This is a genomic window from Psychrobacter sp. DD43 (assembly GCF_904846555.1).
In the GTDB taxonomy this organism is placed as follows: domain Bacteria; phylum Pseudomonadota; class Gammaproteobacteria; order Pseudomonadales; family Moraxellaceae; genus Psychrobacter; species Psychrobacter cryohalolentis.
In genome coordinates this window covers 57,672-173,014 of the sequence record NZ_CAJHBE010000006.1, presented here as the reverse complement: position 1 = coordinate 173,014, position 115,343 = coordinate 57,672, and the positions used below count along the sequence as shown (strand labels likewise).

The following is a 115,343-nucleotide window of genomic DNA, read 5'->3' as shown; positions in this document are numbered from 1 at the left end:
AATATATACTCTAATATAACGCTTATTTTACACCGGCTTGTAGTAAATCATGTACCGTAATAATGGCTTCTAGACGTAGCTTATCATCGATAATAAGCAACTGACTGATAGCATTTTCATTCATCACACTGAGTGCATCTGAAGCTCGCATAGATTTACTGATACGACGAGGGCTACTTACCATCAGCTCACGCATCGGTGTCTGTAAATCAATGCCTTTTTCCAACCCTCTCCTCAAATCACCATCGGTAAATATACCCACCACCTTTTTTTCATCATCCGTAACTACCGTCATGCCTAATCGCCCAGCTGACATGATAAATAGCGCTTCTTGTAAGGGTGCTTGCTGATTGATGAGTGGTAAATCTTCTAATTTGGTGTGCATCAAATCTTCTACTCGCGTCAATAACTGCCGACCCAGTGCGCCAGCAGGATGCGATAACGCAAAATCTTCTGAGGTAAAATTGCGAGCATGTACCAAGGCAACTGCCAATGCATCACCGAGCGCTAGTGTCGCTGTAGTACTTGAGGTGGGAGCAAGATTTAGCGGGCAAGCTTCTTGCGACTTACCAAGTGTCAATATAATATCCGCAGCATGGGGCAGCATACCGCGTTTATCTCGACTGATACTAATCAGCGGAATATTTAAGTGCTTGACCACAGGCAAAAGCATTTTTATCTCATCTGACTCGCCAGAGTTAGAGATGGCAAGCAACACATCCCCTTTGACCAACATCCCAAGGTCACCATGGCCTGCTTCACCAGGATGCATAAAGAACGATGGCGTACCAGTAGACGCAAATGTCGCCGCTATCTTACGACCAATCAATCCAGACTTACCCATCCCTGTCACAACCACACGGCCTTGACACGCCAAAATGATGTCACAAGCCTGAGCGAATCTATCATCTATTTGCTCGGTCAGTAATGCTAGTGCCGCCTTTTCAGTATTGATGGCATCAATAGCGGTACTAATAAATTGCTCATGGGTTAGATTGCGTTCAGGACTATTCATACAGTGGCTCTATATTTTATTAATTTTTTGTTTGCAATGACTCTATATTTTTGGCTATATATTATTATAATTTGATGAATCATTTTACTATACATTTTATAATACTATGAATCATATTAATAATTATGGTCAATATTAATATGATTCTGTAGGAATACAGCCCTAAGGCTATCGTGGGTGCATTAAAACGTTATTACTTATAAGAATATCAATACAAAAAAACCCACTATAATAGTAGGTCTCAATAGGATATCTCATGTCTTAGTAGGAGGGTCTAAGAGTTACTATCACCAGATTCGTCATTAGGTTTGTTGTCATAACCCACATTCTCTGACGGCGCTTCAAAACCACGATCTTGACCAAAACCACCACGCTCAAAACCGCGCTCTTGACCTTGACCAAAGCTACCGCGCTCAAAGCCGCGCTCTTGGCCTTGACTAAAGCCTCCACGATTAAAGCCACTACGATTGGCAAAACCACGTTCTTCAAAGCCGCCACCAGTAGCTGGATTTGCGCTACCGCCACGCTCAAAACCACCGCTCACACCGCCACTTTGACTCGGATAGCCCATTGGTGCTGCGCCTTGGCTTTGAGTAGTCGCGCTTGGCGTTGTGCTGCTACGAGGATTACGTGCTGGGACGACTGTTGAGATAGCATGCTTATATACCATCTGACTGACGGTATTTTTCAGCAAAACCACATACTGATCGAATGATTCTATTTGACCTTGCAGCTTAATACCGTTCACTAAAAAAATAGAAACAGGAATGCGATCTTTGCGTAGTGAGTTCAAGAACGGATCTTGTAAAGTTTGTCCTTTTGACATGAAATCTCTCCTAAATATTATATAATTATTGTTAGCGCCAATTATTTTAAGGGTTACTGCAATTATAATGGCTAAGGGTAGATACAATAATAAGTTTTATTTATAAAACGTATCTAAATAAGTGCTAAAGCTTGTTAAGTCATTCTACTTTATCGTGAATATGTCGTTATTTTCATAAATTAAGTAACCAAGTGTTGCATGGGTCACCTCTATCACCAAATGTTGATGAATAATCACTAAAAAGCAATCAACGCTTGCAACAGTTAACACTTTCATATAATCAAATTATAACAGTTATATACATTATACTTTGAAACTAATTGTCATTACTTTCGTATCTTTGTATGATGTTATACGGTCATGCTGTGTTTTTATTACTACAGCTCGACCATTAATATTACAGAACACTAATGGTCTGACAAATCTAGATATAGGCAAACGACTGATATCACTCATTAAACCAAATACGCTCTCGCCTGCTCCATAGTGCTAAATGAGTGCAATATTAACTTATTTTTTTGAAAATCTGTCACATCATCAGAGCCAACAATGGATGTCGACGACGCTGTTATTGATCCTATTGCAGGCACTGCTGCCGTATTAGACAGTTGCATCACTTTTCGCAGCCACGTGTATTGGCGCTTTGCTAACTGCCTTGTAGCATATAATGCCTTATTTTGCATTTGCTGACAAGCAAGCGCTTCGGTTTGGGCAGTTGCCATTGGTAGATGCGTCTGAGTTATGCTACTTTGAATCGTGGTATCTTGCTCTTTACTTTCGTTACTTGATGGTTCCGATTGAGCAAAAGCATCATAAAACTGCGCTTTATCCAAATGAGGCTGTTCAAATACAGGGTGATTAGTCTGTACCAAATACTCTAATACTTGTCGATAACCAACACAGCGCATCGAAGGTAAGCTTGGGGTCAGAGGATAATGCTCAAGCAAACTGATAACCTCTGCTACCAATCCTTCACGCCACATGATATCTAATCGCTGCTCAATACGCGTATGTAACCATGGACGGTCTGGCATAACCGCCAAAGCATGCCACTGTTGATTGGGATTATGTGCCAATGCTTGCTTGGGCTGACGCTGCCAGTCACTGATAGGAATGTCAGTTTGCAAATATACTTCAACAGCACGGGTAATACGCTGGGTATCAGTTGCATTAAGGCGCTCATGGCTGATAGCATCAACTTTACCAAGATAATCATATAGCGCACTGATTCCCTCATCTTGGCGCCACTGCTCAACGCGCGCGCGAACACTGTCATCACTATCAGGCACTGGTGAGAGTCCATCAAGCAATGCCATGTAATACATCATCGTACCGCCGACCAACAAGGGTATTTTGCCATTCTGATGACAGCTATCAATTAATCTTGCCACATCATTGACAAACTCAGCGACACTATAGCTTTGCATAGGATCAATGATATCGACCAAATAATGGGGGTATCGTGCCAGCTCAGCAGCATTTGGCTTTGCGGTACCGACCGTCATGTCACGATACACCAATGCTGAATCTACCGAAATCAGCTCATAACGACCGCTATCATAAAGCTCATAAGCCAAAGCGGTCTTACCACTCGCGGTTGGTGCCATCAAGCACACCACGCTATTGTCCGCCAAATTGGGAATCAAGTAAGAAGATAGGCTATCAGACGAAAGTCGCATATACTTGCCTTTGATGGTCATGGTTTTAAGAACAATAAGGTAAATTATTGATAGCTCAGCGATATGTCTTAACTATAGAAAATACCCTATTTTCACAATACCGCTATTTAAGCGCAGATGATAACATCAATGTGACTAATTGTTGACTATCTATAGAGTGGATAGCATATTTGCTCAGTATAGCTTCCATATCTGCTACAAAAGCTCGTGCATCTTGTTCAGACATTTGCATGGTTATCTTCGCCAATTGTTGATTGGTAGTAGTACTATTTAATACTTTGGCGTTGTTATACATAGTGCTGCTAAAGATAGTTGACTCAAACAATACTTTTAATCTTGACTGCCATCTCTCAGCACTAATTAGCGCACACTGCCCTTGATAATAAAATAGCAACCAAGGCAGCGCTTTATCGTCATTGCTATATATAACTGAAGAAGCTACCAGATCAGTGACACTATCTATAACTTCTAAGCAAACTGGTAAAGGTGGTGTGTTTACAGGGTAACTGTTTACAGCATGACGACTGTCTTCTACAGGCTCATCAATATGAAAGTCTTTAATACTTTCGGATAACGACTCATTTTCTGACAGCTGATATGGTTGCTTAAGAGCTTGCACTTGCTGACTTGCCGTTGCATTGTTGGTAGATGATGTTATTGCGTCTAACGCATTAAACGACTTTCTTATGGAAATATTATCATTTGGTGCTCGCTCTTTAGAGCGAACAATTTTCGTGGTATTAAGCCCTCTTAACTTCGCACGAACCGCATGACTTAAATGCGCCATGATATTGTTCAGCGGGCTAATCTTGATACGCTGCTTGGAAGGATGAACATTAACATTGATCCACTGAGTTGGTAACTCAAAATAAAGCGCATAACCCATACCTGCTAGCTGTACACTTTGAACCATTTGACGAAGCTGATTGCTAATTAATGCCTCTTTTACCAATCTGCCATTTACATAAATAAGCTTTGGTAAACTATGGTTGGCATCATAACTTGCCCACAACCAACCGCCAATACTCGCCGGTTGCATAGTGCGTACATTATCAGCATATTCACCATTAGCATGAGTAGCAGAAGAACTTCCAAATTGCTGCGTTAGGCTAGATAAATCAACCGCGACTTCAATTGCCTGCTCTGCAAGTGCCAATCCAGTCGCTTGTTCCAAACGTGATAGCGGCAGATAATTTTCAGTATCTTTATTTATAGTGTTTACCGACAGTGATAGCCGTTTTTTATTATCATGAAAAAGCGTCAGCGCCACATCAGCGCGTGCTAAAGCCACTTCACGGACAATCGTTTCGATATGACTGAACTCAGTCGCGATAGATTTCAAATTACCGCGGCGTGCTGGTACGTTGAAATATAAATCTTTGACTGTAATAGTAGTACCGCGATGATGCACAACGGGTATTAATTTTGGCGTATCGCCTAATATACCGGCAACTTGCAACTGACGACCAATACCGCTGTCATTATGACTACTGGTTAAGGTCAAACGGGAAACAGCAGCCGTCGCTGCCAGTGCTTCCCCGCGAAAACCCAGCGTTGTAATTCCGTGCAAGTGTGCCACATCAGCGACTTTGCTAGTGGCATGACGCGTGACTGCCATGACCATATCATCAGGATGAATCCCAACGCCATTATCAATTACCTCAATCATACCCATGCCACCTTGGGTAATGCGGACCTCGATATCTGTGGCATGAGCATCAATTGCATTTTCCAGTAGCTCTTTGACCACAGCTGCTGGACGCGTCACGACTTCACCCGCTGCTAATTGATTAATAAGCAGCGGCGATAGTTTTTTAATGCGTGTATTGGTGTGGCTATGTAGCATTGATGGGTATCATATATTAAAAATAATAGAGGCAGATTTTAAGGCTTTAAACATCTGTAGCACGATTTGGACTAAAGATTTAGACTGGATAAGTCAAAACCTTGTACTTGTCCTGCCTTTGACAATCGTATTGCAACTTGGCGAGATTCTTTATCATCATTGCTATTACTTTGAATCATATCAATAAACATAGTAGGCGGCGGCAAATAGCTGTGCGCTCGGCTCGCCCACTCAATGATAACCAACGCATTTGGCTCATCCAAATACTCATCAAAGCCAATAAAAGACAGCTCTTCTGGATCTTGTAAACGATATAAGTCAGCATGATAAACAGGTTTAATTGAGCCGTCATTTTGGGTAATACTATAAGGCTCAACCAAGGTATAAGTCGGACTTTTCACCGCTCCTTTATGCCCTAGCGCTTGCAACCAATAGCGAGTTAATGTGGTTTTACCCGCACCCAAATCTCCTGCCAGCCACACACTACCTGTCAGCGGCAAAGCTGCCAATTGCTCAGCCAAACGCTGAGTATCTTTTTCTGAATGCAGCGTCAAAGTCTTCAAATTCTTACCACCACTTATAGCTGCGTCTTCAATCGTTTGATTATTATTCATTAAACTCAATCTACCTGTACTTGCATTGTGACTGCTGGATTAACGAAACTCTCACCACGTATCAGTTTGGCATATAGCTCAGGGTCATGCCACTCTGCACATACTTGCTCGCTAAATTCGAAATCCTTTAGCACCAACTTACCCATTTGCTCATTGCTCACATCATCAGCAAAACACTGCGCGTAACCAGTCGCAGTTTCGTGCGCAATCACTGAATATACGCTGACATCCGCTTCGCCATTTTGCATTTGTGTCTGTTGCAGAATCTCTTGCGCCCAAAAGAATATCACCCGCGAGAACTGCTCTGCTGATGGCGATACCGGCAAGCTGATCCAGCGTGCACTGAATTTCTTACAGGCAGCGATGTACTCAGGATCGTCTTTACTCCAAAAACAAATCGCATGATCAAAGCTGTCGATAATGTCTTTAATAGAGGATTTTAATAAGCCAAAATCATAGACCATCTGCCCATGATCTAAACGCTTGGCCTCAAGTATCAGCTCAACCTGATAGCTATGACCATGAATCGAGTGTTTGCAGCGCTCAGAGCTACAGTTACGCACAATATGGGCGTTTTCAAATTTAAACAGTTTACGGATACGCATAATAATCAACCAAAACAGTAAGCATCATTGTGCTAAATAATAATAGGATAAAGGTTTGCCGCGATTTATCGGCTTGCTGCTCATTATAGCAAATCGTGATGTATTCGTAAGTAAGCACTTATTAACGCCAGCGTCCATTTGCTTGAAGCTAGCTATTAATCACCCTTAGGGCTATACTGATTTTAATAAGTATTAATCAGTCACATAAAAGGACAACATCATGAGTAAAGGTCAAGATAGTAAGAAGAATGTCAAAAAGAAGCCGCTATTAACGGCAAAAGAGAAAAAAGCGGCTAAACAATCAAAGAAAGATGATAATGGTAGCATCTTAGGAAAGCATTAATAGTAAGTGTCTCAACATGCCAATCAAGCTTAATGGTTTGATTGGCATTTTTTTATTTATATGATCAGTGAAAAGCAATATCGATACCTTATAGTACTGCTGGTATGAATTTACTAAATCTTGAATTAACAAGCTTTAATTTGCGCACTTTGACTCATAATCTAAGTACTGCGCGGCGCAAACATAATAATTGCCATGCCCAATAAAGCGATAGCAGAACCTACAATATCCCACGTCGTTGGGCGTATACCATTCACCGTCCACAACCATAAAATCGCCATCGAAATATAAACACCGCCATAAGCGGCATAGACCCTACCGGCAGCAGCTGGATGTAATGACAGCAGCCATACAAAAGCTATCAAACTCAGGGCACCAGGTATGAGTAACCAAACTGACTTACCCTCTCGTAGCCACAGATAAGGCAGATAACAACCTGCGATTTCAGCCAATGCAGTAAGAGCAAAAAGCCCTACTGTTTTTAATTCAGACAAAAGTTACTCCTCGACCGTGATAAATCCCGTCAAATAATGCACAGCATGACCAGAGATAAGCACTCTATCTCCTGTAACCACACAATCTAGCACCCCGCCACGTTTTGACGCTTGATAAGCAACCAATGTATTTTTACCCAGTCGCTGTGCCCATAATGGCGCTAATCCAGTATGAGCCGAACCCGTAACTGGGTCTTCATCACCACCATTGGCAGGCCAGAAATAACGTGAAATGAAATCGTAGTCTTTGTAGTGGGCAGATTTAGCCTGACAAGTGACAACCACATCGAGAGGCGCAAGTTGTTTTAGCGCGTCATTATCACGCTCTACATTTAACACGTCAAATTCCGAGTCATAAATCACAAAATATGCCTGTGCGTTTTTATAGACTTCAATAGGGGCAATAGACAATCCTGCCAGCAAACTATCAGGGATTTCACTGACTTTCTCAGGCTTAGTATTGGGAAAATCCATCTGTATTTTATCATGATCGGTTTGCTTGACCGCTAAAACCCCAACTGCTTCAGCTGAAAACTTAATAGACGTCAAAGTAGGGTTTTTCTTAAACAGTACAAAGGCAGAAGCCAAGGTCGCATGACCACAAAAATCAATCTCCGTAAGCGGTGAAAACCATCGAATATGATAAGTACCTTTATTATCCAAGACTATAAAAGCCGTCTCTGATAAATTATTTTCAAAAGCAATAGATTGCATGAGTTTCTCAGACAACCAACTTTCTGTGATAATCACTGCCGCTGAATTGCCTTTAAACACAGTATTAGTAAAGGCATCGATAACATTGATTTCTAATTGCATATTACGCTCTTATTTTTATGATAGGGATATCGCTGATTTACGGTAAAAAACACACTACTGTTAATAGAAGTAGAATGAAATTTCACAGCCTTTATCAGGCTCTATCTAAAGGATTGTCGCATCGGTTTGAATAGCTTATTTGTAGACTATAACTCAGTATCTATCATCTCCTGTATTTTCCTACAGACTCTCGAGCTTACCTTTTGCAAATCAGTATACATCTTTGAAAGATTTGCATTTATTATTTGGTCATTATAGGTAGAGTGCAATCATAACTAAGGCAATAGCTGGGGCGCGATATAATCTGTCAAATTAATGGTGGCTATCTTCTCAGCCCAATCTGGCTCAGTTGGATGCGGTAAACTATCTAAAACCGTCAAAGGCTTCTGATAAATTGTTTTAAAAGCATCCATAAACCCAATTGCAGTATCGCCGCAAGGTACGATGATAATATCAGCTGGCGCTTGCTCAAGCACTTCAGTTAATCGACTAACAAAGTCTTTAAAAACACCGTTTTTCTTCAAATATACAGGTAATTTATTCGGATTACTTTGATTTAAATTTTGTTTAATAGCTGCCAATTCATTCACTTTTGCTAAGTCTTCACTATTTAAAGCGCAAGGGTAAAACGCTTTATTCAGTGGCAACGTAGAGCAGTTCAAAATACCCAGTGGCTGATAATTTAGTGCTTTGATATTACAGCCTAATGGCAATTGGGCATCAAAATCCTTTAAATACCCTTGAGTCATCAAAAATTGAGTGAGCTCAAGCGCCGACTCGCCTGCCGCTGGATGTTGATGGATATATTCATTGATATAGGGAGATTCTAGAATAAATAACACTTTTAACTTTTTCACATCCTCAATCAAGTTAAATACTTTATATTTTTCTAAAGACATCGCAATTCTCCTTATGCCATCTATAGCTATCAGTTTTATGATACTCGTTCTTATTATAGAAGCAGATACGTAAAAAAGCACCCTATCGAGTCTGCCTCAATAGGGTGCTTTTTATTTAACGAACAATAAAAACCAACACGACAATTTAGATATCAAACTCAAGCGCTCTATCGCCCTCGCTATCTTTGATGCGCGTAGGCAGACCAATTTTATTCAATAGATTGATAAATGGCTTGGCATCAAGCTCTTCAACGTTTACCATTTTTCCTGCATCCCACTCGCCTGTAGCAACTAGCATCGCTGCGGCGACTGGTGGCACGCCTGCGGTATAAGAGATACCTTGACTACCAACTTCATTATAGGCATCTTTATGGTCTGCAATATTATAGATAAATACCTCACTATCGACACCATTAATCTTGCCTTTGACCTTGTCACCGATACAGGTTTTACCTGTGTAATTTGGCGCAAGTGAACTTGGATCTGGTAGGACCGCTTTCACTACTTTTAATGGGATAACTTCTTGTCCTTCAGCAGTCATGACTGGCTGCTCAGACAATAAGCCCAAGTTTTGTAGAACGGTAAAGACATTGATATAGTGCTCACCAAAGCCCATCCAAAAACGAATATTTGGCACATCTAAGTTGGCTGATAAAGAATGCACTTCGTCATGACCACTTAAGTAACTGTTTTGCACACCTACAACAGGCAAGTCATCTGTACGCTTTACTTCAAACATCTTGTTAGACTGCCACTTACTGTCCTGCCAAGAATAAACCGTACCAGTAAATTCACGGAAGTTAATCTCAGGATCAAAGTTGGTGGCGAAGTATTTACCATGACTACCAGCATTAATATCAATAATATCAATATCAGTCACTGAACCTGCATCCATCATGTCATAACCAAGACGTGCATAGGCATTGACCATACCAGGATCAAAACCTGCACCTAAGATCGCAGTGACATTATTATCGGCACAGCGCTGTTTGCGCTTCCATTCATAGTTGTCATACCATGGTGGCGTCTCGCAAATCTTGCGAGGATCTTCATGAATAGCGGTATCAATATATGCTACGCCAGTCTCAATACAAGCTTCCAATACAGTCATATTCACAAATGCCGAACCGACATTGATAAGGATTTGAATACCCGTATCTTCAATCAGCTGTATCAGCGCTTGGGTATCCATGGCATCGACTTCATGCGTGTGCAATACCGCTGGTTGCTTAAAGCTGTTCTTTTCTATAACGCTCTGAGCGATGGCATCGCATTTATCTTGGGTACGTGAAGCGATATGAATCTCGCCAAGTACGTCATTATGCATCGCACATTTATGTGCGACTACTTGAGCGACGCCGCCAGCACCGATAATAAGTACATCTTTTTTACTAGGCTTAACTTGTTGGTTTGTGTTCAAAGAACAATCCTCCTTTGTGTCCCTGTCGATACCATTGATATTGGCTATGCAAAACAGAAACGAGTGAATGATATGCGTGAATTAAAAAGGAAGACCGAGGAAAACCCACGCACCCGTTAGACAAATCCTACTGTGTTTGCCAGTAGCAATTATAACAATTTTTACTGACTTTTCGGCAAAAATTACAACATAACTTAAAAACGTCAAAGCGAATAAAAATTTATAGATAGTTGTTTAGCATTACCATTTGGTCATGCCAAATATGCGTCTAATAGCTTTATGACAAGCTCGCCTTATAATCTTGATAATCAAACTCGCGTTGGATATCGATACTGCCATCTAAGCGGCGAATGACAATCGCTGGCATATTCACGCCATTAAACCAGTTTTTCTTCACCATGGTATAGCCTGCTGCGTTACCAAAGGTAACGGTGTCACCTACTTTTAGCTTGTTTGGCAAGGCATATTCACCAAAGATATCGCCTGCCAAACAAGAACGACCATAGATAATCGTATTATCAGCTGATTTAGCGTTCTCGCTTATGGGTGCAATATTGGTAGGGTCAATATCAAGAGAGGCGATATTCATTAAATCACTATTAACAGCCGCTATCGGCGCTGACTCACGGTAAATCAGCAAATCAAGCATATGTGCTTCAATGGATGAATCTACTACAGCTAGATTTTTTTCATTATGCATCGTATCTAAAACGCTTGTGACTAGCGTGCCAGCACCATGAATACTTGCCTCACCCGGCTCAAGGTAGACTTGTACGCCATATTTTTCACTAAAGCCTTTTAACCTGTCAGCCAGTTTCTCTAGTGGATAATCAGGAGCAATAAAATGAATGCCACCGCCCAAACTGACCCATTCAAGCTGCTGCAAAACATCACCAAATCTGGTTTCGATATCAGCTAAGCTGTCACTAAATGCCTCAAAACTGTCATTTTCACAGTTGTTATGAATCATGACACCGCTAATATCACTCAACACGGCTGCAATTTTATCTTTATCATGCTCCCCAAGACGACTAAACGGACGCGCAGGATCGGCAATAATAAATGACGAATTACTGGTCTTTGGATTTAAGCGTAGTCCGACTGGGATGTTTTTTGCTGCTGCTTCACCTTTAAACGCATTTAACTGGGAGATTGAGTTGAAGATAATCTTGTCGGCATAGCTGAGTACTTCAGGCATCTCATCCGCGCTGTAAGCCACGCTATAGGCGTGAGTTTCTTTTTTATCTTTGTTACTAGCGTCGCTATTATTACCAAAAGTCTCATAACCCAATCTGACTTCATTTAGCGAAGATGACGTCGTACCATGCAGATAAGGCTGCATGATATCAAAAACGCCCCAAGTCGCAAAACATTTGAGCGCAAGCAGTGCTTTTGCGCCAGACAACTCGCACAGGCGCGCGATAATCTGCATATTGGCGACGATTGCGGCTTCATCAAGCAAGTAATATGGCGTTGGTGGTAATGATGACTGAGTGTTTTGTAGCGAATTTTTTGTATTCATAAGGTTTACCTAATAGCTGCTGCTCGTATCATGACAGACATAAATATTTGCGCTATAGTAGACTAAATCTATCATAATTAGAATAGCTTATGTCTCTCTCAACCGATTATTCCACCTCAAAAAGCCATGCCAATTTATCGTCACTTGATCCAAAAAACATAAGTTTAGAGTATCTCGATTCAGAGGCGCATGCCGTATTGGATTTTTGGTTTGATAAGGACAATGAACAGTATTGGTTCGAGCAAAGCCATGAATTTGATCAGCAAATAAAAGAGCGGTTTGGTAAAATTTGGCAAGCAGCAAAGCAAGGGGAATGCGTCACTTGGCGCATTTCAGAAGCAGCAACCGACTGCAACAGCTCCATTACCGCTTTAGCTGGGCGTCTGGCAGAGATCATCGTTTTAGATCAATTTTCACGCAATTTATGCCGCAATAAAGCGGAGGCGTTTGCGCAAGATGGTATGGCGCTGGTGTTGGCTCAAGAAATCGTATTGCAGCCACATTTTTCTACCTTACCAATGACATGGCGCAAATTTGCCATTATGCCGTTTATGCATTCAGAATCTTTAAGGATTCATAGTCGCTATCTGCCATTATTTGAGCAGCTCGATGATGCCATTACTTTAGATTTTGAGCAGCAGCACAAAGAGATTATCGAGCAGTTTGGGCGTTACCCACATCGCAATAACACGTTAGATCGCGAGTCAACGGATGAAGAAGAAGCCTTTTTACAGCAGTGGAACTCGTCGTTTTGACGTGATAACGCTTTCATAGTGGATTGACCATTATATAAAACAAGGGCTGAATCAGATAACTGGTTCAGCCCTTGTTTTATAGTCAGTCCTAAATAAAAGAAATACAAATATTATCAATCACTACTGGGGTTAATTTTTCTTGCTTGCTGTGCCTACGCAGACAGAGGCTGCAAATAATTAACCCCAGTATTTCTCTACTCTTTTAAAAGTGGATCAACTATATGATAAGTCTTCTAGATCACGCAATTAATTGTTCACAGCACCAGTTTTAAAGGTAAAGCTCTCACGCTCTATGGCTTTGCTATCGACTAAGATATCAAAGCTGACACGGTAATCACTATTGCCATGTAAACCACAATTTTCGTCTTTTTTACTGGTGCTTGTACAGCTTTTCAAATTGTCCGTAATGGGCAAGATGAACGCTTCGTTCGCTGGTAGCTCATATATGGTATTTTTATGGGGATCTTGGCGATAATCCAATAGCTCAATGGGCACATCCATATTACGCTGTATATCATGGAATTTAACATTGCTGATATCAATCGTTTGAGCAGACGGCATACTGACATAAATAGGCTGTCCGATAGGATCAGTTTGTAAGTCACGACCCGTTCCTTTGACCGGACTTGGCGTTTCGTTATACAACGCAGTGACGGTACCGCTGACCCCTTGGCATGGATAAGTGAATATTCCTGCTACCGTATTATCTTTGGTTGCCTGCGTCGCTGAGGCATGGTTGACTAATACATAACCTTGATTATTAGCCGTATCCTTACCAAAAGGCTTATAAGTGACCATGCCCGTCCCTGTCAAACTTGAACCTGGTAGCATCAAAGAGCGCAGATGATAAGGCGCTGCCAATAACGACTTAGCCATTGAGCCTGCCACTGTATCAGAGCCTATAATATCGCCTGCCGAGCTATAGTAAACCGATTGGGCAATATTCTCAGTCACCCCATATCGGGCGTTGCCATATTTTGCCTGTAATAACCGGTCTGTGAAGCTAACGCCCCTAAAGAACGGGTTATTATCACCTGTAACGTTTGCGATATCCGCAATCTTATTTTCATAATGTGGACTAAAAGTAGTCGGTGTACTGTTAGCAAATACGTGCTTGATGTATTTGGCATGTTGAATCGCAATATTATCCAGTGCGGTGTCAGCGGACAAGCCACCAAGACCACAGCTGGTACGCGCTAGACTAAAGGTATTACTTGCGATTAATGCTGCTTGTGCCTCATTGTCGCTTGCTACATTATCAGTTTGGTCATCGGGCTTATCAGTCGAGGTATCATCAGAGCTAGCAGCAGGTGCTGTTGGCTCTGATGATACCTCTTTAGCGCTATTGTCTGAGTCTTCGCCACCGCCACAGGCCGTTAAAAAAGCCGTTAATAATATAATTACAGCGAGGTTTTTTTCTGGCAATTTAAGGGTCATCTCTTATCCTATAAGATAGTGGCGTGGTTATTATGAACAATAATTTGGGTATAACGGATATTATCGAATACTTATTCGGATGTCATTTAACAAAAAGTATAAAGCTTTAAGGCATATTTATTAAAAAATTAACAATTATTTCGCTTAGGCTATTTATTTAAATAAATCAGCCAATCTCTACCCACTCTTAACGCTCTAACGCCTTTCTAACGGGTGCAAAGCTGCGTCTGTGCGCGGCTAATACGCCATAAGTTTCGATTGCCTCCATATGTGCGCGCGTTGGATAGCCTTTATGCTTGGCAATGCCATATTCAGGATGCTTAGCGTCAAGCGCGTACATGGTTTTGTCACGGCTAACTTTTGCCAAAATACTGGCAGCGGCAATATTGGTATGACGAGCATCACCCTTAACCCATGCTTGACAGTCAACTACTTCTTCTTCGACACCAAGTTCTACGAGCCTTGCATAATCTAGATCTGGACAGCGATTCCCATCGAATAAAACTTCAGCATGCAGCTGATGTATGTCTTGTGCCATGTCATTCAAATGATAAGCAATGACCTCTAACATTATCTCAGTACATAAACGCATCCCAAGCATGGTGGCTTGCAAGATATTCACTTGGTCAATGACTGCCGCTGGTATTTCAGCAATGATAAAACCCAGCGCATACTGCTGAACCAATGGATACAGCATATCGCGCTTTTTTTCGCTCAACTGCTTGGAGTCCGTCAGTATCGATAAAGGCGTATCTTTGAGAGGCTGCCCTTCAATCAGTCCTGACCAAACACGTGGTAATATTACCGACGCAACATTCACGCTGCCCAATAATGGTCCACGGCCTGCTTCATCGACCCCAATCTGGAGCGCTGAGCCCGCATCACTCTGTGCAATATTATTCGAATATTGCGCAAGTAATTCGTTGATATTAAGTTGACCAGATAAATAAATAGGAGAAGCCAAATTAATATATTGTCCTTTTATATCAATCTGTTCGATACTGCGTTCAATTTTTAAAAGATTACTCTCTATATGTAGCATGCTATTCATTAATTTTATTGTCTTATTTTATGAAATGAAAAGGTATGTAATGAATTTTCTTACTAGATCTGCGGCGTTTTCGACGGATAATTTTGCAGATACCATTGTTCAATCACGCTATTGGCAGGTTGATGATTGCTTTGCTGTTGCAAAAGATGCTTGGTCTGAATCAGCGCATTCAATTGCTCCGCATAAGCACGTGGCTGCAAAAGGCGCATGACGGTACGGCAGATATTGTCACCACTTGCTTGCTCTTGAATAAGCTCCGGTACGATCGCGGTAGCTGCCAAAATATTTGGCAAACCCACATAGGGCACTTTGACTAGACGTTTAGCAATCTGATAGGTTAGCTGATTCAGCTGATAGACGACGACCATCGGACGCTCAAGTAGCATCGCCTCAAGCGTTGCGGTACCTGAGGCTAACATCACAATATCTGATGCCGCCATCGCCTGCTGACTAAAGGTTGGCTGGCTATCATCATAGACCACCACGATGGCGGCACGCAGCTGCTCTGAGCGCTGATCAATCACATCTTGGACGATATATTGATGGTTTTGATCGACAGTTGGGATGATAAAGCAAAGCTTTGGGTCCAATAAAAGCAGCTTTTGGATACCGTCTAGCATCAAGGGTAAAATAGCCGTTATTTCACCGCGGCGTGAGCCCGGCATCACACAAATAAGCTGACTGACCTCATCAAAGCGTTCGATAAAAAACTGCTGTAAGCCATCGTTGTGCCAGACCAGCTCACTACGGCGCTGATTGATCGGGATCTCGAGTAGTGACTGGTCAATGGTATGCATCAGTGGATGCCCAACGCATATCGCCGGATGCTTATAACGCTCGTAAACAGGCAGCTCAAACGGAAACAGGCACAATACCAAGTGGGTTGCCGCTTTAATATTATGAATACGTGACTCGCGCCAAGCCCAGATAGAAGGACTAACATACTGCACGCAAAACACGCCTTTAGGCTTTAATTTTTTAGACACTCGTAGATTAAAATCAGGGGCATCTATGCCAATAAACCAATCAATATCCGCCTTTTTAAAAGCAGCCAGCAACTCACGACGCGCCTTAAGCAAATCAGGCAATTGCCCCATGACTTCTACCAGACCCATCACTGCCAAACGGGACAATGGAAAAATGCTATTAAGCCCTTGTGCCTGCATTTTGATACCGCCCACTCCAACCCAAACGATGTCATCACGTAGATTGTTCATCTGCTGCATAAAATCTGCACCCAGACTGTCTCCTGATACTTCACCAGCGACGATACCGATAACGAGCGGCTCACGCGTTATAGTAGCCAACTCGTGAGTATCAAATGGCGCAGTTAAATCAGGCTGAAGCGTATGGTTATCGGTCATGAAAAGCTCTTAATAATAAAGTGTTACAGTGAAAGTCGTACAAGGGAGAAAACATGGATATTATAAAATATAACATGGGGTATCTATTATAGGATACGCACCATCATAATCAGCGGCGTTTTTGGTACTCAAATTCAGCTATTTATACTGCCATCATACGTGACGATGATAAAAATAGCGAAGCTGCCCGAAGAAATACAGTGGCATAAACGTCTCTTTATCCTACCTATAATCATCAAGTATAACCAAGTTTTCGCATCAGCATTCCAGTTATCAGTCAATTAACTGCTTGACTGCCCTTGTCAACTGGTACTTTTGTCCGCATAATGAAAGTCCCTATAAATCAGCTAGACGATATATAATCATGATAACAACCGCTACCCATAATGCAGAAATTGACGACGTGAATATTGAAAAATTTATTCCATTAATCACACCCAATGAGCTAAAAACCGAACTTCCTTTATCAAACGAAGCCTATAAAACCGTTTTAAATGGTCGTCACACTATCCAAAACATCTTGGATGGCAAAGACAAGCGTTTGTTTGTGGTTATTGGTCCATGCTCTATTCATGACATCAAAGCCGCTCATGAATATGCTGATCGCTTAGCCATATTGGCGAAAGAGATTGAAGACAGCGTATTCGTTGTGATGCGTGTCTATTTTGAGAAGCCGCGCACGACCGTTGGCTGGAAAGGCATGATTAATGACCCTGATATGAATGACAGCTTTGATATTGAAAAAGGTTTGCGTACAGCCCGTAAGCTACTGCTTGATCTCAATGAAAAAGGACTACCTTGTGCTACTGAAGCGCTTGACCCGAATACACCGCAGTACATGCAGGACTTGATCAGCTGGTCAGCGATTGGCGCACGTACAACCGAGAGCCAAACGCACCGTGAGATGAGCTCAGGCTTATCATGCCCAGTCGGCTTTAAGAATGGTACTGATGGTGGCATGACTGTTGCGGTCAACGCCATGCAAGCGGTAAAAGCGGGTCATAGCTTTTTAGGTCTTTCTTCAGATGGTAAAGTGTCTATCATCAAATCTAAAGGCAATCCTTATGCTCACGTGGTATTACGCGGTGGCAATGGTAAGCCTAACTACGATGAAACAGCAGTCGCTCAAGTAGAAGACGCGCTTGCCAAAGGTAAAACCAGTAGCAAGATTATGATTGACTCAAGTCATGCCAACTCTGGTAAAGACCCTTACTTGCAACCGATGGTGATCCAAAACGTCGCGGAGCAAATCAGAAACGGTAACAAGTCAATCATTGGTATGATGATTGAGAGTCACTTAAAAGGCGGTCGCCAAGAGCTGACTGCTGATTTGGACGCGCTCGAATACGGCATGTCAATTACTGATGGTTGCTTAGATTGGGACAGCACGGTCACAGCACTACGTAACTTACGTGATATGGTCAAAGACATCCTACCTAACCGTTAATAACTGCTTATCCAACAATAGCTACTTATTAAAAAAGCCCGTTTGACACTAAATTGTCAGACGGGCTTTTTTCATGTTTAAGATTATGACTTTAGTTTTCTAAGACAGCTCTATGCAGTCGCTGTACCTAGCACACTGCTTAGACTCTCATGCACATGCTTAGAGAATACCTGCTGCTGTACATCGAGCAGCTGCAAATGAGCCATTTGACGGCGTGGCTCAGCTAACGTATTCCAACGTGCCAATACTTGTAGTAGGCGCGAGGCTATCATCGGGTTAGAATCATCTAGTTTCTTAATCACGTCTGTATAGATATCTAAACCTTGTTGCGTCCATAATGCAGTTGGCTGCGAGGTAAAAGCGCTGATGACTGAACGTACGCGATTGGGCGTATTCCAATCGAAATCTTCATGTGCTAATAGTGATTTAATAACATCAGCATTGACGTTGTCAGCAGATGCTTGGACACTAAACCACAAATCAATCACCAAATCATCGGCTTGAAAACGCTGATAAAAATCTGCTAAATACGCATCAGCATTTGCCACTTGATGATTAACCATGGCCTTTAGTGCCCCAAAACGTTCCGTCATACAGCTGGCATTATCATACTGCTGCTGTGCCCACTCTCCAGCGCCTTCCACGTTCGCCGTCAATGCCATATCAAGCACCACATTACGTAGTGCCCGTTCACCACGAGCTTCTGCACTGTCTTCATAAGAGTGCAATGGCAGTTGCTTGTAAAGCATTTCCCATTGATCTTTTAACGCCTCTGCTAGCTGCTGATACAAACCTTCACGCTGCGCTTTGACCACTTCTGGATCATAATCTTCAGGAATAGCAGCCGCCAACTCTTGAGCTGATGGAATATCAAGTAAACGCGCTGCTAGCATTGCATCTTCACCTGCGAGCACTGGCAATGTCTGCGCCAATGCCGCTAGATAAACATCAGGATTGCTCTTTGTGCCTTGGGTGGGCAATAAAATACGGTTGACCAGCATTTGTGTCACTTGCCAACGATTGAAGCCATTGGTTTCATGTTTGAGTAAAAATGCCAAATCTTCATCTTGATAATCATAATTCAGCTGTACAGGCGCACTAAAATCACGTAGCAAAGACACCACAGGCTCAGCACTTACGCCTTCAAAAGTAAAGGTTTGTTTGGCTTGGTCTAATAGCAACATACGCTCAGCAATAATTTTGCCGCTTTCTTTATCAAATAATGCCGTTGCAACTGGAATAGGCAACGGTTTTGGCGCATCAAAGCCGCTCACATGGCGGGTTTGCTGACTCAACGTAATGGTCAATGTTTGCGCAGCACTGTCATAGTTTTGATGACCGGACACCACTGGCGTACCTGGCTGGCGATACCAATCGATAAATTCTTCTACTTTACCGTTAGTAATACTAAGCGCAGATAAAAAGTCTTCAACCGTGACCGCTTGACCATCATAACGACGGAAATACTCGTCCGTCCCTTTTCGGAAATCATCGGCCCCCAAGGTATTGGCTATCATACGGACAATTTCAGCGCCTTTTTCATAGACGGTGGTGGTATAAAAGTTATTAATCTCAACAAAACTCTCAGGACGTACAGGATGGGCAAGTGGTCCTGCATCCTCTGCAAACTGATGGGCACGCAAAGTCGCGACGTCATCGATACGTTGTACCGCGCTTGATTGCTGATCCGCTGAAAACGACTGATCGCGGTAGACGGTAAAGCCTTCTTTTAAACATAACTGAAACCAATCACGACAAGTAATCCGATTGCCTGTCCAATTATGGAAATACTCATGGGCGATAATAGCTTTTACGCTAAAGCTACGAGTATCAGTCGTGGTTTCAGGGCTTGATAATACACAGGCAGTATTAAAGATATTTAGCCCTTTATTTTCCATCGCACCCATATTAAATTGACTGACTGCAACGATCATATAACGATCTAAGTCATAAGCACGACCGTAATTAACTTCATCCCATTGCATCGAATCTTTGAGTGCTTGCATACCGACATCACACTTATCGATATCGGAAGACTTTGCATACACTTCAAGCAAGACTTCTCGACCTTCACTGGTCGTATAGCTATCCGCTAATACATCCAAGTCAGCGACCACACAAGCAAACAGATAGCTTGGCTTATTGGTCGGATCATGCCAAATCGCATAATGGCGGTCTGGGTTATCGATCATATCCCCTGCTTCAACCAAATTACCATTGGCCAATAGCGTCGGATAGCACTTGTCTGCTTCAAGACGGGTGGTAAATATCGCAAGCACATCAGGGCGGTCTGGATAAAAGGTAATCTTACGAAAGCCTTCCGGCTCACACTGGGTAACAAACATCGTATCGTCACCACTACCCGCCATATAAAACCCTTCAAGCGCAGTATTGGTCTGCGGGCAGATGCGTACTTGAATGGCTAATGTCACCTCATCAGGAGCCTCACTAATCGTAAGCTTCCCTGCTGACAGCTCATAACGCTCAGACGTCAATACTTCACCATTCATCGTCAGCGCCAACAGCTTTAACTCTTCACCAAATAAAACGAGATCACCTGCGCTTTGACGTACCATTTTTAACACACTGTCTACCTGTGCATGGTCTTCAAACAGCTTGATGTCCAAATCAACCGTTTCAACATCATAGCTTGGCTTTTGGTAATCCTTTAAATGGATTTTATTAGGGGTATGAAGCGGCACATCAGGCATATCTGGATTGACAATTTGCGCAGCGGTTTCAGCGGTAGACATATAAATTCCTATTGATTTTTATGAGGGTTATAATGATAACAGCCTTTACAGAGATACCTAGCTACATTGACCTGATGCGCCAAATTTCAAGGGTGCTGGTAAATTAAAATAAGAAAGCACTACCAATAAAAACCCCTATTATCATGGTGCAAATCTCGACATAATACGCATTATATCTATTTGTAAAGACTAGAATTATTTACAGTAATAGTACTTACATAAAGTAACATTTAGTATATGATAGATAGTAATTGCCCAAGTTTTATCGTAAGCAGTTTACAACAACAAATCTAATTCATTAAAATTTTTGGAGCTTATTATGTCAACCAGTTTTTCAAAAATCGCTGCCCTTGCTGTATTGTCAAGCGCTGTCGCTCTAGCATCAGGTTGTGCTACCAAGCGCGCTACTTCTGAAGTCGTGGTTGCTCCACTAGGTATCCCAGGTGGACAAGTTGGCTACAATGGTGCTGTCATCGTCGACAACTCAAATGCAGTCATCACTGGTGCTGAGAACATCCAAGCCGTTGTATACTTTGCTTTTGACAGCAGTGAAATCACCTCACAATCTGCTGGCGTTTTAAATCAACATGCTGGTCTGTTAAAATCTAATCCAAATGCAAGCGTAGTTATCGCAGGTCACACCGATGAGCGTGGTAGCCGTGAATATAACATGGCATTGGGTGAGCGCCGTGCCCAAGCAGCACGTGATTATCTTGCCGCTCAAGGCGTTGCAGCAAATAACATCCGCGTCATCAGCTATGGTGAAGAGCGCCCTGCTGCTGCTGGCACCACAGAAGATGCGTATGCGCAAAACCGCCGCGCTGAACTATCTTACTAAGATATAGAGCACAAGGCACTATACGTCTTAAAAAGCCCAACAAACCTATTGTTGGGCTTTTTGTTAGGCTAAGATAAATCGCGATATAAACCATAAGTTTCTAAAGTATACAGACTATGCAAAACTTAATGCTACACGATATTCTCTATACTCAGCTCGACCCCATGACAATGACATGGTGTGCGACTGCTAAAGTGAGTGCTTCACATTGTGATATTAAAAAAACCAATACTTGCTTAGCTGCCCCTCAAATTGCTTATAACCAACGCCAGCAGCAACGTGCTGGTGTACGGCTATTATTGCAGGCATTGCTCAAAAGACTGGATATCGTCGATCGTTTAGATGAATCAAATTTTCCTTATCGACTCACTCATAGCCAATATTATGTGTGTTTCAGCCATACCAATGGTAATAATAAAAATACTACTCGAATGCAAAATGATATAGAAAAATCAGACATACCATACGTCAAGGTCGCTGTCGTTATCAGTCGCCATCGTGCCTCGGGTATTGATATCGAAGTCAATGCCGTGAAATGGCAGGTAGCAAAGCGATTCTATCATCCAAAAGAGCTGGCTATCTTGCAAGCATTGCCAATGATACAGCGTAGCTCTGCCATAAAATGTCTTTGGCAAATAAAAGAAAGCTTTATCAAGATACATCAATATACGCTTGCCCAAGGTTTAGGCATGGATTATTCCGCCATCATTTACGATTTACTCAATCAGCCTATAGAAATCCTACCTTTGCTTACTCTGACTGACGATAAGACTAACTATCGAATTTCTGTTATTTCCTCACAGCAAACTGTTATTGTTTATTGATAAATCTCAAATACCTGATAATAAGTGATATTTATTACTTTATTTTAAACATAAAAAAACGACCCTCAAGAGGATCGCTTTTTATGCTTATTCTTCTTTTAACAACAGTACTCAGACTGTCATTAAATTAGAAGCGGTAAGTTGCACCAACTTTAACGATTGGCATCCACTCTAACCAGTTTTTATCTTCTAAATCTTTTTCAGCTTGATCTGCGACGATATCAGCAGCAGGGTTAGGATTTCCAGCTACACGATTAATAGTAGCATTAGTTTTACCCATATATGCAGCACCTAGCTCGCCAAATAGACCAAAGTTATTGGTGATATTAGGACGGAAACCAATAGTAGCATATGGCGCCAGCTTATTACGATGTTCGATAGTACCTTCTAAAGCACCAACGTTCTGACCACCGAAGTCTTCGTCGTTAACTCTATCTGGAGCTGCGCCAGCATAAAATTTATCGCCATTGATGCTGTAATAACCTTCACCTTCAGCGTTAGCGCGTACATTGATATCGTTATCAGGAACGATGATACCAGCACCAACAGTGAACCAGTTAGACATAGGACGTAATTGTACGCCTAGGTACGGGTTGCTAAAGTCAGAATCTACATCGTAGTTGATATCGTTAGCATCAAAGTCACCGCCGAATAGATCAGCAACATCGCCACCTGCCCAACCAGCTTGAATTTCAGTTTTGTCGTTTAAGCCCCAAGCGATGTTAGCACCATAACCTAAAGTACCAACTTCAGCGCTGATCGCTGCTGGATGAGTAACGGTTTGGAAGAAAGTCTTAGTACCACCAACAACCGCACCAGTAGTATTACGTAATACACCTGCGTCAGCATCATATGCATAACCAGCATCTGCTTGGTAAGCAACTGCTACTGGCTCAGCTTCGTATACAACAGCGTCATTGCCATCAACTACGATAACTGGTTCAGCTGCAAGAGCAGCAGTTGAGGCTAAAACGGCAGCAGTAATTGCTGTTAATTGAATAAGTTTCATGATTACTCTCCTAAAGTATGAAATAACGCGCCCATAAAAAAATGAAAATCTAGCTTTTTTAAACAATCATTTTGATGCGAGGATTAAAACAATTTTGGTTCAAAAAGTCACCCCTAAGAACGAACTTTTTATTTACCGTTATGTAAAGATTGCATAGATATTGTAATAATTACGCTACCAACCCGCAATACTTCGCCTTTTTGTTACACAATGCTCTTAAAGCCACCGCGCAGCCCAAACATGATTATTGGAATGCTTAACGCTCATGTAAAGGTATTACAAAATATGTCTGCATGATGCAGCATCTCACCGAATAACGCAATAACAGTTATGGGGTTAATTACTACAGATTGTTGTTGTTTGTGACTGAACGTATCTAATATTGCTAAAAACCTGAAAAATCTCAGATAATTTGGTCATAAATTCACGCAAGATAAACACGCTGCTATATAATGAAAGTCAGGCTTGTCTAAGCGCTATATTGTGCTAAATTAGAATCAATAAGCCAATCACTGTCGGCCTTTATGCTTATTCGTTGTTGGCCTTATCGCTTTATTTACTATGCCTATTTTAGGCTAGCGCATACATCTGTTATGGTCTAATTGCCTGTTTAGTTTTTTATTCTTATTGAGTCACTCATATGCCTAAAGTATCATCGATTACCCGTGTGCTAGAGATTATCGAGGCGGTATCTTATGCCTCAAAGCCGCTTTCGCCACTTGAACTGTCTCAAGAGCTTGACATCCCAAAGCCAACCATTCATCGATTGATTCAAAATCTGGTTGATGAAGGGTTTGTGACAATTGATATTGGCGGCGGTATTATACCGGGTAAACGCGTACGCAATTTGGGTGTTGAGCTTTGGCAGCAGCGACTGTTCTTTAATGAACGTCAAATGATTTTGCAAAAACTGGTCGATGAGTTAAAAGAAACCTGCGGTATCGGTGTTCCTTATCACATGAATATGATCTATACCAACCGCGCACAAACGACCTTGCCGATACAGATTTATTTACCAGTGGGCGCAAAGTCGCCAATGTGGTGTACAGCGACTGGGAAGCTGTATTTAAGTCAGTTGCCGAGTGCAAGCCGCGAAAAAATACTACAAAATTTATCACTAGATAAGTTCACCAAAAACACCATCACTGATATCGACAAATTAAACGCTGAGCTTGATCGTATCGCTGAAACAGGGATAGGTATCGATAACGAAGAGTTTATCTCTGAGATGGTGGCAATCGCCGTACCGATACGGGATAGGAAATCACGCTACCTTGCTTCGTTATATCTGCATGCACCGACTATACGGGTGTCTTTAGATGACCTCTTAACCTATGTGCCACGACTGCAAAAAGCGGCGCAAGATATTCAGTCTCTGGTCTATGAGCTGCCAAGTTAAATGCCTTGATATAAATTAGAAATAAGTCAAAAAAAAGGTCTGCACTATTACCATAATGCAGACCTTTTTTATTTGTGTGCTTGATAATTTAAGACAATACAGAGCTGTCGTGACGCGCCATAATGCTAGAAAAATCTCTATCACCATTCTCGATGGTATGCGCGGCATAAAGCTCAGTTGCTTTAGCACCCATTGGTGTCTCTACTTGCGTATCTTGAGCGGTTTGCATGGCAAGGTTAAGGTCTTTTTGCATGAGCTTACTCATAAAGCCGCCTTGATAGCCATTGCTCGATGGAACATTTTCCATCACTTGCGGATAAGGGTTGTAGACCTCCAGCGTCCAGTTGCGACCGGAGCTTTGTAGCATGATATCTGATAGCACTTTTGGATCGAGACCATTTTTGACCCCTAGGTTAATTGCCTCTGCCGTTCCTGCCATCAGAATTCCAAGCAGCATGTTATTACAGATTTTTGCTACTTGTCCTGCACCATGCTCGCCTGCGTGGAAGATATTTTTTCCCATTACAGCCAGTATCGGTTCAGCTTTGGCGAAGGCTGCATCGTCTCCACCAACGATAAAGGTCAATGTGCCAGCGATAGCGCCACCTGTACCGCCAGAGACTGGCGCATCTAAAAAATCAATACCAAGCTTACTTGCAACTTCTGCTACTTTCCTAGCATCAGCTGCTGCTATAGTACTGCTATCGATAACCAAAGTACCTTTTGGTAAGTCTATAAGTAGACCGTCAGAGCTACCTTCTCCTAGATAGACAGAATGCACGTGCTTGCCAGCAGGTAACATACTGATAATCACTTGGGCATTTTGAGCAGCATCTTTCGGACTCTCTGCTATATTGGCACCCGCTTGTTGCAAGCGCGCGGTCGCCTCTACAGATAAATCATAAACCGAAAGCGTATAACCTGCCTTTAGCAAGTTTTCTGCCATTGGACCGCCCATGTTACCTAGTCCAATAAAGGCGATATTTGGCTTTGCTGTATTACCATCATTATCAGTCGTAGTTGTACTACTTGAACCTGTATCCTTTGTAGCCATCTCATCGCTCCTTGATGATTGATTATGCAATTAGTTTTAATTTTTCAAATTTCACTTAATCTAGTCACTTAATCCAGTTAAGTTGGCTTAAATCAGATGCTAAATATCTGGTTAGCGAACCGCTTCATTACCCAATGCAGCAGCGCTAAGCCAATCGTCTAAAGGATGCTCGCCTTTAGCATATGGATTGGTAAAATGCTGCTGGATATAATCTTGTCCCTCTGCGCTCAAGCAGTCCGCTAACGTACGAGACCAGTTTGGCGTCCGATCTTTATCAATCAATAGCGCCCGCACACCTTCTTTGAAATCAGGGTTAGCCGCACAATGTACAGCGACATTGGTCTCTAGGTACAAGACTTGCTCTAGCGATAAATCCGTCACCTTATGATATAGCGCATAGGTCAATGCCGCAGTCACTGGACAGCCATGTCGATAGGTTGCTACGGCTCGCTGTGTCCAACTGTCGGCAGCAAAATCTGCATCGAGCTCTGTGAGCGCCTCATCACTTTGTAATAGCGCATCGATATCACCCAAACCGCCCCTGTTTATTAGCTGCTGAATAGCACACCAATGCTGCGCAAGCTTACTAGCAGGCAATTCAGCAACAGGCTGCGCCGCCAGTGCGCGGCTAACGATACTGTAGGCACTATTGTTGTCACATTTATCCGTACTATTAGCTGCAACCTGCCAGTCGCTCTGTGTTAAGCGCTGCATGATGGCATCATAATCCTGACTTCCAACCCCATATTCTGCTAAGTTGGTCAATAATGCATCGCTACCATTACACATTGCACCTGTCAGCCCTAAGAATAAACCAGTTTTGGCCGGCATGCGCTGCAAAAACCAACTGCCAGAGGCATCAGGGAATAAGCCTATGGTAATCTCAGGCATGGCAAAACGTGTACGCTCAGTGACCAGACGATGACTACAGCCTGCCATCAAACCCATACCGCCGCCCATAATGATGCCGTCACCCCAAAGAATGAGCGGCTTAGGGTAAAAGTGCATTTGTCGATAAAGGCTATACTCATGACCAAAAAAATCCGTCGCATAAGGATTTGGCATAGGCGCTGTTGCTGACATACTGTCATACAACCTACGGATATCACCGCCTGCACAAAATGCTTTGTCGCCTGCGCCTTTTAATAGCAATGCTACTATTTGCTCATCACCTTCCCACTGCTCTAGTTGTTGCGATAACAACTGACACATCTCAACGCTCAAGGCATTAAGAGATTTGGGCATATTTAACGTCATTATCCCAATAAGGTGACCACAATCTGTCGGCTCGGTGCTGAATAATACCGGCGCGTCTGATGTGCCTTCTATAGCTGCTGTCATAAATGTGACCTACAAATATTAAAAGAAAAATAGTATCATTAAGTTTGATTTTATGGCGTTTATTTATTTTGCCAAACAGGCTTACGCTTCTCTAAAAAGGCTTGTACACCTTCGCGCTGATCTTCAGTATCGAACAATTTAACAAAGGCTTCACGTTCATGGATAAGGTTTTGCGCAGGTGGTGTGTGTCTTGCTGCTTGAATAAGTGTTTTGGAATAACTGACCGCAACTGGTGATTGTTTAGCGACTTTCTGCGCCAATGCCTGAGCTGTTTGTAATCCTTCACCTTTTGCAGCAACTTCCTCTACTAAGCCAATGCGTAGTGCATTCTCGGCATCGACACGCTCGCCGCACAATATCATGCGCTTTGCCCACCCTTCGCCTACCAAAGCCGTTAGATTTTGGGTACCACCAGCACACGGCAACAAGCCAACGCCTGTCTCAGGTAGCGCCATTTGAGCATGATCTTCTGCGATACGGATATCACAAGCGAGCGCACACTCAAGACCGCCGCCCATCGCATAACCATTGATCACTGCAATGCTCACGCCGCGATAGGCTGACAATGCTTCGAACGCTTCACCAAAGGCTATCGCCATACTGATCGCGCGACCTTTATCACCATCTGCAAAATTATTTAGATCGGCGCCCGCTGAAAAGAATTTCTCGCCATCACCATGGACGATTAACGCATATACCTCATCGTTAGCATTTAGGTCAGCAACCAATTTCTTAAGCGCCTTAAGACTGTCCATCGTCCACGTATGAGCAGGTGGATTGTTCAATGTTAGCGTTGCAGTATGACCATCAATCGATAGTTTTAAGTTGGTATAATCTGTCATGATCAAACATCCTTATCATAAAATCATTTTATTCATATAAATATATTAGCGCAGCTGGCTCAATGCCTCGTCTTGCATAAGCTGACGCGAGACAATCACGCGCATAATCTCATTGGTACCTTCCAAAATCTGATGCACACGCAAATCTCGCACATGACGCTCAAGCGGATACTCATTGAGATAGCCATAGCCACCATGTAATTGTAGAGCTTCATTGGCTACATCAAAACAAAGATCGGTCGATAAACGCTTTGCCATCGCACAATAAGTAGAGGCTTGCGCATCCTTATTGTCGACTTTGCTCGCCGCTAAATACAGCATTTGCCGTGCTGTGATGGTTTGAGTCAGCATATCAGCAAGCTTGAACTGTACTGACTGTAAGCTAGCAATCGGACTGCCAAATTGGCTGCGTTCTTGCACGTAATTGGTTGCTGTTTCTAGTGCAGACTGCGCTGTCCCTACTGCACAGATACCAATATTAATCCGGCCGCCATCAAGCCCCTTCATAGCGATACGAAAGCCTTGACCTTCCTCACCGATGAGATTCTCTACTGGCACCTTGACATCTTTAAAGCTAATCGTCCGTGTCGGCTGTGCTTTCCAGCCCATTTTATGCTCGTTTTTGCCGTATTCAATACCAGCACTATCGGCATCGACAACGAATGCTGAGATGCCTTTGGGTCCTGCAGCGCCCGTACGAGCCATAACCACTAACACATCGGTTGAGCCTGCGCCTGAAATAAAGGTTTTTTCGCCGGTCAGTATATAATACTCACCTTGCTTATCGGCTTTGGTACGCAGTGATGCGGCATCAGAACCCGCATTAGGTTCTGTTAAGCAGTAGCTGCCTAGCCATTCACCGCTGACCATATTGGGTAAATATTTTTTGCACAATGCATCACTGCCAAACTCACCAATCATCCAGCCTGCCATATTATGAATACTCATATAAGCAGCTACCGCGGTATCACCCCATGCTAGCTCTTCAAAAACCATGGCAGAATCTAAACGCGGCAAGCCCAAGCCATCATACTCAGGGTTGGTATATAACCCTAAAAAGCCAAGCTCGCCTGATTTTTTGATGACATCAATCGGGAAATGCGAGGTGCGATCCCATTCAGCAGCATTGGGCTTTAGCTCTTTTTGGGCAAACTGTCTGGCGGTTTGGCGAAAGGCAATTTGGTCATCGGTTAATGAAAAATCCATGGGGTCATCCTTGTGCTGAATAGGGTATGTTAAGTCGTCAGTGCAAATATAGGTGATTCAGCGTTAAATTGAAATAGTCGTATTGACGCCGCGACTTGCTTCATCATCAAACCAACGCGCCGTAACGGTCTTGGTTTGGGTATAAAACTGCACCGCTTGCTTACCATAAGGACCCAAATCACCAAGCTTACTAGCACGTGAACCTGAGAATGAGAACATCGGTAGTGGCACAGGAATCGGCAAGTTAATACCGATTTGACCGACTTGGATATCTTGTTGAAATTTATGCGCGGCAGCCCCTGACTGAGTGAAAATAGCAGTACCATTACCATGCGGATTGGCATTCAGCATCTCTATCGCTTCATCTAAGCTATTGGCACGCATAATACACAGGACAGGTCCAAAGATTTCTTCTTTGTAGATTTGCATATCTGCAGTGACGTTATCAAAAATAGTCGGTCCTACGAAGTTACCCTTTTCATAACCCTCGACCGTAATACCACGACCATCCAGTATCAAGCTCGCCCCTTCCTCTACGCCTGTGCCAATCAAATGCTCAACACGCGCTTTTGCTGCAGGAGAAATCAGTGGACCCAAATCTTTATCGTGCTTACCGGCTGAGACGATTAAACCTTCTGCTTTGGCCTTGATGTCATCAATCCACTCACCAGCAGCACCGACAAGGACAACGACAGACAATGCCATACAACGTTGACCAGCAGCACCAAATGCGGCACCTGCTAGCTGATTAAGAGTCTGCTCTTTATTGGCATCTGGCAGGATAACGCCATGGTTTTTTGCGCCCATCATACACTGAGCACGTTTACCTGATTGACTGGCACGCTCATAAACGTGTTTACCAACGTTGGTCGAACCTACAAAAGAAACTGCTTTGATATCGGGATGATCACAAATGGCATCGACAGTGGCTTTGCCGCCATGTACGACGTTTAGCACGCCTTCAGGTACGCCCGCTTCAATAGCAAGCTCTACCAAGCGCATAGTAACCATCGGATCTTGTTCAGAAGGTTTTAAGATAAAAGTATTACCCGTGGCAATCGCCATTGGAAACATCCACAGTGGAATCATCGCTGGGAAGTTGAACGGCGTAATGCCTGCACAAACACCAAGTGGCTGCCAAATACTGTAAGTATCAACACCTGATGCAACGTTTTCAACAAAGTCACCAATCTGCAGGTTTGCAATACCTGCTGCATGCTCAACCACTTCTAAACCACGGAACACATCACCGCGCGCATCAGCAATAGTCTTGCCCTGCTCTGCAGTCAAGATCTCTGCTAATTCATCCATATGGTCGCGAATCAGTGCTTGATACTTTAAAAAGATACGGGCACGAGTGGTAATTGGTGTTTTGCGCCACGTTTGAAAAGCCGTTTGAGCGGCAGCGACTGCTTGATTGATTTCATCGTCTGTCGTTTGCGGTACCTTGGCAATGACTTCTTGAGTGGCAGGATCGGTAATATCAATCCATTCGCTAGTATTAGAATCAACAAATTGACCATTGATGAGCTGCTTGACGTGGTGCATAAGATATCCTTATCTTGTTTGTAAGACCGCCATTAGGTGACGGCTTAGAATTTTGAAGGCTTTGAGTTTTAAAACTTTAAATTTAAAAACTTAGAATTTATCATTCTGTCATATAATTTTAAAATGATTTACTTCGTATCATTATTGACTATAACAATAAAACAATTTTAGGGTCAAGCCCTTTATGCTGCTTTTAGTAAAGTTAACGTTAATGTCCGATTTATCTACCATAACCCATAAGCTATTAACGACAATAAAAAAGCCCATGAGCATTCATGAGCTTTTTTAGATAAAGGTAATTTTAAAACGTGCCTGAAAATGCGCCTAGTAATCTTTCATAGATTGCTTGACCGCATCAATAGCCGTTGGATTATCAAGGGTAGACATATCACCAGTGGGTTTATCCTCTGCTAACGCCCGAATGGCACGGCGCAATATCTTACCAGAGCGCGTCTTTGGCAATGCTTGCGGGAAATAGATCGCAGCAGGTCGTGCGATACCACCCAAAGATTTTACTACCGCGCCAATTACTTGCTGCTCAAGGCGGAAGCGGTTTTCAGTGGTTGCCACCAGTTCATGATCTTTTAACACACAAAAAGCAATCGGCAGCTCGCCTTTTAGCTCATCTTGAATACCCACGACCGCACACTCTGCGACCTCTGCATGCATACTGATCGCCTCTTCAATCTCTTGGGTGCCCAGTCTATGACCGGCGACGTTAATGACATCATCGGTACGCCCAAGAATATGAAAATAACCGTCCTCGTCAACGACTGCATAGTCTGACGTCGAATATTGATTGCTATCCGCTAAGCTAAAGTAGCTATCAATAAAGCGCTTATCATTACCCCAAACTGTGGTCAAACAACCCGGTGGTAAGGGCGCACGAATCGCCAGTAAACCTTTTTCGCCTGCTTTACACGGCTCGCCAGTTTCTTCATTGATGACCTGAGCATCGTAGCCATACATAGGATAGCCAGGTGAGCCTTGTTTGTGCGGTTTATCAGCGAACCTAGGAGTATTACTCAAAATAGGCCAACCCGATTCTGTCTGCCAATAATGGTCTAAAATCGGTACGCCCAAATGCTTGGTCAGCCAGCTGGCAGTAGACTCATCTAGTGGCTCACCTGCCAAAAAGAAGGATTTGACGCTTGAGACATCGTAGCGCGTCATCCATGTCTCATCTTGCTTTTTGAGCATACGCACACCAGTCGGTGCAGTAAACAAAATATTGACCTTGTTGGCTTCCACAATTCGCCACCAGATACCAGGGTTTGGCAGATGCGGTAAGCCTTCATACATAACACTGGTCATGCCAGCGAGCAATGGCGCATAGATGGTATAAGAATGCCCAACGGCCCAACCGATATCAGATATCGCCCAAAACGTCTCGCCTGCCTTACCGTCGTAGATATAGTCTATTGATGTGGTCAGTGCTACTGCATGACCGCCCGTATCACGCTGCACGCCTTTTGGTGTGCCCGTCGTACCAGAGGTATAAAGCAGATACGATGGCGTATTAGACTCAAGCCATACAGGCTCGACGATAGCATTGGCTTCACAGCTGATACGGCGCTCAGTGGCATAATCCACATCTAGCTCTTTTACGTCAAACGGCAAAATACCACGATTAACCACTACTACATGCTCAGGCTTGGTGGTTGCTTGCTCAATACCTTGATTGACAAGGTTTTTATAATTGACGACTTTACCACCACGCAAACCTGCATCCACTGTGATGACCATTTTTGCTTCAGCATCATCCATACGAATGGCTAAATTATGGGCAGCAAAGCCACCAAACACCACTGAATGCACTGCACCGATACGCGCGCATGCCAGCATTGCATAAGCGGCTTCTAAAATCATCGGCATATAAATGATGACACGATCGCCCTTCTCAATACCGTGACGCTTTAATACATCGGCAAAATAATTCACTTCTTTATAAAGGTCGTTATAAGTCAGGCGGCGCTTAGTATAGTCGGTATAGAACTCAACGTTATTACCCAAGTCTTTAAAAGCATCGACTACAGCAGGATAGGTTTCTACGAGTTCTTGATTAATCTCTGATGACAGCCAAATAAAAGCATCCTGTTCTGCACGTTCTGCAAGATGACGATCGACACAGTTATAGCAAAGATTGGTTTCGCCGCCAACAAACCACTGCGCAAATGGCAAATTACTATCATCAAGGATTTGTTCAGGCTCTTTATGCCAATAAATACGCTTGGCTTGCTCAGCCCAAAACTCTTCTTTATTTTCAATAGAAGACTGATAAATCTCAGCAAAGGTTTGAGTCGTATTTAGTGCTTGAAATGTTGGGGCTGACGTTTGATTGGTCACTGCGGTGGCGGTTTGCGCGCTCATAATAGCTGTCCTTAGCATAAATGATGGGTAATGCGATGTGATTTGTCCGATAATATCATAATATAAGACTGGCTATCCCGGCCAGCTATCCTTACTAAATCAAAAAAACCGATACACTACGTATCGATTTAGTGTGTATCGGTTTAAAATGTAGCAGAGCCAATCATAAAGGTCAACTATTAAGCCTGTTATCTGCTTAATAGTTGAATTAGTTTAAAAAAACTATACCTCGCTCTGATTGGCATACATCTCACGCATCACTTTTTTATCGTGTTTACCAACAGAGGTCTTTGGTAGTTCATCGACAAACTTAAACTGACTAGGTATACCGTATTTTGGAATGATACCACGGGCTACTGCCTGCTCTGCCAGCGCTTTGATGTCATCAACTTTGGTATCTTGGCAATTTGGTTTGAGTACTACTAATGCTAATGGACGTTCGCCCCATTGCTTATCACGTACCCCAATCACAGACACATCCGCCACCGAAGGATGTAGCGATAGAATCGTCTCAATCTCTAGTGAAGATATCCACTCGCCACCTGACTTAATCACATCTTTTAAGCGATCGGTGATTTTGATATAGCCATCAGGGCGTATGTAGGCGATGTCTTGGGTATGCATGTAGCCGTTTTCCCATAGCTCTTTGCCAGCGTCATCATTTTTTAAATAGCTTTGGGTCAACCACGGTGCGCGTAATACCAGCTCGCCAGTATTGTCCTGACCTGTACCAACTGGCTGATTGTTCTCTCCCCATACTTGAGCATCAACCATAAGTACAGGCTTACCCGTCATACAGCGGCGAGCAATATCCTCTTCTTCACTCAGCTGGGGCTCATTGAGGCTAAAGTCAGTCAGACTGATTAGAGGTGCGGTCTCCGACATGCCATAACCGGTATAAACTTCAATACCCTGATCCATCGCCGCTTTTGCCAAGCCTTCTGTCAATCGTGAACCACCAATAATCATTTTTAGACCATTAAAGCTGGTACCGCGGTCTTGCGCTTCTTTGAGTACCATTTGCAAAATTGTCGGTACACAGTGGGTGATGCTGACCTTTTCATTGATAATCAAATCCATCAACAAATCGGGTGCATAACGACCAGGATATACTTGCTTTAGACCTGTCATAGTAGCTGTAAACGGAAAGCCCCACGCATGGACATGGAACATCGGGGTCATTGGCATATAGACATCACCATAGCTGACGCCTTGTTTATTTGGCAACATACCAATCGACGCTGCTTCCGTCAGAGTATGCAGTACTAACTGACGATGGCTAAAGAACACGCCTTTCGGATCACCTGTCGTACCTGAGGTATAAAAAGTTGTAGCAATGGTATTTTCATCAAAATCTGGGAAATCAAAATGGTCATCAGCAGCATCAAGTAGCGCCTCATATTCACCTTTGACACGGTTCTGGTTACCCCCGAATACGCCTTCAGAGGTCACACCATTATCATCTAACCAAATAATATGCTCAATGCTGGAGTTTTCAAACTGATAATCTTTGACCAACGGCGCAAATTCAGAGTTGAGTAGCAGCACCTTTGGTTTCGCATGATTAATGGTATAAAGGATTTTGTCAGGTGATAGACGAATATTGACCGTTTGCAAAATATACTCTGACATCGGCACCGCAAAGTAGGATTCAAGATAGCGATGACTGTCCCAATCCATCACAGCGACCACATCACCAGCATCCAGATTTAAGCCGTCTAAAACATTCGCCAAACGATTGATACGGTTAAATAAGTCTTTATAAGTAAAACGTTTTTTATCTGCATAAACGATTTCTTGATCTTGTGATACGGTTTTGGCGCGGTTTAATAACTGCTTAACCAATAGCGGAAAATCATAGGCGGATGGCGCACTGTGATAGATATTTGACATAAGTTTGACGTCCTTGTTTATAGTATTTTTGAGTGCAGATAAAAACCAATTGATTGGATATCAGTCGTGATTACATAGTGATGTTTTTATCAATAACCTCTTGATAGTAAGAAAAAACCAGCGTCATGTAAAGGCATGACACATAAGTGGCACAATACTCATTGTTCGAAAATAATCGTTTCTCGATTGCTTAGCTTGTGATAGCTTATTTTATCTCTTATGTTGGTTTGTCTGGTGTTAGCTTGTCTGGCATTAAGCAGGACGCGGTTTTGTTTTTATCATGCCAAAACTTGCGACCAAAAGTGCCAATACTTGTACAAATAGTAATAGCCAAACGGTTAATGACCATTGTCCACGTGCATAAACGATACCGCACAGCCATGCGCCCATCGTGCCGCCCGCATAATAAGCCATGTAATATAAACCTGAGGCTAATGAACGTCCGTTTTTGACATTGACGGCGATATAGCTAATGGTTGCTGCTTGGGTAACAAAAACGCCTGACGACATAATGGCAAGCCCAATAATAATGCCCCATAATGGCGTGACCAGCGTTAATAACGCACCAAGCATCGAAAAAATTACTGCCACTCGAACAGTGCGTGCTGCCCCAAATCGACGTAATAATGTCGTCGACAATGGCGTGATAATCACTCCGATTAAATACACCGCAAAAATATTGGCAAGCGCGCCAGTGCTAAGCTCATAAGGCGTGCCAGCAAGATGTAGATTGATAAAGGTAAAGCAACCAACGAGCGAAAAAAGCACACAAGCACCGAGCAAACATGCGGTTACCACATAACGATTGGTCAAATGCTCACCAAGCGTCTGCATCGCTGAGCGAAAATTTGGATTGGCTACAAAATGCCGCGACGATGGCAACATCTTGCCAACCCATAGTGCACCGATAAGCGTCATCGCTGCCATCACATAATAGCCTGCACGCCAGCCAATAAACTCGTGCAGATGCCCCAGTAAGAACCGCCCCATAAAGCCGCCAAGTACCGAGCCTGAGACATAGAATGACATCAGCTCTGTGACAGCTCGCCCCTCGAACTCCTCACCGATATAGGCAATGGTCACAACCGTAATGCCTGGGACAGACAATCCTTGCATAAAGCGCCACATACCAAGCCAGCCAATACTAGGACTTTGGGCGATTAAAGCAGTAGGTATCGCTAAAAACAACAATGCCCCAACGATAAAAGATTTGCGCCCGACCGCATCAGATAGCATCCCTAAAAACGGTGACATAATGGCAATCGCCATCACTGTTGCGCCAACAACCATCCCTGCCTGCACTTCAGTCGCTGAAAAATCTACCATCAATACTGGTAATACCGCTTGAATAGAATACACCTGCAAAAAGGCGAACATCCCAATCAGACCGATAGTTAACTTCAGCACCCATGAAGGCGAATCAAAGGGTATCTTTGTAGTGTTGTTATTTATATGATTATTCAAAAGAGTACTGACTATAAAAAGGCTCATTTAGCTTAGGCTAATTGGGCGTGGGTGATAGAAATATGGCAATCGTACACAAAATATCTAATAACTGTAAAAATCATGACTTAACATCAAAAAAATTAATGAAGGCAATTTTAATCACAGTATTTTCCATTAAAGTCTTATTCACTAAAACAGCTGAGTTCCAAAGCCAATAATTATCAAAGAAGTTAAGTTGCATTTTATCACAGCACATAACAAACACAGGTTGCGCTATGTTACAAAACAGCATTCAACACCATAATGGCAGTAGCCTGCAAATATAAGCCTATAACTATAAAAAGGGCTTATAAAGCGCTCAATAATAAACCGTGGATAAACTCAATCGTCTCTTGAGTCAGCGTAGGTAGGGTGCTATTTTACAGTCCCTTCCAATGTATGGCGTTCAGCAGTAACACAAATGATGTTAAAATAACGATTTTTCCGTATTTTACCTACAGTGTTACCCGTAATTTCAGCCATATGTTGCCTAAAACGCTATGCTTAATTTTAAAAAGGATGTAAGTCATGATTAACACCAAAATATACAAGTCCGTTTATACCTTGGCTGAAAAGCTACTAGAAGCCGATAGAAAAGGACATCAAGAAGCCTTTAATTGGCTATATAGCGAGTTAAAAGCGATTTGTGTCGATAATGAAAATACCGACAAAGACCATCCAGAGCAATGGGAAACGCTAGCCGACTTCACTGCAGAGTTAGATGAAGCGTTGGTCATTTATGATAAGGCGCTTGAAAAAGCCAAAGCCATCAACTCAAAAGACCATCTGTCATCCATTGCATTTTCTATGGCAGTTATCCAAGTTGAATTGGGGCAAAAAGAAGCTGCAATTACCAGCCTGCAGAACGCAAAAATTACCGCCAATAAAATCGAAGATAAAGAGTTTAAAGTGGAAATAGATGAATTACTTACCAAATTGTTAGCAGAATAAACAACTCAAACTTTCGATCCGGTGCCAACACAACATCAAATCAATACATTTCTACATTCGTATATTGATACACATCCTGCTATCTTTTTTATGGCAAACTTTGTATACCTATACATAGGCATAGGCATAGGCATAGGCATAAGCGTTTATATATCAGCAGCCGTATAACCACTAAAATAGTTAAAAAAATAAACCATAAGGACGAGTATTAATGAGCGATAAAATCATAGATTTGGGTGCAGGATTTTGGAACATTCGTGGTACGTTTCGTTTAGGCGGTGTGCTGAATATCGGTACACAATGCTCATTGGTTAAGCTTGCCTCTGGACGATTTGTTTTTTTAGACAGCTACACCTTGACTGATGACGTGCGAGCGCAAGTGATGGCACTGACTAATAATGGGCAAGATGTCGAAGCGGTACTTAATTTGCACCCCTTTCATACTGTCCATTGCGCGCAAATGGCAAAAGACTTTCCGCAAGCGACTTTTTATGGCAGTAGTCGGCATCATAAAAAAGTACCTGAAGTGCAATGGGCAGACGATTTGGTCGAAAGTGATGTGGTCGCTGAGCGTTATCCTGAGCTTAAATTCTCATTGTCACAAGGGGTTCACTATATCGCACCTAATGAGATGATTCATGCAGGCTCGCTGCTGGCATTCCATCCTGCTAGCAAAAGCTTACACGTCGATGATACTTTTATGAGTCCGCCGACAAAGCTATTAGAAGCGGTGTTACCTGAATTATTGCTACATCCTACTACCAAAAAAGCACTAAAGAATGAGCCGAATGCTGGCAAAGAGTATTGTGATTGGGCAAGTAACTTGGCAGATGACTGGCGCGATGTACGCAACTTTTGCGCAGCACATTCTTATTTAGTAAAGTTTAAAAACGGTGAGTTTGAGAAAGCATTATTAAAAGCGATTGCAAAAGCACGACCTAAGCTTGAAAACGCGTAATGGTTGATTGGATAAACGATAAAAAAGGCTACTAAAATAGGTAGCCTTTTTTATTGCGAAACCCTGTTTGCAACGTCGGGTAACTTATATGGTACTGTCTTGAGTGGCGTTGCTAACCATATCTAAACTTGAGCAACCTGTTAATAACATAACTGCCATAACAGCTGATGCGCTCATTTTGCAAACGCATTTTATAATATGACTCTTTAATAATCTTGAAGTTAATTTAAATAGTTTTCACTAGAACAGCATAATATTAATCGTAAATTAACAATGATGCTAAGTAGATCACAACATCCTGTCTTATTTAAATTGTCTTTCAAAATAGAGAAAATATGTTATGAAAATTATGATAATAACGCTGCAAGCTCATCCTTATTCTCGATAATGTCTGCCAATGTATAACGTTCAAGCACGGCAATAAATGCTGTCAACGCTTCAGCAAGCACCTGTTTTAGCTGACAGACCGGACTGATAATACAGCCTGAAGCTATGTGACTTACAGTTTCATCAATCAGTTTTAATGACATATCGTTGACGCTAGCGTTCTTTTCATCATTTATTACAGCACTATTAATATCAGCGATCGAGCTGTCCGATGAGTTTGTAGAAAAGCACTCAACCAAAGCAAAATCCGGCTCTATCTTTTTAATCAATTCACCCAAATTAATGTCTTTTGGCGCGTGCGCTAAGCGAATACCGCCATTCTTACCGCGCACACTATCGATATAACCAAGCTGTCCGAGCTGCTGGATAATCTTGGTCAAATGACTTTTAGATATATGATAACTATTGGCAATATCACTGATATTTGCCAATAGCGTCGGCTCGGGCTTAGTTGCCAAATATATTAATGAGCGCAGTGCATAATCACTGTAATTGGTCAATCGCACCTTAAAGTGCTCCTATTTTTAATGGTTTATTCATTTATTCTAAGGTCTATGCTAGATAAGTAAAGTGATTTAAAACCGCTTTATAAAAAGAAATGGATTGAATGTGGAATAACGCCCCAAGCTTATCGAATCAGTTATTATCCGCTCTCACAAAAACAGTAGAAATCTATTGCTTTCAGCGACTTAGACTATTCACGTATAAAAACCATCAGGAGTCTAAATGTCTAAAGAGAGAAATAGAAGTTAATGAATGCTATTCTGGCAACAAAAGCACCCTATCGTTGTCTATTTTGAAGTGCTTCAACTACAGTAGCTTAGCATAATAATGAGCACCAAAAAGGCAGCTAATACTGCTCGATGAAATTCCAATTAACCAGTATAACAACCTCACCCATATTCGGTTAAATTTGCTACAATACGCCCAATTTTGATTTACTATTTTACTAAGTCTTATATCAACTGATATTATCAATATATTGAGAGCATGTTATGGGTTTTAATTGCGGCATCGTCGGTCTACCAAACGTGGGTAAATCCACCCTGTTTAACGCCTTGACCAAAGCGGGTATCGCCGCTGAAAACTTTCCATTTTGTACCAAAGATCCCAATACGGGTATCGTTCCAGTGCCTGACCCACGCCTAAAGAAACTGGCTGATATCGTTAACCCTGAGCGCGTACTACCAACGACGATGGAATTTGTTGATATCGCAGGTTTGGTCGCTGGTGCGTCAAAAGGCGAAGGCATGGGCAACCAATTCTTAGCCAATATCCGTGAGACCGATGCGATTGCTCACGTGGTACGCTGTTTTGATGATGACAACGTCGTACACGTTGATGGTCGCGTTAGCCCTATCGACGACATCGAGACCATCAATACTGAATTGGCATTAGCCGATTTAGAAGCGGTTGAGCGCGCGATCTTTAACTTGACCAAAAAAGCCAAAGGCGGTGATAAAGACGCTGGCGCTATGCTTGATATCTTCAAAAAAATTGAACCGTTATTAGCAGAAGGTCAAGCCGCACGCGCCGCCAATCTTGATGCTGATGAGAAAAAATTAATCAGAAGTTATGGTTTAATTACTCTGAAGCCTACCATGTATATCGCTAACGTGAGCGAAGATGGCTTTGAGAATAATCCATATCTTGATGCCGTACGCAACTATGCCACTGGCGAAGATTCTATCGTTATCGCATTGTGTAACCAAATCGAATCTGAAATTGCCCAGCTTGATGAAGATGATAAAAAAGACTTCTTGGCTGAGATGGACATGCTCGAGGCCGGTCTTGACCAAGTGATTCGCGGTGGTTATGATTTGCTTGATATGCAGACTTACTTTACCGCGGGTGTAAAAGAAGTGCGTGCATGGACAGTCGCTGTTGGTGCAACCGCTCCTCAAGCAGCTGGCGTGATTCATACTGACTTTGAGCGTGGCTTTATTCGTGCTGAAGTGATTGCTTATGACGACTTTATCGAACACAACGGTGAAAAAGGTGCTGCTGCTGCCGGTAAATCACGCTTAGAAGGCAAGACTTATATCGTACAAGATGGCGATGTGATGCATTTCCGTTTTAATGTTTAATGCTTAATCTTTAATACTAGACAGCATGTTTACACAGTCTTAGCATAGAACAACCAAAAGCCAGCCTTGATGTTGGCTTTTTTTATTATACTGGGAGCGACAGCCGTTAAATAATAAGAATAAAGGATTATGCACTATGATCGCTCCTATCAATAAACCACTTAATAGCCGTAGACATTGGGCAAAACTATTTAGTGCCCAGCGTTTAGGTAGTCATAAAAAAGCCCCTGCTCAAGATACTGCGCGCTCTTCTTTTCATAAAGACTATGACAGATTGGTGTTTTCGCATTCCTTTCGTCAACTCAATCAAAAGACCCAAGTCCATCCATTGACCAATCAATTGGGCATTCATACCCGACTTACACATTCACTAGAGGTTTCTTGCATTGGGCGCTCTTTAGGCATCATGGCAGCCGAGAAGCTACATGACAAACTAGAAGGTGGTTTACCTGATGGTGTCACGCCAGCTGATGTGGGTGTGATTATACAAGCGGCGTGCCTCGCTCATGATATTGGTAATCCGCCTTTTGGTCATGCAGGAGAATACGCCATTCGCGATTGGTTTATGCATCCTGACCGTCAGGCTATTTTGCAAAATCTGAATAATAATGAGCAATTAGACTTGCTGGCTTATGAAGGTAATGCTCAAGGATTTCGTATACTTATTTGTAATGAGCATCACCCTGATGCAGGTGGTATGCGCTTGACTTGTGCCACGCTAGGCGCGTTTATGAAATATCCTTGGCTTGCGACGCATAGTAATAATGACACTCAAAGCAGTCATCAAAGTACTCCGCACAGCAGGATATCAGCTAAGGCACAGAAATTTGGCTGCTTTTATAGTGAATCCGCACAGTTAGACGAGTTAGCAGCATGCTTGAATCTACCTCGCTCAGAGCAGCATGACGGTTATGCTCGCCATCCCCTCGCCTATTTGTTAGAAGCTGCTGACGATATTTGTTATGCGCTGATAGACTTAGAAGATGGTATCAATCTAAATATGCTTACCTACAATGAGGTGGCTGCTATCTTCTATGAGCTGATTGGCGAGCGTCCTAGCACTATCAGCCTGCCTACACATATGTCCGTCAGGCAGCATCTGGCATCACTACGTGCACGGGCAATGATGCGATTGGTCAATACCGTCACCGATGCATTTGTTGATAATAGTGATGCGATGCTAGCGGGTACACTGCAAGGCAGTCTATTTACCCATTGTGATGCGACCGTTCAGCATGGTATTACCCAAGCCAAAGAGTTAGCACGTGAAAAAATCTTCAACCACCCAAGTAAAGTGCGCATGGAGCTAATGGCCAATCAATGTCTGCATCGCCTGTTGGATGCTTTTATGCCGTTAGCTTGGACAAATCAGACAAGCACACCGATGTCCTTTGAACAACAGCGTTTGCTCCTGTTGCTAAAGCCCCATCTTGATGAGCATCACCGTGTTTTAACAGATAATATTTATCAAAATATGCTCAATGTCTTAGATTTTATAACCGGTATGAATGACCATGAAGCTTATCGATTGGCTCAAGAGCTACAGGGACATTGGGGGACTGTTGTTTAAAAGCTACATTTAAGCGTATTTCATTCGTATTTTTGCAATGAAATGAGTATGATAGACATCTATCAGTTAATTTTGAAATATTATGAGCAGTCGCGAACAAAAAAAACTTCAAACTCGGCACGCCTTTTTTAATGCAGTGCTCGATTTATGTATGACAGGACAATCTTTTAGCTCTATTAGCCTTAGACAAGTCACGCGCGAGGTTGGTGTCGTGCCGACCGCATTTTATCGCCATTTTGATGATATGGAATCGCTCGGTCGCGCTTTGGTGATTGAAGAGTTAGGTGGTACATTAGCCACTTTGAGTGAGAGTTTGCATATTGGACGTAAACGCAGCTTTGAGCGTCAAATCGCCAAAAGTATTCAGCTATTCTTGCATATGGTCAGTGAGCAACCCTACTATTGGCAGTTTTTGGTCAGTGAGCGCTATGGTGGCTCGGACGCCGTCCGTAAAGCCATCAATGAGCTTATCAAACAGCATGGGGGAAGCTTAGCAGACGATTTGGCCTTACAACCTGCTTTTACCCACATTAATACTTATGATCGTAGACTGCTGGCTGAGGCTGGGGTCAATATGTTTTTTTCTTGGATTATTGATTGGCTAGAGCTGACTTATACTGAAGATCATGATGATGAAGTCGACTTGGCTGAAATTGAACAACGAAAGCAGCTGATGCTACATAATTGTACGCGCCAAGCACAGATGTTGTTTTATGGCGCTTATAATTGGAAATCTACTGAAGAAACTCATTTAAGTGATTAATAAGACATATATTTGGTTGTTTTTGATGATTATCGTTTAGTGATAATCATCAAAAATTCGGTCGAAATGCCCAAAGTCGTTGCGTCACCACGCGAACCTCTTTGGGCTTTTTGTTATCAGCGTTTTTATTATTGCTATTAGCATTATCGCTGTTATTGCTATTTGCCATAACATCAGTAGCAGTCTTGCTAATCATGATGGTTGCATAGCGTTGTCTTACCTGACTAACGGTTGCATTATCCGTAGCAGTGATAAGTGCCGTAAAAGCTTGGCTATCAACTGCCAGGAGTGGCGCTAGTGCTTTTCGTTGCTTATTATCCAAACTGCTTAATATTGGCAACTGCCATATCTCATCAATAGACTCGACTACTTGCTTTTCCCGCAGGTCAACGATGGTTTGCATTTGCTGGCTAGTCGCGCCGTCGATTAGAGCAGCAAGTATCACCGGACTGGCTGTATTCATATTAATAGGTAAATAATGTGGCACTACTGTGATGTAAGGTCGTAGCACTGCCAATACTTCCGCATTGATGCCTTTCACATTTTGCAGCTGATCAATATTGACCAATCGTTGATTGGGTAAATCGTTATCCACTAAGCTATTAGACTGCTGGTTATAAACCGTACTTTCATCGCCGCCATCTTGATAAACCTCACTGTCTGCATCTTGATAATCAAGAACAGCAATAGCAATATCTGGCGCCAAATTCAATTGGGTTAATAGCCGTTGAAACACTGCCAAAGCATTACTATCAACTGCGCCGTTTTGATATAAATTATTGATATTAAAGCGACTGGCTTCATCACGTATTTCAATGCCAATACTATGTGTGCCCAAGGTATAAGGGGGTACAGGCTTTGCCCAGATATCTTGCGTACTATCAGTGTCATTTAGATTAGCATCGGCACGAATCATCGTAACCGCTAGTTGCTGACCGGCATCGATATCTTGTAAGAGCTGGTTTTGATCAAACAACAAACCGCTGCGTCTAATCGCAATTTTTTGGCTGGCAAGCATCGCCCCTGCAACCACCGTAATACTAACCACTAGTAATAAAATGGTGAGTAGCGCGACACCACGCTGAGAGTCGACTTTCATGGGCATAACTGGCATGCTTGGCATATATTAAATTCCATTCCCTGAATTATTATCTACATTGCCATTGGCTGCATCATTGTTACTATTGCCGTTGCCGTTGCCGTTGCCGTTGCCGTTGCCGTTGCCGTTAGAATTATCAGGAGTATTCTTTTTATTGGCACTATTATTTGGTATTGGCTGCGGAGCAAGCGCCCACTGCCAGGTAATCGGCATATCTTGATAAGTGAAAGTGATAGCAACTCCTTTCGGTAGCAGCACACTCTCAGGCTGAGCAGTGGTTGACGCCGCCCCTTGTCCAAATTGGCTATTCAAGCTGGCATTGTTACTATTACTGTCTTCATTGGGAAACTTTGTACTCATTTCTGGCAAATACGCTTGCCATTGCCCTGCTGTCACCCCTTCAAGTAATACACTGTCCAAGCTGATGCTATCACTGCCACCTACACTCGCATATTGACGGCGAATCAAACGCTCATCAGCAAAAATATATTCGACGCGCTGCATACTAGGACTGCTTTGGTATCGAGGATCAGGATCAGCAAAACGGACAAAGCTGACACGTGCCCTATCCAGATTCATAAAAGGTTCAGGCGCAGGCTGTAGTGCATTTTCTTGATTGCTATTATTTGCATTATCAACATTTGAAGCACTGGCACTTTGAGTATTTACTGCTTGATAAGGAATGATTTGCCCCATATCTTGCTGTAGCTGCAGATAAGCATATTGCAAAACGGCTAAATTATCTGCATGGAACTGGGCACGTTCTCGAGCACGATTGACGCTATCAAACACCTGCCAGCCTGCCACTGCTAGCATTGCAAATATTGCCATAGCAACCATAAGCTCAAGTAAGGTAAATCCATGCTGCGATTTCACAGACTACCTCCATTTGGGTTTGAGCCAGTCAAGTCCAAACTACCTATATCTTGCTTTGAGTTGCTCAATATCACATTGATATCATTGACTGCGGTACGCGTCTGACCATCTATGATAGGCGCAACGGCGATATTCACTTTTTTTAATGCTGGCGTTATATCCTGACTCACAGTCATCGTAATTTGCCAGTCGCGTCCTTGGGTATTGATTGTTTGGGTACTATTAGCAGTTAGCCAGGTGTCTTGAATACGTAAGTCAGCAGCAGCATTTTGGGCAACAAAATGTGCAAGCGTACGTGTCCGTAATACATCGACCGAGCTTAAATAAGCACTACTGGCACGGCTCGCAGCCACTGCCACAACCGCTAAAATCGCTAGAGCAACCATCACCTCAATCAAGGTAAATCCGCTCTCAAGCTTTGATAGGATTGGCTTTCGGTTTATGTCGTTAGGTTTGGCTCTGTCATTATTTATCATCGGTTATTGCCCTTGACCTATCGACACACTGCCATCGGGCATAATCGTAATGACCTCACCTACCAGACGCGAATTATGGCGTACTTCAATGGTCACCGGTGCTGCTTGCCCTGTACCAAACCATAATACTTGCGGCACTGTTTGATCTGTAAACCAAGGTTGCAGTGCTTGGATTTGTCCTCTATTTGACATATTACCAGCATCTAGGCTTTGTATGGCTAAGCTCACCCCAGCAGGCAGCTCAGGCAAAGTGACTTCGGACTCAAGCTCCCAGCTTGGTGTTGGTAATTTATCTTTAATCCCACTAGACATACTGGATAAATCGGCAGATAGCTCCATTGAATTCTTAGGCGTACTGTCTCCACTAGACGACGCCGAGGTATCAGTTTGATAAGCCACATAAGGATTAGATAGAGTGACAATCACAGGGGTAATTTGACCTTGCTTATTGGCTTGCAGACTCAAACCCATCGGCTGCATACGTTCAGCCGATAACAGCCTAACATAGCTTAATGAATCCGTCAGATGCTCATAAAAAGCACGATTTTTACGCGATTCACTACTACCTACTGACAAACTCATCATGCCAGCGAATATAGACAAAATAACGACGACGACAACAATTTCAACCAGTGTAAAGCCAGCTTGGGTGTGATGATGTGTCATTGATGATGAGAGTTTTGACATACAGAGGTCATCTAGGATGGCGTCATTCTTTTAAAAATGACGTTATATTGGGTGAGATATAAAACGGGAGAGAGGATTGATCATATCAAGTAAAGGTTAATGTGCTGCTATATAGCATATAACAACACAGATTTTTATAAAATAACGACTCATGGTTTTCACGTTACAGTAAAAACCTAATAATTGGTGTTGCGATGTTCCTCTGACTCAGTATCAATCTGTTCGACCAATTCCTGCATGTCCTCATCCATCACTTCATCCTCAGCCGCCGGGTAATGGCTTGGCAGCTCTAGCATTTGTTGGACAAAGGCATAACGCAGAGTGTCGCGGCGTCCCAAATAACGCTGATAAAAACTTGAGTTCAACAGCCCTGCACCGCCCTGACCCATTGCCCAGATAGACGATAGATAATCACGCGTGCTTAAGCTACTGTGCTCATCCTTTAGATAAGCACTGATGATATCAATCAAGCGCTTCATGCGCTGACGGCGAATATCATACAGCTCACCAAATAAGCGGTTAAGACCTGTCACTGATGCCGCCAAACGCTCTTCGATTTGATTGAGTAGCATGGCTTTTTGTGGATTAAATAATTGCTGGAAAATCATACGAGCGACGCCTGCTGATGGGCAATCGTCAATACGATTAATCTCAAACAGCTGCTCTTCATAACGAATGATAATACGCAGATAGAGCTCATCTTTACTAGAGAAATGCTTATACAATGTGCCTTTAGCCAAATCAAGCTGGTCTGCCAAGCTGTCTAAAGTGATGTCGCCATCGCCTGACTCAAGTAGCAATTGCTCTGCCATTGCTAAGATATTCTCTTCTCGTACCTTGAATTGATGCTGACGACTCATAACTTCTCCTAAAACTTGACAATATCATGCATATGACCACAGTTCGTATTGGCATATCGGCATTCGGAGTATCAAATACTTCAAAGACTGCGCGACGAACACAATAAAGAAATATGCGTATGTTTGCTAAATAATCATTTATAATCATGTACTTATATTTAACGCTGCAAGGCGGCATGCATAAAACAGCTGCCACTTGCAAGAAATGACTGAGTGGTCATAGCATAACCATTTTAATGATACTGTGCTAGTAAATTCTCAAAGTTTTTTGCAGTCAGTGCACCGACCTCTTCGCTACTGCAATCATACATCTCTGCAATACAACTGGCGACATAAGGCACGTAAGCTGGTTCATTCGGGCGACCACGTTTGGGGACAGGCGCTAGATAAGGGCTATCCGTTTCGATCAATATCCTGTCTCTTGGCATATTTTTTGCCGCATCTTTGATATTTTGCGCGCTTTTAAAGCTGACAATGCCTGAAAATGAGATGTAAAACCCTAAGTCTAAGGCATGTTTTGCGGTTTCCCAATCTTCGGTGAAACAATGAATAATGCCATGCTCAGCACCTTCTGCTTTTAAAATATCAATCGTATCTTCTTTAGCATCACGCATATGGATGACAAGCGGTTTTTTTAGGCTTTGGCTGGCATGAATATGACGGGCAAGGCTGGCTTGTTGCGCTTTTTTATTTTCTGTCGACCAGTAATAATCAAGTCCCGTCTCCCCTATTGCCCACACATGGTCAGCGCTAGCCGTTTCTATCAAACGTTCAACGGTTGCAGATTGTAAAACGCTGATATCTTCACAAGGATGAATACCAACGCTCATGCCAAGATTGAGCGTTTCATCGCCGTAGGTGCTGACGATATTGGCAATCTCATCATATTCAGCAAAATCACACATAATTGCCATCGCGCGCGTGACATTGGCTTCTTTCATCGCGGCAATTGCGCCAGACAATTGACCATCGTATTTGGTCAAATCTAAACGGTTAAGATGGCAGTGGCTATCGGTAAACATAAACAATCTCGTTATAGTCATTTTTAAAAATTATTGGGATAAAAATTTCAATTTGTATGGTATTTATTGTTTTGAAGCGGGCACTTTTCAAGCACTGCTTAACAAACTTACTTTTAATGCAATGGCATCTTTTAATATAGCGGCTCTCTACTAATGCAAAGGTACCACGCGCATCACCTCTTCCATGGTCGTTACCCCTTCACTAATACGCTTCGCACCCGATAGGCGTAATGGCTGTACGCCTTCACGGTATGCTTGCTGCTTTAATACATCCAGATTGGCATCAGCAGCGACCAGTTTTTTCAACTCATTCGATAATGGCATAATCTCATAAAGACCAATACGACCTTGATAACCGGTATGGCGACAGTGTTCACAACCCTGCGCTTTATAAACTTGTGCTGGCACTGGGGCGCGCCATGGCTGAACCAACTCCTGCCATTGAATAGCAATCTCGCTATCTGCCGTAACATCCACGGCTTGCTTACAATGTGGACATAATGTCCGTAACAGACGCTGTGCCATGATGCCCAAGATAGTCGCTGAGGTCAAAAAAGGCTGAATACCCAAATCGTGCAGTCGAGTAATTGAACTTGGCGCATCATTGGTATGTAAGGTTGAGAGCACCAAATGCCCTGTCAAAGACGCTTGGACTGCCATATTGGCGGTCTCAGCATCACGAATCTCACCAACCATAATAATATCAGGGTCTTGACGCATTAAAGAGCGAATACCATCAGCAAAATGTAAATCAACCCCTGGATTGACCTGCATTTGGTTAAAAGCCGGCTCAATCATCTCAATCGGATCCTCAATAGTACAGACATTGACTTGCTCAGTGGCGAGCTGCTTGAGCGTACTATATAAAGTGGTCGTTTTACCTGAACCCGTCGGACCGGTAACCAATATAATGCCATTTGGATGCGCGGTCAGCTCGTGCCAAGTCTCCAGCTGCTTACCTGACAAACCAAGCTGAGCAAATGAGCGTACTAGTACCTCAGGGTCAAATACCCGCATAACCAACTTTTCACCAAAGGCAGTCGGCATCGTGGATAAACGCAGCTCCGTCTCTAAGCCTTTTGGTGTACGTGTTTTTAGTCGCCCGTCTTGTGGTTTGCGTTTTTCTGCAACATTGAGCCGTCCCAAGATTTTAATACGTGCCGTTACCGCCACTATAATAGCGAGTGGCATCTCATAAACACTATGCAGCACCCCATCAATGCGAAAACGCACCTTGCCCGTCTCACGACGTGGCTCTAAATGGATATCACTGGCGCGCTGCTCAAAGGCATATTGCAACAACCAATCGACGACTTTGACAATATGTTGGTCATTGGCATCGGGGTTGGTATTGTCCCCTAGCTGTAATAGTGCTTCAACATTAGTGATATCAGATGCGGCACGTTTATGTAGTGAGTTCGCCCCTGCAATCGCTTGCGTGACTTGGTAAAATTCTTGCCGATAGCGATTGATTTGTTCAGGATTAATAAAGACTGTACGATAGCTTTTTGACTTAATGAGCTTTTCAATATTGCCATGCCAATCGGTATAAAATGGCTGATCGGTACCTATAACCACCTCATCAAGCGTTACTTCAATCGGCAAAATATGCTGCGATCGTGCATACTCAAACGACATCAGCTGCGTCACTGCCGGTACATCGACTTTTAACGGGTCAATACGGACAAGCGGCATATCTGCTTTGGCAGCCAACCATTGATTGAGCCATGCCAAAGTTAATTTATTTTCAGTATTATTATCAAGTGCATGACTATTAGGCAGACCAAACTCACTTATAGTCAATAGCGGATGCTGACCCTTAGTGCGGCGGCTGGTAATGACGAGATTATAACCCCGTTGGTCTATCACTCGATCTGCCAGCAACTCATCAAGGCACCAACGCAAATCAATTACTATCGAATACTGTTGAGCAGGCATATTTTTTCTTCTTTTATGGTTTAAAGCATTTGTGCAATGTCGATATTCATCTTACCTCTTAGACTATATTGTGTCGATATCCGTTATCTGTAATTCACCTGGATCTATCAACCGAAAACTTACATCAACAGATTTATAGCGCATGATAAATGGTGTATGTGTCTCTTTACGACGATAGGCAGGGCGTGGGTCTTGGGCTATCAATGCTTTGATATTATCGAGATCAGATATAAGTAACTGTTTCTGTATTTTATCAATGACCGCTTTTATCGTTGCTTTTTCATTGTGAGCGGTTTTTTCTGCTTCATTATGAGTATGTTGCTTGTCTATAATTTGCACAAACTGCTCATAGGCAACTTTAGTGACAGTCACATCCAACAAATGCGGCGCAGAGGGCGCAAAGCCGCTTTGTGCATCAGGTAACGCATCACTATAAGCCACATAAGGCTTGATATCGATGATTGGCGTACCATCTATCATATCAGCACCGCTAATGATAAGTAGCACCCGTCCTTCTACAATCTCAATAGCTTCAAGCTTAACCACAGACAATCCAAGCGCTGAGGGTCGATACATACTGCGACTGGCAAACACGCCTATCTTTTGATTGCCGCCCAAACGCGGCGGTCGCACTTGCGCACGAAAGCTGCTATCCGCTTTATTAGCCTGTTTATCTTTATACAAATAGTTGTGATGAAACTGCCAGCTGACCCAAATATGGCTAAAATCTTCCAAACCAACAAACGCAGCTGGCGTATCATAAGGCGCAATCATCTCAATCACGCTGGTCAATGCAACCAGATTTGGCTGTCTTGGCGCGCCAAACTTCTGTGAAAGCGGCGCACGATGGTAGCCGATAATTGGTGCTATATGATTACTCAATGAAGAAGCAGTCTGACAAGACATAAATCAAATCCAAAAAACAAGGTTTTATAGTTCCACATAAGCGCTATACAAGCCATCTGTGACTAATTATAGATAATAACTCACTAACGATATTCCATTTTATCATGCTATACCAAAGCCGCTTGACGGATTTTTATTTTAAAGTTTGTTATGATGAGCGAGAAATTTATTGAGAATGGCTTGCATTCATCATTAATGGCTTAAAAATCGCGGTCATGCGCGCCGCATCACCTTATAACGCCGAATAATAATGTTAAAATAACAGAGTGATGGCTTAATTAGCATTGATAGCATTCATCTTCTATTAAAATTTTGCACCATTTTGACTTTATCATGAAAAATGGGTATTCAGCATTTATTTAGATTGATACAGATTACCACTTACTAACGAGGAATTTATGTCAAAACTTCGCACCGAAACGGTTACAGAGGTTCATCATTGGAATGATGCACTATTTAGCATCAAAACCACACGCGACGACGGCTTGCGCTTTCGCAATGGCGAGTTTGCGATGATTGGTTTGGTCGTTGATGGCAAGCCGTTGCTGCGCGCTTACTCGATTGCCAGTCCTAACTATGAAGAGCATTTGGAGTTTTTCTCCATTAAAGTGCAAGACGGTCCTTTAACGTCTCGTCTGCAACATATCAAAGTTGGTGATGAGCTATTGGTCAGTAAAAAACCAACGGGCACTTTGGTATTAGATGATCTATTACCGGGTAAAAACCTTTATATGCTCTCAACTGGTACAGGTGTTGCACCATTTTTAGCATTAGCACGTGACCCTGAAGTCTACGAGCGTTTCGAAAAGGTCATATTAGTGCATGGTGTGCGCGGTATTAGTGACTTGGCTTATCGTGACATGTTCGAAAACGAGCTGCCGAATGATGAAATTTTTGGTGAAGATTTCCGTAAGAAATTCATCTACTACCCAACGGTCACTCGCGAAGAATTTAGAAACACTGGTCGTATTACCGACTTAATGAAATCTGGCAAATTTTTTGAAGATATCGGACTGCCTCCGATGAACAAGGAAGATGATCGCGTCCTAATCTGCGGTAGTATGCCATTTAATGCTGAAGTCTCAGCTATTTTGAATGATTTTGGTCTAACAGTATCACCGCGTATGGGTGTTCAGGCAGATTATGCGGTTGAACGCGCCTTCGTTGGTTAAAATCTAAACTTTTATTCAAAATACAATAAATAATTCTTGACGCTCAAAAATAGGCTGCTATAATACGCAGCCTATACAGAGATAACCCTGTAGCCCAATTCGATAATGTTTGCAGTATATAAACTTTATCACCTAACACGCCGGTGTGATGGAATTGGTAGACATGACGGATTCAAAATCCGTTGCCTTTAAAAGCGTGTCGGTTCGAGTCCGACCACCGGTACCAATTAGCAGTACAAGTAAGTTCGAGAATGACCAATTAGCCCATACGTTTAAAGCGTTTGGGCTTTTTTGTGTCTGTAGTTATCTGTATAAAACTGAGATTAATAACAATAAACTTAACAGTAATGACCCTTTTTACTGTTTTCATTAGTTAAAATGACTGTCTAACGATAAAAGTTAAGATTGGAGACGCTGTTAGAAAGTCAGGTTCTAATATGGTCTAGGCGATAAACCATTACACTTTCTCTGTTTCAGGCTTAGATATCGCTCGCCATAAAATCACAAATAGCGCGTCAAATTCTGTGTTTATCGGCGTATTGGTCTGCCGCATAATATGCATAAAACCTAGACGGCTGATAAAACCCATAAACACATCAAACAAAATATATAGCGGCACACTGTCATTCAATACACCCCGTTTTTGCCCATCTTCTAATACATCCAAAAATGCACCAATCAGCTCTTTATTCTCATAAATAGCAATACTGCGAATGCGGGATACCGATATCGAGGACAGCACCATCACTGCATCTGGATGGCTGTCGACAAAATCAAAACATACCCAGAGTGTCTTGCGCAATCGATCTTTTACGCTATCAATCCCTTGTAAGTGATCCATGATTCGCTCAGCCAGCCTACCAAGCACGATATCCATAATTGTATTAAACAGGGTTTGCTTATCACCAAAGTATTTATAGAGCGTTTGCAATGAAACGTTGGCAGACTTTGCAATTTGAGCCATCGTTACTTCACTAGGGTCGAAGCCTGCGAACACTTTACGAACCGCTTGCTCAATCTTATCCAAGGTGGCAGGTCGCATATCTGATAAGGGCGCTAAATGTTGAGGGGTCTCAATACCATCCTTTTGCTTGACCGCCTTCATTGTCATTACTATTTACTCCCTTATAATCTACTTAGACTAGAGTCAATCACTTTACTCAATAAGCCAATTTTATATAAGGTAAGATGTATTACCATTTATTTTAAACGTGTTGAATAAAGCCTTTTGCTCATCTAGTATATCTTCTACAAGTTTTTATTTACAGGGATTTGTAATAGTAAACTAAAGGGTAATATAAATTACCCTAAATATTAATTTAAACACCATAACTATCAAGGATGAACCACATGAGTATTGAAGCCTTTGCCTCAAACTGGATGACCGAAGAACATAGCATGGTCTATGACAGTGCTTTGAAGATGTTTAAAAGCTGGGAAGATAAAGACGAGCAGTGGCGTGAAAACGGAATGATTGATCGCGCAGCTTGGCACGAGGCAGGCGATATGGGCTTTTTATGTGCGTCTATGCCTGAAGAGTACGGCGGTGGCGGTGGTGATTTTGGTCACGAAGCCGCTATTTTGTTAGCGCAGGCACAGGCAAACCAAGCTGGTTTTGGCGGTATGGTTCACTCAGGTATTGTTGCGCCATATATCTTAAAGCATGGGACTGAAGAGCAGAAAAAAGCATGGCTCCCTAAACTGGCTACGGGCGAATCTGTTGGCGCTATCGCAATGACTGAGCCAACGACTGGTTCTGACTTACAGGCAATCAAAACCTATGCGGTTAAAGATGGTGACGACTATATCATCAACGGTTCAAAAACATTCATCACAAATGGTCAGCACGCAAACCTTATCGTATTGGCTTGTAAAACGGATCGTGATCATGGCGCTCAAGGCGTGTCTCTGATTGTCGTCGAAACGGATGGTTTAGAAGGCTTCGAGCGCGGTCGCAATCTTAAAAAGACTGGGATGTCCGCTCAAGATACCTCAGAGCTGTTCTTCAGCAATGTCCGTGTGCCACAGAAAAACCTCTTGGGCGGTATAGAGGGTCTTGGCTTTATTCAAATGATGCAAGAGTTGCCACAAGAGCGTTTAATCATTGCGCTAAGCGGTTGCGGCGCTATCAAGCTGGCGCTAGAGTTGACACTTGAATACGTAAAAGAGCGGGAAGCCTTTGGGAAGTCAATTTGGAAGTTCCAAAATACTCGCTTTAAGCTCGCTGAAGTTCAAGCCGATTACCTAGCCGTAAGAGCGTTATGTGACTCTGCTGTTGAAGCGATGATTAATGGCACTCTAACTGCACCGCAAGCGTCATTAATCAAGTATTGGGTGACCGAAAAACAGTGCAATGTCATGGATGAATGCTTACAGTTATTCGGTGGTTACGGCTATATGACAGAATACCCAATTGCTCGTATGTATGCTGATGCGCGCGTCCAAAAAATATACGGCGGTACTAATGAGATTATGAAGGAATTGGCCTCACGCTTTATGTAATAGCGTTGTGTGAAACCAAGCCGCTTTATAAAAACCGCTACATGCAAATAAATACATGCCAGCCAATATACAAATGTTATTAAGCCAAATGTTCTTAACTATTGAATTGAGGAGAATACGTTCTCCTCAAAACTTCATTATTTAACAAATATCCAATGAAATATTAAAGGGATTTATTATGACTGAGACCGCTTATATCTATGATGCCATCCGCACCCCACGTGGCAAAGGTAAAAAAGATGGCTCCCTCCATCAGGCGTCACCTATCTGGCTGGTTCGCACGCTACTCAAAGAGATGCAACAACGCCATAATTTAGATACCAGTTTGGTAGATGACGTCATTTTAGGCTGTGTGACACCAGTCGGTGAGCAGGGTTCTGATATCGCACGTATCGCCGTTATCGACGCCGATTGGCATGAGAGCGTGGCAGGATTAACGCTGTCACGCTTTTGTGCGTCTGGTTTAGAATCCATTAACCTTGCGGCAACCAAAGTCATGTCTGGCATGGAGGACTTAGTCGTTGCCGGTGGTGTTGAGTCAATGAGCCGTGTACCAATGGGTATGGATGGCGGCGCTTGGTATATGGATCCACGAGTAAACGATGCCGTTCAGTTCGTACCTCAAGGGGTTGGCGCTGATACTATTGCTACCTTAAAAGGTTTTAGTCGTAAAGACGTTGACGAGTTTGCCTCAGAGTCACACAGAAGAGCAGCGGCTGCTTGGGAAAAAGGCTACTACGATAAGTCAGTCGTTCCCGTAAAAGATCTAAACGGTTTATTGCTATTAGACAAAGACGAAACCATTCGCCCAAATACGTCAGTAGAAACTTTGGCTGGCTTAAAACCTTCATTTATGATGTCCGGTAAAATGGGCTTCGATGGCGTTATTCTTGATAAATACACCACTATTGAAAACGTCAACCATGTTCATCACGCTGGTAACTCATCGGGTATCGTTGATGGTTCAGCATTGTGTCTTGTGGGTAGTAAAGCTGCTGGCAAAAAAGCAGGTCTTAAGCCACGCGCTAAAATAACGATGGCGTCTGTGATTGGCTCAGAGCCAACCATCATGTTGACTGGTCCTACCCCTGCTTGTAAAAAAGCACTGGTTAAAGCCGGTATGACTGCTGCTGATATCGACCTTTGGGAGATTAACGAAGCATTTGCTGCTGTACCGCTTAATACCGCTGATGACTTTGGTCTCTCGCTTGATAAAGTGAACGTCAATGGTGGCGCTATCGCTATGGGTCACCCACTTGGTGCGACAGGCGCAATGCTGCTGACCACGGTGCTTGATGAGCTTGAGCGCCGCGATCTAAAAACAGCAATGATTACCCTATGTGTCGGTGGTGGTATGGGTATTGCGACTATCATTGAACGTGTATAAAAACGTTGATAAAACATTTATAAATAGCGGTTTTCGATGACTAATCGTACAGCATAATAAATTAAGAAGGACTGAATATGAGCACAAACAGCGTAAATGCCATTAATGAATTAAACAGTTTTTCAGCAGAATCAGACAACGGTATTATCACGGTTACTATCGATCAAGCAGATCGTAAAATGAATGTCATCGGTGATGGCTTTAATGACGCCTTCGCCAAATTGACGGATGCTTTTGTCAACGACCAAGAAGCAAAAGGTTTGATTTTAACGTCTGGTAAATCAACCTTTGTAGTTGGCGCAGATATCGACCAACTGGCCACTATTGAAACAGCTGAGCAAGCGTTTAACTTGGTTGAGGACTTAAAAGCTAGCCTGCGTACACTTGAAACGTCAGGTAAGCCAGTGGTTGCTGCCATTACTGGTACGGCATTAGGTGGTGGTTTAGAGCTGGCGTTAGCCTGTCATTATCGCATCGCTATTGACTCTCCAAAGACCAAGCTGGGTTTACCTGAAGTCAAGCTTGGTTTATTACCTGGTGGCGGTGGTACTCAGCGTCTGCCACGTTTGGTTGGTATTCAAAAAGCTCTTGAACTAATGACGCAAGGTAAAGCGCTTAGCGCACAGCAAGCGGTTGACATTGGTCTTATCGATGATGTGGCTCATGACAATGATGAGCTTATCAGTAAGGCTAAAGCATGGATTAATAACAATCCAAAAGCTCAGCAACCTTGGGACAAAAAAGGCTTTAAAATCCCGGGTGGCGACAGCAAACATCCTAAAGTAGTGCAAGTATTTTCGATTGCGCCTGCGATGGCAAATCAAAAGTCGCACAGCAATTATCCGGCAATCACCCATATCTTATCTAGTGTCTTTGAAGGCTGCCTAACTGATATCGATAACGGTCTTAAAATCGAATCACGCTTTTTTGTCGCTTGTGTATTATCAGACGTGTCCAAAAATATGATCAATACGTTTTGGACACAGCTAAATAGCATTAAAAAAGGTCAGTCACGCCCAGAAGGGTTTGAGCGTTCTAAAGTGAGCAAAGTCGGTATCCTTGGTGCTGGCATGATGGGTGCTGGTATCGCTTACGTCTCAGCTAAATCGGGTATGGAAGTGGTGCTGTTAGATAAGGCTATCGAAGGTGCTGAAAAAGGCAAAAACTATTCTGCTAAGTTGCTCGACAAGGCTATCAGCCGTGGTCGTTCAACGGAAGAGAAAAAACAAGCACTGTTAGACCTTATTAAAACCACAACGTCTTACGACGATTTAGAAGGCTGTGATTTAATTATCGAAGCGGTATTCGAAGATGTAGACATCAAAGCTGAATGCACGCGTAATGCTGAAGCAGTAATTCCAGAAAATGCCGTTTATGCGTCAAACACGTCTACATTGCCTATCACTGAACTTGCCAAAGCCAGCAAGCGTCCAAACCAGTTTATCGGTCTACATTTCTTCTCGCCAGTAGATAAGATGCCATTGGTTGAGATTATCGTGGGCGAAGAAACGGACAATGCAACGTTAGCCAAAGGCTTTGATTATGTTGGTCAAATCGGTAAGACACCTATCGTTGTCAATGACAGCCGAGGCTTCTACACTTCTCGCGTCTTTGGTACTTATGTCTCAGAAGGTATTGCCATGTTAAGTGAAGGTATTCACCCACGCAGCATTGAAGTGGCTGGTATGAAATCTGGTATGCCGATGCCACCACTCGCACTGCAAGATGAAGTGTCACTAAGCCTATCATTACATGTCATGCAGCAAACCAAGCGTGCTTTAGAAGCGCAAGGCAAAACCTTTACACCGCATCCAGCCATGCCAGTGGTAGAAAAAATGGTCAAAGAACTTGGCCGTGAAGGTAAAAAGGTTGCTAAAGGCTTCTATGAGTATCCTGAAAATGGTGAAAAGCGCTTATGGCCTGAGCTCACTGAACTGTACCCAATAACAGATGAGCAGCCGTCTCAGCAAGACTTGGTAGACCGCCTACTTTACGTGCAAGCCAATGAGACCGCGAAGTGTTTCGAGGAAAATGTTGTACGTACTGTGGCTGATGCAAACGTAGGTTCAATCTTCGGTTGGGGCTTTGCACCGAACCAAGGTGGTACATTACAGTTCATCAACTCAGTAGGCGTTGATAAATTTGTTGAACGTAGCCGCGAGCTTGCTAGCAAATATGGTAAGCGGTTTGAACCGGCTCAAATATTAGTGGATATGGCTTCAAGTGGTGAGGAGTTTGTTGATGGCTAATCAAGCTGATACTATGAAAAACTGCCTAGAGGGGCTGCGCGTTGTTGATTTGACGCGCAACCTACCAGGGCCTTTTGCCACGCGACTGCTTGCAGACTTAGGTGCAGAAATCATCAAAATCGAGCCAAAGAATGGTGATCCTGCCCGCGCCTTTGGCGAGCTTTTCACCGCGTTAAACCATGGTAAAGAGACTCAAAAAGTTGATTTTCGTGATCCAGTAGGTATTGAAACAATCAAAACGCATCTTAAAGATGCCGATGTGATGCTTGATAGTTTTCGCCCAGAAGTGCTTGAAGGTATGGGGCTGGACGCTAAGACCCTGCATGCTATTAATCCAAAGCTGGTCATGGTATCGATTACGGGTTATGGCGTTGTTGATGGCGAGAGCATTACCCATGATTGGGCTAATAAAGCTGGTCATGACATCAACTTTATGGCGATGAGCGGCGTGCTTGATCAGCTCAAAACCGCAGATGGTGATCAAGCAATGCCTAACATCCAGTTTGCAGATTTGGCAGGCGGCAGTGATACGGCAGTCATTACCCTTTTGGCTGCCGTGTTGTCAGCACAGCGCACGGGTAAAGGTCGTCACGTTGCGGTCAGTATGACCCATAGCTTGTATCAGCATCTGGTCATGCCAAAAGCAACTGGTAAGTTGGTTGCAAGCTTCTCTGGTAAAAACCCAAAGCCGGAGCATGATTTTTTAGGTGGTCTACTACCCTGCTATCGTTTGTACAAAACAGCAGATGACCGTCATATGGCAGTCGGCTCTTTAGAGCTAAAGTTTTGGCAAGGTTTATGTGACGTATTAGAATTACCTGAGCTCAAAACTAAACATTGGCAAATGGGTGTCATGCCTAATACCAGAGACAGCCAAGAAACGGCGCAATTGGTCGCTGATACCTTTGCCAGCTATGGTCTTGCTCACTGGCAGCAGGTTTTTGAATCGGCAGATGTGTGCGTTACGCCAGTCCTTACACTAGAGGAAGCGCGCGCGCACCCTTTATTTGCGCACCAAGATGAGCATGGTGCAACATTAGGCTGGCAGTAAAATGACATAGTCAGGACGCTATGTTAAAGTTAATCGTCAAAAACCAAAGAAGGTTTATGCTGGAAAAAATCGTTCATGATACCAACATTAAAAATATCAGCAGCAGCGGTATCGACACCATGCACACAAAAGGCTATAAAAAATCTTTGTCGTTAAAGCAGGTCTAAGTTTAACTAATCAGGAAGGCTTGCAATTTTGCGAAAAAGATTTAACGGGATGTAATAGTTATCGCGGTGATAGCAATAAGACACGGCACATTAACCTAAAAAATTATTTGCATTGTTGTTTTTAATTATCTTTATTCAGGCATTTTGAGACATCAAAATAACCACTAATAATTACTCATTTAGTTAAAAGCAGTCGTTGTCAGTACCATGGGCAAGTATTTAATACCTATTAAGTTGCTCTAAGCGAATCTATACAGGCATTACAAACTTAAGCAAAACAAACACCAACGCATAAACAAAGTTAAAAACGATCCCAATAAGGATCATCGCCAAAACGCTCAGCGATAAAATCGATTAGATAACGGCAGCGCTGCGATAAGAAACGGTTTTTGGGATAAACAGCATAAGCATTTAAAGTCGGCAATTGATACTGCTGCATGATGGGCACAAGTGCACCACTGGCTAAGGTTTTGTAAGTAATAAAATTGGGCAAAAAAGCGATTCCATGACCTTTTACCGCCATTTCTCGTAAAAAGTCGCCATTATTGACCTTTATTTTTGAGTTGATAGCGACTTGGTGCTTTTTACTTTGCTCATCTATGAGCTCTATCGTGCTAGATTTGTTTAGACCGTATTGTAAAAACTCATGCTTGGCAAAATCTTCTAGAGTAGTTGGTGTGCCCATTTTACTCAAATATTCAGGGCTGGCACATAAGGTATAGCGAATCAGCGCCAGACGTTTGGCTTGATAGCTTGAGTCCTGCAGTTCTCTAATACGAATCCCCAACTCAAACCCTTCTTCAACCAAATCTGTATGCCGATCAGAGAAATCGAGCTCAAAGTTCAAATTGGGATGCTGATTGGCATATTCATCAATGACATCATTTAGATGCATCAAGCCAAATGACAATGGCGCGGTTACTTTTAAGGTGCCCTCGATACGCGTGGGCGCACCACTGGTTTCTTCGTTTAGGGCGTCAACTTCGCTCAGTATATTGTTCACCTTTTGGTAATACTGCTCACCGGCTTGGGTTAAGTTGGATTGGCGCGTGGTGCGGCTAATAAGTTGACTGCCCAAGCGCGTCTCTAAATCCTTGAGGCGACGGCTAACCGCTGATTTGGCAATATTTAGTTGTTCGGCAGCCTTGGTAATGCTACCGGCTTCAACAATGCGTACAAACATTGCCATGTCTTCTAATTGTCCCATATAAGATGCTCCTTGACTGTTCTCTAAATAAGAACTGTTATTTGCGATTATTACGGTTTATCTATATGTGGTCAACAATTAAAATATAATCATTACTTAGCGACATATAAACGATTTAGATCCACATTGTGACATTTTTGGAGAATTACTATGGATAAATTACAAGAGCTTAGCGCCCCAATTGGTCGGCTATTTTTATCAATGATTTTTATCTTTTCAGGCTTTACCAAAATCACAGGCTACGCTGCTACTCAAGGTTATATGGAGTCGATGGGCGTACCTGATACGCTATTACCGTTGGTGATTGCCCTTGAGTTATTTGGTGGCATTGCTGTTTTGCTTGGTTTTAAAGCACGCCTGATTGCGTTATTGTTCGTGGGTTTTAACATCATATCAGCACTGCTTTTCCATCAGTTCTGGATTGATGAATCACAAATGAACCCCTTTATGAAAAACATCGCGATAGCAGGTGGGTTCTTGATGATTTTTGCTCATGGTGCAGGTGCTTATTCAATTGATCACAGCAACACGCGTAGATAATTGCCTATAACTAAAAATAAGAAAACGATGGTTAAACGTGTATTTATGCTCACTTATACTTATGACAGCTCCTTATCATGACAACTAACGCTCACAGCCCATCTAATGATAACTTACCAAGTTTTTGGCAGCGTCATCAAACGCCTGTGTTATTGACAGTGGTTGGCGGTGCCATTGATACCATTGGTTTTATCACCTTGTTTGGTTTCTTCACCGCACATGTCACGGGTAACTTGGTAATGGCGGGCAGTGGCTTGGTGAAAGGTGAAGCCGGTCTATGGATTAAACTTGCCGCCTTACCGTTATTTATTTTGACGGTCATGGTGACCAAGATATTTATTGACCATAGTAAAAATAAACAGCTAACACTGAGCCATTTATTCTTAGCGGAAGCATTTTTTCTGACCACTTTTATGATTGCCGGTTTGTACTATCAGCCTTTTGTCGATGCTGGTGATATAACCGTGGCGATAACGGGTGGATTAGGCTTAATTGCGCTGGCGATTCGTAATACCGCTAGTAAAACGGTGATTAAGCATATGAGTCCGACAGTATTGATGACGGGTAATACTACGCAACTGGGTATCAATCTGACCGATTACTTGGTCAATCGCACAGCGGACAATCGCAAAAAACTGGCACACAGCTCAGTATTGGTATCTAGCTTTTTAGTAGGCGCATTAGTGGGTGCGTTGTTATATATGCAGCTAAGTTTTTGGGCAGTAGGCTTATTTGTTTTGCCCGTGCTGTATCTATCAGTTAGGGCGCGTGATAGAGACTTTTTACAACATATTGCGTAATCGATTTTTGGGTTTATGGCAACCGTTTATGCAACTGACCCTGTTATAGAGTCCATGGTTCTACTATGAATATGTGGCGCTATCTCTGCCATCCAATTGTTCTAAAAAAAAGAATAGTTAATTGCAGTTAACGTTGTTTATCTATTATAGGACAACAATTATAATAGACCCATTGTTTAAACAAGTTAATTAATAATAAATTTATAGACATTTAACCTATTAATATCTAAGGATAAATTATGAAAACGATCTATCATGCAGCAGACTCTCGTGGCGATGCCAACCATGGCTGGCTAAAAAGCAAGCACACTTTTAGCTTTGCTAATTATCATAATCCAGATCGTATGGGTTTTGGTGCGCTACGCGTCATCAATGATGACTTCGTCATTGGTGGTCAAGGCTTTGGTAAGCACTCACACCGCGATATGGAAATTATCAGTATTCCTTTATCAGGTAAGCTCGGTCACGGCGATAACATCGGTAATAATGGCATCATCGAAACCGGTGAAATCCAAGTCATGTCAGCGGGTACTGGTATCACGCACAGCGAAATGAATGGCGATGACAAAGAAGAGGTGAAGTTCCTACAGATTTGGGTTATTCCAAATAAAATGAACGTTGAGCCTCGTTATCAGCAAGTTCGTATGGACGATATCCTAAAGCCAAATGAGTTCAATCAAGTATTGTCACCCAATGCTGACGATGCAGGCGTATGGATTCATCAAGATGCTTGGTTTAGCATGGGTGATTTCGATAAAGGTGTTACCCATACCTATCAGCTAAAAGATCCTAACAATGGTGTTTATGTCTTTGTCATTAGCGGTAAAGTTGTCGTAAACGGTAACACTTTGGATACACGCGATGGCCTTGGTGTTTGGGATACTAAGAACTTTACGATGGACGTCATCGATGATGCTAAAGTATTGCTAATGGAAGTACCAATGAGCTAATGGACGCTTCAACGCATTTTAATTTATCTATACTAAAAGATAATTATTGGAAGTGTAGATACTGGATATAACCATTAATAGTACCGATCATTTATTAGTTCGAATCAATTTATATTAACCATGTGGAGAAATACTATGTCAGACCTAAATACCTTACAACAACTTGCTGAAAAACGCCGTTCTATCTATGCGTTGAGCAATCAATTACCCGTATCGAATGACGAAGTCGTTAAGTTGGTTGAGCATGCAATCTTGCATACGCCGTCGTCGTTCAACTCACAATCGACGCGTGTTGTCGTATTGTTTGGTGAAGAGCATCAGAAACTGTGGAATATCACTGAAGAGACGTTACATGCAATCGTTGGTGATGAAGAGAAGTTTAAATCAACAAAAGACAAAATCGCGGGCTTTAAGGCGGGTGCAGGTACAATCATGTTCTTTGAAAATCAAAGTGTCGTGAAAAGCATGCAAGAAAACGCGCCGTTATATGCAGATAAGTTCCCCATTTGGGCACATCAAACCAACGCGATGCATCAGTATGTTATTTGGACGGCTTTGGCCAGTATCGACGTTGGCGCAAATCTGCAACACTATAATCCTATTATCGATGACAAAGTTGCTGAAGCATGGAATATTGACAAAGACTGGACGCTAAACGCTCAAATGGTATTTGGTGCTATCGAGCAGCCTGCAGGCGACAAAACGTTTAAGCCTGTTGAAGAGCGCATGAAAGTATTCGGTTAATATCGCATAGTTTTCAATACTAAGCTGCTCACAATATAGACAATAAAACCGCTATCGAAATATCTTAGCGGTTTTATTGTTTTGACATTCTTTATTGGCTTAAAAAAGCCTCCTTATTGGAGGCTTTTCTGTGTACAGATTTTGAGCATTATTGCGGTAACAAGACATGCTTGCTCTTTTGATAAGCTGATAGACCACCTGCGCCCAACTCTCGACCAATACCACTTTGCTTAAACCCGCCCCAGCCTGCTTCTGCCAATACTATTTGTTGCTCATTTATCTAAATACGACCTGCTTGGATTAATGTCACCTCAGAAGGTTTTAACAGTACGGTACAGCCTGCAGCCAATGCAAAGGCTAATTTCCAAGAGTGGCTACCATTGGAAAATTCCACGGGACAATAAGCATACAGATATCAACGGGTGTAAGGTCGATAGGCTTGAGTAGCGACATCTACTGCTATATCTACGCGGGTTTTTGTGCTCAGTCTGGTCGTAGTAATCACCTCTCCTGAATTTGGGTAATATAATGCATAAGTATCTTTCTCATCATCTCGGTCTACCGCTTCAATAGCTACCTTTAATCAGGCACAACCGACTGCTGGCATAGCATTACGCACAAGCACATTTTTTAATACAACAGATGCGCCACAGTGGTAATGACCACCAAACTGATCAGCGTGCGCAGAATAAAAATCATAAATAGCTCTAGCACATTCAGCTTAATGTTTGATTTTAGAATCAGCGCCCCTACTTCAGACATATAGATAATCTGGGTAATAGAAGCTGCACCAACGATAAATCTTGTCATCTCACTCTCAATACTCTTACCAACTAACGCCGGCAAATACATATCAGCAAAGCCCATAATCATCGCTGGTGCCGCTTCAGCAGCTTCTGGAATTTGTAGCAATTCAAGCACTGGTACGAGCGGTGCCGACAACCAATTAAATACCGGCGTGTACTCGGCTAAGCCAAGACCAATAGTACCGATAGCAAAAACCACTGGAATCAAGCCAAAATAGATATCAAATAGGTTTTTTAGGCTGTGTTTAAAGATATTACCCAAACTTGGCATAGAGTGCGCGCGCGTGATGGCACGGTTGAGCGCCCATTGATAGGTGGTGTACTGAGCCGGAATCTCCTCATCAAGCATGCTCTTACCTAAGTGATAAGTATCAGGCTTCAAAGACAATGGTGGTAGGCGCGGCATGATAATGGCAGCAATAAAGCCCGTTAAGGCAATGGTCAGATAAAAATACACAAAGTTATTGTCAACGCCGATGGTTTTGGCAACCACATAGGTAAAAGCGATGGAGGTGACCGAAAAAGTCGTTGCGATAATGGCTGCTTCGCGCTGACTGTAGTAGCTTTTATCATACTCTTGCATGGTCACAAGTAAACCGATAGATGCGGCGCCAAACCAAGAAGACATGGCATCGACGGCTGAGCGACCCGGCAACCGGAACAGTTTGACAAACACCTTACTCGACAAGGTACCCAAAAATTCCATCAAACCAAAATCGGTCAAAAACGGCAATGATAAAATGGCAAAGAAGAACAAAGGAATCAAAATAGGAATCAGGTCTTCAAAAATCACGCCGCCGGTATTGCGGTTGATAATAAACTCAGGTCCGATTTGTAAGTAAATCATCCAAACAAATAGCGCCCCTAAAAAGCGCGCGGATAGCCAAAACCAATCGACATCAAACAACTTTGCGCGCATAGAGTCTGTTGGCAGGTTAGGCTTCAAAACCTTGACTGCTAGCGCCCCTACAAAGGAGACTGTAACAATCGCTAATGCGGCGTAAACAACATAACCTCCCAGCACTGCTTGCAGGGTATCGGTTAATACGCCCAGTAAAATGGTGATTTTGCCATCCCACTGAAAAGGTATGATAAATAATGCCATACCCAGCGCTGAAAATAGCAAAAACTTCCACATGGATGCTTGCCACTGCGCCCCTTGCGGCGTTTCTAGATCGACAGGGTCATTTCCCAAAATCGGCTGCTGCGACTTATCGATATAATTCGTCATTTAATCCTCCTTGATAGGCGACGATCGCCAAATTTCTTCCTTCGCTGTCTGACCTATCCCTAGTTTTAGCGAATTGAGCAAATAGTTGAATGCCGTTTTATTAGTTATTTTTCATGTAAATGATGCTTGATTACATCAGCTAAAACAGGTAAAACTCTTGCCCATTTCAAGAAGAAATTCATCAGCTTCATCAACTTCATAAATCATCGGTTGTGTGCCTTTGATGTCTTCTTTTAATACCTCGATCAGTTGCTGTTTGGCTGTGATTCTGCGATAGCCTGCGCCAAATCCTGCGGCTAATGGCTCAAAGTTCGGGGTTTTAATATTGACCCCAATCAGTGGCAGGCCACCCTCTTCCATATAGCGGCGAATCTCACCATAACCTTGGTTGTTCCATAACAGCACAATCAATGGCAGCTCAAGCTCGGCGGCGCAGATTAATTCTGCGATAGTAAACTGAATGCCGCCATCGCCAATCAGACTCACAACCGGCGATTTTGAGCCAATCATGGCACCAATAGCGGCAGGCAAACCATAACCCAAGGTGCCAAAGCCAGTCGATGAATTAAACCATCGGCGCGTCGCTAAGGCCTCAAAACCAAGGTTGCCACTATAAACAGGCTGGGTCGAGTCACCAACAAATATGACGTCTTTTACTTCATCTCGAATCAGCTGTAGCAGCGCATTTTGACCAGCAAAGTCTGGTGTCATTTCCTCTATCAACGCCTGCTTTACCTTTGCTACTCTCACGAGGGCTTGATGATTCAGCGGTTGATTTTCTAAGCGCGTACATAAACCGCTAATGGCCATTTGCGCATCAGACAATAGCGTAATATCCGCTCTAAACGGACGCTGTAATTGCTGGGCATCGCAGTCAATGCGAATCAACATGCCATTGATTTGGAAGCCACCGTTAAAGAAAACATCGTAATCAGTCTCGCCAAGCTCAGTACCAATCGCCAATACTAAGTCGGCCTCGCTAATGACGGCGCGACCGGCGTCTAATGACTGATTGCTACCCAAACTCAACGGATGAGCAGGTGGCAGTAAACCTTTGGCATTGATGGTCAAAAAGGTGGGCGCATCGATAAGTTCTGCCAGTTTTTGCGCGTCATGATTAACATCAACGCAGCCACCACCATAGAGCAATACTGGATTTTTTGCCGCTTTTAGAGATTCAACAATCAAATATAATTGCGCAGGATGAGGTAGTGGTCTCATGACTTGCGGTAGTGTTAAACCATCATCAGCTTGGCTTTTTGCAGTGTTATTTAAATTTTTAGTTTTATTAAAATTAGAGGTTAAATCAGGCGGCTTGGCGACATGACTGGCATCGGCGGTAATCACATCAATAGGCAACTGGATATGAACTGGTCCCAGACGCGCGCCATTAAATAACGCAAAAGCTTCAGCGATGACTTTGGGTAACGACTCAGGTTGCCAGATGGTTTTACTCATGAGCGCAACCTTACTGACCATACCTTGCTGGTCATGCAATTCATGCAAGTGCCCTTCACCGCTGCCGGTATGCTGCACTTTATTGACACTAGATATCACTAGCATCGGTATAGAATCTGCCAATGCTTGCGCCATTGCCGTCATGATATTGGTCATGCCGGGACCGGTGATGATAAAGCATACCCCGACTTTGCCAGACGCGCGGTAATAACCATCAACCATAAAGCCTGCGCCTTGCTCATGACGCGGTGTCACGTGGCGGATATCGGTATTGGGCAGGCCACGATATAGCTCGACCGTATGTACGCCCGGAATACCAAATACCGTCTCAACCCCGTAATATTCTAGCCACTGTACGAGTAGCTCACCGCAAGTTAGAGATGAGGTAACTAGCGCAGATTTTGGCAATGAAGAAGGCGTTTGGAGAGAATGCGTCATGAGTTAATCATCCTAAAAATTCAATAGCAAGTAAATAAGTAGTTCAGTATCAAATCCAAGCTAAACCCAAACTGCCCTTTAATTCCTTATAAAGGACAGTTTGGAATTATAAATCATGCTCAATAAATGGCTTTGACTTTGTCGTCATAGCGCACGCCCGGTAGAATACATAGCATCTCAAATAGCAGGTTCGCGGCTAGTACTGAGGTGTTACCAAACGGGTCATACGGCGGTGACACCTCTACCAAATCGCCACCAACCACATCAAGTCCGCGCATACCACGAATGATCTCAATAGCTTGTGTTGACGTTAAGCCACCGATTTCCGCGGTGCCCGTACCCGGTGCAAACGCAGGATCAATCCCATCAATATCAAAACTTAGATAGACGGGACCATCACCTAGCTTCTCGCGCACTTCTGCCATCAAAGGTGTCAGTGATTTATACCAACATTCTTCAGCAGGCACTACTCGAAAACCTTGCTCGGTTGACCAATCAAACTCTTCAGCACTATAACCCGTACCACGTAAGCCAATTTGTACCACACGGTTGCCATCAATGAGGTTCTCTTCAACTGCGCGGCGAAATGGTGTGCCATGAGCAATTTTTTCGCCAAACATTTCATCATTGATATCAGCATGCGCATCGATATGCACCATCCCAACAGGCCCATGTTTTTTGGCAAGCGCACGCAAGATAGGCAGTGCAATCGTATGATCACCGCCTAACGTTAAAGGAATAGCGCCATGACTGACAATTTTATCGGTATAGAATTTCTCAATAATATCGACGCTTTTTAGCAGGTTAAAGGTATTGATAGGAACGTCGCCAATGTCAGCGACTTGCAAAGACTCAAAGGGAGCGGCGCGAGTGGCGACGTTATAAGGGCGAATCATGCGTGATTCATCGCGAATCTGTCTCGGACCCAATCTTGCACCGCTACGGTTTGAGGCGCCAATATCTAAAGGCACCCCAACGAATGCTACATCCAGTCCTTCAGCATCGGCTTGGGTTGGCAGGCGCATCATAGAAGCGAAGCCGCCAAATCTTGGCATATCGTTGCCGCTTAATGGTTGATTAAATTTCATCACTTACATCCTTGTATCGATTGGTCAAAACAGACAATTTGTCTATATTACTTTTTATCTATGCCACTTTTTCTATAGCTCTGACAATACCTAAATATCAGAGGCGAGACCATGGTAAAATTTAGAAGTAAGCTTCTGGTTTTTCGTAGTAACTTTGATTTATCCGTTATTTATAGAAGTTTTATAAAAAAATCGGTTAAGACAATAGATACGGGGACATGACTTTCGATGCTAGATGAATTGATAAAAATTGACATCAAAACCCTGCGGAGCTTTATGGCCATCGTAGAGTGTCAAGGTGTGACCGCCGCGCAGTCACGCTTAAATGTCACGCCGTCTGTCATCAGCGGTCATTTGACCCATTTAGAAGGCCGCTTGGGTATGACGCTCTGTCATCGTGGACACGCGGGTTTTAAGCTGACAGAAGATGGGGCAGCGGTTTACGAGGCTTGCTTAAGTTTTACCGAAGCGGTGGCAAGCTTTCAGCATCAACTGCACTATATTCGGCAACTGGATTCGGTACGCGGCGGTCATATTCGGTTATGTCTTATCGATCAAATGCCAACGGTTTTTTATGATGCGTTACGTCAGTGCTTAGCAGCAAGCTATCGTAATAATCCATTAATACATTTTTCTATCGATGTGCAAAGCCCTGAGAGTATGCTTGATAAGCTTTTAAGTAATGAAAGTGATATTGGCGTGGGATATTTTGGTAGCTTCCCACCCCTATTAACTTTCCAGCCAGCATTTATCGAAAAGCAAGTGGTTTGCTGTGGACGTGAGCATCAGCTATTTTATGAGGCGGAAGGGTTAACCTTTGAGGGTTTGGAACAAAACTATCCATGGATAAAACGAGGCTATATTACTGATTTGAGTATCAATCATGTCCGCCCAAAAACCTTGAGTGCCACCACTTATCATATGGAGGCAACCGCGCAATTAATTTTAGCGGGTCATCATGTCGGCTACTTGCCCAATGATTTGGCAAAGCGTTATGAAGAGATGGGGGTGATGAAAATACTACTGCCCAATGAGGCAAGTTACGAGGTCAAGCATCATTGGGCCTATCGAGAAAACCTTCATAAGCACGTCGCTGATTTTTTAGAGCAGATGATTAGCCTATTACGAAAAAACCCCTTTAAAGAATGAATATTCTTTAAAGGGGTTTATATAGCCGTTATTTAATTAACTGCTTGCGCTTTTTGATGCTTACGGACGCTAGACCCATCTTTACGCGTAATCGTTATCCCTGTAAAGCCAAACAATATTGTCAGTAGCAATGATAAATAGCAGAAGAACGCATAAGGTAGATAATCAAGCACTGGCACACCTAACGCTTGGCTGATAAACACACCGCACACACTCCATGGTACAAGTGGATTGATCACTGTACCGGCATCTTCAATGGTGCGTGATAGATTTTTTGGATGCAAGTTCAAGCGCTCAAACGTCGGACGAAATGCCGTACCAGATAAAAGAATACTCAAATACTGCTCACCGATAAGGACATTGATACTCAGCGCTGACATGGCAGCGGCAAAAATGGCGCGTCCTGCTGTCGTTAAATTGTCTTTGATACCAGATAACAGTGCTGGCAAGATACCCAACGCCGTCAGCAATCCGCCTAAACTCAGCGCCAATATCACGATGGCTTGAGTAAAGAACATACTTTGTACACCGCCACGCGACAGCATACCGCCCACTTCACCAAGCTCTAATGACTCTGCGGGTGTATAACCTGCAAAGAAATAACCACCCAACTGCCCAACGTTTGGCGTGCTATGCATATAAGTAATGATAATTGCCACAGCAATGGTACAAATAATGGTGTAAATGGCATTAACTCGAAATAGAGCCAGCGCAATCAAGACCACAAATGGCAATACCGCATAACCATGTACCAAACCACTGTCAATCAATTGTCCTTTTAGCACCGTTACTTGACTTAAATCTGAGCCAGCCGTCTGTCCAGAGAAAAACCAAAATAATATAACCGTTAATATCCATGCCGGAACTGTGGTATACGTCATATTGCGTATATGCTCGAACAAATCGATGCCTACAACTGCTGAAGCAATGGTACAAGTATCCGATAATGGCGACATTTTATCACCAAAAAACGCCCCTGATACCACAGCGCCTGCCGCTATCGCAACGTTAGCATCAAAGGCATCACTCATACCAATGAAAGCCACGCCAAGCGTCGCAGCAGTCGTCAAACTACTGCCCAAAGCGATACCAATAATAGAGGTCAACACAAAGGCGGAGATATAATAATATTGCGGAGATATTAGCTCAAAACCAAAATACATCAAGGTTGGAATAGCACCAGACATCATTAAGGCGGCGACCATCAAACCGATAAAGAAGAATAAATAGATCGCACCAATACCGCGCATAACGCCGGATGCCATTTGCGCTTGCATGTCATCAAAACTTAATCCTTTAAATATACCAATGCCTAGCAGGACACAGATAGCGAGGATTAATGATAAATGCGGTACCCAGCCAAAGCCAATCATGGTAACGCCCATGATAGCAATGACAATGGCTGAAATCATAAATGCCAGTTGCGGTGAGATTTGGGTTAGAATTTTTGGAGGCATCACACATCCTTAGTGTGCCAGTGGTTTCTGGCATTGGGGTTTGATTTTGGGGTGACAAGTTTAATCAGTTGCTAGCAGTATTGCTACTCTGATTATTTGGTGAGTAAGCTGTCGGTCTTGGCTGCCATGACAAAGTCATTGCGATGCAAACCTTTAATGCTATGCGACCACCAAGTGACCGTAACCTTGCCCCACTCTACCAATATGCCCGGATGATGCCCTTCTGCCTCAGAAATCTCAGCAAGCTCATTGGCAAATGCCATTGCTAAGACAAAGTTCTTAAATTTATATTGGCGCTGTAATTGCTTGATGCCATCGACCTCAATCAACGTCCACTCTGGAATTTGTTGTAATAGCTCTGTTGCTTCGCTGTCGCTGACTGTCGGTGCGCCAATACGGCAGGCTTCACAGCTGGCTTGTGATAATGTCGTCATTGTAATGTCCTTTTATTTTAACGATTAATTTTTTAATAAATGTACGTCCGTGTTGACGTTGGTTCTTTTATTACTTATGAAAAATGTACTGTCTATTAAGCAGTTTTGATAGCATACGTTGGCTCAAACAGTCCTAAACTCATCGCCTTTTGTACAGCGCCCATAATGTCACTATTCACGATATCGAATAGCGTATCCAAATCGTCAATTGCATAATAGATAGGCTGAATTTGGTCAATACAGTAAGGAGTGCGCAAGACGTCAATCAAATCAAACGCACGACAGTCCGGTTCATCGCTTAGGGCATAGATGGTTTCAGACGGTGAGCTTAAAATGCCGCCGCCATAAATCTTGCGGGTTTCTTTGGTAGCACCCATTAGACCAAATTCGATGGTGAACCAATACAGGCGCGCTAAATAAAGACGCTCTTGCTTGGTCGCATTGAGACCAAGCTTGCCATAAGTCTCATTAAAAGTTGCAAACGCAGGATGGGTCAGCAGCGGACAATGCCCAACGATTTCATGAAAAATATCTGGCTCTTCGATATAGTCCATATCATCAAAACGACGGATAAAGGTCGCAACCGGAAAGCGTTTATCAGCTAAGAGTTTGAAGAATTTACCGAAGCTGATTAACGCCGGTACAGCAGCGGTTTGCCAACCGGTATTGGCTTGCAATACTTCATCAATATCTTGTAGTTGCGGAATATGCGTTGCCGGTAATTTGAGTTTCTCTAAACCCTCGATATAGGCTGAACTGGCACGATTGGGTATTTGCTTGGCTTGACGTTCAAGCAGCGCTTGCCACATCGCGTTTTCATCGTCACTATAATGAATATGACCATGATTGTCTGGCTGACGCGATACGTAAGGTTGCTTCTTCTGAGTTAAATGATGAGTAGAAGCTTCAGTGCTTAACGAATTGCTACTGAGAGGCTTTATGTACGCAGTTCTCTCTTGACGGCTTTCCATGCCTAGTTTCCTTAATATTGCAATGAGTCTAATACCTTGGTATCAGTCATTTGCTTTATTCACTTTGTCTGCCTAGCTTTGAGCGTTTTATTATTAAATAGCAGAGTAACAAAGGTAATAAGGACAAGATAAACCCCTTTCATCTTGCCCTTTTAATACTTATTGAAAAGTGCTTTTTTAAAAGTACTCTTAAAAAATCTCTGACAATTATGGCGTTTCAGTCTCTGTCTGACCAACCATGCCGCGGCGTACTTGGTCGCGCTCGATAGATTCAAACAATGCTTTAAAGTTACCTTCACCAAAGCCTTCTTCATAATCGCCTTTACGCTGGATAAACTCAAAGAATACTGGGCTTCCTAAGATGGTTTCAGAGAAAATCTGTAGCAGTAGACGCGGAACATCGCCCTCGGTCGTGCCATCTAACAAGATACCGCGCATCTGTAGCTCAGAGATATTCTCGCCATGACCTGGTAGACGCTCATCAAGCATCTTATAATAAGTATCATTTGGTGCCGTCATGAGTGGAATGCCCATCTCTCGCAATTTGTCGATGCTAGACAATAAATCATCACTCAATAGCGCGATATGCTGAATACCTTCACCGTTAAAGTGCATCAAATATTCTTCGATTTGGCCGCCGCCTTGCTTAGACTCTTCGTTTAACGGGATACGGATTTTGCCATCAGGGGCGGTCATCGCTTTACTGGTCAGGCCGGTGTACTCGCCTTTGATATCGAAATAACGGATTTCACGGAAGTTAAAGATGCGCTCATAGAAGTTTGCCCAATACGCCATACGGCCGCGGTAAACGTTATGCGTTAGATGGTCAATGACTTTAAAGCCATAACCTACAGGGCGTCTGTCAACGTCTGGTAAGAATTCAAAATCGACATCATAGATAGACTCGCCATCTTTAAAACGGTCAATCAAATAGATGAGAGAGCCGCCAATGCCTTTGATAGCAGGCAGTCTTAATTCCATCACCCCTGTTGGCACATCTACTGGCTGCGCACCTTTTTCAATCGCCAGCTCATAGGCTTTTTTAGAATCCTTGACGCGAAAACCCATGCTACAAGCCCCTGCGCCATGCTCTTCAACGAAGTAACTGGCTTGGCTTTTTGGCTCACGATTGATGATAAGGTTGATATCACCTTGACGGTATAACGCCACGTCCTTTGAGCGGTGATTGGCCACATGGGTAAAACCCAACTGCTCAAATAACTCTGCAACAGCTTGTGGTTGAGGTGAGGCGAATTCAACAAAGTCAAACCCTTGCAATCCCATTGGGTTTTCAAATAAATCGGCCATTGTAATCATCCTTAATTTCAATTGGTGGTATAAAAAACAGTAAAAATATAATGCTAAAAAATAACTTCAATCAATATTCTTATTGACGATGCATTTATATTAGATTAGCTTGATTTATAAGACTAATCGTATTTTTTGATTTATTTATCAGGTTTGCTTATGAATATCAGTATTCGCCAATTGACCGCTTTTATCAGCGTTGCCGACAATGGCAGTTTTACCCGTGCCAGTGAGCAGATGCATTTAACCCAATCTGCCGTCAGTGGTTTGATTAAAGAGCTAGAATCTAGCCTCGGTATCGTGTTGTTTGATCGCACCACACGCCAGCTTTCTTTGTCCGTTGTCGGGCATCATTTATTGCCACAAGCGCGGCGTATCTTAAATGAGATGCAGCTGTTTGAAAATGAAGCCAGTAGTTTGACAAGTTTGGCACAAGGTCAGGTTAGGCTTGCGGTGTCGCAATTTGCCGCCTCCTCCATGCCAGCGGTTATTGCCCAGTTTGCTAAAGAATATCCAGATATCAGCGTGTCTTTACTTGATTGCTCAGCTGAAAATGTTTTAGAACACATTCAAAACATCGAGGTAGATTTGGGCGTCGGGACTGAGCTTGGTTTTATGGAATCTGAGGATGACATCAGCGCCGATTTGTTATATCAGCTGCCGTTTTGTGTGGTGATGCCTGACAGCCATGCGCTGGCACAAAAATCAGAAGTCGTCTGGCAGGACTTGGTAGACATTCCGCTTATTACCTTGCAAGGGCCGTTTATTGAGCAAGTGACCGCCGAGCTTGATGAAAGTATTGCCAGCCATATCCAACAAGCACGCTATAAAGTTAACTTTATGTCCACCGCCCTTGAGATGACCCGCCAAGGTTTTGGCATTACCTTATGCTTGCCTTATATGCCGGAGGTGATAGATTGGGTAAGCGCCAATGGCTTACAGATGCGCCCCTTGGCACAACCGGTCAAGATGCGCCGCTTTTTTATTTACCAACGCTCGTCACGGGCATTATCACCCGCCAGCATTGCCTTTAAGCAATTCTTGCAATCTTACTTTGCGAGTCACTTTGATGATTTACAGAGTATTTAAGTGTATTTAAGCCTCCTTTAACCAACTCATTACTTAAGTTTGGCAAGGGCTAAAATCTGTCCAAAAATTTGCCAATAAACAAAAAAATGCGTTAATTAATCAGTATCACTGAATCTAACGTTGAGTTAATCGCCAAACTGGTTTATGCTTTTTAACGCCTTAACTCATCTCCCTTGTAAGGAAAAAAAATGTTTGAACGTATCGATTATTATGCCGGTGACCCGATCTTAGGATTGATGGACAAATTTGCCGCCGACACCAACCCAGATAAAGTCAATTTAGGCGTGGGCGTTTATTATGATGAGGATGGCAAATTGCCAGTCCTTGAGTGTGTCAAAACGGCTGAGCAGCGTATTGCAGACCCAATCTCTCCTCGTCCTTATTTGCCAATGGCCGGCTTACCCGGACACCGTAAAGGTTGTCAGGAATTGCTGTTTGGTAAAGACGCTCAAATCTTACAAGACGGTTTGGTTGCGACCATCGCCACTATCGGCGGTTCTGGTGCGTTAAAAGTGGGCGCAGAATTTATCCATGAATGGTTCCCGCAGTCTAAATGCTACGTCAGCGACCCAACGTGGGGCAACCACATTGCTATCTTTGAAGGCTCTGACGTCGAAGTCGGTAAATATCCGTACTACGACAAAGCGACCAGCAGCATCAAATTTGATGAGATGATTGCTTTTTTTGAGACTTTAAATAAAGACGACGTCATCTTATTGCACCCTTGCTGCCATAACCCAACCGGTATGGACTTGACTCGTGAGCAGTGGGATACCGTGCTAAACGTCATTCAAGCGCGTGAGCTGATTCCATTTATGGACATCGCTTACCAAGGCTTTGGCGAAGATATGGACAGCGATGCTTACGCAATTCGCAAAGCGGTTGATATGGGTCTGCCATTGTTTGTGAGTAACTCATTCTCTAAAAACTTATCGCTATATGGCGAGCGTGTCGGTGGTCTATCAGTTGTTTGCCCAACGGTAGATGAAACTGATCGCGTCTTTGGTCAGCTGAACTCTACGGTACGTCGTATCTACTCAAGCCCGCCATCACATGGTGGTCGCGTGGTTGATATCGTTATGAACGACGAAGCGCTACATGAGCAATGGGTTGGCGAAGTATATGCGATGCGTGACCGTATCAAATCTATGCGTACCAAACTCAAATCAGTATTAGAAGAAAAAATCCCAGGTCGTAGCTTTGATTACTTGACCGCCCAGAACGGTATGTTTAGCTTTACAGGTCTAACGCCTGAACAAGTTGCACAACTACAAAGCAAGTATGGTATCTACATGGTATCGAACTCGCGTATGTGTGTTGCCGGCTTAAACAGTACCAATATCGACTATGTTGCCAATGCGATGGTTGACGTTTTAAAAGATTAATTCCCTCATCGCTTTTATTAAAATATAAACAAAGGCTAAGTATCATTACTTAGCCTTTTTTCATGCGTTGGATTTCGTAGTGGTGATATTTTTAGCAAAAACAATAACCAAATAGCTTTTAGTCTCGGTCAAAACTCAATCAATTTATAGAACGAGCACATAAAAAAACTTGCAATCGATTACGCTATAAATTACATTATACGTAAGTAGTTAATTATAACGTAATTTAATATTCGCTTTAGCAAGGAGCCGATCATGTCAACGATTGACAAAAACCTCTCATCTTTCCTCGATATTGCAACCGATTCTGACTTCTCTATTCATAATCTGCCTTATGGCATTTTTAGTGAAAGTACTGACGGCAAACGTCGCGCTGGCGTGGCTATTGGTGAGCAAGTATTAGACTTATCGGTACTTGAAGCTGAAGGGCTATTGAGTTTAGACGGTGGTTCATATTTCGATCAAAACACGTTAAACGCCTTTATTAATTCTGGTCGAGACAATTGGAGCAAAGCGCGTAAAACGATTCAAACGCTACTCTCTAGTGATTGCGATACTTTACGTGACAACACAGATTTGCAGCAAAAAGCCCTATTTCAACAATCAGATGTCACTATGCATTTGCCGGTTCAAGTGCCCGGCTTTACCGATTTCTATTCGTCTAAAGAACACGCAACCAACGTCGGTACTATGTTCCGTGACCCAAGTAACGCCTTATTGCCTAACTGGACTGAGATGCCAGTAGGCTATAACGGACGCGCCAGCACCGTCATCGTCAGTGGTACAGATGTGATACGTCCATCGGGTCAGCTAAAACCCAATGCCGATGACCGCCCTATTTTCTCACCTTGTAAGCGTCTGGACTTTGAGCTTGAAACGGCGTTTGTCGTTGGCAAAGGTAATAATATTGGTCAACCGATTGCCGTAGATAATGCTATTGATCATATTTTCGGTATGGTTTTGCTGAACGATTGGTCAGCTCGTGATATTCAAAAATGGGAATACGTGCCATTAGGTCCATTTAACGCCAAAACTTTTGCCTCTGAAGTATCCCCATGGATTGTGACGATGGAAGCCTTAGCACCGTTCAAGATGCCATGCCCAACGCAAGAACCAAAGCCGCTTGCTTATCTGAACGAAAAAGACAGCAATAATAGTTATGACATTCATTTATCAGTAGAACTATTGCCTGAAAATGCTGAAGAAGCAACGGTGGTTTGCGAAACCAATTTTAAATATATGTACTGGTCAATGGCGCAGCAGTTGACTCACCATACTATTACTGGCTGTAAAGTAGAAGTGGGCGATATGATGGGTTCAGGGACTATCTCAGGACCGACGCCTGATTCTTATGGCTCAATGTTAGAGATTGCGTGGAATGCAACCAAACCTGTCACCCTCCAAGGCGGTGAGACACGCAGCTTTATCGAAGATGGCGACACGGTCATCATGAAAGGCTATAGCGAAAAAGACGGTATTCGTGTTGGCTTTGGCGAAGTACGCGGCAAAGTATTGCCTGCCCTTACCTTCGATTTTGACAAATAACAGTCGGACATAAACCAGCTGTATAAATAAACGGCTCACACTTTCAAATAGTTATTATCTATTAATGATGCTCTGACAGTGTGTTGAATCGTACGCCCTATCAAAAGGAGTTTGATATGAGTTTTAAAATTGAAAAAATCCATCATGTGGCCTATCGCTGCAAAGACGCTAAAGAAACCGTTGAATGGTATAAAAAATATCTGAATATGGATTTCATCCTAGCATTCGCTGAGGATCATGTACCTTCGACCAAAGCCTTTGACCCTTATATGCATGTGTTTTTAGATGCGGGCAATGGCAATGTATTGGCATTTTTTGAAGTGCCTAATCAGCCTGAAATGGGCTTTGACCCTAATACGCCAAGCTGGGTACAACATCTAGCGATGAAGGTAAAAGACCGTGATGCCTTAATGGCAGCTAAAAAGCATTTGGAAGAAAACGGCATCGACGTGGTCGGTGTGACGAATCATGGCATCTTCCATTCTATCTATTTCTTCGATCCTAATGGACATCGTATGGAGCTTACTTACGATGATATTACCTCAGAAGAAAAAGTTTCGATGATTACTGAAGAGATGAAATATGAGATGCTGGACGAATGGTCACGTACCAAACGCGCACCCGCTCATACTCAGTTTCTACATGCAGAGGAGCTGGCTGAAGCACGAGAAGTCGCGCCTGCCGGTGAGTAATATTTTTTAGCGTTTAGATTATTCTTTATAAAATAGCTAAGATAAGTTTTAGCTATTTTACGAGCTACACTATTTGATAACGCTGTGCAATTGCTAATATTTGCTCGACCACATTATGCTGCTCACTCATGGGCAACTGCTCTGTGGTACCAATGATAGTAATGGCATACTCCAAAGACAAACTTTCAACAGATAGTTTGTCTTTGTCATATAGATTCGCAGTGGTTGAGAGCTGCGGTATGATAACGGGAATAGTAATCGCATTAATCCCCATTAACATATCACCAGTAACAGTCGCATAGCCTTGGGTACGAACTTTCGCTCGCAACTGGTTAAAGTACTGCCATTTCTCCGTTATTGCTTGCTCTTGCTTCGCCTGCCATTCTGCGATGACCAAGGGTTTGATAATGGTATCTGGCTGATAGCTTGCAAACAAATGACCTGTCGCCGACGTAGTCAAGGGCATACGCGATCCGATACGAGTAATAATACTAATAGCGCTATCTGGTTCAACAGATTGAATGATAATGGGACCTTCGCTGAACCATTTAGCGATTTGTACACCGCAATTAAGCATGTCTTTGATCTCATTAGCAATATGCGTCAGACGATCCAAGATATTATTTTGATTAAACCCACTATGACCTACTGCTCCTAGCGCGCCCATTGCATGAACTCTATCACCAAGTCCATAACGTCCATCACTGAGCTGGCGAGCATAGTGTTTACGAATAAGACTGACCAAATAACGGTGGCACTTTGCTGGATGCATTTGCATGGCTTGTGCAATATCCTTTAGCATCATCGGCTCGTTACAATCGATGAGCACGTCTAATACCGACAGCCCAATCTCAAGCGATTGTACGCCGCCTTGGTTTTTATTCATCGTAGGAAGATTTTCTATCAGGTTTTCAGCTGCTGGCATGGTTTACTCTGTGAATGATTAACTGAATGCGTTATCAATACAATATTAGAAAATTGAAATAAAGACTTAATGTCATAATAGGTATCTTTTACTCTTTAAGACATTAGTAAGCTCAGTAATTATAACCCTTTATCTTACTCACAACACAGCATAATAAAAGGAATGCCCTATGATGACACTTTATGGCTACTTTCGCAGTAGTACCTCTTACCGTACACGTATCGCAATGAATTTAAAGCAGTTAGATTACGATTACGTTGCGGTTAATTTAGCAAAAGATGAGCAATTAGAAGCCATCTTTCAATCTATTAATCCTCAAGGCTTGGTACCCGTCGTACAAGTAAATGACTTATGGTTGTATCAAAGTCCTGCTATTTTGGAGTGGTTAGAAGAGGTCTATCCTGAGCATCCTTTGTTGCCCAAAGATGCAGCAGGTCGCATGCAAGTAAGGGCTTTAAGCGCTATGATTGGCTGCGATATCCATCCGCTAAATAACCGACGTGTCTTGCAGTATCTGCGTAATGAACTGTCAGTAGATGAAGATCAAGTTATGGCTTGGTGCCATCGCTGGATGATTGAAGGTTTTGACGCTCTCGAAAAACGCTTGGCACAAGACAAAACACACGGTAAATTCTGCTATGGCGACAGCCCTACTTTTGCAGATTGCTATCTGATTCCGCAGGTCTCTTCTGCCGAACGCTTCAAGGTAGATCTCAGTGCTTATCCAAATATCGTTGCGATCGACGCCCACTGTCGAACATTAAAGGCTTTTGCCGACGCTGACCCTATGGTGCAGCCTGATGCACCAAATGCTTGATATAAGCTGCAAAAAAGCCTCCGATTTAGGAGGCTTTTTTCTGAAAATATAGTGGTGCTATTGCCATTTATACTCTCTAACTTAAAGTATGGAAAATAGGCTATTCAAATATTCATATCATATTGTGTTGCAGCCACTGTTTTTATGGGTACTGCGAACAGCCAAGCCGTACCACAATTACAGTAAAAACAGCCATCTTTAAATTCGACAATATAAGCGGTAAAATCGTTACCACAATGATCCATCATCGCTTGTTCGTCACTGTCATCATCGACTGCGCACCATATTTGTTTGTCACCTCGTGCAAGCAATGCGCGTGTTAAATCGCTTCCTCTCAACTCATTATTCATACCCAGCTCCTTAACTTCTCTCACCATAGTTTGAGCTATTCGTCATGAAATATAGGGTTTTCTATACTGATATTTATTAATGATCTTTATCGTTGCTAAAGCGATGAGCTTAATATAAGCGATGCAAATCCATTTGCTACTCATCTGTACCCATCAAAAATTATGCCTATATTTAACGATGATTTACCTTTCTTGCTCTATTCTATAAACGCTTTGTATCCTAGCTGTCTTATTGTAACGCTATGCAAGCAAAAGTGTAACAACCAGATATAGTATTTCCGATGAATGGTCAAGATATGAATATGAACGGTCAGTACATTTAAAAATATTACTAAGTGGCATGCATATTTATCAGATTTGGCACCTTATAACCTAATAGTTCTTTGAATATTATCGATTAAATGAACGATGATGATGCGCTATCGATATTAAATTTTTAGAATAGTTTTCAGTAGTTGAAAACTCTAATGAAACTCTTGTTTTTTATCAATCTATGTAACACTTCTCAATTTTTGAGTGAGCATTAGAGACCAAAATCGGTGCGAAAAATCAGGTAAAATAGTTTTTATGACAATACATGTTACAACAACAAACACTAAACCTGACGTTAGCCAATCTGACCTTCGCAAAATCATTCATATCGACATGGATGCTTTTTATGCCAGTGTAGAACAGCGTGATTTTCCTGAGCTGCGTGGCAAGCCATTGGTGGTTGGCGGCGATCCCAACGGTCGCGGCGTGGTTGCTGCTGCCAGTTACGAAGTCCGTAAGTTTGGCGTGCGCTCCGCCATGTCATGCTATGAAGCCAGAAAGCGCTGTCCTGACGTGATATTTGTACCGCCGCGCTTTGATGTTTACCGTGCTGTTAGTGTTGAGATACGTCGTATCATGCACAGTCTGACGCCGCACGTTGAGCCGTTATCATTAGATGAAGCCTATTTGGATGTTACTGGATTGTCTGTCCATCAAGGCTCAGCCACATTAATGGCAAATTGGTTACGGGCGCAGATTTTAGGACAAACGGGTCTAAACGCCTCTGCCGGTGTCTCATTTAATAAAATGCTGGCGAAAATTGCCTCTGATATTAATAAACCTAATGGCACAGCGGTCATCACGCCAGCGGATGCTGATGCCTTTATCAGCACTTTGCCTATTGAACGCTTCCACGGTATTGGTAAGGCAACGGCCAAACGCCTGCATGCAATGGGTGTTAGTAACGGCGCTGACCTTCGGCGTACGCCAGCTGCCATACTAGTCAATGAGTTCGGTAAGCGTGGACAGTTTTATCATGATATCGCTCATGGACGTGATGAGCGTGCGGTCAAGTCTGAGCGTACACACAAATCGGTTGGCTCTGAGACTACGTTTAGAGAAAACTTAACGGATGATAATGAACTAAAAATACAAGTCTATGAACAAAATGCCGATGCCTTTAGTCAGCTGCACAAAAAACAGCTCATTGCCTATACTATTACTCTAAAGGTCAAATACTCAGATTTTACTCAAGTCACGCGCTCGCACACCTTATCGACGGCATTTGATAGCGCAGAATCCGCTCATTTTTGGTTAGATAAACTCTTTTTGGACATTCCGCGTACTCTTCCTATTCGATTGGTTGGTGTGACATTTTCCTCACTGACATCTGCAACGCAAGTCACGCCACAATTAAATTTATTTGAATGATTTTTCGCCTGAATTCTTTAGAGAGTTTTCCTAAATAAATATCTCAATTTTTTACTTAGGCTATTTTATTTATATTTAGAGGTAAATAAAAAAGTCCTGCTTAGTAAAACATTCTTTCATATCCTCATTTCTGCTACAATTGCTCTCAAAATTCCCACCTATCGAAAGACTTTCTTATGACTGATTCTGAACCTCAAACCTTAAATAATAACTCTGAAATTACTGCCAGTCATAATGACGATATTTTAAAGTATCTAAGTGTTGATGATTATGATTATGAACTGCCAGACCAGCTGATTGCCCGTTATCCATTGGCGCAGCGCTCCGCGTCAAAGCTACTTTATTTGCCTGCTAACAATGTTAATCGTCAGGTTGAAGTTGAAGATAAGCTGTTTTCTGAGTTGCCAGAATTACTTAATGCAGGCGACTTGATTGTTTTTAACGATACCAAGGTAATGAAAGCGCGCTTATTTGGTCAAAAAGATACCGGTGGAAAGATTGAAGTATTAATAGAGCGTTTGGTCGCTCTATCCGATTTAAATAGCGCGGATCTAGACACAATAACGTCAAATTCTGACATCATAGACATGACGGTGATTGCAAAAAAGCATATCGCTCTTTGTCATGTTAAAGCCAGTAAAGCGTTGAAGCTTGGACAAGGTCTTGTACTTGCTGATAGTCATATGACTGGTGTCATGATTGGACGCCAAGAGAACTTATTTATCTTGGCTTTTGATACGCCCATTTTGCCTGATTTAGAGCTATATGGTGAGCTGCCTATTCCACCCTATTTCGAACGCCATGCCGATGCGACCGACAATACTCGCTATCAGACTGTTTTTCATGACCCTGCTAAGCTTGCCAGCGTCGCTGCCCCGACAGCAAGCTTACATTTTGACAATATTGTATTAGAAAAGCTGGCGGCAAAAGGTATTCAAACCGCTTTTGTTACACTGCATGTCGGCGCAGGTACTTTTGCTCCGGTAAAAACAGAGAACCTGCTGAATCATACGATGCATAGCGAATATGCACACCTGCCTCAAGCCACTGCCGACCTTATCAATCAGACCCATGCCAATGGCAAGCAAGTCATTGCTATCGGGACTACTGTCACACGTGTCCTTGAAACGGCTTACCAACAAACCGCAGTCGATAGACAGCCACTCTCTGGCTGGGCAGGTGATACAGAGATTTTTATATATCCCGGTTTTGAGTTTGGCGTCGTGGATAAGCTACTGACCAACTTTCACTTGCCAAAGTCTACGTTGCTGATGCTAGTGTCCGCATTTGCGACAAAAAAATCTATCGAAGAAGCTTATCAACATGCCATCGAATCCGAGTATCGGTTTTTTAGTTATGGTGATGCCATGCTGCTTGATAAAAAAGTTGACTGATGTGTGTAAGTATTAAACATGCAATTGAACTATTGGTCACAACAGCAGTGGAATAAACTGGTAAACTAAACAGTATTTTGTTATAACAACACAGACAACTTTTACTCCAAAGGGCTGCATATGTCTTGTCATTTATCTTACCGCTTGACTAGCATACATCGCGCAGTATCGATGGCATTGTTTTATTCAATAAGTTATGCAGCCTTAATATCTAGCGCCCAAGCAGCGACTATCGGCAAAACAGTTGTTATTTCAGCTCAGCACGAACCTTTAGTTGCCAGTATTATGGTCACTGATATTGAAAACACTGACTTTTCAGCCAGTTTGGCAAATTCTGCCATTTATCAGCAAATGGGTCTAACCCCAACTGATTCCATGATCGTACGCTTTCATCCGACTTCAGCTACAAGTGGTCAAGTTTTTATTACCACCACCAAGCCTATGTCCAAACCCTTTGCCGATGTGGTTCTAGCAATTAATGATGGCAATCAGCGTAATGTTATCCCAAAAACATTACTGATGCCGCTTAATGATAGCTTGCCGATTGCGACTTCTAAAAATATCGTAACAGGCGCAAAAAAGCCTAATTTACCCGTGGTTTCTACAACTAACGCGCAGCCATTGACGGTTAGAAATGGTGCACCGCCACCTTTATTATCATCTGGTTCATCGAAACCTACACTAAAGGCTGCAACATTACCCGAGCGCAATGTTCAATCGCCTAATATACGAGTACCTGTTATTCAAACGCCAAGTATCCAAGCGTCAAGCTCACAAATACCAAGCGTTCAAGCAACGACTATACCCTCTGGCCTACCAACAGCAGTTGCAAAAACGACACAAAGCAATATCACAACCTATGCGCCTAGCCGTTTAGAAAATGGTCGATTAAATAATCCTATTGATATAAAAAACGATAGTGTCATGGCGGGCGCAAATAATAATACAGCTTTAACCGTCTCATCAAATAGTACGCTTTCTGCTACTAGCGAGATTGATAAACAGCTCGATATTTTAAACATACAAATTACTCGTCAGATACAGCCGAAGAGTCAAAGCAATACAGATATGATGGTTGCTAGTCCTATGGCGCTCAAAACCCTGACGCCGAATGAAGCAGCTTTCACCAATAAAAATAAAGCTATTATCCCAAATGATAGTAATAATATCGTCGCTACAGCCCCTCTCAATAATATTCCCCCTAACTCGAATGCCTGGCAGAAAGCAGTAACGCCTAAAACGTCGGCCGCAGCAAAAAACACTTCAAGCCAAGTATCAGATAAGTCAGCTAGTAGCGAGATCAATTATACCGTGCAGCGTAACGACAACTTGTGGGTGATTGCACAGCAAATCGCAGAGAAGAACAATATCGACGTTCAAACCGTTATGAAAGAAATTCAGACGCAAAATCCTGACGCTTTTATCAATAGAAACGCCAATCAATTAAAAGCAGATGCACAGTTGAGTTTACCTAATTATGATGCGCTACCTTCACAGCAAAAACTTGAAGCTGCTATCAGTGCTCAAAGGCAATATAGAAGCGCCAATACACCTGTCGCAAAAAAACCAACTGCATCAAATCCTGTGTCCAAAGGTGCCAATACGCAAGCAACAAAACATACTGAAAAGCCGGCGACCACTAAGACTCAATTTTTACCAAAGGCGCAGTTTTCTGTCCTTGCTCCTGGTCATGAAGGCAGCGCAGATGGCACTAAAACCAAAGCAGGCATGGCAACGGGTAACGGACTTAGCATGGAAGTGTTAGACCTGCTTAAATCATCAAGACAAAGTACCGCATCACAAGCTCAGCAGTTATCAAAAACTAGTGGTACGCTTGAGAGCTATACTCGCAAATTACAATTACAAAATCAAAAACTGGCTGAGCTGCAAGCTCGTCTCAAAAAATTACGCAATCAATAATTGCCTAACAGATCAATGCAAGCAGCTCTGATCGTAGGCGTGGGAGTAACTATGGACAATATGCTATATATCATCGCCGGATTGGTGGTTATTTTACTCGTTGCGGTCTTGGTCATGCGCAAAAACAAAGCGCAAAAGCCATCAGAGCATTTGAGTACAAATACTGGCAAAATTGAGCCCTTATCGAAGCATGCTGCTTCTAGAAGTACGCCTACTCAAACAGCTATCAATCATGAGAAAAAGTTTGATCATATTGAGATTGCTCAACGTTTTATGGACCAACAGCGCTATGATAAAGCGATTGAAACGCTCAATCGCGGCTTAAGCGAAAAGCCAAATGATAGCCAATTATCTCTCAAGCTCCTTGCGGTATATGCCACGATAGATGAGTCTGAGAATTTCAATAAAGTCTATGATGCTATCAAAGCAAATAATGATGACAAAAGTATCGCACAAGCTGATGAGTTAAAAGCTTTGCTAACTGAAGAACAAAACCAAGTCGATAAGCGAGCATTGTCAGCAGATAATAGTCAAAGCGCTGAATTTGAAAGTTTAGATTTTGATCTACCGACCAATAAAGCCAGCAGCAACAGTCCAATCCTTGATACTAATACGGTTCAAAATGTTGAATACAAAAACGACTTGTCAGAAGCAACGAGTGAAACCTTAACGGCTTCGAATGCTTTTGATGATAATAATTTCGATCATATTGAGCAAGCGTTTGATCTTAGTCTGAGTGATTTAGAAGATGGCACTAATAAACCTGTCCATACTAGTAATAACCCGGCACCTGTCACCACGCTTGATGTAGTAGATGAAGATATTTTTGCGCCTGCAACTGTGGTTATAGACACTGACAGCGACACTGATAATAGTCCTAGTACTGACAGCGATTTTGATTTTGAATTATCTGAGCACAGTCTTGCATCTACAGAGGCTCCCACCGATGACGCTACCGACGATAGTTTTAACAGCAGCTTAAATGAGCTATCATTAGAAGATGACTTTTTCTTAGATTTAAACAGTGATGACGATACCAATAACGTTATCAATAATGCACCTGCTACAACAGAGACAACTTATTTAGATGATGACCATCTGACCTTATCTTTACACAGTGATGATGTGTCGAATGAGACGCCAGAGCAAATAGAAATTCAGCATTCTATTGTCGAAGATAATTTTGAAGATTTTAGTTTCGAAGATATCAGTATTGAAGATGCAAATATTGAAGATATAAGCGCTGAAGAAATAGATATCATAAAAAATGAGTCCGACGCTTCTAGTACTGCCCCTACTACGTTGAGATTCGGTGATGATACGGTCATAGACGATGATTTTGACTTTGATTCTTTATCTTTATCAGAGTCTACAACAGCAAGCACACCAGTTGAAGTTGATAGCGAATATGCCAATACTCATCTCGACAATGCTATTGATATAGCTCCTGCAGCTGACACTAGCAGTACTGAAGATTTTTCGTCACGGTTCGCAGCAGATTTTGATTTTGTTAAATCCTTAGATAGCAATCAAGTCACGCTAGATTTAGCAGGTCAATACGTGCAACTTGGCGAATACGATAGTGCCAAACGCCTACTCAATGAAGTCATTGCTAAAGGCAATAGTGAACAGCAGCAGCAAGCACAACGATTGCTTGATCGCACTGCTTAAAATGACTGGTGTGATAGCGAGTATTCTAGCCACTTAGAATACTCGCTGCATTTATAATAATGGTGCTTTTTCTATCTCTTTTCTTTCAATAATTCTGCTCTATCGTCTATTCAATTTAAAACCAATACAGTGCACTCATCTATGACAAATACAATCCCTGCACCTATTCAACTTATTTATGCTGGCGGCACTTTCGGGAGTTATGGTCGTCCATTAGCGCCGCTATCAGCAGAGGTTTTTTTGCCAACTTTGCAGCAACTACTGGCAGAATTGGATAATGCGCTTAATCTATCGCCCATTGCTTGGCTTCACAATACTCTGATTAAAGACAGCAGTCAGTTTACACCCAGTGATTTTGTGCATTTTTACCAGCTTTTACTGTCGGCATATCAACAAGGCAGTAGACGTTTTGTGTTAATTACGGGCACGGATACACTCAGTTATTTGGGAGCGTTCTTAGCAGAAGCCTTTGCAGGTAGCGATATTTGTATTGTCGTTACCGGTAGTATGCGTCCGCTGCTAGATAGTGAGGAACTGCACTCTTATAAAGTAGATGCACAGAGTGATGCTTGGAACAACCTTACTGACTCGTTAAAGCTAGCAAGTGCAGGTGAATCGGGGGTGAAGATTGCCTTCGGCGGCGAATCATGGCCAGCGCAAACGGTGCAAAAAATACATAGCCACGACTTTATGGCATTTACTGGTCACTCTAGAGCGGCTTATCCTGCCAATAGTTATGTCAAAAGCTTACCAGATACTCGTCGGCAGCACTGGCTTGATGACCAACAAGATATTAGTGCTGACATTGCAGTTCGTGCCGAGCACGCTTACGTTCATGCGTTGTACTGCTTGCCCAATGCAATCGATGCATTAAACCAACAGCTGCGCGCCTTATTATCACAGCCGCCTTGTGGCATTATTTTATTAGGCTATGGCGCTGGCAACGTTCCTTATTCAGTAGAGTTAGTAGAAGCCTTGCAACTGGCTTATGAAAAAGGTCACATGGTAGTGTGCGCTAGCCAATCGCCGTTTGGTGGTGTAAGTGACACCTATGCTGCTGGCAGTTGGCAATACGATCATCAAGTGATTGCAGGTGGTCGTTTAACCATTCCAGCCATTTATTCACGCTTACTATGGTTGTTACTGCGCCACGACAGCCCAGCACGACGCCGACAACGCTGGTTAAATAACGTCCAGCAAACGGGCACCAATATCAAAAAACGTTAAACTATCACTCATAAACTCTGTATAAGTTCCAAAATGACCATGTCCCTAACTGAAAACAACGAAGCAAAGCGCCCAACTTATACTTTAGCCATTGCTATTGAATTTTTGGGCACTCACTATCATGGTTGGCAACGCCAAAGAGAGGTACTTGGCGTACAAGAAGCGTTAGAGACCGCCATTAGTACTGTTGCCAATGAACCAGTAGAAGTGATTGCTGCAGGGCGCACAGACTCAAGTGTTCATGCTGGCAATATGATTGCCCATTTTGTTACTCATGCTTATCGACCCTCGCACAATTGGCTGCGTGGTGTAAATAGTCTTTTGCCTGATGATATCGCTTTACGCTGGGTTCAGCCGATGCCTGCTGACTTTCATGCGCGTTTTGCCGCAATTGCTCGTCGTTATCGTTACATTACTCTCAATCAAACTCAGCGACCTGCCATCCTCAACCATCAAGTGACACATATTCACGAGTCGCTTGACCTAAAAGCCATGCAGCTTGCAGCATCTGATATCGTTGGTACACATGATTTTAGTAGCTACCGTGCTGCCGCTTGTCAATCTAATCAGCCCGTGCGCCATATTAGCCATGCCAATCTTTTTACTCATGGTCAGTTTATCGTCTTCGATATTCAAGCTGATGGATTTTTGCACCATATGGTGCGAAACCTGATGGGTACGTTATATGCGATCGGCAGACACGATTTAGAACCGGCTGACTTCTTAAATATTTTGGCTGAAAAAGATCGGACAATAGCACCACCAACTGCTTCAGGTGATGGCTTATATTTCATTAATGCCTATTATCCTGAGCATTTTCAAACCTTACTGCCCGATGCGCCGCTCACACCTATTTGGCTCAACCTTCCCGATTAAATCAATAGGATCTGGCATACATATCACTTACAGGCTGTCAAGTAAAAATCAGGTTCCGTATTGCTTTAATCTGCTAACTTACGTATAATATGGGCTTATTTTAAATTGATTGATGATACAAATTATGGCAAAAGACGAGATTATTGAATTTGAAGGCGAAGTCATTGACACCCTTCCAAATACTTTGTTTAAAGTTCGTTTAGAAAACGGACACGAAATTATTGCGCACATCTCAGGTAAGATGCGTAAGCATTACATCCGAATTTTGACTGGTGATAAAGTTAAGGTTGAGATGACACCTTATGATTTGTCTAAAGGTCGCATTACTTATCGTGGTAAAAACTAAATTCTTATCTACTAAGATAGTTATAAGAGCATATGTATAATGCTTGAGTGGTTTAACTGATAATAATAATGATACTGCTAACCTACTCATTATTGCCTATCATATTTTAGTAAGTTAATATGGTTTTTACCATAAAAAATACCGCTAGATATCAGCGGTATTTTTTTGTCTATAATTTAGCCGTTATTTAAATTCAACAGTTGCACCACTTTGTATCACGCCAAGTAATGCAAGCGCATCCCAATTGGTTAGACGTATACACCCCGCTGATGCCTGACGACTAATACGAGCAGGATCGGGCGAACCATGAATCCCATAAGACGGCTTACTGAGTCCAATCCATACCGAACCTACAGGGTTGTTAGGACCGGGTGGCAAAATAGACTTGCTACCGTTCTCTGCTGTATAAGTATAATTAGGCTCGTGTACCTTAACTGCAACTGTATGCGTACCTGTTGGTGATGGCGTCGCTGTACTTCCTACTGTGGTTGGATAGCTAGCAACCAAGATACCTTTATCATCATATGCATACAATGTTTCGGTAGTCTTATCAGCAACCACTCGACTAACAGGTTTGATATTAGGATTGCCTGGATTGTAGACAGTAATTGTTTCGCCTACTGCAAATTTAGCATTAGGATTGAGCGCCTTAAGATAATTTTCACTGATATGAAACTTTTCCGCCAAACCTTCAATGACAGTTTCATAGTACATCCCTTCAAGCTTGGCTTTGGCTTCTGCCCCTGCTGGAATAACCGTGGTTTTTATATTGATATCTGCATCAGTGAGCTGATAGTTGACCAATACCGGTTGTGCCATAAGCTTATCATTCTTGGTTAATGCCTGCCACGTCTCAGTATTTAATGTATCGGTCACTGCCAACCCATTTGCCATCTGAAAAGCCTGCATCGCCTTACGAGAGTTCTTTCCCCAATAGCCATCAACTGCACCAACACCGTTTTGATGCCAGTTTAATAGAGCTTGCAGCTTAGTAGTAGTATCACGGTTTCTCTTCATACCTTGTTTCCAAGTAGCACTATTTACCTTTTGCGCCTCCATTGGTAGATTTTCAGTGGTATATTTTATGGTCGGTAAAAACTTATTCAACGATACTGCTGTCTTACTTTTACCAGCAACTTTTTGACTTACGCCATTGGTTACTGGACTGACATCGTTATTATTACTAGTTACTTGATTTGTATTATTGGACTCTGTGCTCTTAGTGGCAGTACCTTTTGCACTTCCTTCGACCGTGTCATTTTTGACATCGCTCGTTACTGCAATACTTTGCCCCATAAATAAAATGGTCGATAGACCAAGCGCTGCGATTGCCGTGCTGATTTTGGTCAATTGATACATGTATTACTCCAATTTGTTAAGTTATATTTTTTATTACAAACAACTTATAAGTAATTATAAAATTATTACCATTAATGCCCAATTAGGATTATATAATTAGTTCAACATACCATATGTCCATGTCAAAAATCCTGTGACTAGTATAGGACTGATTTTACAATGTGGATTGAGCCAGTAGATATTGATTTATCTAAACCAGTTATAGATAAGCTATGGTGACATATTCCCATGTGAGCATATAACAGCATTGTGTTAATAAGCGCATTAGACTGCAGTATCTGTGTTAAAACAAACGCTTTTATGCAGCTTTCTGTTTAAAGACGTTAACCTTAGCGAACGCTTATCTTCTCTAAAAGCGAGCAATAAAAAAACCCATAACTTGCTTAGCAAATTATGGGTTCATTATTACAAATTTTCAAAAATTCAGATTAGGATAAAGTAATCTCTATTAAACCAATTTTGCCAATACGGCTTGTCCCATTTGCTGACAACCGACTTGTATAAGTCCAGCTTCGCTGCGATCCAAGATATCGACCGTACGTAAGCCATCATCAAGCACATTACTGACCGCTTGTTCAATCGCTTGCGCTGCTGCTTCTTGTTTAAAAGTATAACGTAACATCATAGCGACCGATAAAATGGTCGCTAGTGGATTGGCTATATCTTGTCCTGCGATATCAGGCGCTGAACCATGACAAGGCTCATACATGCCTTTGCCCGCTTCATCAAGGCTGGCTGATGGCAGCATGCCAATAGAACCCGTCAGCATCGCTGCTTCATCAGATAAGATATCACCAAACAGATTGCCAGTGACCATAACATCGAATTGTTTGGGGTCTTTAATCAGCTGCATGCAAGCATTGTCAGCATACATATGAGATAACGCCACATCGCTATATTCTGATTGCTGTAGTTCGATCATGGTCTGTTTCCAAAGCTCAGTAACTTCCAATACATTGGCTTTGTCGATAGAGCAGACTTTGGCAGCGGTTCCTGCTGCTTGCGCGCGTATTTGCGCCAATTCAAAAGCAACTTTGCCGATACGATTGATTTCGCTAGTGCTATACACCATGGTGTTATAGCCTTGCTGCTCACCATTTTCTAGTGTACGAATACCGCGCGGCTCACCAAAATAAATACCACCAGTCAGTTCACGCACGATAAGCAAGTCTAGACCTGAAATAATCTCAGGTTTAATGCTTGAAGCATTCACAAGCTGCGGATAAAGTTTGGCTACACGCAGATTGGCAAACAAACCAAGCTCACTACGGATTTTTAGCAAACCGCGCTCAGGACGTTTACTACGTTCGATACCATCCCACTTAGGACCACCAACTGCACCTAATAACACTGCATCTGCTGCGCGTGCACGTTGTAGCGTCTCTTCTGGCAAGGGTTCACCTGTTGCATCAACTGCCACACCGCCGATCAATCCAGACTCAAGGGTCAAACCTAACGCAAACTTATCATTGACAGCGTTCAGCACATCAATGGCCTGAGTCATGATTTCAGGGCCAATACCATCGCCCGCTAATGTTAAAATCGTTGCCATACTGGTCCTTGAGGTTGAGTAAATTTATATTTCTATGACTTATTTTATACTTGCTTTTGTTTGTAGCTAATAACGACAGGCTTTTAATAATTATACTTTGGCTTTTACCTTTACTTTTGATGGCACTGATGCCGCCTTAACGATACTGGCTTCTACAAACTCTCCTTGATGCTCAGTGCCAATCTGCTTGCAAAAGCGGCGCTGCACGGTATTGCCTTGATAAAGCTCAACACATAAAGGCTCTGGCGATGCTGTATCTAACAAGCTACCGGAGCTCTGGCCAGACTTTTTTTGATAAGCACGCAGCTGATAAGTGCCGGGGCCAGCAAAGTCATGAATCATAGCAAAACGCTCGACATAACCTAGATTATTTTCTGGATAAAAATTAACGTGCACTTCACGTTTAGCGGGTTTGACCCGAGCATAATAGTTAATAAGATTTGGCATAGCAGACGCTGATAATGGCACAATCTTAATGGCATTATTATGAATAAGCGGCGTCATATCCATCGTCATAGCAGCTTGAGAATGCTTACTTCCTGTACGAGTTTTATTGTTTTGGCTCACAGCATTCATCGCAACCACCATGGTGGCATTCACAGGTTTATGATTTTCAGGCGATATCACCATCGTGCGATCTATCTTTACAATCTCACAGTGGTAGGTGCCGACACAGGCAATATTTACCTCGCCAGCAATGGGCTTAATAGTACCCGTCCATACCTTTGCGCTTTCTGCTTTATCTATCTGTTGATAGCCTGTCAATGCCTGACAACCAGATAATAAGGTTATGGCAATAGCTGTACTTGTCCATACCGCAAAACGTATTTTATTCATAATGGTGGCTACTATTTATCAGATGGAAATATATAATATAAGAATAGATTACCGTTCATTTTAGCCACTTAGTCGCCATAACTCAACGCTGTATTAGCGCTAAGCTCGTTTTTATGGCGATTCATATTCGTTATTAATCGTTTGCCATTAGCGGTTTTATTTCATGCTTAAACACTAGGCTCTGACTTCATTAAATATCCAAGGCGTTTTTTGCATCATTTTTTGCTCGTATTCTTTAATAGCATCGCTTTGCTGCAACGTCAGTCCAATATCATCAAGACCATTTAATAGGCAATGCTTACGGAAGTCATCGACTTCAAACGCATACTCTTCGCCAGTTGGGGTGATGACCACCTGACGCTCAAGATCTGCAGTCAATTCATAGCCTTCGTTGGCAAACGTGGCTTTCATTAGGCTATCAACGATTTCTTCATCCAATACAATCGGTAGCATGCCATTTTTAAAACAGTTGTTATAAAAAATATCGGCAAAGCTTGGTGCAATGACTGTACGAAAGCCATACTCTGAAAGCGCCCAAGGCGCGTGTTCACGGCTAGAGCCACAGCCAAAGTTACGGCGCGCTAGCAAGATAGTAGCACCTTGATAGCGTGGTTTATTTAAAATAAAGTCAGGATTGATAACACGTGTGCTATTGTCTTGTCCTGGATACCCTTCATCCAGATAACGCCAGTCATCAAATAAATTGACGCCGAAACCGGTACGCTTAATAGACTTTAAAAACTGTTTGGCGATAATCTGGTCGGTATCAACGTTTGCGCGATCAAGTGGGCAAACGATACCTTTTTGGGTGTTATAAGCTTGCATGGTATTTCCTATCGATATTGTGCTTATTATTAAATGACGCGTAATAACTAAAAAGTTCGCACATCCACAAAGTGACCTGCCAATGCTGCTGCCGCTGCCATTGCTGGGCTGACCAAATGCGTACGACCACCATTGCCTTGACGACCTTCAAAGTTACGATTGGATGTCGAAGCACAATGCTCTTGTGGCTCAAGCTTATCAGCATTCATCGCAAGGCACATCGAGCAGCCCGGCTCACGCCATTCAAAGCCTGCATCCGTAAACAAAGCATCTAGGCCTTCTGCTTCTGCCTGCAACTTCACTTGACCAGAACCAGCAACGACGATGGCTTCTTTGATAGTATGAGCCACTTTACGACCTTTGATCACGGCGGCGGCATCACGCAAATCCTCAATACGCGAGTTGGTACAAGAGCCAATAAAGATACGATCAAGTTGAATATCGGTAATTTTTTGACCCGCCTCCAAACCCATATAGGTATAAGCACGCAACCATCCTTCTTCTTGTGCTTCATCAATCGCTTGATCAGGCGTTGGCACTGACTGTGTGATATCAACCACCATCTCAGGCGAGGTACCCCAAGATACTTGCGGTGCAATTTGGCTACCATCAATCTCAATCACGCTATCAAACACAGCGTCATCATCTGAGTAAAAAGTACGCCAGTAAGCTTCTGCTTGCTGCCATTGTGACTCGTTCGGCGCATATGGACGACCTTTAACATAGTCAATCGTCGTATCATCGACTGCAACCATACCCACGCGTGCGCCCGCTTCAATCGCCATATTACAGACGGTCATACGACCTTCCATGCTCATGTCTTCAAATACTTGACCAGCAAATTCAATCGCATGCCCTGTTCCGCCAGCAGTACCGATTTTTGCAATGATAGCAAGCACCACATCTTTTGAGGTTACGCCAGCGCCAAGCTCACCGGTGACGCGGATTTGCATATTCTTTGATTTCTTTTGAATCAAACACTGGGTTGCCAATACGTGCTCAACCTCAGAGGTGCCTATACCATGCGCCAAACAGCCCAGTGCTCCGTGCGTGGCAGTATGCGAGTCGCCGCAAACGACCGTCATACCAGGCAATACTAAGCCTTGCTCAGGACCGACGACATGCAAGATCCCTTGACGAGCATCATTAATCGTAAACTCAGCGATATCAAATTTGGCACAGTTATCATCTAACGTCAGTACTTGTAAGCGCGAGACCTTATCCTTGATACCTGCCACACCTTCTGAGCGCTCTTTGGTGACTGTCGGTACGTTATGGTCAGGGCTTGCAATATTAGCCGACAGACGCCACGGCGCTCTATTAGCCAATTCCAAACCCTCAAACGCTTGCGGACTTGTCACTTCATGTAGCAAATGGCGGTCGATATAAATCAGGCTCGAACCATCATCACGCTTGGTGACTTCGTGAGCATTCCAAAGTTTGTCATATAACGTTTGACCGGCCATATTGCTATCCTTTTTAGTGGCTAATGACTTTATTCTCATTTACTAAAACCCTAGTACTAGGACCATAGTGTGCTAGGTTTTTATCTGTTACTTACTAATGGTTGCGATAATTGATGCCTAAAATAAGATTTATGGCGCAGATTATCAAGTAAATACAATAAATATGTCTAAAATACGTTTCGATGTCTTGTGATTATAGCAGGCTAATCCTATAATAATAATTGATGATTCTTTCATAGTTGCAAACTTTTATTTCTAATACATTATGATTGGGTCAGCCAACTTTTATTTATAGCTCGTTATGTAGCTAAGGACATCGGTGTGAATACCACAAATTTGACGACATTCGTGACTGTGATGAATACAGGTAGTATTTCGGGTGCAGCAGAAAAGCTTTTTATTACTCAGCCTGCGGTCAGTAAACGCATCAAAAACTTAGAAGATGAGTTTAATATCACTTTATTTGATACGGTGGGTCGTGGTATTGTTCCAACTCAAGCAGCCAGTGAGATGTTACCTCATGCCAAACGATGGCTTGAAGACTACGAAAACTTTAAAATCAATCTACAGCACTCTAAGCATATTGTATCCGGCAAACTTGTCATTGGTACTAGCCATCATATAGGCTTACACCATCTCGCCCCTGTTCTTAAGCATTTTATCCAAGCGTATCCTGCCGTACAGCTAGAGGTACATTTCGTCGATTCAGAAACCGCACATAAAGCGGTACTTGATGGTGACTTGTCTCTAGCATTTTTGACCCTGCCACCCGTTTATGACAAGCGTTTAACCTATCATACCCTGTGGTCAGATCCACTTTACTTTATGACTGGTACCTTATCACCTTTGGCCAGTAAGTCTAATGTGACACTAGAGCAATTGGCACGTTACCCTGCTATCTTGCCATCTGCCAATACCTTTACCAGTCAAATTACCTTGGCTGAATTTGCCAAACACAATCTAAAGCCTTATGCCACCATGAGCACCAACCCACTTGAATCTATTCGGATGCTGGTGTCTGTAGGACTTGGTTGGTCAGTATTGCCGCAAACGATGATTAGCCAAGACTTAGAGCGTATTGATATGGCAGATAATATCGAATTACAGCGTCATTTAGGCGTGGTAATCAACCCGAAACTGACCCAATCAAACAGTGTAACTGCACTATTAGATTTGCTAGCACCCATTGAATAAGGTGCTATTGAATAACAGATCATTCAATAAAAACTCCTAGTCTGGTGTGGTTGGATAGCTAAGATAAAATAACTTTCTAAAATATTACTTGCTGAAAGATACTGAGTTAGCATTTATGACGCTCATACGTTATAATGCCTCTGACGTTTTTTATAACATAATTTTACCCAACTGGCACTGATAATCATATATTGAACATCTCTAGTAATATATGATAGTAAACAGTAGGTTTAATGGTTTTAAATGATTGGTTATATAAGCGATTAATATTTGGCAAGTAGTAAAGAGATGATGGCATTTAACATAGCAACACATAAGTATATTTGCCCTTTTCTATACACATTGTTTGATAAGTATTGGTCCTAAAACAGCATCAATCATATAAAACTAACAGAAGATATTGAATAAAAGCCATTATGTCCTACTTAATGGCTTTTTTTGTCTTTAGATATTGTTTCTAAACATCGTCTTGCAAGACTTAATTTTTCTCGTTAAAAATAATGACAGCCAACAACGTTGGTTAAGGACTATTTATATGAACGGAGTTTCTAGTGGCGTGCTGATATCACTTGGCGCCTATTTCTTAGTGATGATCGGGATTGGGGTTTATGCTTATTTTAAGCAAGCTAATGATACCGAAGGCTATATGCTTGGTGGTCGTAGTCTCGGTCCTGCGGTAACCGCTTTATCCGCTGGCGCATCAGACATGTCCGGTTGGTTATTACTTGGTTTACCGGGTTATATGTATGCCGATGGCGTCGTGAGTATCTGGATTGCCCTCGGTTTGACATTGGGTGCATTTTTAAACTATATCATCGTGGCACCGCGCTTACGCGTTTACACTGAGATTGCAGATAATGCCATCACATTACCTGACTACTTTGCAAATCGATTCGAAGATAAGTCGCATATGCTGCGTGTTATCTCAGCAGTTGTAATTATTTTATTCTTTACTGTTTATACAGCAGCTAGCTTAGTTGGTGGTGGTAAACTGTTTGAAAGCTCACTCAACTTATCTTATACCACAGGTTTGTGGGTGACTGCTGGTGTGGTTGTCGCCTATACTCTATTTGGCGGCTTTTTAGCAGTGTCAATGACTGACTTTGTACAGGGCATTATCATGCTATTTGCGATGGTTATCGTACCTGTTGTAGCCTTTACTGATCTTGGCGGAATTTCAGCCACAACTGAGGCGGTCAGGAACATCGATCCAAGCTTACTTAATGTCACCAGTGGTATGACGATCCTTGGTATTGTCTCGTTAATGGCTTGGGGTTTGGGGTACTTTGGGCAGCCGCATATTATTGTACGCTTTATGGCTATTCGCTCAGTCAAAGATATACCAACGGCACGTAACATTGGTATGAGCTGGATGATTGTGAGTCTAATCGGTGCATTAATGACTGGTTTTGCAGGTCGTGCTTATGTACAGAAAACAGCAATGACTTTAGATGATCCTGAAACTATCTTCTTAGTATTCACCCAGTTCTTATTCACGCCATTAGTTTCAGGCTTCTTGTTAGCCGCTATTTTAGCCGCGATCATGAGTACAATCTCATCACAGCTATTGGTCGTATCAAGCTCACTAACCAAAGATGTGTACAAGCTGTTTTTTGATAGAGATGCACCAGAAGCCCGCCAAGTAATGGTCGGTCGTCTTTCAGTTATCGTGGTCGCCGTCGTTGCTATTTTGCTGGCTTCTAATCCTGAAAGCTCTGTATTAAGTTTGGTCTCTAACGCTTGGGCAGGATTTGGTGCGGCATTTGGACCGTTGGTTATTTTCAGTCTTATCTGGCGCGGTATGAACCGAAACGGTGCGGTTGCTGGTATGGTCGTTGGTGCATTAACTGTCATCTTATGGATCTATGGTCCTTTCCAGATGAATGGTATGGCACTAAATAGCTGGTTATACGCTATCGTTCCAGGCTTTATCTTAAGTACTATTGCCATCTTTGCTGTAAGTATTATGACAGGTGGTCCAAAAGCCTCAGTCTCAGCGAAGTTTAAAGAAATGGAAATGAACTTAGATCAATAAACACTTTTTAATTACTGCTGTTAAATTAGAAAACCTCGCTACTGTTATAGTAACGAGGTTTTTTATTGTCTGATTAAATATCATTGGGTTATTTCAATGCTAACTGCCTCTATATCATCAATTTGCGTGATAAAAGGGCTGTTAGCAACCCTCTACGTCTATTATTCTGACAGTTACTACTTATTTATTTTTAAATAGATGCAGTATCACTAGGCTACTTCTTGCAAATCTCTATATTACCTAATAATAGCAAGTAGTAAATCTTTATATAAATAGCATTCAAATATCAATATTAACGTACCGTTTCTATCTATTTCTATAGCTATAGAAATAGCTATTAGGTTTTTCCTCGATTCATATATATAAGAAAGCGACCCTTAATGGATCGCTTTCTTATGTCTAACTCAGTTGTCTATAATAACTTTTTACTTTCCTTGATAAGAAAGCTTCATACCAAGAATGTAACCATCATTATCTTGGAAATCACCAACTATTTGTTTGGTTGGTAATTGACCTTTGGCATCACCGAACCATAAGTATTTACCACCGGCTGATACCGCCCATTCAGGAGTAACATTGTATTTAGCACCTAAACCAACACTGTAGTAGCCATCGACAGGACCTAGTGACGTTGTTGGATCACCAGCACCGCTATCCCAACCAACCGTACCACTAACCGCTAAAGCTGGCGCTAAACGCTTGGCAATACCAAGCTCTACTTGCCATTGATCTTCGTCATACTCTACTAAGGCTAAGCCATCAGGACCATATGCAGGGTTGTTTTTGCTTACTTCATTATACAAAGGTGGAGTAATTTTGAAGTCGCCCCATGGCACCCAACGTACTTTTGCAGTGGCTAAAGTTGTTGGATTAACACCTGTTTGAAAATCGAAGTTTACCGATTTTGGAGTAGTGATTTCCATAGTATTGGTTTGAGTTGCAGCAGCCGGATTACCCGCTAATAGACCTGCTAATGGATATGTTTCAGAAATATTCATATCATGGTCAATCTCTGAACGGTAAGTAAGTGCCGCTTTTAAAGCAATTTCAGGTTTACTATAGGAAGCGCCTACTATATAACCATAGTCCTGATCTGGACTGATATGTGAAGTATAACCAGTAGAAGGTCCATAAGCGCTACCGCGTAATTTTACATCAGCCTGAACGCGCTGAGCGACTGGGCCGCCATAGATTTGAAAGTTTTTAGTGGCGCCAAGTTTCATGCCCATGATAGCTGTAATACTCTCAGAACGAACTTCAACATTCGTGCCTTCAGTATTGGCAAGTTGACCAGCAGCGTAACCATTTAAACCCACTAAAGGAGCTAATTGTGCCTCACCAGCAGCAACTTGCGCTTTACCAGCATTGATTTGAGGACGTAAAACGGGTTCAAGGGCTGGGTTTGCTGCAATTGCTGCTTCACCTTGCCTGATTTGTTGTCTTCCTGCTTCCAACTGTTGCTGCACACCTTTAACATACGTGTCGAGTCCTGCAGCGCTAGTAATCGTTTGCCCTGGAACTTTGCCATTTAGCTGTTGTGCAATAAGACCATCTATTGCTGCAGTTGGCGCACCAGTAAAGTTATTATCTCCAGTATAAGCAGCAGCAGCACCAAATGGCTCATCATATAAGATACCGACACTAAAAGTATCGTTAACATCTGCTTTTACACCATAGCGGAAGAAGTCATAAGATTCAGCGATATCACCTGTACTATTACCTTGAATATAGCCTGCATCATCACTAGCAACACGTCTGTTATCAAAGCCACTAACGTCTGCGTCAATATAGGTATAGACTGCTTCAGCGTAGGTGCCATCTTGTAGGAATGCTGTGATATCTTGACCTGAGCGATCAAGACCTGCAGCGTTAGACATACTGGCTATAGAAAGAGTAGCTATCGCTACAGCAAGAGTTTTTAAATGAAAAGTAGCGCGCATTGGGTATCTCCAAACATCCTAGTTGTTAAATCATTTTCATAACTCATATTCAGCATTGTTGCTTAAAATATAAACTTATGTAAACGACGTCCTGAATGAATAGTAATCACTTTTTGACACTAAAACAACACTTAAAACACTTTATTTCTTAATAATGACTCTTCAGTACATTTATCTAGACCTAAAGCAAACGAACAAAAATACAAAACAAATATTCATAAAGTAACTCATAAATTGTAATTTTAGCAAACTTAAATCTAATAGTTAGCAATTCTAAATTTTTAATTTAAGACATAAAAAAACGACCCATTAAGGATCGCTTTTAAAATTGTTAAAATAGTATTATTTACAGTAAAGGCAGTAGCGCTTAGTTGAAGTTTTGCTTGGCTTGATAAGATAATTTTACACCAAGAGCAAAGCCATCATTGTCTTCAAAGTTACTTACTACAGTTTTACTAGGTATCTGACCTTGGGCATCACCAAACCACAGGTATTTACCACCGGCAGAAATAGCCCAGTTTTCAGTCAGGTTATACTTTGCACCAAGACCAGCGCTATAGTAACCTTCAATAGGACCTAGTGACGTAACTGGATTGCCAGCACCACTGTCCCAGCCAACCGTACCGGTCACTGCTAATACTGGCGTTAGACGTTTAGCAAGACCTAATTCAACCTGCCACTGGTCTTTATCATAGCTAACCAAATCTAAACCTTCAGGAGGAATACCAGGCTGACCTGCTAATTTTTGGCTAGTCTCATTGTATAATGATGGTGTAATCGCAAAATCACTCCATGGTACCCAGCGTACTTTTGCTGTAGCTAGCATCGTAGGATTAATACCCGTTTGGAAATCAAAATTCACTGATTCAGGGGTAGTAATCTCAATATTATCGATTCTATTTGGCGAAAGACCAACTCTCTGAGCAAAAGGATAGATTTCTGCAGCCTGTGTATTATGCTCAATTTCTGAACGATACGTTAGAGCAGCTTGTAAGGCAATTTCAGGCTTACTATAAGCGACACCAGCTAACCAGCCATAGTCCTGATCAGCACTGATATTGGTAGTATAACCATTAGCGATACTATAAGCAGTTCCACGCAATTTCACATTGGCTTTCACACGTTGAGCTACTGGACCACCATATATCTGGAAGTTCTTATTTTCGCCAAGTTTTGCGCCAACAATGCCAGTGATGCTTTCAGTACGAACTTCAACATTGGTACCTTCACCATTTCTAGGTGAAAGAGGATTTTGATCTACAAAGTCATTCTTACCACTATAGTCAGCTGCTGCACCAAAAGGCTCGTCATATAAAACACCAACACTAAAAGTGTCGTTGATATCCGCTTTTACACCATAACGAAAAAAGTCATAAGACTCAGCAATATCATCAATCTCTTTACCTGACGAATCTTTACCAGTGACATCGCCATCAATATAGGTATAAACCGCTTCAGCATATACACCATTTTGTAAAAACGCCGTGATATCTTGACCTGAACGATCAAGACCTGCAGCATTCGCAACACTAGCAACACTAGCAATAGAAAGAGTAGCAATAGCTACCGTGAGGGTTTTAAGATTAAAATTTGCGCCCATTGTGTATCTCCAAACATCCACGTTGTTTACCGCTATCCCGAACTTTGTTAGGTAGACGGTACTTAAGGGGAAGGATACTAATGTTTTTAATACACTAAAACAACATTATTTCTCTAATATGACTGGATAGTCACTGCAAGGTAGTTTTATTCGAAAATACACATATAAACATTCAAAATAATCCAGTTTAGTCGCTGTTTATGTATGGCATATTATGGTTAATAATGGGGTGGTCTGTCTGCCATGACGTCAAAAGGTGCCACGCCTCCTTCTTCATCTTGGCTTTCAACTTGTTTATAAATAAATTGTAATTGTCGTTGTAGCGTTTGGATATGTTTGTCTTGACGAGTAATGACGTCGTCAAGGCGTTCTACTGTCAGCTCAAGATGAGACATATTCATCTGCAGTTCGACTAACTGCAATTGTAAATCAGCTTGTGTGGCTAAGCTGTCGATTTGCGGCTTGGATACACTGTTATTTTTTGGATTTGCTTCATTCATATTTTTCTCAATACTAGATGCTATGCTATGGCTAACGATGGCTAAAGCCTTGATAAGATGTTCTACATTGCTTGATAAATTAATCGTCATAAAATCGTGCTGATAAATCTATTTACGCACGCTACAGTTACGTGGCAGCATGTTATACTGCTGCAAATTTTGCAACAACCCCTACCTCACTATTATATAAGCTTAAGATACTCTATGGCACTGATACATTTAAAAGATATTCATCTCGCTTTTGGCGTCGCTCCTGTCCTTGATGGTATTGACTTTGCTATCGATTCAGGCGAGCGCGTGTGCTTAATTGGTCGCAATGGCGAAGGCAAATCCACCTTATTTAAACTGATTAATGGCACATTGTTGCCTGATAGCGGCGAAGTTATTATTAATAATAGTGTACGCGTCGCTATGCTCGAGCAGGATGTACCTGAAACCAGCGGTAGAATTTTAGATATCGTTATGGGTGGCAGCAAACGCACTGCCGAGCTGCTGATTAACTATAATGCGCAAACTGATTTGTGTGCCAATGGTGACATGGATGCCTGCGAGCGTATGGCAGACTTGCAGCATGATATCGATGCGGTACATGGTTGGGATTTAGAGCGCGAAGCAACACGTCTTATCACGACAATGGGTCTCGATCCAGACGATGACTTATCGTCACTATCTGGTGGTCGTAAGCGCCGTGTTTTATTAGCACGCTCGTTAGTGACTAAGCCTGATGTACTGCTCCTCGATGAGCCAACCAACCATTTGGACGTTGATAGTATTGAATGGCTTGAGCGCTTCTTATTGGATTGGCAAGGTCTGACATTATTATTTGTCACCCATGATAGAGCATTCGTTAATAAACTATCCACTCGTATCATTGAGCTTGACCGAGGTCAATTGACCAGCTATGACGTCACTCAAGGTGAAGGTGGTTATGCACGCTATCAAGAGCTAAAAGAGCTACAGTTACTAGCTGAAGAGAAGAATAATGCCAATTTTGATAAAAAATTGGCACAAGAAGAAGTTTGGATTCGCCAAGGTATCAAAGCACGCCGTACCCGTAACGAAGGTCGTGTGCGTGAGCTAAAAGCGTTGCGTGAAGAGCGTAGCGACCGCCGTGAGCAAGTCGGTAATGTCAATATTACCATGGGTCAAGGCGAGAAAAGCGGCAAGCTGGTCTGCAAGGTTAAAAACTTACACCTACAATATGATGACCATGTATTGGTCGACAATTTTAGCACTACCATCATGCGCGGTGACAAAATCGGTATCGTCGGTCCGAATGGCGCAGGTAAAACCACGCTTATCAAAGCCCTACTCGATATGTCAGACGATGATGTGATCAAAACAGGCAGCGTTGAATTAGGTACTAACTTAAAAATTGCTTTCTTTGATCAGTTACGTGATCAGTTAGATTTGGAAGCCAGTGTGGCGCAAAACGTCTCAGAAGGCTCTGATTTCGTCGAAGTAGGTGGTCGTAAGACACACATCATGAGCTATCTACAAGACTTCCTATTTGCTCCTGAACGTGCCCGTACGCCCGTCAAAGCATTATCAGGTGGTGAGCGTAACCGCGTACTACTTGCTAAGCAATTATTAAAACCTGCAAATATCCTCGTACTCGATGAGCCAACCAACGACTTGGATATGGCGACACTTGAGCTACTAGAAGAATCAGTCGCCAGCTTTGGTGGTACGATTTTGCTCATTAGCCATGATCGCTCATTTATGGACAATGTCGTCACTTCTACTTGGGTATTTGATACTGATGAAGATGGTAAAGGGACGGTCAGCGAGTATGTCGGCGGCTATCAAGAGTATTTGGTACAAAAAAACCGCGAAGAAGCTTCTAAAGCAGCTAAATCTTCTAGTAGTAGTAATACCAACAGCAAATCTGTTAATAAATCAGCGGCAGTAGCGAAACCTAATACTGCTGCTAAAAAGCTTAACTTTAATGACCAGCGTGAGCTTGATGCGTTACCAAAAGAGATTGCTGCTTTAGAAGCGGAACAAATGCAGCTAGAAGAAAAGCTAGCCGACGGTACTTGGTTTAATCAAGATTTTAATGCGGCAACAGCTGCTAGTGAGCGACTGCTTGCCATTGAAGATGAGATGATGATTAAACTTGAACGCTGGAATACGCTTGAGAGCTAATCTAAGTCATTATGCACGTAATTATCATCACTTTATAATATAAAGTGGTGATAATAGCGTCATAGCGACTTACAAAGTAGTGATGTGCTGAAAGTTAGTGAACATTGTCGTAATTTCAAGTATCATTCGCTATTGCTGAATACCCTTATCATTTATAAGGTCATTATCCATAACATTTTTGTTGATATAAAGCTGCTATTAAACATTGATAATTAAGGTGTTATGTCTTGATCACTTTGTTTAACGCTAAAGCGTGCCCTATTAAGGTTGCTTTATTTTTAACACAATAATTTATTTTATGACCAAAATAGCTTAGAATAGCAACAATTAGCAAAATTAGGCACAGCTAACGTGGCTTGATAATTGTTTCTATTCTAAGTCACAAACCCAGTGTGGGATAATCCCATTTCATTCACCTGGAGGAAGTATTAATGAGCCATGCCGAAGGCGTTAACGTACAACGCCGTAGAGTTCTGATTGCCTCGACTGCCGTAATTGGTGCAGCTGGGGTAGCTGCTGTGGCAACACCTTTTGTCCGCTCTTGGACCCCAAGCGCTAAAGCTGAGGCTGCCGGTGCGGCAGTGACCCAAGATATTGGTTCTATCGAAGCAGGACAGATGATTGTCGTCAAATACCGTGGCAAACCTATCTTTGTGGTCAAGCGCACTGAAGAGATGCTGACCATGCTTGATTCAGTGAAGCCATTATTGTCTGACCCTGATTCTGATGCGTCTTTGCAACCTGAGTACTGTAAAAATCCTGAACGCTCTATCTCACCAGAAGTACTGGTAGTAGAAGGCGTCTGTACGCATTTAGGCTGTGCACCAAACTACCGTCCTGATGTTGGCGCAGCCGATTTAGGTGGCAATGACTGGTACGGTGGATTTTTCTGCCCATGTCATGGCTCTAAATACGATTTAGCAGGTCGCGTTTATAGTGGCGTACCTGCTCCGCTTAACTTACCTATCCCAGAGTACGGCATGGATGGTACCATCTTGACGATTGGGGAGGCTTAATATGAGCATGGGTAAAAAGTTAATGCATTGGGTTGACGCGCGCTTTCCTGCGACCGAAACCTATGAATATCACATGTCAAAGTACTATGCACCAAAGAACTTTAACTTTTGGTACTTCTTTGGCGTACTATCTATGGTCGTACTGGTCAATCAGTTAGTCACTGGTATTTGGCTAACGATGATGTACAACCCTAGTGCTGAAGGGGCATTTGCCTCTGTTGAATACATCATGCGTGATGTCAAAGGCGGCTGGCTCATTCGTTATATGCACTCAACCGGTGCATCTGCGTTCTTCGTAGTGGTATATCTGCATATGTTCCGCGCCTTGCTATACGGTTCATACCAAAAACCGCGTGAGCTGATTTGGCTTATCGGTATGGGTATTTACCTAGCATTGATGGCAGAAGGTTTCTTCGGTTACCTCCTCCCTTGGGGCAACATGTCATTCTGGGGTGCTCAGGTTATCTTGAACTTACCTGCAGCTTTGCCTGTCATTGGTGACGGTCTTGCTGAGTGGGTTCGTGGTGATTACATCATTTCAGGTATCACTCTAAACCGATTCTTTGCTCTACACGTTGTGGCGATTCCGCTTGTACTTGTGGGCTTAGTCTTTATGCATTTGGTGGCTTTGCATCATGTTGGTTCAAACAACCCTGATGGTATCGACATCAAAAAGCTAAAAGATAAGAATGGCGTACCATTAGACGGTATCGAATTCCATCCGTACTATACCGTACATGATATGGTGGGTATCGTTGTCTTCTTTATCTTATTCTTTGCTGTGGTATTCTTCTTCCCAGAAGGCGGCGGCTTCTTCCTTGAGCCACCAAACTTTGAGACTGCCAACTCACTAAAAACACCAGCGCATATTGCACCGGTATGGTACTACACGCCTTTCTATGCCATCTTACGTGCCGTTCCTGATAAGCTTGGTGGTGTGATTGCGATGGGTGCTGCTATTGCCGTATTGTTCTTAATACCTTGGCTTGATAGATCGCCAGTACGCTCGATACGTTATAAAGGCATTTTATCTAAAATCGCTTTAACCGTGTTTGCTATTAGTTTCTTAGTATTGGGTTATTTAGGTGCGACACCTACCACCCCAACAGCAACTATAATGGCTCGTATCTTTACCATATTGTATTTCTTGTTCTTCTTATTGATGCCGTTTTACACTGCCATTGAGAAGTGTAAACAGCCACCAGAACGCGTTACCGGAGGTCACTAATGAGCACGCTAATTAAATCCCTAGCAGGTTTGGGCTTAGGCGCGGCATTAACTTTGACTGCTGGTAGCGCTCTAGCAGCAGGTAGTGGCTGCGGTACGTTTACCAATGCTGAGGGCATTGTAGAGCATTTGGCTTGTAGTACAGCGCCTATTGATTTTACCAATAAGGGCTCACTACAAAACGGTGCTAAGACGTTTATGAACTACTGTGCTGGGTGTCACTCAGCCAAGTACGTTCGTCACTCACGCATCGCTAAAGATTTAGAGATTCCACCTGAGTTGGTCGAAAAGTATTTGATGGTGACGACCGATCAGATCGGTGATCATATCGATGCTGAGATTGACCCTGAAGTACAAGCCTCATGGTTTGGCGCGGCTCCTCCAGATTTGTCACTTGAGACAAGACTGCGCGGCGATGATTGGGTTTACACTTACCTATTGTCTTTTTACGAAGATCCAAGCCGTCCTTGGGGTGCTAATAACTTAGTCCTCGCAAATGCGGCAATGCCTCACGTTTTGCATAACATGCAAGAAGAGCTGAGTCAGGAAGAGTTCGAATCTGAAGTAGGTGACTTGGTTAACTTTATGGCATGGATGGCAGAACCTGTTCGTCATGACCGTAAAGTGATTGGTTTCTTTGTGATTTTATTCTTACTTGTCTTATTGATTCCAGTTTACTTGCTCAATAAAGAATTCTGGAAAGATATCAAATAAGCGTTATTGATAATCGAGCAAGATGTTGGTATAAAAAAAGCACTACTTCGGTAGTGCTTTTTTATGCTTTAAACATTTATAAATCAGCCGCAAAAGCAAGCTAAGCGCCAAATTTTTAAGCGACAGTGTTTACGTACGCTACCTTGATAAACACAGCAACATTGTTTACGATGGCAGGCTTTACTATTAACATTAGGCTTTCATGATTGATGCGAATGACATTCCAAGTAGTCAGCTAATTTTATACGCTGACGACGGCTACGACAGTCATGTGGTGCGCCTATTGCTTGAAGAAAAGAAGCTCGCTTATTATTTATCACGTTTGCATTCTGAGCGTCCTGAGGATTTAACCGAGCTGAACCCTTATCATACTTTACCTGTCCTACAGCAGCGTGAGATTGCGCTTTATGAGATAAACGTCATCTTTGAGTACCTTGAAGAGCGTTATCATGCCAATAAGCTCTTGCCTGAGACGCCACAAGAGCGGGCACAATTTCGCCAGTTAGCATGGCGTATTCAGCGCGATTGGCTCTCACTCGGTAAGCGATTGCTTATGCATCCAGACAGCTTTAATAAAGCTCAAGCGGTTATGGCTAGAAAACAGCTGAGTGATTCGCTCATCACTATATCACCATTATTTGCGCACAAGTCTTACTTTATGGCAGATGAGTTTGGCTGGTGTGATGTGCTGCTAGCACCTTTATTATGGCGATTGGAAGAGATGGACATTGAGCTACCACGCGCTATCAGTCGCCCTCTGTTTGACTATCAAAAACGGGTCTTTGAGCGAGATAGCTTTCAAAAAAGCGTGTGTTAATTAGACAACAGTCAAATGCTGCCTTAAAATAGCAAATAATGAAGCGCAAATGAATTTCTGTAAATAGTCTTTTGCCGCTGATACCTTTTAACCCTTACTTAATACCGTCAATATAGGAAGCCAAAGATGAGCGAAGAAACCACATCTATTACTCCAACACGTCCTTATATGATACGTGCCTTGTACCAATGGATAGAAGACAATGCGCTTACGCCGTATCTGATGGTCGATGCAACCGCCGATAATGTTCAAATTCCAAAAGAGCATGTGCAAGATGGTCGTATCGTGCTCAATATTGCCAGCCGTGCCACTGGTAATATGAGTATGGAGAATGACTATATTCATTTTAGTGCGCGATTTGGCGGTGTATCACAAGAGATCTGGGTACCGCTCACAGCAGTGCTAGGTATTTATGCAAAAGAGAACTCTCAAGGGATGTTTTTCGATCCCAATGAATATGACAATTATGTGCCTGAAGACGATGCCGTTGCGAGTAGCAGCTCTAAAACAAATGTAGCAGCTCCTAAGCCCAAACGTGATAATAAAGCCGGCTTAAAAGTATTAAAATAACAAAATATATCGCATAAAAAAGCTGAGCATATTAAATATGTTCAGCTTTTTTTATTGTCAGCCCAAAAGTGGTGATGACCTTAAACGATTAGGTTCTTGGTAAGGTAACACCGCGCTGTCCTTGGTATTTACCACCACGATCTTTATAACTCGTCTCACAGACATCATCAGCATCACTTTGGAAAAATAGCATTTGCGCAACGCCTTCGCCGGCATAAATACGCGCAGGAAGATTGGTGGTATTACTAAACTCTAAAGTCACATGCCCTTCCCACTCAGGCTCAAGTGGTGTGACATTGACAATGATACCGCAGCGGGCATAGGTTGATTTACCAAGGCAAATAGTCAATACATCGCGTGGAATACGGAAATATTCCATCGTACGAGCCAGTGCAAAAGAATTAGGCGGAATAATACACTCGTCACCGATGACATCAATAAAGCTTTTTTCGTCAAAGTTTTTAGGGTCCACAATTACTGAATGTACGTTGGTGAAAACCTTAAATTCAGGCGCGCAGCGTACATCATAACCATAGCTTGAGGTACCGTAACTGACCAAACGCTCACCGGCATCATTAAAACGTACTTGACCGGCTTCAAACGGCTCAATCATGCCATGTTCTTCGGCCATTTTACGAATCCAGCGGTCAGACTTGATAGACATTGTTATTCCTTAGCAGATATAAAATAAAACTTATAATATGAATGGTATTTTGATAGCGACGATTATACGGAATTGAGCGCTCAATTTATAGGCTTGGCTACGTTTAAAATAAATCTCTGGTCAAAATGATAATCGCCTACCATTTTGCATAATGATCTTCTGCCAGTCCCATCACATTATCAAGCTTAATCACCTCTTGTTTGATTCGAATCTCACCATTATAAAAACCAAGCCATTGCTCAAAAATACTGGCAACGATACCAAAGTTATCGGTCTTCTTATAAACCGTCATAGGGGTAAAGGTTAAATCAATATCAACATTGCTCCAGCCAAGGTTTTGATGATAGATGTGCCAAGGCTGCGGTGTGTCATCTAACCTATTAGCAACAGTGTCTTGCTGATTGGGTGGCAAATTTAGAGCATCACGAAGAAACATAACAGGCGGTAAATAACATATCTGCCCATCTAGCCAGCACGCATTTTCACTAGCGCCCGTTTCATTAACACCCATCGATAAGTTCAATGTGAAATGACGACCATCTGGCAAATAGCTATTGATACAGGTCCAAAACCAATTGGTCTCATGACGCATATATCCAAGTGTCCAATCTAAATTGGCAATAGTGTCATCATTGAATGATATTTGCTGAGCTTGTTGTCCATTATTAAACGTTGAATTGGACTTAATAGCTAAGTGACCTACGATTTTGGTAAGCGGCTCTTTTTGCGTAAAAGTCCAGCCACGCCTGCCAGTCGGTGTGCAGACCGCCAAAGGCTGCGACTGCCGCTGTAACGTTGCTTCAATCGCCAAATACTGACTATCTAACACAACGTTGACTTGTGGCGGGGTAAAATCTAACGTCAATGTCAGATTGTTATGTCTAAATGCCATCTGCCCTTGATAGCAACTACCCTCTAAACGCGTATCAAGCGTCAAAGGCTGCAAGGCTTCACACACCTCTATCTCGTTTGTTTCATCATTATAAAGGTAAACAAAAGCACTGGTCGCAAGCTTAATAGTAGCCAGTGCCAAGCAGACTCGATAAGGTGGTTGAATGATTTGAATAAAGCAGAATTGGTTGGCTTTTAAATCTTTACGCCAATTGGGTAGAGGTTTTTGTGAGATAAGGTGACTGTGATAATCTAAATAGTTGATGTTTTTAACTTGGGCAAAAATACCAGAATAAGGCTGACCGTTTTGGATTAGTTGGTCGAGCACCGCTGGTTTCAATTCATTAGCGATATCAGAAAAAGGTTGATGATTGTTTTGAATCATAATGGCGGCATCCTAGCCAAATTTATACCAAGAGTTAAGCAGTTTGTTATGTAATGGCTATTGCTAACTAATACTTTATTATAATAGCAAACAATAGCCCATTAAAAATAAAACGCTGTGATTCCTAGTAGGAAACTATAACCATTAAAAAATACGCTTATCATTAACCGGTTTAGCAAACTTATTAATATTGGTTTCAATATTTTTGGCAATACTCAGATAGTAAGACGCAAACTCATCATCTACTAATACGCTTGGCTCACCTTTATCTACCTGTGCACGGATAGCGCTTGCCAGTGGAAGCTGTCCTAATAGCGGCACTTGATATTGCTCAGCGATCTTTTCGCCGCCGCCCGTACCAAAGATAGCTTCAGTATGATTGCAGTTACTACAAGTGTGCAGCGCCATATTTTCAACCACGCCAAGCACAGGAATATTGGTTTTGTTAAACATCTCAATGCCTTTTTGGGCATCAAGTAAGGCAATATGCTGCGGCGTCGTCACAATGACAGCGCCCGTCACCGGAATACGTTGAGCAAGGGTAAGCTGAATATCACCGGTGCCTGGTGGCATATCAATGACTAAGTAATCTAACTGTGGCCAATTGGTTTGATTATATAGCTGCATCAACGCACCGGTCGCTTTTGGACCGCGCCATGCGATAGGCGTATTATCTCCATCAAGCAAGCTGCCAATCGATAACATCGCTAGTCCATGCGCATTGATAGGCACAAACTGCTCATTTTCAAGCTCAGGTCTGACACTATTCACACCTAGCATCGCTGGCATACTGGGTCCATAAATATCAGCATCTAATACACCAACGCGGTTGCCGAGCTTTTGTAATGCCAAAGCGATATTGACAGTAGTCGTTGATTTTCCCACGCCGCCCTTACCAGAGGCAACGACAATGATATGACGAATACGCGGATGAGCGGACAACGACGCTTGGGTAGGAGCTTGCTTAGTGATAGGTGGTTCAGCATTTACCGTACTATCATCGCTGTTGGCAACAGGTTTACTATGACTATCCATCGCATTGGTGGTTTTTGGCATTGCTTTTGGCAAACTTGAGCCTTCACCTTTCATCGGCGCTGGTATCCGAACATTCATATGAATGCTTTGAATACCATGCGGCTGTAATAACTGCCCAAGCGCTTGCTGAATGGCCTCAGGATCGCTTCCATGTGGCAGACGCAACTCTAATGTCAGCTCACCGCCATTACGCTCAAGCCCAGTGACCATCGTAGCAATACTGCTATCCCCAACATGATAACCCAGCAATACTTTATCAACAGCGCTATCAAGCGCAGCTTTCTGCTCTGGAGTTTCCTTTTGTGCGGTGGGTTTTTTCTTCATAAAATTAAACATAGCGACCGTGACTGCCTATACAAGTGGGTTGGTATGCTAAAAAGTATTATTAATACCATAACGAGAATAATTAACGATAGAAGCCATAAGCTTTTTAGCCAAACCTTTTATCGTGTCAGTGTAGCTCAATTGCAAGCATAAAAAAACCATGATGCCAGTAAGACAGCATTTTGCGTACAGCTTTGAGCCTACGGTATCATCGATATCAAATAACATAGATAAATTACTTTATGACACGAGACAAGGATGAGTTTGTTTAATACAAAAGGCAAACTCGCAGCTTATCATTACCAATACCAATACCAATACCAGCGATACTATGGAATCACCGCGAATACAGCACGAGGCAATACCGAAGCAAGCGTCCCCTGAATATCGGCATCTGGATACGCAAATATTATTGAGCGATTGGGCAACTGCTGTAATAATTACCAAGCAACTTTGGGCTTAATCAGCGCTGTGATATCGGCATTATCAATAAGACGTAACGTCTACACCGCATCAATCGCGCGCTTAAAATCCTGTCTTTCAATAGTATTGCTTTACTTTACTGATATATCTTTATTATTCATAACTTTATCCCTGCGCCCAAAATGGCCCAACGAGTGCTCATAAAAAAGAGCCAATATCATTGGCTCTGGTCAATATAAAGCTAAATCCTAGTCGATTGGTCTTTTTTAGCAAACTCATAGCAATTAAGATGACTGACTAAACAAGTTCTTAATTCATAAACCAGCCATGGCTTGCGACAATCGATTGTCCGGTAAAGACATTGCTTGGAAATGCAGCCAAAAATAAAGCCAGTTGAGCAATATCATCAACCGTTGTAAATTCTTTATCAACCGTATTAACGAGCATAATATCGTTCACTACTGACTCTTCGCTAATGCCTTTTTCAGCCGCTTGCTGAGGGATTTGTTTTTCGACTAAAGGCGTTTTGACAAACCCTGGGCATATCACATGCGAGCGTACATTATGGGCAGCGCCCTCTTTTGCCAATACGCGACATAGACCAAGTAAACCATGTTTGGCGGTGACATAAGGCGCTTTAAACAGTGATGCTTCATGCGAATGTACAGAGCCCATATAAATCACTGTGCCACCTTTGTCGTCTTTATACATATGTTGTATAGCAGCTTTGGTGGTCAAAAATGCACCATCTAAGTGAATAGCGAGCATTTTTTTCCAATCTTCAAACGCCATTTTATGGATGGGGTCAATGATTTGAATACCGGCGTTAGATACCAGAATATCAATACCGCCAAAGGTATCGACCAGTTTCTGAACACCGTCATTAACAGCAGTTTCAGACGTTACATCCATCGCAATTGCAACGGCACGCCCGCCTGCGGCTTCAATAGCATCGACAGTTTGCTGAGCAGCTTCAAGATTAATATCTGCAATACCGACTGCCGCGCCTGCCTTCGCATAAGTTTCAGCGATATCACGTCCGATACCACTGGCAGCGCCTGTGACCAATGCTACTTTGCCAGTCAAATCTTGTTGTAATTGGGTCGCCATATATTATCCTTAATAATAGGTGATGGTGTGTAGTGATGAATGAAGCCTATAAATAAGCCACTAAAATATAGTGGCTATTAAACAATTTACTAATCAGTATTTGAACTATTGAGTGGTTTATCAAAGCTATTGAGCAATGCTCACTGGTGTTTTTTCTTGTAGCTCATCGAAGCTAACACCCTCTGCAAGTTCAACCAATTTTAGGCCATTATCAGTCACATCAAGTACGGCAAGCTCTGTGATAATACGATCAACAACGCCTTTCCCTGTCAGTGGCAATTCGCAATTGGCAAGGATTTTTGGCTCGCCGTGTTTATTAACTTGCTCCATGAGCACAATCACACGCTGTACGCCTGCGACCAAATCCATCGCGCCGCCCATGCCTTTGACCATTTTTTTGGGAATCA

100 protein-coding genes and 1 tRNA gene (1 of these 101 only partly in view) are annotated in these 115,343 nt (G+C 42.6%); 42 read left to right on the top strand and 59 right to left on the bottom strand.

The annotated features are described in order from the left end of the window. Positions 1-22: 22 nt before the first annotated feature. The 6 genes from JMX89_RS05320 to JMX89_RS05295 form a co-directional block, all read right to left on the bottom strand. Positions 23-1,015 (bottom strand): KpsF/GutQ family sugar-phosphate isomerase, encoded by a 993-nt coding sequence (locus tag JMX89_RS05320; protein ID WP_201551057.1) that lies wholly within the window; start codon positions 1,013-1,015, stop codon positions 23-25. A gap of 274 nt (positions 1,016-1,289) precedes the next feature. Next, positions 1,290-1,841, bottom strand: a complete 552-nt coding sequence (gene hfq / locus JMX89_RS05315) for an RNA chaperone Hfq (protein WP_201532264.1) — start codon at positions 1,839-1,841, stop codon at positions 1,290-1,292. A 455-nt stretch (positions 1,842-2,296) separates the two neighbouring features. Then, complete coding sequence (gene miaA / locus JMX89_RS05310) at positions 2,297-3,520, bottom strand: tRNA (adenosine(37)-N6)-dimethylallyltransferase MiaA (protein WP_227673016.1); 1,224 nt, start codon at positions 3,518-3,520, stop codon at positions 2,297-2,299. A gap of 103 nt (positions 3,521-3,623) precedes the next feature. After that, positions 3,624-5,366, bottom strand: coding sequence for a DNA mismatch repair endonuclease MutL (gene mutL, locus JMX89_RS05305; protein WP_201532266.1), 1,743 nt, complete (start codon positions 5,364-5,366; stop codon positions 3,624-3,626). A 71-nt stretch (positions 5,367-5,437) separates the two neighbouring features. Next, positions 5,438-5,980, bottom strand: coding sequence for a tRNA (adenosine(37)-N6)-threonylcarbamoyltransferase complex ATPase subunit type 1 TsaE (tsaE, locus tag JMX89_RS05300; protein WP_149491725.1), 543 nt, complete (start codon positions 5,978-5,980; stop codon positions 5,438-5,440). Positions 5,981-5,985: 5 nt separating this feature from the next. After that, the gene (locus JMX89_RS05295; RefSeq protein WP_201532267.1) at positions 5,986-6,585 is read right to left on the bottom strand and encodes a 6-pyruvoyl trahydropterin synthase family protein; all 600 of its coding nucleotides are present in this window, start codon (positions 6,583-6,585) and stop codon (positions 5,986-5,988) included. A gap of 220 nt (positions 6,586-6,805) precedes the next feature. On the opposite strand from JMX89_RS05295, the gene JMX89_RS12890 reads away from it, so the two are divergent. Continuing rightward, entirely contained in the window at positions 6,806-6,928 is a 123-nt protein-coding gene (locus JMX89_RS12890; protein ID WP_020443648.1) for a hypothetical protein, read from the top strand. A gap of 161 nt (positions 6,929-7,089) precedes the next feature. Here the strand turns inward: JMX89_RS12890 and JMX89_RS05290 are convergent, their stop codons facing one another. From JMX89_RS05290 to JMX89_RS05270, 5 genes are all read right to left on the bottom strand, one after another. Further along, positions 7,090-7,422 carry a YnfA family protein gene (locus JMX89_RS05290; protein ID WP_201532268.1) on the bottom strand — a complete coding sequence of 111 codons (333 nt, stop codon included), beginning with the start codon at positions 7,420-7,422 and terminating at the stop codon, positions 7,090-7,092. Positions 7,423-7,425: 3 nt separating this feature from the next. Next, on the bottom strand, positions 7,426-8,238 hold the full coding sequence (locus JMX89_RS05285) for a PhzF family phenazine biosynthesis protein (protein ID WP_201532269.1): 813 nt from the start codon (positions 8,236-8,238) through the stop codon (positions 7,426-7,428). Between the two features lie 275 nt (positions 8,239-8,513). After that, the gene (locus tag JMX89_RS05280; protein WP_201532270.1) at positions 8,514-9,137 is read right to left on the bottom strand and encodes a hypothetical protein; all 624 of its coding nucleotides are present in this window, start codon (positions 9,135-9,137) and stop codon (positions 8,514-8,516) included. A gap of 145 nt (positions 9,138-9,282) precedes the next feature. Next, entirely contained in the window at positions 9,283-10,557 is a 1,275-nt protein-coding gene (locus JMX89_RS05275; RefSeq protein ID WP_011513832.1) for a saccharopine dehydrogenase family protein, read from the bottom strand. Between the two features lie 277 nt (positions 10,558-10,834). Next, positions 10,835-12,079: a carboxynorspermidine decarboxylase gene (locus JMX89_RS05270; protein ID WP_201532271.1), complete on the bottom strand. Its 1,245-nt coding sequence runs from the start codon at positions 12,077-12,079 to the stop codon at positions 10,835-10,837. Positions 12,080-12,168: 89 nt separating this feature from the next. Between JMX89_RS05270 and JMX89_RS05265 the strand changes: the two genes are divergently transcribed. Further along, on the top strand, positions 12,169-12,834 hold the full coding sequence (locus tag JMX89_RS05265; RefSeq protein ID WP_227673015.1) for a DUF924 family protein: 666 nt from the start codon (positions 12,169-12,171) through the stop codon (positions 12,832-12,834). 246 nt (positions 12,835-13,080) lie between these two features. Here the strand turns inward: JMX89_RS05265 and JMX89_RS05260 are convergent, their stop codons facing one another. The 3 genes from JMX89_RS05260 to lpxB form a co-directional block, all read right to left on the bottom strand. After that, a complete protein-coding gene (locus JMX89_RS05260) occupies positions 13,081-14,271 on the bottom strand; it encodes a CAP domain-containing protein (protein ID WP_201551055.1) in 1,191 nt (396 codons plus the stop codon). A gap of 187 nt (positions 14,272-14,458) precedes the next feature. Continuing rightward, positions 14,459-15,313, bottom strand: a complete 855-nt coding sequence (locus JMX89_RS05255) for a ribonuclease HII (protein WP_227673014.1) — start codon at positions 15,311-15,313, stop codon at positions 14,459-14,461. Positions 15,314-15,375: 62 nt separating this feature from the next. Continuing rightward, complete coding sequence (lpxB, locus tag JMX89_RS05250) at positions 15,376-16,686, bottom strand: lipid-A-disaccharide synthase (RefSeq protein ID WP_201551051.1); 1,311 nt, start codon at positions 16,684-16,686, stop codon at positions 15,376-15,378. Positions 16,687-17,050: 364 nt separating this feature from the next. Between lpxB and JMX89_RS05245 the strand changes: the two genes are divergently transcribed. Beyond that, positions 17,051-18,133, top strand: coding sequence for a 3-deoxy-7-phosphoheptulonate synthase (locus JMX89_RS05245; protein WP_133104564.1), 1,083 nt, complete (start codon positions 17,051-17,053; stop codon positions 18,131-18,133). A 110-nt stretch (positions 18,134-18,243) separates the two neighbouring features. On the opposite strand, the gene pepN is transcribed toward JMX89_RS05245, so the two are convergent. After that, positions 18,244-20,844: an aminopeptidase N gene (pepN, locus tag JMX89_RS05240; RefSeq protein WP_201551079.1), complete on the bottom strand. Its 2,601-nt coding sequence runs from the start codon at positions 20,842-20,844 to the stop codon at positions 18,244-18,246. A gap of 361 nt (positions 20,845-21,205) precedes the next feature. Between pepN and pal the strand changes: the two genes are divergently transcribed. Both pal and JMX89_RS05230 read left to right on the top strand, forming a co-directional pair. After that, positions 21,206-21,724 carry a peptidoglycan-associated lipoprotein Pal gene (gene pal, locus JMX89_RS05235; RefSeq protein ID WP_201551049.1) on the top strand — a complete coding sequence of 173 codons (519 nt, stop codon included), beginning with the start codon at positions 21,206-21,208 and terminating at the stop codon, positions 21,722-21,724. A 116-nt stretch (positions 21,725-21,840) separates the two neighbouring features. Then, positions 21,841-22,548, top strand: a complete 708-nt coding sequence (locus JMX89_RS05230) for a 4'-phosphopantetheinyl transferase superfamily protein (RefSeq protein WP_201551047.1) — start codon at positions 21,841-21,843, stop codon at positions 22,546-22,548. Between the two features lie 127 nt (positions 22,549-22,675). Here the strand turns inward: JMX89_RS05230 and JMX89_RS05225 are convergent, their stop codons facing one another. Beyond that, positions 22,676-23,557, bottom strand: a complete 882-nt coding sequence (locus JMX89_RS05225) for a hypothetical protein (RefSeq protein WP_133104560.1) — start codon at positions 23,555-23,557, stop codon at positions 22,676-22,678. 640 nt (positions 23,558-24,197) lie between these two features. On the opposite strand from JMX89_RS05225, the gene JMX89_RS05220 reads away from it, so the two are divergent. Continuing rightward, on the top strand, positions 24,198-24,956 hold the full coding sequence (locus JMX89_RS05220) for an IclR family transcriptional regulator (RefSeq protein WP_201551046.1): 759 nt from the start codon (positions 24,198-24,200) through the stop codon (positions 24,954-24,956). An 88-nt stretch (positions 24,957-25,044) separates the two neighbouring features. Here the strand turns inward: JMX89_RS05220 and mmsB are convergent, their stop codons facing one another. The 8 genes from mmsB to JMX89_RS05180 form a co-directional block, all read right to left on the bottom strand. Beyond that, complete coding sequence (mmsB, locus tag JMX89_RS05215; RefSeq protein ID WP_133104558.1) at positions 25,045-26,010, bottom strand: 3-hydroxyisobutyrate dehydrogenase; 966 nt, start codon at positions 26,008-26,010, stop codon at positions 25,045-25,047. 111 nt (positions 26,011-26,121) lie between these two features. Next, the gene (locus tag JMX89_RS05210) at positions 26,122-27,351 is read right to left on the bottom strand and encodes an enoyl-CoA hydratase/isomerase family protein (RefSeq protein WP_133104557.1); all 1,230 of its coding nucleotides are present in this window, start codon (positions 27,349-27,351) and stop codon (positions 26,122-26,124) included. A 59-nt stretch (positions 27,352-27,410) separates the two neighbouring features. Continuing rightward, positions 27,411-28,193 (bottom strand): enoyl-CoA hydratase, encoded by a 783-nt coding sequence (locus tag JMX89_RS05205; protein WP_133104556.1) that lies wholly within the window; start codon positions 28,191-28,193, stop codon positions 27,411-27,413. A gap of 45 nt (positions 28,194-28,238) precedes the next feature. Then, a complete protein-coding gene (locus JMX89_RS05200; RefSeq protein WP_133104555.1) occupies positions 28,239-29,399 on the bottom strand; it encodes an acyl-CoA dehydrogenase family protein in 1,161 nt (386 codons plus the stop codon). 63 nt (positions 29,400-29,462) lie between these two features. Continuing rightward, on the bottom strand, positions 29,463-30,947 hold the full coding sequence (locus JMX89_RS05195; protein WP_133104554.1) for a CoA-acylating methylmalonate-semialdehyde dehydrogenase: 1,485 nt from the start codon (positions 30,945-30,947) through the stop codon (positions 29,463-29,465). 324 nt (positions 30,948-31,271) lie between these two features. After that, entirely contained in the window at positions 31,272-33,317 is a 2,046-nt protein-coding gene (locus tag JMX89_RS05190; protein WP_201551045.1) for a propionate--CoA ligase, read from the bottom strand. A 222-nt stretch (positions 33,318-33,539) separates the two neighbouring features. After that, entirely contained in the window at positions 33,540-35,210 is a 1,671-nt protein-coding gene (locus JMX89_RS05185; RefSeq protein WP_201551044.1) for a fatty acid--CoA ligase, read from the bottom strand. 252 nt (positions 35,211-35,462) lie between these two features. Beyond that, complete coding sequence (locus tag JMX89_RS05180; protein WP_265088677.1) at positions 35,463-36,701, bottom strand: MFS transporter; 1,239 nt, start codon at positions 36,699-36,701, stop codon at positions 35,463-35,465. 522 nt (positions 36,702-37,223) lie between these two features. On the opposite strand from JMX89_RS05180, the gene JMX89_RS05175 reads away from it, so the two are divergent. After that, on the top strand, positions 37,224-37,646 hold the full coding sequence (locus JMX89_RS05175; RefSeq protein ID WP_201532283.1) for a tetratricopeptide repeat protein: 423 nt from the start codon (positions 37,224-37,226) through the stop codon (positions 37,644-37,646). A gap of 211 nt (positions 37,647-37,857) precedes the next feature. Beyond that, on the top strand, positions 37,858-38,604 hold the full coding sequence (locus tag JMX89_RS05170) for a hypothetical protein (RefSeq protein ID WP_201532284.1): 747 nt from the start codon (positions 37,858-37,860) through the stop codon (positions 38,602-38,604). Positions 38,605-38,951: 347 nt separating this feature from the next. On the opposite strand, the gene JMX89_RS05165 is transcribed toward JMX89_RS05170, so the two are convergent. Continuing rightward, on the bottom strand, positions 38,952-39,497 hold the full coding sequence (locus JMX89_RS05165; RefSeq protein ID WP_201532285.1) for an Rrf2 family transcriptional regulator: 546 nt from the start codon (positions 39,495-39,497) through the stop codon (positions 38,952-38,954). Positions 39,498-39,986: 489 nt separating this feature from the next. Between JMX89_RS05165 and ychF the strand changes: the two genes are divergently transcribed. From ychF to JMX89_RS05150, 3 genes are all read left to right on the top strand, one after another. Continuing rightward, complete coding sequence (gene ychF / locus JMX89_RS05160; protein ID WP_011513855.1) at positions 39,987-41,078, top strand: redox-regulated ATPase YchF; 1,092 nt, start codon at positions 39,987-39,989, stop codon at positions 41,076-41,078. 136 nt (positions 41,079-41,214) lie between these two features. After that, entirely contained in the window at positions 41,215-42,648 is a 1,434-nt protein-coding gene (locus JMX89_RS05155) for a deoxyguanosinetriphosphate triphosphohydrolase (RefSeq protein WP_201532286.1), read from the top strand. Between the two features lie 82 nt (positions 42,649-42,730). Next, on the top strand, positions 42,731-43,411 hold the full coding sequence (locus tag JMX89_RS05150; RefSeq protein ID WP_011513857.1) for a TetR family transcriptional regulator: 681 nt from the start codon (positions 42,731-42,733) through the stop codon (positions 43,409-43,411). Between the two features lie 49 nt (positions 43,412-43,460). Here JMX89_RS05150 and gspK read toward each other — a convergent pair whose 3' ends face one another. The 8 genes from gspK to tsaA form a co-directional block, all read right to left on the bottom strand. Further along, on the bottom strand, positions 43,461-44,534 hold the full coding sequence (gspK, locus tag JMX89_RS05145; RefSeq protein ID WP_201532287.1) for a type II secretion system minor pseudopilin GspK: 1,074 nt from the start codon (positions 44,532-44,534) through the stop codon (positions 43,461-43,463). A gap of 3 nt (positions 44,535-44,537) precedes the next feature. Further along, a complete protein-coding gene (gene gspJ, locus JMX89_RS05140; RefSeq protein ID WP_201551043.1) occupies positions 44,538-45,386 on the bottom strand; it encodes a type II secretion system minor pseudopilin GspJ in 849 nt (282 codons plus the stop codon). Next, a complete protein-coding gene (gspI, locus tag JMX89_RS05135) occupies positions 45,383-45,862 on the bottom strand; it encodes a type II secretion system minor pseudopilin GspI (protein ID WP_201532289.1) in 480 nt (159 codons plus the stop codon). Before gspI ends, gspJ begins: the two co-directional genes overlap by 4 nt. A gap of 3 nt (positions 45,863-45,865) precedes the next feature. Further along, on the bottom strand, positions 45,866-46,549 hold the full coding sequence (locus tag JMX89_RS05130) for a prepilin-type N-terminal cleavage/methylation domain-containing protein (protein WP_201532290.1): 684 nt from the start codon (positions 46,547-46,549) through the stop codon (positions 45,866-45,868). Between the two features lie 176 nt (positions 46,550-46,725). Further along, entirely contained in the window at positions 46,726-47,409 is a 684-nt protein-coding gene (locus JMX89_RS05125) for a TetR/AcrR family transcriptional regulator (protein WP_011513862.1), read from the bottom strand. A 233-nt stretch (positions 47,410-47,642) separates the two neighbouring features. Continuing rightward, positions 47,643-48,431 carry a TatD family hydrolase gene (locus JMX89_RS05120; RefSeq protein ID WP_201532291.1) on the bottom strand — a complete coding sequence of 263 codons (789 nt, stop codon included), beginning with the start codon at positions 48,429-48,431 and terminating at the stop codon, positions 47,643-47,645. A gap of 150 nt (positions 48,432-48,581) precedes the next feature. Next, positions 48,582-50,369, bottom strand: a complete 1,788-nt coding sequence (locus JMX89_RS05115) for a GspE/PulE family protein (protein ID WP_201551042.1) — start codon at positions 50,367-50,369, stop codon at positions 48,582-48,584. A 63-nt stretch (positions 50,370-50,432) separates the two neighbouring features. Beyond that, on the bottom strand, positions 50,433-51,275 hold the full coding sequence (gene tsaA / locus JMX89_RS05110) for a tRNA (N6-threonylcarbamoyladenosine(37)-N6)-methyltransferase TrmO (protein ID WP_201551041.1): 843 nt from the start codon (positions 51,273-51,275) through the stop codon (positions 50,433-50,435). Positions 51,276-51,673: 398 nt separating this feature from the next. On the opposite strand from tsaA, the gene JMX89_RS05105 reads away from it, so the two are divergent. Then, complete coding sequence (locus tag JMX89_RS05105) at positions 51,674-52,447, top strand: ferredoxin--NADP reductase (protein WP_011513866.1); 774 nt, start codon at positions 51,674-51,676, stop codon at positions 52,445-52,447. A 139-nt stretch (positions 52,448-52,586) separates the two neighbouring features. After that, a tRNA-Leu gene (locus JMX89_RS05100) sits at positions 52,587-52,673 on the top strand. A gap of 231 nt (positions 52,674-52,904) precedes the next feature. On the opposite strand, the gene JMX89_RS05095 is transcribed toward JMX89_RS05100, so the two are convergent. Next, on the bottom strand, positions 52,905-53,558 hold the full coding sequence (locus tag JMX89_RS05095; protein WP_201551040.1) for a TetR/AcrR family transcriptional regulator: 654 nt from the start codon (positions 53,556-53,558) through the stop codon (positions 52,905-52,907). Between the two features lie 239 nt (positions 53,559-53,797). Here JMX89_RS05095 and JMX89_RS05090 point away from each other — a divergent pair, with 239 nt between their 5' ends. The 4 genes from JMX89_RS05090 (at position 53,798) to JMX89_RS05075 (ending at position 59,636) form a co-directional block, all read left to right on the top strand. Then, positions 53,798-54,949, top strand: a complete 1,152-nt coding sequence (locus tag JMX89_RS05090; protein ID WP_201551038.1) for an acyl-CoA dehydrogenase family protein — start codon at positions 53,798-53,800, stop codon at positions 54,947-54,949. A gap of 178 nt (positions 54,950-55,127) precedes the next feature. Beyond that, complete coding sequence (locus JMX89_RS05085; protein ID WP_201551036.1) at positions 55,128-56,336, top strand: acetyl-CoA C-acetyltransferase; 1,209 nt, start codon at positions 55,128-55,130, stop codon at positions 56,334-56,336. 77 nt (positions 56,337-56,413) lie between these two features. After that, entirely contained in the window at positions 56,414-58,585 is a 2,172-nt protein-coding gene (locus tag JMX89_RS05080) for a 3-hydroxyacyl-CoA dehydrogenase NAD-binding domain-containing protein (RefSeq protein WP_201551034.1), read from the top strand. Continuing rightward, positions 58,578-59,636, top strand: a complete 1,059-nt coding sequence (locus JMX89_RS05075) for a CaiB/BaiF CoA transferase family protein (protein ID WP_201532043.1) — start codon at positions 58,578-58,580, stop codon at positions 59,634-59,636. Before JMX89_RS05080 ends, JMX89_RS05075 begins: the two co-directional genes overlap by 8 nt. Before the next feature lie 468 nt (positions 59,637-60,104). Here JMX89_RS05075 and JMX89_RS05070 read toward each other — a convergent pair whose 3' ends face one another. Further along, the gene (locus JMX89_RS05070) at positions 60,105-61,010 is read right to left on the bottom strand and encodes a LysR family transcriptional regulator (RefSeq protein WP_201532044.1); all 906 of its coding nucleotides are present in this window, start codon (positions 61,008-61,010) and stop codon (positions 60,105-60,107) included. Positions 61,011-61,160: 150 nt separating this feature from the next. Here JMX89_RS05070 and JMX89_RS05065 point away from each other — a divergent pair, with 150 nt between their 5' ends. From JMX89_RS05065 to JMX89_RS05050, 4 genes are all read left to right on the top strand, one after another. Beyond that, the gene (locus tag JMX89_RS05065; protein ID WP_133104536.1) at positions 61,161-61,550 is read left to right on the top strand and encodes a DoxX family protein; all 390 of its coding nucleotides are present in this window, start codon (positions 61,161-61,163) and stop codon (positions 61,548-61,550) included. 77 nt (positions 61,551-61,627) lie between these two features. Further along, positions 61,628-62,350: a YoaK family protein gene (locus tag JMX89_RS05060; RefSeq protein WP_133104535.1), complete on the top strand. Its 723-nt coding sequence runs from the start codon at positions 61,628-61,630 to the stop codon at positions 62,348-62,350. 239 nt (positions 62,351-62,589) lie between these two features. Then, positions 62,590-63,300, top strand: coding sequence for a pirin family protein (locus JMX89_RS05055; RefSeq protein ID WP_133104534.1), 711 nt, complete (start codon positions 62,590-62,592; stop codon positions 63,298-63,300). A 135-nt stretch (positions 63,301-63,435) separates the two neighbouring features. Then, positions 63,436-64,044, top strand: a complete 609-nt coding sequence (locus JMX89_RS05050; protein ID WP_011513876.1) for a nitroreductase family protein — start codon at positions 63,436-63,438, stop codon at positions 64,042-64,044. A gap of 148 nt (positions 64,045-64,192) precedes the next feature. On the opposite strand, the gene JMX89_RS05045 is transcribed toward JMX89_RS05050, so the two are convergent. From JMX89_RS05045 to speB, 5 genes are all read right to left on the bottom strand, one after another. Next, on the bottom strand, positions 64,193-64,324 hold the full coding sequence (locus JMX89_RS05045) for an aldehyde dehydrogenase family protein (protein ID WP_133104532.1): 132 nt from the start codon (positions 64,322-64,324) through the stop codon (positions 64,193-64,195). Then, positions 64,325-64,438 carry an aldehyde dehydrogenase family protein gene (locus JMX89_RS05040; RefSeq protein ID WP_201532045.1) on the bottom strand — a complete coding sequence of 38 codons (114 nt, stop codon included), beginning with the start codon at positions 64,436-64,438 and terminating at the stop codon, positions 64,325-64,327. It abuts the gene before it with no gap. Between the two features lie 236 nt (positions 64,439-64,674). Continuing rightward, complete coding sequence (locus tag JMX89_RS05035) at positions 64,675-66,081, bottom strand: YjiH family protein (protein WP_201532046.1); 1,407 nt, start codon at positions 66,079-66,081, stop codon at positions 64,675-64,677. A gap of 135 nt (positions 66,082-66,216) precedes the next feature. Beyond that, a complete protein-coding gene (locus tag JMX89_RS05030; protein WP_201532047.1) occupies positions 66,217-67,977 on the bottom strand; it encodes a 5-guanidino-2-oxopentanoate decarboxylase in 1,761 nt (586 codons plus the stop codon). A gap of 119 nt (positions 67,978-68,096) precedes the next feature. Beyond that, positions 68,097-69,065 carry an agmatinase gene (speB, locus tag JMX89_RS05025; RefSeq protein WP_201532048.1) on the bottom strand — a complete coding sequence of 323 codons (969 nt, stop codon included), beginning with the start codon at positions 69,063-69,065 and terminating at the stop codon, positions 68,097-68,099. 228 nt (positions 69,066-69,293) lie between these two features. Between speB and JMX89_RS05020 the strand changes: the two genes are divergently transcribed. Then, positions 69,294-70,214: a LysR family transcriptional regulator gene (locus JMX89_RS05020; RefSeq protein ID WP_201532049.1), complete on the top strand. Its 921-nt coding sequence runs from the start codon at positions 69,294-69,296 to the stop codon at positions 70,212-70,214. A 32-nt stretch (positions 70,215-70,246) separates the two neighbouring features. On the opposite strand, the gene nhaC is transcribed toward JMX89_RS05020, so the two are convergent. From nhaC to hppD, 4 genes are all read right to left on the bottom strand, one after another. Beyond that, complete coding sequence (nhaC, locus tag JMX89_RS05015; protein ID WP_201532050.1) at positions 70,247-71,671, bottom strand: Na+/H+ antiporter NhaC; 1,425 nt, start codon at positions 71,669-71,671, stop codon at positions 70,247-70,249. A 92-nt stretch (positions 71,672-71,763) separates the two neighbouring features. Further along, a complete protein-coding gene (locus JMX89_RS05010; RefSeq protein WP_201532051.1) occupies positions 71,764-72,105 on the bottom strand; it encodes a 4a-hydroxytetrahydrobiopterin dehydratase in 342 nt (113 codons plus the stop codon). Positions 72,106-72,200: 95 nt separating this feature from the next. Beyond that, a complete protein-coding gene (phhA, locus tag JMX89_RS05005; RefSeq protein ID WP_227673013.1) occupies positions 72,201-73,076 on the bottom strand; it encodes a phenylalanine 4-monooxygenase in 876 nt (291 codons plus the stop codon). A gap of 207 nt (positions 73,077-73,283) precedes the next feature. Next, on the bottom strand, positions 73,284-74,384 hold the full coding sequence (hppD, locus tag JMX89_RS05000; RefSeq protein WP_201532052.1) for a 4-hydroxyphenylpyruvate dioxygenase: 1,101 nt from the start codon (positions 74,382-74,384) through the stop codon (positions 73,284-73,286). Between the two features lie 159 nt (positions 74,385-74,543). On the opposite strand from hppD, the gene JMX89_RS04995 reads away from it, so the two are divergent. The 4 genes from JMX89_RS04995 to JMX89_RS04980 all read left to right on the top strand — a co-directional run bounded on the left by JMX89_RS04995 (position 74,544) and on the right by JMX89_RS04980 (position 79,095). Continuing rightward, positions 74,544-75,473, top strand: a complete 930-nt coding sequence (locus JMX89_RS04995; RefSeq protein ID WP_201532053.1) for a LysR family transcriptional regulator — start codon at positions 74,544-74,546, stop codon at positions 75,471-75,473. A 188-nt stretch (positions 75,474-75,661) separates the two neighbouring features. After that, positions 75,662-76,858, top strand: coding sequence for an aromatic amino acid transaminase (locus tag JMX89_RS04990; RefSeq protein ID WP_201532054.1), 1,197 nt, complete (start codon positions 75,662-75,664; stop codon positions 76,856-76,858). Between the two features lie 255 nt (positions 76,859-77,113). Then, positions 77,114-78,403 carry a fumarylacetoacetase gene (fahA, locus tag JMX89_RS04985; protein ID WP_201532055.1) on the top strand — a complete coding sequence of 430 codons (1,290 nt, stop codon included), beginning with the start codon at positions 77,114-77,116 and terminating at the stop codon, positions 78,401-78,403. 116 nt (positions 78,404-78,519) lie between these two features. Beyond that, positions 78,520-79,095, top strand: coding sequence for a VOC family protein (locus JMX89_RS04980; RefSeq protein WP_020443703.1), 576 nt, complete (start codon positions 78,520-78,522; stop codon positions 79,093-79,095). 64 nt (positions 79,096-79,159) lie between these two features. On the opposite strand, the gene JMX89_RS04975 is transcribed toward JMX89_RS04980, so the two are convergent. Then, a complete protein-coding gene (locus tag JMX89_RS04975; RefSeq protein ID WP_201532056.1) occupies positions 79,160-80,020 on the bottom strand; it encodes an IclR family transcriptional regulator in 861 nt (286 codons plus the stop codon). A gap of 172 nt (positions 80,021-80,192) precedes the next feature. On the opposite strand from JMX89_RS04975, the gene maiA reads away from it, so the two are divergent. Then, positions 80,193-80,837, top strand: coding sequence for a maleylacetoacetate isomerase (maiA, locus tag JMX89_RS04970; RefSeq protein ID WP_201532075.1), 645 nt, complete (start codon positions 80,193-80,195; stop codon positions 80,835-80,837). A gap of 104 nt (positions 80,838-80,941) precedes the next feature. Here the strand turns inward: maiA and JMX89_RS04965 are convergent, their stop codons facing one another. Next, positions 80,942-81,187, bottom strand: coding sequence for a hypothetical protein (locus JMX89_RS04965; protein ID WP_227673011.1), 246 nt, complete (start codon positions 81,185-81,187; stop codon positions 80,942-80,944). Positions 81,188-81,754: 567 nt separating this feature from the next. Here JMX89_RS04965 and dinB point away from each other — a divergent pair. The 7 genes from dinB to infA all read left to right on the top strand — a co-directional run bounded on the left by dinB (position 81,755) and on the right by infA (position 90,304). Next, positions 81,755-82,870, top strand: a complete 1,116-nt coding sequence (gene dinB / locus JMX89_RS04960) for a DNA polymerase IV (protein WP_201532058.1) — start codon at positions 81,755-81,757, stop codon at positions 82,868-82,870. A gap of 176 nt (positions 82,871-83,046) precedes the next feature. After that, positions 83,047-84,264: a tRNA preQ1(34) S-adenosylmethionine ribosyltransferase-isomerase QueA gene (queA, locus tag JMX89_RS04955; protein ID WP_201532059.1), complete on the top strand. Its 1,218-nt coding sequence runs from the start codon at positions 83,047-83,049 to the stop codon at positions 84,262-84,264. A 120-nt stretch (positions 84,265-84,384) separates the two neighbouring features. Next, complete coding sequence (locus tag JMX89_RS04950) at positions 84,385-86,184, top strand: peptigoglycan-binding protein LysM (RefSeq protein WP_201532060.1); 1,800 nt, start codon at positions 84,385-84,387, stop codon at positions 86,182-86,184. Positions 86,185-86,235: 51 nt separating this feature from the next. Then, complete coding sequence (locus tag JMX89_RS04945; RefSeq protein WP_201532061.1) at positions 86,236-87,855, top strand: FimV/HubP family polar landmark protein; 1,620 nt, start codon at positions 86,236-86,238, stop codon at positions 87,853-87,855. Between the two features lie 141 nt (positions 87,856-87,996). Further along, complete coding sequence (locus JMX89_RS04940) at positions 87,997-89,082, top strand: asparaginase (RefSeq protein ID WP_201532062.1); 1,086 nt, start codon at positions 87,997-87,999, stop codon at positions 89,080-89,082. Positions 89,083-89,115: 33 nt separating this feature from the next. Further along, positions 89,116-89,958: a tRNA pseudouridine(38-40) synthase TruA gene (truA, locus tag JMX89_RS04935; RefSeq protein ID WP_201532063.1), complete on the top strand. Its 843-nt coding sequence runs from the start codon at positions 89,116-89,118 to the stop codon at positions 89,956-89,958. Positions 89,959-90,082: 124 nt separating this feature from the next. Further along, positions 90,083-90,304, top strand: a complete 222-nt coding sequence (infA, locus tag JMX89_RS04930) for a translation initiation factor IF-1 (protein ID WP_010199824.1) — start codon at positions 90,083-90,085, stop codon at positions 90,302-90,304. Between the two features lie 183 nt (positions 90,305-90,487). On the opposite strand, the gene JMX89_RS04925 is transcribed toward infA, so the two are convergent. From JMX89_RS04925 to leuC, 5 genes are all read right to left on the bottom strand, one after another. After that, positions 90,488-91,663 carry a L,D-transpeptidase family protein gene (locus tag JMX89_RS04925; protein WP_201532064.1) on the bottom strand — a complete coding sequence of 392 codons (1,176 nt, stop codon included), beginning with the start codon at positions 91,661-91,663 and terminating at the stop codon, positions 90,488-90,490. A gap of 448 nt (positions 91,664-92,111) precedes the next feature. After that, a complete protein-coding gene (gene leuB / locus JMX89_RS04920; RefSeq protein WP_201532065.1) occupies positions 92,112-93,215 on the bottom strand; it encodes a 3-isopropylmalate dehydrogenase in 1,104 nt (367 codons plus the stop codon). 90 nt (positions 93,216-93,305) lie between these two features. Continuing rightward, complete coding sequence (locus tag JMX89_RS04915) at positions 93,306-94,052, bottom strand: hypothetical protein (protein WP_201532066.1); 747 nt, start codon at positions 94,050-94,052, stop codon at positions 93,306-93,308. 174 nt (positions 94,053-94,226) lie between these two features. Then, on the bottom strand, positions 94,227-94,877 hold the full coding sequence (gene leuD / locus JMX89_RS04910; RefSeq protein WP_181210050.1) for a 3-isopropylmalate dehydratase small subunit: 651 nt from the start codon (positions 94,875-94,877) through the stop codon (positions 94,227-94,229). A gap of 47 nt (positions 94,878-94,924) precedes the next feature. Next, entirely contained in the window at positions 94,925-96,343 is a 1,419-nt protein-coding gene (gene leuC / locus JMX89_RS04905; RefSeq protein WP_201551032.1) for a 3-isopropylmalate dehydratase large subunit, read from the bottom strand. A 321-nt stretch (positions 96,344-96,664) separates the two neighbouring features. On the opposite strand from leuC, the gene JMX89_RS04900 reads away from it, so the two are divergent. Together JMX89_RS04900 and putP are read left to right on the top strand one after the other, a co-directional pair. Further along, on the top strand, positions 96,665-97,537 hold the full coding sequence (locus tag JMX89_RS04900) for a LysR family transcriptional regulator (RefSeq protein WP_020443718.1): 873 nt from the start codon (positions 96,665-96,667) through the stop codon (positions 97,535-97,537). 535 nt (positions 97,538-98,072) lie between these two features. After that, a complete protein-coding gene (putP, locus tag JMX89_RS04895) occupies positions 98,073-99,572 on the top strand; it encodes a sodium/proline symporter PutP (protein WP_011513904.1) in 1,500 nt (499 codons plus the stop codon). 425 nt (positions 99,573-99,997) lie between these two features. Here putP and JMX89_RS04890 read toward each other — a convergent pair whose 3' ends face one another. The 3 genes from JMX89_RS04890 to JMX89_RS04880 all read right to left on the bottom strand — a co-directional run bounded on the left by JMX89_RS04890 (position 99,998) and on the right by JMX89_RS04880 (position 103,702). After that, positions 99,998-101,512 (bottom strand): outer membrane protein transport protein, encoded by a 1,515-nt coding sequence (locus tag JMX89_RS04890; RefSeq protein ID WP_201551030.1) that lies wholly within the window; start codon positions 101,510-101,512, stop codon positions 99,998-100,000. A gap of 367 nt (positions 101,513-101,879) precedes the next feature. Continuing rightward, complete coding sequence (locus tag JMX89_RS04885; RefSeq protein ID WP_201551028.1) at positions 101,880-103,112, bottom strand: OmpP1/FadL family transporter; 1,233 nt, start codon at positions 103,110-103,112, stop codon at positions 101,880-101,882. 218 nt (positions 103,113-103,330) lie between these two features. Continuing rightward, positions 103,331-103,702 carry a SlyX family protein gene (locus JMX89_RS04880; RefSeq protein ID WP_227673010.1) on the bottom strand — a complete coding sequence of 124 codons (372 nt, stop codon included), beginning with the start codon at positions 103,700-103,702 and terminating at the stop codon, positions 103,331-103,333. Positions 103,703-103,816: 114 nt separating this feature from the next. On the opposite strand from JMX89_RS04880, the gene JMX89_RS04875 reads away from it, so the two are divergent. From JMX89_RS04875 to JMX89_RS04850, 6 genes are all read left to right on the top strand, one after another. Next, entirely contained in the window at positions 103,817-105,760 is a 1,944-nt protein-coding gene (locus tag JMX89_RS04875; protein ID WP_201551026.1) for an ATP-binding cassette domain-containing protein, read from the top strand. Between the two features lie 431 nt (positions 105,761-106,191). After that, positions 106,192-106,776: a ubiquinol-cytochrome c reductase iron-sulfur subunit gene (petA, locus tag JMX89_RS04870; protein WP_201551024.1), complete on the top strand. Its 585-nt coding sequence runs from the start codon at positions 106,192-106,194 to the stop codon at positions 106,774-106,776. Between the two features lie 7 nt (positions 106,777-106,783). Beyond that, a complete protein-coding gene (locus JMX89_RS04865) occupies positions 106,784-108,004 on the top strand; it encodes a cytochrome bc complex cytochrome b subunit (RefSeq protein WP_406626821.1) in 1,221 nt (406 codons plus the stop codon). Further along, positions 108,004-108,717: a cytochrome c1 gene (locus JMX89_RS04860; RefSeq protein WP_011513911.1), complete on the top strand. Its 714-nt coding sequence runs from the start codon at positions 108,004-108,006 to the stop codon at positions 108,715-108,717. Before JMX89_RS04865 ends, JMX89_RS04860 begins: the two co-directional genes overlap by 1 nt. A gap of 202 nt (positions 108,718-108,919) precedes the next feature. Continuing rightward, positions 108,920-109,534, top strand: a complete 615-nt coding sequence (locus JMX89_RS04855) for a glutathione S-transferase N-terminal domain-containing protein (protein WP_201551022.1) — start codon at positions 108,920-108,922, stop codon at positions 109,532-109,534. Positions 109,535-109,660: 126 nt separating this feature from the next. Further along, positions 109,661-110,104, top strand: coding sequence for a ClpXP protease specificity-enhancing factor (locus JMX89_RS04850; protein ID WP_181210060.1), 444 nt, complete (start codon positions 109,661-109,663; stop codon positions 110,102-110,104). Between the two features lie 88 nt (positions 110,105-110,192). Here the strand turns inward: JMX89_RS04850 and dcd are convergent, their stop codons facing one another. The 5 genes from dcd to JMX89_RS04825 all read right to left on the bottom strand — a co-directional run. Continuing rightward, positions 110,193-110,768 (bottom strand): dCTP deaminase, encoded by a 576-nt coding sequence (dcd, locus tag JMX89_RS04845; protein WP_011513914.1) that lies wholly within the window; start codon positions 110,766-110,768, stop codon positions 110,193-110,195. Between the two features lie 136 nt (positions 110,769-110,904). Continuing rightward, on the bottom strand, positions 110,905-112,044 hold the full coding sequence (locus tag JMX89_RS04840) for a DUF2804 domain-containing protein (RefSeq protein ID WP_201531278.1): 1,140 nt from the start codon (positions 112,042-112,044) through the stop codon (positions 110,905-110,907). 144 nt (positions 112,045-112,188) lie between these two features. Continuing rightward, positions 112,189-113,415, bottom strand: coding sequence for an iron-sulfur cluster carrier protein ApbC (apbC, locus tag JMX89_RS04835; protein ID WP_201531277.1), 1,227 nt, complete (start codon positions 113,413-113,415; stop codon positions 112,189-112,191). 720 nt (positions 113,416-114,135) lie between these two features. Next, positions 114,136-114,936, bottom strand: a complete 801-nt coding sequence (locus JMX89_RS04830) for a 3-hydroxybutyrate dehydrogenase (RefSeq protein ID WP_201531276.1) — start codon at positions 114,934-114,936, stop codon at positions 114,136-114,138. Positions 114,937-115,062: 126 nt separating this feature from the next. Beyond that, positions 115,063-115,343 carry the 3' end of a CoA transferase subunit B gene (locus JMX89_RS04825; RefSeq protein ID WP_201531275.1) on the bottom strand. 349 nt of this gene lie beyond the right edge of the window, so the window shows 281 of its 630 coding nt (coding positions 350-630); the start codon falls outside the window, past its right edge; it ends in the stop codon at positions 115,063-115,065.

Excerpts from the sequence above, each read along its gene's own strand:
- JMX89_RS04915 (WP_201532066.1), bottom strand. The coding sequence starts at position 94,052 with ATGAATAAAATACGTTTTGCGGTATGGACAAGTACAGCTATTGCCATA.
- JMX89_RS04885 (WP_201551028.1), bottom strand. The coding sequence starts at position 103,112 with ATGGGCGCAAATTTTAATCTTAAAACCCTCACGGTAGCTATTGCTACT.
- nhaC (WP_201532050.1), bottom strand. The coding sequence starts at position 71,671 with ATGCCTCCAAAAATTCTAACCCAAATCTCACCGCAACTGGCATTTATG.
- infA (WP_010199824.1), top strand. The coding sequence starts at position 90,083 with ATGGCAAAAGACGAGATTATTGAATTTGAAGGCGAAGTCATTGACACC.
- JMX89_RS05245 (WP_133104564.1), top strand. The coding sequence starts at position 17,051 with ATGATAACAACCGCTACCCATAATGCAGAAATTGACGACGTGAATATT.
- JMX89_RS05055 (WP_133104534.1), top strand. The coding sequence starts at position 62,590 with ATGAAAACGATCTATCATGCAGCAGACTCTCGTGGCGATGCCAACCAT.
- JMX89_RS05060 (WP_133104535.1), top strand. The coding sequence starts at position 61,628 with ATGACAACTAACGCTCACAGCCCATCTAATGATAACTTACCAAGTTTT.
- JMX89_RS05270 (WP_201532271.1), bottom strand. The coding sequence starts at position 12,079 with ATGAATACAAAAAATTCGCTACAAAACACTCAGTCATCATTACCACCA.
- JMX89_RS05070 (WP_201532044.1), bottom strand. The coding sequence starts at position 61,010 with ATGGGACAATTAGAAGACATGGCAATGTTTGTACGCATTGTTGAAGCC.
- JMX89_RS05150 (WP_011513857.1), top strand. The coding sequence starts at position 42,731 with ATGAGCAGTCGCGAACAAAAAAAACTTCAAACTCGGCACGCCTTTTTT.
- JMX89_RS05090 (WP_201551038.1), top strand. The coding sequence starts at position 53,798 with ATGAGTATTGAAGCCTTTGCCTCAAACTGGATGACCGAAGAACATAGC.
- JMX89_RS04850 (WP_181210060.1), top strand. The coding sequence starts at position 109,661 with ATGAGCGAAGAAACCACATCTATTACTCCAACACGTCCTTATATGATA.
- JMX89_RS05280 (WP_201532270.1), bottom strand. The coding sequence starts at position 9,137 with ATGTCTTTAGAAAAATATAAAGTATTTAACTTGATTGAGGATGTGAAA.
- JMX89_RS05225 (WP_133104560.1), bottom strand. The coding sequence starts at position 23,557 with ATGAAACTTATTCAATTAACAGCAATTACTGCTGCCGTTTTAGCCTCA.
- JMX89_RS05320 (WP_201551057.1), bottom strand. The coding sequence starts at position 1,015 with ATGAATAGTCCTGAACGCAATCTAACCCATGAGCAATTTATTAGTACC.
- phhA (WP_227673013.1), bottom strand. The coding sequence starts at position 73,076 with ATGGAAAGCCGTCAAGAGAGAACTGCGTACATAAAGCCTCTCAGTAGC.
- dinB (WP_201532058.1), top strand. The coding sequence starts at position 81,755 with ATGACAATACATGTTACAACAACAAACACTAAACCTGACGTTAGCCAA.
- maiA (WP_201532075.1), top strand. The coding sequence starts at position 80,193 with ATGACACTTTATGGCTACTTTCGCAGTAGTACCTCTTACCGTACACGT.
- JMX89_RS04950 (WP_201532060.1), top strand. The coding sequence starts at position 84,385 with ATGTCTTGTCATTTATCTTACCGCTTGACTAGCATACATCGCGCAGTA.
- fahA (WP_201532055.1), top strand. The coding sequence starts at position 77,114 with ATGTCAACGATTGACAAAAACCTCTCATCTTTCCTCGATATTGCAACC.
- miaA (WP_227673016.1), bottom strand. The coding sequence starts at position 3,520 with ATGCGACTTTCGTCTGATAGCCTATCTTCTTACTTGATTCCCAATTTG.
- JMX89_RS05195 (WP_133104554.1), bottom strand. The coding sequence starts at position 30,947 with ATGCACCACGTCAAGCAGCTCATCAATGGTCAATTTGTTGATTCTAAT.
- JMX89_RS05155 (WP_201532286.1), top strand. The coding sequence starts at position 41,215 with ATGATCGCTCCTATCAATAAACCACTTAATAGCCGTAGACATTGGGCA.
- JMX89_RS05180 (WP_265088677.1), bottom strand. The coding sequence starts at position 36,701 with ATGAGCCTTTTTATAGTCAGTACTCTTTTGAATAATCATATAAATAAC.
- JMX89_RS05185 (WP_201551044.1), bottom strand. The coding sequence starts at position 35,210 with ATGTCAAATATCTATCACAGTGCGCCATCCGCCTATGATTTTCCGCTA.
- JMX89_RS05220 (WP_201551046.1), top strand. The coding sequence starts at position 24,198 with ATGCCTAAAGTATCATCGATTACCCGTGTGCTAGAGATTATCGAGGCG.
- JMX89_RS04860 (WP_011513911.1), top strand. The coding sequence starts at position 108,004 with ATGAGCACGCTAATTAAATCCCTAGCAGGTTTGGGCTTAGGCGCGGCA.
- lpxB (WP_201551051.1), bottom strand. The coding sequence starts at position 16,686 with ATGACCGATAACCATACGCTTCAGCCTGATTTAACTGCGCCATTTGAT.
- JMX89_RS05035 (WP_201532046.1), bottom strand. The coding sequence starts at position 66,081 with ATGACGAATTATATCGATAAGTCGCAGCAGCCGATTTTGGGAAATGAC.
- JMX89_RS04830 (WP_201531276.1), bottom strand. The coding sequence starts at position 114,936 with ATGGCGACCCAATTACAACAAGATTTGACTGGCAAAGTAGCATTGGTC.
- JMX89_RS04880 (WP_227673010.1), bottom strand. The coding sequence starts at position 103,702 with ATGACGATTAATTTATCAAGCAATGTAGAACATCTTATCAAGGCTTTA.
- hfq (WP_201532264.1), bottom strand. The coding sequence starts at position 1,841 with ATGTCAAAAGGACAAACTTTACAAGATCCGTTCTTGAACTCACTACGC.
- JMX89_RS04865 (WP_406626821.1), top strand. The coding sequence starts at position 106,784 with ATGGGTAAAAAGTTAATGCATTGGGTTGACGCGCGCTTTCCTGCGACC.
- JMX89_RS05200 (WP_133104555.1), bottom strand. The coding sequence starts at position 29,399 with ATGGATTTTTCATTAACCGATGACCAAATTGCCTTTCGCCAAACCGCC.
- JMX89_RS05095 (WP_201551040.1), bottom strand. The coding sequence starts at position 53,558 with ATGACAATGAAGGCGGTCAAGCAAAAGGATGGTATTGAGACCCCTCAA.
- JMX89_RS05205 (WP_133104556.1), bottom strand. The coding sequence starts at position 28,193 with ATGACAGATTATACCAACTTAAAACTATCGATTGATGGTCATACTGCA.
- JMX89_RS05260 (WP_201551055.1), bottom strand. The coding sequence starts at position 14,271 with ATGACCCTTAAATTGCCAGAAAAAAACCTCGCTGTAATTATATTATTA.
- JMX89_RS05230 (WP_201551047.1), top strand. The coding sequence starts at position 21,841 with ATGCAAAACTTAATGCTACACGATATTCTCTATACTCAGCTCGACCCC.
- JMX89_RS05050 (WP_011513876.1), top strand. The coding sequence starts at position 63,436 with ATGTCAGACCTAAATACCTTACAACAACTTGCTGAAAAACGCCGTTCT.
- JMX89_RS04990 (WP_201532054.1), top strand. The coding sequence starts at position 75,662 with ATGTTTGAACGTATCGATTATTATGCCGGTGACCCGATCTTAGGATTG.
- apbC (WP_201531277.1), bottom strand. The coding sequence starts at position 113,415 with ATGTTTAATTTTATGAAGAAAAAACCCACCGCACAAAAGGAAACTCCA.
- JMX89_RS05210 (WP_133104557.1), bottom strand. The coding sequence starts at position 27,351 with ATGACAGCAGCTATAGAAGGCACATCAGACGCGCCGGTATTATTCAGC.
- gspK (WP_201532287.1), bottom strand. The coding sequence starts at position 44,534 with ATGCCAAGCATGCCAGTTATGCCCATGAAAGTCGACTCTCAGCGTGGT.
- JMX89_RS05065 (WP_133104536.1), top strand. The coding sequence starts at position 61,161 with ATGGATAAATTACAAGAGCTTAGCGCCCCAATTGGTCGGCTATTTTTA.
- JMX89_RS05285 (WP_201532269.1), bottom strand. The coding sequence starts at position 8,238 with ATGCAATTAGAAATCAATGTTATCGATGCCTTTACTAATACTGTGTTT.
- JMX89_RS05295 (WP_201532267.1), bottom strand. The coding sequence starts at position 6,585 with ATGCGTATCCGTAAACTGTTTAAATTTGAAAACGCCCATATTGTGCGT.
- JMX89_RS05085 (WP_201551036.1), top strand. The coding sequence starts at position 55,128 with ATGACTGAGACCGCTTATATCTATGATGCCATCCGCACCCCACGTGGC.
- JMX89_RS05130 (WP_201532290.1), bottom strand. The coding sequence starts at position 46,549 with ATGTCAAAACTCTCATCATCAATGACACATCATCACACCCAAGCTGGC.
- queA (WP_201532059.1), top strand. The coding sequence starts at position 83,047 with ATGACTGATTCTGAACCTCAAACCTTAAATAATAACTCTGAAATTACT.
- leuD (WP_181210050.1), bottom strand. The coding sequence starts at position 94,877 with ATGCAAGCTTATAACACCCAAAAAGGTATCGTTTGCCCACTTGATCGC.
- ychF (WP_011513855.1), top strand. The coding sequence starts at position 39,987 with ATGGGTTTTAATTGCGGCATCGTCGGTCTACCAAACGTGGGTAAATCC.
- JMX89_RS04875 (WP_201551026.1), top strand. The coding sequence starts at position 103,817 with ATGGCACTGATACATTTAAAAGATATTCATCTCGCTTTTGGCGTCGCT.
- JMX89_RS05190 (WP_201551045.1), bottom strand. The coding sequence starts at position 33,317 with ATGAGCGCGCAAACCGCCACCGCAGTGACCAATCAAACGTCAGCCCCA.
- JMX89_RS04855 (WP_201551022.1), top strand. The coding sequence starts at position 108,920 with ATGATTGATGCGAATGACATTCCAAGTAGTCAGCTAATTTTATACGCT.
- JMX89_RS05175 (WP_201532283.1), top strand. The coding sequence starts at position 37,224 with ATGATTAACACCAAAATATACAAGTCCGTTTATACCTTGGCTGAAAAG.
- JMX89_RS04980 (WP_020443703.1), top strand. The coding sequence starts at position 78,520 with ATGAGTTTTAAAATTGAAAAAATCCATCATGTGGCCTATCGCTGCAAA.
- tsaA (WP_201551041.1), bottom strand. The coding sequence starts at position 51,275 with ATGTCTTGTCAGACTGCTTCTTCATTGAGTAATCATATAGCACCAATT.
- JMX89_RS04890 (WP_201551030.1), bottom strand. The coding sequence starts at position 101,512 with ATGCGCGCTACTTTTCATTTAAAAACTCTTGCTGTAGCGATAGCTACT.
- JMX89_RS05120 (WP_201532291.1), bottom strand. The coding sequence starts at position 48,431 with ATGTTTACCGATAGCCACTGCCATCTTAACCGTTTAGATTTGACCAAA.
- JMX89_RS05020 (WP_201532049.1), top strand. The coding sequence starts at position 69,294 with ATGCTAGATGAATTGATAAAAATTGACATCAAAACCCTGCGGAGCTTT.
- JMX89_RS05080 (WP_201551034.1), top strand. The coding sequence starts at position 56,414 with ATGAGCACAAACAGCGTAAATGCCATTAATGAATTAAACAGTTTTTCA.
- JMX89_RS05170 (WP_201532284.1), top strand. The coding sequence starts at position 37,858 with ATGAGCGATAAAATCATAGATTTGGGTGCAGGATTTTGGAACATTCGT.
- hppD (WP_201532052.1), bottom strand. The coding sequence starts at position 74,384 with ATGGCCGATTTATTTGAAAACCCAATGGGATTGCAAGGGTTTGACTTT.
- JMX89_RS05105 (WP_011513866.1), top strand. The coding sequence starts at position 51,674 with ATGTCAAAACTTCGCACCGAAACGGTTACAGAGGTTCATCATTGGAAT.
- truA (WP_201532063.1), top strand. The coding sequence starts at position 89,116 with ATGACCATGTCCCTAACTGAAAACAACGAAGCAAAGCGCCCAACTTAT.
- JMX89_RS05265 (WP_227673015.1), top strand. The coding sequence starts at position 12,169 with ATGTCTCTCTCAACCGATTATTCCACCTCAAAAAGCCATGCCAATTTA.
- JMX89_RS05255 (WP_227673014.1), bottom strand. The coding sequence starts at position 15,313 with ATGCTACATATAGAGAGTAATCTTTTAAAAATTGAACGCAGTATCGAA.
- mmsB (WP_133104558.1), bottom strand. The coding sequence starts at position 26,010 with ATGGCTACAAAGGATACAGGTTCAAGTAGTACAACTACGACTGATAAT.
- JMX89_RS04965 (WP_227673011.1), bottom strand. The coding sequence starts at position 81,187 with ATGAATAATGAGTTGAGAGGAAGCGATTTAACACGCGCATTGCTTGCA.
- dcd (WP_011513914.1), bottom strand. The coding sequence starts at position 110,768 with ATGTCTATCAAGTCTGACCGCTGGATTCGTAAAATGGCCGAAGAACAT.
- JMX89_RS05115 (WP_201551042.1), bottom strand. The coding sequence starts at position 50,369 with ATGCCTGCTCAACAGTATTCGATAGTAATTGATTTGCGTTGGTGCCTT.
- JMX89_RS04925 (WP_201532064.1), bottom strand. The coding sequence starts at position 91,663 with ATGTATCAATTGACCAAAATCAGCACGGCAATCGCAGCGCTTGGTCTA.
- JMX89_RS04975 (WP_201532056.1), bottom strand. The coding sequence starts at position 80,020 with ATGCCAGCAGCTGAAAACCTGATAGAAAATCTTCCTACGATGAATAAA.
- leuB (WP_201532065.1), bottom strand. The coding sequence starts at position 93,215 with ATGGCAACGATTTTAACATTAGCGGGCGATGGTATTGGCCCTGAAATC.
- JMX89_RS05125 (WP_011513862.1), bottom strand. The coding sequence starts at position 47,409 with ATGAGTCGTCAGCATCAATTCAAGGTACGAGAAGAGAATATCTTAGCA.
- pal (WP_201551049.1), top strand. The coding sequence starts at position 21,206 with ATGTCAACCAGTTTTTCAAAAATCGCTGCCCTTGCTGTATTGTCAAGC.
- leuC (WP_201551032.1), bottom strand. The coding sequence starts at position 96,343 with ATGGCCGGTCAAACGTTATATGACAAACTTTGGAATGCTCACGAAGTC.
- petA (WP_201551024.1), top strand. The coding sequence starts at position 106,192 with ATGAGCCATGCCGAAGGCGTTAACGTACAACGCCGTAGAGTTCTGATT.
- gspI (WP_201532289.1), bottom strand. The coding sequence starts at position 45,862 with ATGATAAATAATGACAGAGCCAAACCTAACGACATAAACCGAAAGCCA.
- JMX89_RS04995 (WP_201532053.1), top strand. The coding sequence starts at position 74,544 with ATGAATATCAGTATTCGCCAATTGACCGCTTTTATCAGCGTTGCCGAC.
- speB (WP_201532048.1), bottom strand. The coding sequence starts at position 69,065 with ATGAAATTTAATCAACCATTAAGCGGCAACGATATGCCAAGATTTGGC.
- JMX89_RS04940 (WP_201532062.1), top strand. The coding sequence starts at position 87,997 with ATGACAAATACAATCCCTGCACCTATTCAACTTATTTATGCTGGCGGC.
- JMX89_RS05010 (WP_201532051.1), bottom strand. The coding sequence starts at position 72,105 with ATGACGACATTATCACAAGCCAGCTGTGAAGCCTGCCGTATTGGCGCA.
- mutL (WP_201532266.1), bottom strand. The coding sequence starts at position 5,366 with ATGCTACATAGCCACACCAATACACGCATTAAAAAACTATCGCCGCTG.
- JMX89_RS04840 (WP_201531278.1), bottom strand. The coding sequence starts at position 112,044 with ATGATTCAAAACAATCATCAACCTTTTTCTGATATCGCTAATGAATTG.
- JMX89_RS05030 (WP_201532047.1), bottom strand. The coding sequence starts at position 67,977 with ATGACGCATTCTCTCCAAACGCCTTCTTCATTGCCAAAATCTGCGCTA.
- JMX89_RS04945 (WP_201532061.1), top strand. The coding sequence starts at position 86,236 with ATGGACAATATGCTATATATCATCGCCGGATTGGTGGTTATTTTACTC.
- JMX89_RS12890 (WP_020443648.1), top strand. The coding sequence starts at position 6,806 with ATGAGTAAAGGTCAAGATAGTAAGAAGAATGTCAAAAAGAAGCCGCTA.
- tsaE (WP_149491725.1), bottom strand. The coding sequence starts at position 5,980 with ATGAATAATAATCAAACGATTGAAGACGCAGCTATAAGTGGTGGTAAG.
- putP (WP_011513904.1), top strand. The coding sequence starts at position 98,073 with ATGAACGGAGTTTCTAGTGGCGTGCTGATATCACTTGGCGCCTATTTC.
- JMX89_RS05075 (WP_201532043.1), top strand. The coding sequence starts at position 58,578 with ATGGCTAATCAAGCTGATACTATGAAAAACTGCCTAGAGGGGCTGCGC.
- pepN (WP_201551079.1), bottom strand. The coding sequence starts at position 20,844 with ATGCCTGATGTGCCGCTTCATACCCCTAATAAAATCCATTTAAAGGAT.